General features: G+C 67.4%; 99 protein-coding genes, 2 tRNA genes and 1 pseudogene (2 of these 102 only partly in view). 54 read left to right on the forward strand and 48 right to left on the reverse strand.

Annotated elements, in window-relative coordinates; translation table 11 throughout:
* The 4 genes from G6N26_RS24780 to G6N26_RS24795 all read left to right on the forward strand — a co-directional run.
* A protein-coding gene (locus G6N26_RS24780; protein ID WP_067170330.1) for a CoA transferase crosses the window boundary here: on the forward strand, window positions 1-688 show its 3' portion. Its footprint begins 515 nt before the window's first position; the window shows 688 of its 1203 coding nt (coding positions 516-1203); the start codon falls outside the window, past its left edge; its stop codon occupies window positions 686-688.
* Between the two features lie 24 nt (window positions 689-712).
* On the forward strand, window positions 713-1906 hold the full coding sequence (locus tag G6N26_RS24785) for an acyl-CoA dehydrogenase family protein (protein WP_067170327.1): 1194 nt from the start codon (window positions 713-715) through the stop codon (window positions 1904-1906).
* 4 nt (window positions 1907-1910) lie between these two features.
* The gene (locus G6N26_RS24790) at window positions 1911-2585 is read left to right on the forward strand and encodes a GntR family transcriptional regulator (protein WP_083015258.1); all 675 of its coding nucleotides are present in this window, start codon (window positions 1911-1913) and stop codon (window positions 2583-2585) included.
* A gap of 75 nt (window positions 2586-2660) precedes the next feature.
* A complete protein-coding gene (locus G6N26_RS24795; RefSeq protein WP_067170320.1) occupies window positions 2661-3023 on the forward strand; it encodes a hypothetical protein in 363 nt (120 codons plus the stop codon).
* Here G6N26_RS24795 and G6N26_RS24800 read toward each other — a convergent pair.
* The 6 genes from G6N26_RS24800 to G6N26_RS24825 all read right to left on the reverse strand — a co-directional run bounded on the left by G6N26_RS24800 (window position 3020) and on the right by G6N26_RS24825 (window position 10061).
* Entirely contained in the window at window positions 3020-4549 is a 1530-nt protein-coding gene (locus G6N26_RS24800) for a class I adenylate-forming enzyme family protein (RefSeq protein ID WP_083015262.1), read from the reverse strand. The two genes, G6N26_RS24795 and G6N26_RS24800, sit on opposite strands and share 4 nt — an antisense overlap.
* The gene (locus G6N26_RS24805) at window positions 4542-6083 is read right to left on the reverse strand and encodes a class I adenylate-forming enzyme family protein (protein ID WP_083015265.1); all 1542 of its coding nucleotides are present in this window, start codon (window positions 6081-6083) and stop codon (window positions 4542-4544) included. The genes G6N26_RS24800 and G6N26_RS24805 overlap by 8 nt, the downstream gene beginning before the upstream one ends.
* Complete coding sequence (locus G6N26_RS24810; RefSeq protein ID WP_083015269.1) at window positions 6073-7542, reverse strand: class I adenylate-forming enzyme family protein; 1470 nt, start codon at window positions 7540-7542, stop codon at window positions 6073-6075. The genes G6N26_RS24805 and G6N26_RS24810 overlap by 11 nt, the downstream gene beginning before the upstream one ends.
* A complete protein-coding gene (locus G6N26_RS24815) occupies window positions 7542-8339 on the reverse strand; it encodes an enoyl-CoA hydratase/isomerase family protein (RefSeq protein WP_067175311.1) in 798 nt (265 codons plus the stop codon). Before G6N26_RS24815 ends, G6N26_RS24810 begins: the two co-directional genes overlap by 1 nt.
* Window positions 8330-9142, reverse strand: a complete 813-nt coding sequence (locus G6N26_RS24820) for an enoyl-CoA hydratase/isomerase family protein (protein WP_083015272.1) — start codon at window positions 9140-9142, stop codon at window positions 8330-8332. Before G6N26_RS24820 ends, G6N26_RS24815 begins: the two co-directional genes overlap by 10 nt.
* A 97-nt stretch (window positions 9143-9239) precedes the next feature.
* Window positions 9240-10061: an enoyl-CoA hydratase/isomerase family protein gene (locus G6N26_RS24825; RefSeq protein WP_083015276.1), complete on the reverse strand. Its 822-nt coding sequence runs from the start codon at window positions 10059-10061 to the stop codon at window positions 9240-9242.
* A gap of 155 nt (window positions 10062-10216) precedes the next feature.
* Between G6N26_RS24825 and G6N26_RS24830 the strand changes: the two genes are divergently transcribed.
* Window positions 10217-10897 carry a hotdog family protein gene (locus G6N26_RS24830; RefSeq protein WP_083015279.1) on the forward strand — a complete coding sequence of 227 codons (681 nt, stop codon included), beginning with the start codon at window positions 10217-10219 and terminating at the stop codon, window positions 10895-10897.
* The gene (locus tag G6N26_RS24835; RefSeq protein WP_067175324.1) at window positions 10894-11790 is read left to right on the forward strand and encodes an enoyl-CoA hydratase/isomerase family protein; all 897 of its coding nucleotides are present in this window, start codon (window positions 10894-10896) and stop codon (window positions 11788-11790) included. The genes G6N26_RS24830 and G6N26_RS24835 overlap by 4 nt, the downstream gene beginning before the upstream one ends.
* 19 nt (window positions 11791-11809) lie before the next feature.
* Here G6N26_RS24835 and G6N26_RS24840 read toward each other — a convergent pair whose 3' ends face one another.
* A complete protein-coding gene (locus tag G6N26_RS24840; RefSeq protein WP_067175327.1) occupies window positions 11810-12610 on the reverse strand; it encodes a TetR/AcrR family transcriptional regulator in 801 nt (266 codons plus the stop codon).
* A 192-nt stretch (window positions 12611-12802) separates the two neighbouring features.
* On the opposite strand from G6N26_RS24840, the gene G6N26_RS24845 reads away from it, so the two are divergent.
* Together G6N26_RS24845 and G6N26_RS24850 are read left to right on the forward strand one after the other, a co-directional pair.
* The gene (locus G6N26_RS24845) at window positions 12803-13600 is read left to right on the forward strand and encodes an SDR family NAD(P)-dependent oxidoreductase (RefSeq protein ID WP_083015283.1); all 798 of its coding nucleotides are present in this window, start codon (window positions 12803-12805) and stop codon (window positions 13598-13600) included.
* A 45-nt stretch (window positions 13601-13645) separates the two neighbouring features.
* On the forward strand, window positions 13646-14662 hold the full coding sequence (locus G6N26_RS24850) for a dihydrodipicolinate synthase family protein (protein WP_083015286.1): 1017 nt from the start codon (window positions 13646-13648) through the stop codon (window positions 14660-14662).
* A gap of 62 nt (window positions 14663-14724) precedes the next feature.
* On the opposite strand, the gene mbp1 is transcribed toward G6N26_RS24850, so the two are convergent.
* On the reverse strand, window positions 14725-14964 hold the full coding sequence (gene mbp1 / locus G6N26_RS24855; RefSeq protein WP_067175336.1) for a microaggregate-binding protein 1: 240 nt from the start codon (window positions 14962-14964) through the stop codon (window positions 14725-14727).
* 263 nt (window positions 14965-15227) lie between these two features.
* Here mbp1 and G6N26_RS24860 point away from each other — a divergent pair, with 263 nt between their 5' ends.
* Genes G6N26_RS24860 through G6N26_RS24885 form a run of 6 tightly spaced genes read left to right on the forward strand, consistent with a single transcriptional unit; the run spans window position 15228 to window position 21996 of the window.
* Window positions 15228-16052, forward strand: a complete 825-nt coding sequence (locus G6N26_RS24860; protein WP_067175339.1) for an enoyl-CoA hydratase — start codon at window positions 15228-15230, stop codon at window positions 16050-16052.
* A 15-nt stretch (window positions 16053-16067) separates the two neighbouring features.
* Window positions 16068-17270, forward strand: a complete 1203-nt coding sequence (locus G6N26_RS24865) for an amidohydrolase family protein (protein ID WP_067175342.1) — start codon at window positions 16068-16070, stop codon at window positions 17268-17270.
* Between the two features lie 22 nt (window positions 17271-17292).
* On the forward strand, window positions 17293-18927 hold the full coding sequence (locus tag G6N26_RS24870; protein ID WP_083015290.1) for an acyl-CoA synthetase: 1635 nt from the start codon (window positions 17293-17295) through the stop codon (window positions 18925-18927).
* On the forward strand, window positions 18924-19754 hold the full coding sequence (locus G6N26_RS24875) for an amidohydrolase family protein (protein ID WP_067175348.1): 831 nt from the start codon (window positions 18924-18926) through the stop codon (window positions 19752-19754). The genes G6N26_RS24870 and G6N26_RS24875 overlap by 4 nt, the downstream gene beginning before the upstream one ends.
* A gap of 2 nt (window positions 19755-19756) precedes the next feature.
* A complete protein-coding gene (locus G6N26_RS24880; protein ID WP_067175350.1) occupies window positions 19757-20803 on the forward strand; it encodes an acyl-CoA dehydrogenase family protein in 1047 nt (348 codons plus the stop codon).
* The gene (locus tag G6N26_RS24885) at window positions 20803-21996 is read left to right on the forward strand and encodes an acyl-CoA dehydrogenase family protein (protein ID WP_083015294.1); all 1194 of its coding nucleotides are present in this window, start codon (window positions 20803-20805) and stop codon (window positions 21994-21996) included. The genes G6N26_RS24880 and G6N26_RS24885 overlap by 1 nt, the downstream gene beginning before the upstream one ends.
* Here G6N26_RS24885 and G6N26_RS24890 read toward each other — a convergent pair.
* The 4 genes from G6N26_RS24890 to G6N26_RS24905 all read right to left on the reverse strand — a co-directional run bounded on the left by G6N26_RS24890 (window position 21993) and on the right by G6N26_RS24905 (window position 27069).
* Window positions 21993-23240, reverse strand: a complete 1248-nt coding sequence (locus G6N26_RS24890) for an amidohydrolase family protein (RefSeq protein ID WP_067175356.1) — start codon at window positions 23238-23240, stop codon at window positions 21993-21995. The genes G6N26_RS24885 and G6N26_RS24890 overlap by 4 nt on opposite strands.
* Window positions 23241-23322: 82 nt before the next feature.
* Window positions 23323-24468 (reverse strand): thiolase family protein, encoded by a 1146-nt coding sequence (locus G6N26_RS24895; protein ID WP_067175359.1) that lies wholly within the window; start codon window positions 24466-24468, stop codon window positions 23323-23325.
* 155 nt (window positions 24469-24623) lie between these two features.
* Window positions 24624-25838: a CaiB/BaiF CoA transferase family protein gene (locus G6N26_RS24900; protein WP_083015298.1), complete on the reverse strand. Its 1215-nt coding sequence runs from the start codon at window positions 25836-25838 to the stop codon at window positions 24624-24626.
* A gap of 22 nt (window positions 25839-25860) precedes the next feature.
* A complete protein-coding gene (locus G6N26_RS24905) occupies window positions 25861-27069 on the reverse strand; it encodes a cytochrome P450 (protein ID WP_083015301.1) in 1209 nt (402 codons plus the stop codon).
* Window positions 27070-27221: 152 nt separating this feature from the next.
* On the opposite strand from G6N26_RS24905, the gene G6N26_RS24910 reads away from it, so the two are divergent.
* Both G6N26_RS24910 and G6N26_RS24915 read left to right on the forward strand, forming a co-directional pair.
* Window positions 27222-28655 carry an aldehyde dehydrogenase family protein gene (locus tag G6N26_RS24910; protein WP_232067630.1) on the forward strand — a complete coding sequence of 478 codons (1434 nt, stop codon included), beginning with the start codon at window positions 27222-27224 and terminating at the stop codon, window positions 28653-28655.
* A complete protein-coding gene (locus G6N26_RS24915; RefSeq protein ID WP_067175368.1) occupies window positions 28652-29857 on the forward strand; it encodes a cytochrome P450 in 1206 nt (401 codons plus the stop codon). The genes G6N26_RS24910 and G6N26_RS24915 overlap by 4 nt, the downstream gene beginning before the upstream one ends.
* Here G6N26_RS24915 and G6N26_RS24920 read toward each other — a convergent pair whose 3' ends face one another.
* From G6N26_RS24920 to G6N26_RS24945, 6 genes are all read right to left on the reverse strand, one after another.
* Window positions 29858-30700: an SDR family NAD(P)-dependent oxidoreductase gene (locus G6N26_RS24920; RefSeq protein ID WP_067175371.1), complete on the reverse strand. Its 843-nt coding sequence runs from the start codon at window positions 30698-30700 to the stop codon at window positions 29858-29860. It abuts the gene before it with no gap.
* A complete protein-coding gene (locus G6N26_RS24925) occupies window positions 30697-31170 on the reverse strand; it encodes an SRPBCC family protein (RefSeq protein ID WP_083015308.1) in 474 nt (157 codons plus the stop codon). The genes G6N26_RS24920 and G6N26_RS24925 overlap by 4 nt, the downstream gene beginning before the upstream one ends.
* A 31-nt stretch (window positions 31171-31201) precedes the next feature.
* Window positions 31202-32854 carry an acyl-CoA synthetase gene (locus G6N26_RS24930; protein ID WP_083015312.1) on the reverse strand — a complete coding sequence of 551 codons (1653 nt, stop codon included), beginning with the start codon at window positions 32852-32854 and terminating at the stop codon, window positions 31202-31204.
* An 85-nt stretch (window positions 32855-32939) separates the two neighbouring features.
* On the reverse strand, window positions 32940-33560 hold the full coding sequence (locus G6N26_RS24935; protein WP_083015315.1) for a PaaI family thioesterase: 621 nt from the start codon (window positions 33558-33560) through the stop codon (window positions 32940-32942).
* Window positions 33557-34186 carry a cysteine hydrolase family protein gene (locus tag G6N26_RS24940; protein ID WP_083015318.1) on the reverse strand — a complete coding sequence of 210 codons (630 nt, stop codon included), beginning with the start codon at window positions 34184-34186 and terminating at the stop codon, window positions 33557-33559. Before G6N26_RS24940 ends, G6N26_RS24935 begins: the two co-directional genes overlap by 4 nt.
* Complete coding sequence (locus G6N26_RS24945) at window positions 34183-35190, reverse strand: Rieske 2Fe-2S domain-containing protein (protein WP_067175388.1); 1008 nt, start codon at window positions 35188-35190, stop codon at window positions 34183-34185. The genes G6N26_RS24940 and G6N26_RS24945 overlap by 4 nt, the downstream gene beginning before the upstream one ends.
* 85 nt (window positions 35191-35275) lie before the next feature.
* Between G6N26_RS24945 and G6N26_RS24950 the strand changes: the two genes are divergently transcribed.
* Genes G6N26_RS24950 through G6N26_RS24970 form a run of 5 tightly spaced genes read left to right on the forward strand, consistent with a single transcriptional unit; the run spans window position 35276 to window position 39894 of the window.
* The gene (locus G6N26_RS24950; RefSeq protein WP_067175391.1) at window positions 35276-35734 is read left to right on the forward strand and encodes a nuclear transport factor 2 family protein; all 459 of its coding nucleotides are present in this window, start codon (window positions 35276-35278) and stop codon (window positions 35732-35734) included.
* Window positions 35721-37343 (forward strand): flavin-containing monooxygenase, encoded by a 1623-nt coding sequence (locus G6N26_RS24955; RefSeq protein WP_083015321.1) that lies wholly within the window; start codon window positions 35721-35723, stop codon window positions 37341-37343. Before G6N26_RS24950 ends, G6N26_RS24955 begins: the two co-directional genes overlap by 14 nt.
* An 18-nt stretch (window positions 37344-37361) precedes the next feature.
* Window positions 37362-38480, forward strand: coding sequence for an alpha/beta fold hydrolase (locus G6N26_RS24960; RefSeq protein ID WP_083015324.1), 1119 nt, complete (start codon window positions 37362-37364; stop codon window positions 38478-38480).
* Window positions 38480-38860 (forward strand): nuclear transport factor 2 family protein, encoded by a 381-nt coding sequence (locus G6N26_RS24965; protein ID WP_067175400.1) that lies wholly within the window; start codon window positions 38480-38482, stop codon window positions 38858-38860. The genes G6N26_RS24960 and G6N26_RS24965 overlap by 1 nt, the downstream gene beginning before the upstream one ends.
* On the forward strand, window positions 38857-39894 hold the full coding sequence (locus G6N26_RS24970; protein WP_179960266.1) for a TIGR03857 family LLM class F420-dependent oxidoreductase: 1038 nt from the start codon (window positions 38857-38859) through the stop codon (window positions 39892-39894). Before G6N26_RS24965 ends, G6N26_RS24970 begins: the two co-directional genes overlap by 4 nt.
* Before the next feature lie 70 nt (window positions 39895-39964).
* Here the strand turns inward: G6N26_RS24970 and G6N26_RS24975 are convergent, their stop codons facing one another.
* Window positions 39965-41461 carry an acyl-CoA carboxylase subunit beta gene (locus tag G6N26_RS24975; RefSeq protein ID WP_067175406.1) on the reverse strand — a complete coding sequence of 499 codons (1497 nt, stop codon included), beginning with the start codon at window positions 41459-41461 and terminating at the stop codon, window positions 39965-39967.
* 205 nt (window positions 41462-41666) lie between these two features.
* Between G6N26_RS24975 and G6N26_RS24980 the strand changes: the two genes are divergently transcribed.
* Window positions 41667-42890 carry a cytochrome P450 gene (locus G6N26_RS24980; protein ID WP_083015330.1) on the forward strand — a complete coding sequence of 408 codons (1224 nt, stop codon included), beginning with the start codon at window positions 41667-41669 and terminating at the stop codon, window positions 42888-42890.
* A 16-nt stretch (window positions 42891-42906) separates the two neighbouring features.
* Window positions 42907-43749, forward strand: a complete 843-nt coding sequence (locus tag G6N26_RS24985; RefSeq protein ID WP_083015334.1) for an SDR family NAD(P)-dependent oxidoreductase — start codon at window positions 42907-42909, stop codon at window positions 43747-43749.
* A 3-nt stretch (window positions 43750-43752) separates the two neighbouring features.
* Here G6N26_RS24985 and G6N26_RS24990 read toward each other — a convergent pair whose 3' ends face one another.
* Together G6N26_RS24990 and G6N26_RS24995 are read right to left on the reverse strand one after the other, a co-directional pair.
* Complete coding sequence (locus tag G6N26_RS24990; RefSeq protein ID WP_067175415.1) at window positions 43753-44910, reverse strand: Zn-dependent alcohol dehydrogenase; 1158 nt, start codon at window positions 44908-44910, stop codon at window positions 43753-43755.
* Complete coding sequence (locus tag G6N26_RS24995) at window positions 44907-46139, reverse strand: cytochrome P450 (RefSeq protein WP_083015578.1); 1233 nt, start codon at window positions 46137-46139, stop codon at window positions 44907-44909. The genes G6N26_RS24990 and G6N26_RS24995 overlap by 4 nt, the downstream gene beginning before the upstream one ends.
* A gap of 283 nt (window positions 46140-46422) precedes the next feature.
* On the opposite strand from G6N26_RS24995, the gene G6N26_RS25000 reads away from it, so the two are divergent.
* From G6N26_RS25000 to G6N26_RS25010, 3 genes are all read left to right on the forward strand, one after another.
* On the forward strand, window positions 46423-47379 hold the full coding sequence (locus G6N26_RS25000) for an alpha/beta hydrolase (RefSeq protein ID WP_083015336.1): 957 nt from the start codon (window positions 46423-46425) through the stop codon (window positions 47377-47379).
* Between the two features lie 212 nt (window positions 47380-47591).
* On the forward strand, window positions 47592-48743 hold the full coding sequence (locus tag G6N26_RS25005) for an acyl-CoA dehydrogenase family protein (protein ID WP_083015582.1): 1152 nt from the start codon (window positions 47592-47594) through the stop codon (window positions 48741-48743).
* Window positions 48740-49984: an acyl-CoA dehydrogenase family protein gene (locus G6N26_RS25010; RefSeq protein WP_083015339.1), complete on the forward strand. Its 1245-nt coding sequence runs from the start codon at window positions 48740-48742 to the stop codon at window positions 49982-49984. Before G6N26_RS25005 ends, G6N26_RS25010 begins: the two co-directional genes overlap by 4 nt.
* On the opposite strand, the gene G6N26_RS25015 is transcribed toward G6N26_RS25010, so the two are convergent.
* The 9 genes and pseudogenes from G6N26_RS25015 to G6N26_RS25050 all read right to left on the reverse strand — a co-directional run bounded on the left by G6N26_RS25015 (window position 49981) and on the right by G6N26_RS25050 (window position 60673).
* A complete protein-coding gene (locus G6N26_RS25015; RefSeq protein ID WP_083015342.1) occupies window positions 49981-51948 on the reverse strand; it encodes a SpoIIE family protein phosphatase in 1968 nt (655 codons plus the stop codon). The two genes, G6N26_RS25010 and G6N26_RS25015, sit on opposite strands and share 4 nt — an antisense overlap.
* A gap of 406 nt (window positions 51949-52354) precedes the next feature.
* Entirely contained in the window at window positions 52355-53563 is a 1209-nt protein-coding gene (locus G6N26_RS25020; RefSeq protein ID WP_083015585.1) for an amidohydrolase family protein, read from the reverse strand.
* An 80-nt stretch (window positions 53564-53643) separates the two neighbouring features.
* On the reverse strand, window positions 53644-54687 hold the full coding sequence (locus G6N26_RS25025; protein ID WP_083015346.1) for a hotdog fold thioesterase: 1044 nt from the start codon (window positions 54685-54687) through the stop codon (window positions 53644-53646).
* Between the two features lie 126 nt (window positions 54688-54813).
* Window positions 54814-56322, reverse strand: coding sequence for a class I adenylate-forming enzyme family protein (locus tag G6N26_RS25030; RefSeq protein ID WP_083015589.1), 1509 nt, complete (start codon window positions 56320-56322; stop codon window positions 54814-54816).
* Window positions 56323-56349: 27 nt separating this feature from the next.
* Window positions 56350-57285: an acyl-CoA dehydrogenase family protein gene (locus G6N26_RS25035; protein ID WP_083015350.1), complete on the reverse strand. Its 936-nt coding sequence runs from the start codon at window positions 57283-57285 to the stop codon at window positions 56350-56352.
* Entirely contained in the window at window positions 57282-58439 is a 1158-nt protein-coding gene (locus tag G6N26_RS25040) for an acyl-CoA dehydrogenase family protein (RefSeq protein ID WP_179960267.1), read from the reverse strand. Before G6N26_RS25040 ends, G6N26_RS25035 begins: the two co-directional genes overlap by 4 nt.
* Window positions 58436-58957 carry an acyl-CoA dehydrogenase family protein gene (locus G6N26_RS26660; RefSeq protein ID WP_462931629.1) on the reverse strand — a complete coding sequence of 174 codons (522 nt, stop codon included), beginning with the start codon at window positions 58955-58957 and terminating at the stop codon, window positions 58436-58438. Before G6N26_RS26660 ends, G6N26_RS25040 begins: the two co-directional genes overlap by 4 nt.
* Before the next feature lie 9 nt (window positions 58958-58966).
* Window positions 58967-59542 (reverse strand): annotated as a pseudogene (locus tag G6N26_RS26665) (acyl-CoA dehydrogenase family protein); the annotation flags it as partial.
* Between the two features lie 51 nt (window positions 59543-59593).
* A complete protein-coding gene (locus G6N26_RS25050; RefSeq protein WP_083015357.1) occupies window positions 59594-60673 on the reverse strand; it encodes an acyl-CoA dehydrogenase family protein in 1080 nt (359 codons plus the stop codon).
* Window positions 60674-60747: 74 nt separating this feature from the next.
* Here G6N26_RS25050 and G6N26_RS25055 point away from each other — a divergent pair, with 74 nt between their 5' ends.
* On the forward strand, window positions 60748-61608 hold the full coding sequence (locus tag G6N26_RS25055; RefSeq protein ID WP_083015361.1) for an LLM class flavin-dependent oxidoreductase: 861 nt from the start codon (window positions 60748-60750) through the stop codon (window positions 61606-61608).
* A 3-nt stretch (window positions 61609-61611) separates the two neighbouring features.
* Here G6N26_RS25055 and G6N26_RS25060 read toward each other — a convergent pair whose 3' ends face one another.
* Window positions 61612-62328, reverse strand: coding sequence for an SDR family oxidoreductase (locus G6N26_RS25060; protein ID WP_067171012.1), 717 nt, complete (start codon window positions 62326-62328; stop codon window positions 61612-61614).
* A gap of 19 nt (window positions 62329-62347) precedes the next feature.
* Complete coding sequence (locus G6N26_RS25065) at window positions 62348-63169, reverse strand: FadR/GntR family transcriptional regulator (protein ID WP_067171014.1); 822 nt, start codon at window positions 63167-63169, stop codon at window positions 62348-62350.
* A gap of 93 nt (window positions 63170-63262) precedes the next feature.
* Between G6N26_RS25065 and G6N26_RS25070 the strand changes: the two genes are divergently transcribed.
* Together G6N26_RS25070 and G6N26_RS25075 are read left to right on the forward strand one after the other, a co-directional pair.
* A complete protein-coding gene (locus G6N26_RS25070) occupies window positions 63263-65668 on the forward strand; it encodes a CaiB/BaiF CoA-transferase family protein (protein ID WP_083015365.1) in 2406 nt (801 codons plus the stop codon).
* Window positions 65669-65686: 18 nt separating this feature from the next.
* Window positions 65687-65881 (forward strand): ferredoxin, encoded by a 195-nt coding sequence (locus G6N26_RS25075; protein ID WP_009957531.1) that lies wholly within the window; start codon window positions 65687-65689, stop codon window positions 65879-65881.
* Window positions 65882-65897: 16 nt separating this feature from the next.
* On the opposite strand, the gene G6N26_RS25080 is transcribed toward G6N26_RS25075, so the two are convergent.
* Complete coding sequence (locus G6N26_RS25080) at window positions 65898-67148, reverse strand: cytochrome P450 (protein WP_067171018.1); 1251 nt, start codon at window positions 67146-67148, stop codon at window positions 65898-65900.
* A 107-nt stretch (window positions 67149-67255) separates the two neighbouring features.
* Between G6N26_RS25080 and G6N26_RS25085 the strand changes: the two genes are divergently transcribed.
* From G6N26_RS25085 to G6N26_RS25110, 6 genes are read left to right on the forward strand one after another with little or no spacing between them, the layout of a single operon-like run.
* Window positions 67256-68383, forward strand: a complete 1128-nt coding sequence (locus G6N26_RS25085) for a Rieske 2Fe-2S domain-containing protein (RefSeq protein WP_179960268.1) — start codon at window positions 67256-67258, stop codon at window positions 68381-68383.
* A gap of 10 nt (window positions 68384-68393) precedes the next feature.
* On the forward strand, window positions 68394-69959 hold the full coding sequence (locus G6N26_RS25090) for an AMP-binding protein (protein WP_083015371.1): 1566 nt from the start codon (window positions 68394-68396) through the stop codon (window positions 69957-69959).
* Between the two features lie 36 nt (window positions 69960-69995).
* Window positions 69996-70421: a nuclear transport factor 2 family protein gene (locus G6N26_RS25095; RefSeq protein WP_083015374.1), complete on the forward strand. Its 426-nt coding sequence runs from the start codon at window positions 69996-69998 to the stop codon at window positions 70419-70421.
* Between the two features lie 13 nt (window positions 70422-70434).
* Window positions 70435-70965 carry an FAS1-like dehydratase domain-containing protein gene (locus tag G6N26_RS25100; protein WP_083015377.1) on the forward strand — a complete coding sequence of 177 codons (531 nt, stop codon included), beginning with the start codon at window positions 70435-70437 and terminating at the stop codon, window positions 70963-70965.
* The gene (locus G6N26_RS25105; RefSeq protein WP_083015381.1) at window positions 70962-71423 is read left to right on the forward strand and encodes a MaoC/PaaZ C-terminal domain-containing protein; all 462 of its coding nucleotides are present in this window, start codon (window positions 70962-70964) and stop codon (window positions 71421-71423) included. The genes G6N26_RS25100 and G6N26_RS25105 overlap by 4 nt, the downstream gene beginning before the upstream one ends.
* Complete coding sequence (locus tag G6N26_RS25110; RefSeq protein ID WP_083015385.1) at window positions 71416-71940, forward strand: maleylpyruvate isomerase N-terminal domain-containing protein; 525 nt, start codon at window positions 71416-71418, stop codon at window positions 71938-71940. Before G6N26_RS25105 ends, G6N26_RS25110 begins: the two co-directional genes overlap by 8 nt.
* 157 nt (window positions 71941-72097) lie before the next feature.
* Here the strand turns inward: G6N26_RS25110 and G6N26_RS25115 are convergent, their stop codons facing one another.
* On the reverse strand, window positions 72098-73564 hold the full coding sequence (locus G6N26_RS25115) for an aldehyde dehydrogenase (RefSeq protein WP_083015390.1): 1467 nt from the start codon (window positions 73562-73564) through the stop codon (window positions 72098-72100).
* 139 nt (window positions 73565-73703) lie between these two features.
* On the opposite strand from G6N26_RS25115, the gene G6N26_RS25120 reads away from it, so the two are divergent.
* Entirely contained in the window at window positions 73704-75059 is a 1356-nt protein-coding gene (locus G6N26_RS25120; RefSeq protein ID WP_083015393.1) for a lipocalin-like domain-containing protein, read from the forward strand.
* On the opposite strand, the gene G6N26_RS25125 is transcribed toward G6N26_RS25120, so the two are convergent.
* A complete protein-coding gene (locus tag G6N26_RS25125) occupies window positions 75048-76193 on the reverse strand; it encodes an aromatic ring-hydroxylating oxygenase subunit alpha (protein ID WP_067171041.1) in 1146 nt (381 codons plus the stop codon). The genes G6N26_RS25120 and G6N26_RS25125 overlap by 12 nt on opposite strands.
* A gap of 73 nt (window positions 76194-76266) precedes the next feature.
* Window positions 76267-77112: a helix-turn-helix transcriptional regulator gene (locus G6N26_RS25130; RefSeq protein WP_083015396.1), complete on the reverse strand. Its 846-nt coding sequence runs from the start codon at window positions 77110-77112 to the stop codon at window positions 76267-76269.
* Between the two features lie 86 nt (window positions 77113-77198).
* On the opposite strand from G6N26_RS25130, the gene G6N26_RS25135 reads away from it, so the two are divergent.
* The 5 genes from G6N26_RS25135 to G6N26_RS25160 all read left to right on the forward strand — a co-directional run bounded on the left by G6N26_RS25135 (window position 77199) and on the right by G6N26_RS25160 (window position 90010).
* Window positions 77199-77639: a hypothetical protein gene (locus tag G6N26_RS25135; RefSeq protein ID WP_067171046.1), complete on the forward strand. Its 441-nt coding sequence runs from the start codon at window positions 77199-77201 to the stop codon at window positions 77637-77639.
* 49 nt (window positions 77640-77688) lie between these two features.
* Window positions 77689-78408, forward strand: a complete 720-nt coding sequence (locus G6N26_RS25140; RefSeq protein ID WP_067171049.1) for a DUF1906 domain-containing protein — start codon at window positions 77689-77691, stop codon at window positions 78406-78408.
* A gap of 550 nt (window positions 78409-78958) precedes the next feature.
* Window positions 78959-88207, forward strand: a complete 9249-nt coding sequence (locus G6N26_RS25150) for a type I polyketide synthase (RefSeq protein WP_083015399.1) — start codon at window positions 78959-78961, stop codon at window positions 88205-88207.
* A 9-nt stretch (window positions 88208-88216) separates the two neighbouring features.
* Window positions 88217-88609: a holo-ACP synthase AcpS gene (gene acpS / locus G6N26_RS25155; protein WP_067171053.1), complete on the forward strand. Its 393-nt coding sequence runs from the start codon at window positions 88217-88219 to the stop codon at window positions 88607-88609.
* Between the two features lie 66 nt (window positions 88610-88675).
* Window positions 88676-90010: a dipeptidase gene (locus G6N26_RS25160; protein ID WP_083015402.1), complete on the forward strand. Its 1335-nt coding sequence runs from the start codon at window positions 88676-88678 to the stop codon at window positions 90008-90010.
* Here G6N26_RS25160 and G6N26_RS25165 read toward each other — a convergent pair.
* Window positions 90007-90447, reverse strand: a complete 441-nt coding sequence (locus tag G6N26_RS25165) for a nitroreductase family deazaflavin-dependent oxidoreductase (protein ID WP_067171058.1) — start codon at window positions 90445-90447, stop codon at window positions 90007-90009. The genes G6N26_RS25160 and G6N26_RS25165 overlap by 4 nt on opposite strands.
* A 132-nt stretch (window positions 90448-90579) precedes the next feature.
* Between G6N26_RS25165 and G6N26_RS25170 the strand changes: the two genes are divergently transcribed.
* Window positions 90580-91932: a cytochrome P450 gene (locus G6N26_RS25170; protein WP_083015406.1), complete on the forward strand. Its 1353-nt coding sequence runs from the start codon at window positions 90580-90582 to the stop codon at window positions 91930-91932.
* A gap of 112 nt (window positions 91933-92044) precedes the next feature.
* Here G6N26_RS25170 and bcp read toward each other — a convergent pair whose 3' ends face one another.
* Window positions 92045-92518 (reverse strand): thioredoxin-dependent thiol peroxidase, encoded by a 474-nt coding sequence (bcp, locus tag G6N26_RS25180; protein WP_083015409.1) that lies wholly within the window; start codon window positions 92516-92518, stop codon window positions 92045-92047.
* A 104-nt stretch (window positions 92519-92622) separates the two neighbouring features.
* Here bcp and G6N26_RS25185 point away from each other — a divergent pair, with 104 nt between their 5' ends.
* Window positions 92623-92850, forward strand: coding sequence for a DUF3618 domain-containing protein (locus G6N26_RS25185; RefSeq protein ID WP_083015593.1), 228 nt, complete (start codon window positions 92623-92625; stop codon window positions 92848-92850).
* Here the strand turns inward: G6N26_RS25185 and G6N26_RS25190 are convergent.
* The 4 genes from G6N26_RS25190 to G6N26_RS25205 all read right to left on the reverse strand — a co-directional run bounded on the left by G6N26_RS25190 (window position 92837) and on the right by G6N26_RS25205 (window position 96585).
* Window positions 92837-94576 carry a DUF3556 domain-containing protein gene (locus G6N26_RS25190; RefSeq protein WP_067171063.1) on the reverse strand — a complete coding sequence of 580 codons (1740 nt, stop codon included), beginning with the start codon at window positions 94574-94576 and terminating at the stop codon, window positions 92837-92839. The two genes, G6N26_RS25185 and G6N26_RS25190, sit on opposite strands and share 14 nt — an antisense overlap.
* 107 nt (window positions 94577-94683) lie before the next feature.
* Complete coding sequence (locus G6N26_RS25195; RefSeq protein WP_083015412.1) at window positions 94684-94950, reverse strand: hypothetical protein; 267 nt, start codon at window positions 94948-94950, stop codon at window positions 94684-94686.
* Between the two features lie 133 nt (window positions 94951-95083).
* Window positions 95084-95156, reverse strand: a tRNA-Lys gene (locus G6N26_RS25200).
* 190 nt (window positions 95157-95346) lie between these two features.
* Window positions 95347-96585 (reverse strand): GNAT family N-acetyltransferase, encoded by a 1239-nt coding sequence (locus tag G6N26_RS25205; RefSeq protein ID WP_083015415.1) that lies wholly within the window; start codon window positions 96583-96585, stop codon window positions 95347-95349.
* A 195-nt stretch (window positions 96586-96780) separates the two neighbouring features.
* On the opposite strand from G6N26_RS25205, the gene G6N26_RS25210 reads away from it, so the two are divergent.
* From G6N26_RS25210 to G6N26_RS25220, 3 genes are all read left to right on the forward strand, one after another.
* Window positions 96781-99147: an MMPL family transporter gene (locus G6N26_RS25210; protein WP_083015418.1), complete on the forward strand. Its 2367-nt coding sequence runs from the start codon at window positions 96781-96783 to the stop codon at window positions 99145-99147.
* A 74-nt stretch (window positions 99148-99221) separates the two neighbouring features.
* A complete protein-coding gene (locus G6N26_RS25215; RefSeq protein ID WP_083015596.1) occupies window positions 99222-100124 on the forward strand; it encodes a DMT family transporter in 903 nt (300 codons plus the stop codon).
* A gap of 155 nt (window positions 100125-100279) precedes the next feature.
* The gene (locus G6N26_RS25220; RefSeq protein WP_139799084.1) at window positions 100280-101491 is read left to right on the forward strand and encodes a L,D-transpeptidase; all 1212 of its coding nucleotides are present in this window, start codon (window positions 100280-100282) and stop codon (window positions 101489-101491) included.
* A gap of 9 nt (window positions 101492-101500) precedes the next feature.
* On the opposite strand, the gene G6N26_RS25225 is transcribed toward G6N26_RS25220, so the two are convergent.
* The 3 genes from G6N26_RS25225 to orn form a co-directional block, all read right to left on the reverse strand.
* A complete protein-coding gene (locus G6N26_RS25225; RefSeq protein ID WP_067171072.1) occupies window positions 101501-101875 on the reverse strand; it encodes a hypothetical protein in 375 nt (124 codons plus the stop codon).
* 115 nt (window positions 101876-101990) lie between these two features.
* Window positions 101991-102066, reverse strand: a tRNA-His gene (locus tag G6N26_RS25230).
* A gap of 49 nt (window positions 102067-102115) precedes the next feature.
* Window positions 102116-102763 (reverse strand): oligoribonuclease, encoded by a 648-nt coding sequence (orn, locus tag G6N26_RS25235; RefSeq protein WP_067171075.1) that lies wholly within the window; start codon window positions 102761-102763, stop codon window positions 102116-102118.
* Between the two features lie 200 nt (window positions 102764-102963).
* Between orn and G6N26_RS25240 the strand changes: the two genes are divergently transcribed.
* A complete protein-coding gene (locus G6N26_RS25240; protein ID WP_083015421.1) occupies window positions 102964-104529 on the forward strand; it encodes a helicase HerA-like domain-containing protein in 1566 nt (521 codons plus the stop codon).
* A 112-nt stretch (window positions 104530-104641) separates the two neighbouring features.
* Here the strand turns inward: G6N26_RS25240 and cmrA are convergent, their stop codons facing one another.
* Entirely contained in the window at window positions 104642-105448 is an 807-nt protein-coding gene (gene cmrA, locus G6N26_RS25245; protein ID WP_083015424.1) for a mycolate reductase, read from the reverse strand.
* A 69-nt stretch (window positions 105449-105517) separates the two neighbouring features.
* Here cmrA and G6N26_RS25250 point away from each other — a divergent pair, with 69 nt between their 5' ends.
* A complete protein-coding gene (locus G6N26_RS25250; protein WP_067171083.1) occupies window positions 105518-106870 on the forward strand; it encodes an MFS transporter in 1353 nt (450 codons plus the stop codon).
* 25 nt (window positions 106871-106895) lie between these two features.
* Here the strand turns inward: G6N26_RS25250 and G6N26_RS25255 are convergent, their stop codons facing one another.
* Both G6N26_RS25255 and G6N26_RS25260 read right to left on the reverse strand, forming a co-directional pair.
* Window positions 106896-107675: an MmpS family transport accessory protein gene (locus G6N26_RS25255; RefSeq protein WP_083015427.1), complete on the reverse strand. Its 780-nt coding sequence runs from the start codon at window positions 107673-107675 to the stop codon at window positions 106896-106898.
* A gap of 63 nt (window positions 107676-107738) precedes the next feature.
* Entirely contained in the window at window positions 107739-108395 is a 657-nt protein-coding gene (locus G6N26_RS25260) for an SACE_7040 family transcriptional regulator (RefSeq protein ID WP_083015430.1), read from the reverse strand.
* Window positions 108396-108590: 195 nt separating this feature from the next.
* Between G6N26_RS25260 and G6N26_RS25265 the strand changes: the two genes are divergently transcribed.
* From G6N26_RS25265 to pdhA, 6 genes are all read left to right on the forward strand, one after another.
* Complete coding sequence (locus G6N26_RS25265; protein WP_067171248.1) at window positions 108591-110180, forward strand: carboxyl transferase domain-containing protein; 1590 nt, start codon at window positions 108591-108593, stop codon at window positions 110178-110180.
* A 5-nt stretch (window positions 110181-110185) separates the two neighbouring features.
* Window positions 110186-112183: an acetyl-CoA carboxylase biotin carboxylase subunit gene (locus tag G6N26_RS25270; protein ID WP_083015434.1), complete on the forward strand. Its 1998-nt coding sequence runs from the start codon at window positions 110186-110188 to the stop codon at window positions 112181-112183.
* Complete coding sequence (locus G6N26_RS25275; protein WP_067171096.1) at window positions 112180-113346, forward strand: acyl-CoA dehydrogenase family protein; 1167 nt, start codon at window positions 112180-112182, stop codon at window positions 113344-113346. The genes G6N26_RS25270 and G6N26_RS25275 overlap by 4 nt, the downstream gene beginning before the upstream one ends.
* A complete protein-coding gene (locus G6N26_RS25280) occupies window positions 113343-113852 on the forward strand; it encodes a MaoC family dehydratase (protein ID WP_067171099.1) in 510 nt (169 codons plus the stop codon). Before G6N26_RS25275 ends, G6N26_RS25280 begins: the two co-directional genes overlap by 4 nt.
* Window positions 113849-114670 carry an HpcH/HpaI aldolase/citrate lyase family protein gene (locus tag G6N26_RS25285; RefSeq protein ID WP_067171101.1) on the forward strand — a complete coding sequence of 274 codons (822 nt, stop codon included), beginning with the start codon at window positions 113849-113851 and terminating at the stop codon, window positions 114668-114670. Before G6N26_RS25280 ends, G6N26_RS25285 begins: the two co-directional genes overlap by 4 nt.
* 268 nt (window positions 114671-114938) lie before the next feature.
* Window positions 114939-115343: the 5' portion of a pyruvate dehydrogenase (acetyl-transferring) E1 component subunit alpha gene (gene pdhA, locus G6N26_RS25290; RefSeq protein WP_232067631.1), read on the forward strand. It continues 669 nt past the right edge of the window; only the first 405 of its 1074 coding nucleotides appear in the window; it begins with the start codon at window positions 114939-114941; its stop codon lies beyond the right edge, outside the window.

The raw sequence follows: 115343 nt of genomic DNA on the forward strand, positions 1-115343 counted from the left end.
GCTGTGCGTCGTCACCGCCGTCCGTCGCCGCGAGAACTCCGGGGCGGGAACGCGGATCAGCCTGGCGCTGGAGGACGTCGCGCTGGCCACCGCCGCCAACCTGGGGTTGCTTACCGAGCCGCAGGTCAACGGGACGCAGCGCGAACGGCTGGGCAACGCCATCTACGGCCAGTACGGGCAGGACTTCACCAGCCGTGACGGCGGCCGGTTCATGGTCGTCGCCCTGACCAAGCGGCACTTTCGTGATCTGGTCGAGGTCACGGGCACCCACGCCGCGGTGTCGGCGCTCGCCGACGCGCTCGGGGTGGACTTCGGCTCCGAAGGTGACCGGTACCGGTACCAGGACGTGCTGTCCGGGCTGTTCGCCACCTGGTTCAACGAGCACAGCGCCGACGAGGTAACCGCCGCGTTGTCGAATACCACGGTGCTGTTCGAACGGTATCGCACCTTCGCCGAGGTCGCGGCGGGGCCGAAAGTCACTGACAATCCGCTGTTTTCGCGGTTGCAGCAACCAGGCCTCGGTGACTACTTCGCGCCGGGCCTGCCGGCCGCGTTCGACGGCGCCCATCCCGCCAGCGCGCCCGCACCCGCGTTGGGACAAGACACCGCCGATGTCCTTCAGCGGTTGCTGGGGCTGAGCACCGCCGACGTCGAGCGCCTGACGGACGCCAAGACCATCGCGGGCTGAGCCGCCGGAAGGGAACCACAGCACATGACCAGACTCGCCCAGACGCTCGGGCTGACCGAAGTCCAGACCGAGATCGTCGCCACGGTGCGGCAATTCGTCGAGAAAGAAGTCATTCCCAACGCGGTTGAGCTGGAACGCACCGACACCTACCCGCAGGCCATCGTCGACCAGCTGCGTGACATGGGTCTGTTCGGGCTGATGATTCCCGAAGAGTACGGCGGCCTGGGGGAATCGCTGCTGACCTACGCCCTGTGCGTTGAAGAGCTTGCGCGCGGGTGGATGAGCGTGTCCGGGGTGCTCAACACCCATTTCATCGTGGCGTACATGCTGCGCCAGCACGGCACCGACGAGCAGAAGCAACGCTTCCTGCCGCGCATGGCGGTCGGCGAGGCGCGCGGCGCCTTCTCGATGTCGGAGCCCGAACTGGGCTCGGACGTCGCCGCGATCCGGACCCGCGCCCGACGCAATGACGATGGCACCTACACGATCGATGGCCAGAAGATGTGGCTGACCAACGGCGCCACCTCAACGCTGGTCGCGGTGCTCGTACGCACGGACGAAGGCTCGGACAAGCCACACCGCAACCTGACCGCCTTCCTCGTCGAGAAGCCGGTCGGCTTCGGCGAAGTCGTTCCGGGCCTGCGCATTCCGGGCAAGATCGACAAGTTAGGCTACAAGGGCATCGAAACCACCGAGATGATCTTCGACGGCTACCAGGCCGGCGCCGACGACGTTCTCGGCGGGGCGACGGGGCAGGGCTTTTTCCAGATGATGGACGGCATCGAGGTCGGCCGGGTCAACGTGTCGGCGCGCGCGTGCGGCGTCGGTCTTCGCGCTTTCGAGCTCGCGGTGCGCTACGCACAACAACGCGAGACCTTCGGCAAGCCGATCGCCGAGCACCAGGCCATCGCGTTCCAGCTGGCCGAGATGGCGACCAAAGTCGAAGCCGCGCACTTGATGATGGTGAATGCGGCGCGGCTCAAGGACTCGGGGGAGCGCAACGACGTCGCCGCCGGGATGGCCAAGTACCTGTGCAGCGAGTACTGCGCCGAGGTCACTCAGCAGAGCTTCCGGATTCACGGCGGCTACGGCTATTCCAAGGAATACGAAATCGAGCGGCTGATGCGCGACGCGCCGTTCCTGCTCATCGGCGAGGGAACCAGCGAAATCCAGAAGAACATCATCAGCAAGCGACTGCTCGCCGAATACCAGGTGTGAAGCGATGAGCGTTCCGGACTTCGCTGCGCGGCCTCAACTTTCCGAGGATGTCGCACGCTTGATCCGCAGCAGGATCTTCGACGGCACCTATGCCGCCGGGTCGTACGTCCGGCTTGACCAGCTGGCCGCGGAGCTGGGCATCAGCGTCACACCGGTGCGCGAAGCGCTGTTCGCGTTGCGCGCCGAAGGCTTGATCGCCCAGCAGCCGCGCCGGGGTTTCGCGGTGTTGCCGGTCACCGGCCGCGATGTCACCGACGTGGCGAATGTGCAGGCGCATGTGGGCGGTGAGTTGGCAGCGCGGGCCGCGGTCAACATCACCGACGATCAACTGCGCGAACTCAAAGAGATCCAGGCACAGCTGGAAGACGCCTATGCCGGTGATGAGCACGAGCGCACCGTTGGCCTCAACCACGAATTTCACCGCGCCATCAACATCGCCGCCGATTCGCCGAAGCTGGCGCAACTGATGTCCCAGATCACCCGCTACGCGCCCGAATCGGTGTTTCCGGCCATCGAGGGCTGGCCCGAGCAGTCGATGAGGGACCATCGGCGAATCTTGTCCGCGCTGAAAAAGCGTGACGGCAAGCTGGCGCGCGCGGCGATGTCGGAGCACCTCGCCGCCGGCGCGGTCCCCTTGATCGATCACCTCATCGCGCACGGTGTGGTGGTGGAGGAATAGCTCCGCCGTCTCTTGTCGCCCGGCCGGGCTGGGCCTACGCTGCGATCAGGGTGGGCAACGAACGGAGAGAACAAGATGCCCGCAAAGCTTCGCGCGTCGGCGCTATTCGTTGCCACCCTGACAACCCTCGCCCTCGCGGCACCGGCCCGCGCCGACCTAGTTGACCCGATTCCCGGTAACGGTGTGTTCATCGTGGGGCCCGATATCGCGCCGGGCCTCTACCACACGGGCGGCTCGGGCTCGGCCTTCGGCGTGTGGATCAACAACGTGCCGACGCAGGACTCGATGTGTTCGTGGTTCACCTACAGCACGCCCGATGCGAACAAGGACCATGTGCTGCAGACGAATACCTCCATCGGCCCGATGTACGCGAACATCAATTCCGCGGTCAAGGCCTTCGAGTCGCAGAATTGCCAACCCTGGACGCGGGTCCCCTAGGGTTGGTTCGCGTCGCTTAACATCTCCCGCAGCAGGCGGATATCGACCTTTCCGGTGCCGCCGCGCGGAACGCCGTCGTCGGAGTCCAGCAGCAGCCACACCGTGGGTACCTTGAAGGCGCTCAGCACCTTTCGCGCCGACGCATGAAGCTGCTCGGCGGTGAGGGCGACGTCGCGCACCACCGCCGCGCCGACCCGTTCGCCCGTTGCGCCAGGCACGTTGGTGACAAACGCATGGGCGACGCCGTCGATGGCGCGCAGCGCTCGCTCGACCTCGCTGGGGTAGACGGTCGCACCGCTGACTTTGAACATGTCGTCGGATCGCCCGTGGTAGAACAGGAACCCCTGCTCGTCGAGGTGGCCGAGGTCACCGGTCGGATAGAAGCCGTCGGGGGTGAAGAGCTCTTCGCGCCGGCGGCCGCAGATGCCTCGCAGCGTGTGCGGCCCGCGGATCTGGATCATGCCGGCGGTTCCCGCCGTGGCGGGCGCACCGCTTTCGGGGTCGACGATGCGGACTTCCATGCCGTCGAACGGCTTTCCGCAGCTGCCCCACGCCGTGGCGGGCATGTCTGTGTCGGCGGGGTAGCCGCAGTAGGGCCCGAACGCCTCGGTCATGCCGAACAGCGTCGCGCGCGCCCCGGGCCGCGCGCGCTGCGCGGGCGGCAACAGGGCCTCCAGGCTGCCGGGCCGCAGCGCCGAGAGATCCACGCCGACCGAGTCGGCGTGCCGCGCCAGCGTTTCGGCCTGATCGGGCCAGCCACGAAACAGGGTGACCCGTTCGCGCTCCAGCAGTCGCAGCGTGGTTTCGGGCCGCGGGATTTCTTCGGTCACCAGGGTGGCACCGGCCAGCAGGACGGACAGGATTCCGCTGCCGAACCCACCAACCCAGAAGAACGGCATCGGCAGATACAGGCGGGTTTCGGCGGTGATGCAGCGCGCCGCCAGCCCCGACCGCACGGCGCCCAGCGCGTTGCCGTGGGAGTGCACGACGCCCTTGGGGGAGCCGCTGCTGCCCGAGGTGAACATGATGACCAGCGGGTCGGCGGGGGCGACCGTCTCGGTCATCGCGTCGATGATCCGCCGGGCCCGCTCGCTCGCTGCTGCGCTGTCGAGCCGATCGGTCGACCAAACATGTTGCAACGCCGGTAGTTCGGACTCGGGCGCCGCCTTGAGGTCCTCGAGATAACGGTGGCCGCGGAATTCCTCGACGCTCACCAGGAACTGGACGGCGGCGACCCGCAGCTGGGCGACGAGTTCGCCGGCCTGCAGCAGGGTGCTCAGCGGCACCAGGACGGCGCCGATGCGGGTCAGGGCGATCGCGATCTGGACCCACCGGGTGCCATTGGGCATGATCAACCCGACCCGGCTGCCCTTGCCGACGCCGGCCTCGGCGAACGCCGCGGCCAAATCCCGTGTGGTGATGTCGAGTTCGCGGTAGCTGATCCGCGCCGTGGGGTCGATCACCATCGGTGTGTCCGCGTCGTGCCGTGCGCGAAGCCTCACCAGCTGGTCGATGGTGCTAGGCATCGAAGAGCTTTCTCAGTCGTTGCGTGTCGACCTTGCCGCTGGAGAGCAGCGGGAGGTCGGTGCGGGGGAGAGCGAGAAAGCGCTTGGGAATCTTGTACGACGACAGCTCCCGCTTGAGCCGTTCCCGCACGGCCGATTCGTCGAAGTCGGGTTGGACGACGACCGCGGCGACCAGTTCTCCGCGTTGGGTGTCGGGGATGCCCACCACGTAAGCCTCGGCGCCGGTGACCCTGGTGATGGCCTGCGCGACCTCGGCCGCCGAGACGTTGGCGCCGGCCGTCTTGACCATCGCGCTGAGCCTGCCGACGAAGTAGACGAATCCGTCGGCGTCGATGCGCACCAAATCGCCGGTGTGGAACCAGCCGTCGGCGTCGAAGCATTCCTCGCGGGAGCGCTTGTAGTAGCCCTGCATCACGTACGGTCCCCGGATGCAGAGCTCACCGACCCCGGAGGCATCCGAGTCCACGATCATCGTCTCGAAACCGGGCGCGGGCTTGCCGAATGACCCGCGCCGCGTTTCGGGTTGGTCGGATTCGTCCTCGCCGATCAGGACGACGCTGCCGGCCTCGGTCATCCCGAGCATGTTGTGCCGCAGCTCCGGGTCAACCGGGCGGGCGTCGGGGGCCATGATCGGGTAGAGGTTGCCGCGCCGCATTGACGACAGATCACGCTCGGCGTAGCTGGGGTGGTCGGCCAGGTGAGCGATCCCGGCCGCGAACCCATTGGTCATGGTCGGCCTTTCGGCCTCCAACAGGTCGAGCGTGGCGCCGGCGTCCACGGCGTTGGAACAGACCAGGGTCGATCCGGCCACCAGGGTGGCCAGCAGGCCGAACGCGAACCCGCCGATCCAGAAGAATGGCGAATTGCAGAACAGCTTGTCCGACGCGGTCAGGCCGCGAATCGTGTTGAGGTTGCGCTGATGTCCGAGCAGTGCGGCATGCGTATGCACCACCCCTTTGGGGGCACTCGTCGATCCTGACGTGTAGACGATCGCCAGCGGATCGCCTTCGTAGACAACGTCTTCCATCGCCCGCAGTCGCGCTGGGTCGACGGTGCCGGCCAGCGCGCACACCGTCTCGTGCGCGAACGCCACTCGGCGCAGTTGCGGCACCGCGGCGCACAACAGGCGGTCGCCGGAATCGAAGTCGGCCTCCGAAAGAACCTCGGACAGTCGCTGCGCATAGTCGTGGGACCGAAAAGTCGCGGCGCTCAACAGTATTTCGACGTCGCTGTCGACGAGCTGCTCGCGCAATTCTCGGGCGGTGACGAAGGTGGAGAAGGGGACCACCACGGCCCCGATGCGCGCAGCCGCCAGCATGCCGACGGCGAAGGCGGGTCCGTTCGGATAAAGGAGTCCCACATGGGTTCCCTTACCGGCGCCGAGGGCCATCAGACCGCGGGCGAGCTCCGCCGACCGGCGGTCGGCTTCGGCGTATCCGATGCGGTCGCCGTCGCAGACCAGCAGCGGGTGATCCCCGCGCGCCCGGGCCTGGTGTCGCAACGTCGCGGCGACGGTCAGAGAATCAGCGCGCATGGTGGCGCGGCGCGGCGGGCTCGCGGAAGTAGTCCCGGATCGCGCCGAGATCGGCTTTGCCCGACGGTGTGCGCGGTAATGCGTCGACAATCGCGATCTCGGTCGGAATCTCGTAACGCGCCAAGCGCTCTCGCAGATGCTCCACCAGCGCGTCGGCGTCGGCGGCACCCGGTTCGCGCAGTTCGACCATCGCGACCGGTGTCTCACCCAGCCGCTCGTCGGGCCGGGCCAGCACCGCTGCGCCCGCCACCGCGGGGTTGCTCTCGAGCGCAGCGCGCACGTCGTCGGGCATCACCTTGAAGCCGCCGCGGATGATCGCCTGGTCGGCGCGGCCGACGATCCAGAGGAATCCGTCGGCGTCGATGCGTGCCATGTCCGTGGTCCGCATCCAGTGCGCGGCCGGGCCCAGCTGACCGGGCTTGACCTCCAGCAGCCCGACTTCGTCTGGGCCCAAGGGTGTTCCGTCGTCGGCGACCACTCTGAGCTGAGCGCCCGGATTGGCGCGACCGACGCTGCCCCGCTTGGACCGCCAGTATTGCTGATGGTCGGGAAGGGTCCAGCCCGCCACGCCGCCCCCGAACTCGGTTGCGGCATAGGAGGTCAGCACCGGAATGCCGTACTTGGCGGTGAAGGCGTCGGCGTCGTCGGCCGACAGCGGCGCCGTGCCGCAGGTAACGGCCCGGACACTGTCCAGGTCGGCCGGCGGCAGATCGGAGTGCAAGACGGTGCGCAGGGCCGCCGGCACCAGCGACACGGCGCGCGGCCGGTGCTTGCGCACCACCTCGGCCCATGCGGTGAGCTCGAATCGCTCCAACAGCACGAACGGCCTGGCCTCGGCGATGCATTGCAGCACGCGAAACACCCCGCCGATGTGCACCAGCGGCGAGTTCACGATGGCGACGCCGCGCCGCAGCTCGGTGGACGCCGGCGCGCGGCCGGGTTCGGCGCCCATCACACTGCGCGCCAACATGTCGTAGGTCAGGTCGATGCGCTTGGGCGGGCCCGTCGTGCCGCTGGTCAGCATGCGCACCGCGACACCGGTCGGCGTGCCCGGCTCGGTGCTGGGTTGCCGGGACACCTCGACGTCGTCGGCCGGTCCCGAGATCGCGACCGTCGGGGTGCCCTCCGTTACCAGCGCCGTCAGATCGGCGCGCTCGCCGACGATCAACCGAAGCCGCAGTTTCGCGATGTCGGCCTTGGTGCGTTCGTCGCCGCGTGACGGGTTGATGACCACGACGGTTCCGCCGCCCAGCAGCACGCCCAGAAAGGCCGCCACGTGCGCAGGCCTGTTGCGCAGCAGCATCCCGACTTCGCCGCCGGCGGTCAGACCGGCGATGCGCTGCGCCAAGGTGCCGACCTGGTCCCACGAGATCCATTGGCCGCCATACTCGATGGCGTGTGAGTCGGGCTCGAGGCCGAGCACACTCGAGATGCGTTGGATGAGCGGGTGACGCGGCATCAGCGGATCTTCGGCGTGCGCTTGGCCGACTTCTGCGCGGCCAGTTCCGCGGTGCCCAGCGGGTTTCCCAGCCGGGTATAGATGAGGCCCTGCTCCATCGCGGCGCGATACGGCTTGTCCAGCGACTCCCAAATCGCTTTCACCGTGCCCTGAGTCGCGGTCGGCGGCTTGGCGGCGATGGTCGCCGCGATTTCGTGGGCACGGTCCCAGAGCTGACCGGTAGGAACGACCTCGGAGACCAACCCGATGCGCAGCGCGGTGTCGGCGCTGACCCGCTCATCGTTGCCCATCAGCGCGATTCGCAGCGTCTCGCCCAGGCCGACGCGGCGCATCAGTCCGATCGGCTCCAGCGCGCAGACCAGACCGGCCGACACGTGGGAGTCGAAGAACGTGGCGTCTTGCGAGCAGATCACCACGTCGGACTCGTTGAGGAAGTAGAACGCGCCGGCGGTGCACATGCCCTGGACCGCGCAGACCACCGGCTTCCACATCTTCTGCCATTTGGGGCTCAGCGCTTCGCCGGGATCTTCGTGGTTCCAGACGTTTTCGGGCTGCCCGTAGGGCGTCTTGATGTCCAGTCCCGCGCTGAACGCCCGGTCGCCGGCGGCACGCAGCACGACCGCGTGCACCGACTCGTCGAGTTTGACCGTGTGCCAGGCGTGGGCCATCTCTTCACACATGGTGCGGTTGAACGCGTTCAGCTGCTCAGGCCGGTTCAGCGTGATGGTGGCGACGTGGTCGGTGGCGTCGACCTCGAGCAGGATGGTTTCGAAACTCCTCGGCTGGTTCACCGGCACTGCCAATTCGGTTGGCGTTTCTCGACGAAGGCCCTGGGCCCTTCGGCGGCGTCCTCGGTCCGCAGCACCCGCTCGCGGAAGGTTTCGGCGAGTATCTCCGCCTCGTGCAGCGGCACGTTCAGGCCCTTGAGGATGGCCAGCCGGGTGCCCCGGACGGCCAGCGGCGCATTGGAATTGACGATGTCGGCGATCTCGTGGGCCCTATCCAGCAGGTGATCGTGCTCGACGACCTCGCTGATCAGTCCGAGCTCGTAGGCGCGCTCCGCGCTCATCCGCTCGTGCTTGCCCATCAAGGCCATCCGCAGGGCGATCGAGCGGGGCAGCACGCGGGACACCCGCACCAGCTCGCGCCCGGCCACCAGCCCGATGCTGACGTGCGGATCGAAGAAGGTCGCCTGCTCGGAGGCGATCACGATGTCGGTCGTAGTGACCCAGTCCATCCCGGCGCCACAGCAGATCCCGTTCACCGCGGTCAGCACCGGCTTGGCCATGGTGCGAAACGGCGGCGTGCCCTCCTGCGGCGCCTCCCACTGGTCGTACGTCGACAGGTAGGGCCGCTCGTAGATCACCTTGCCGTCTTCGGGGATCTCCTTGACGTCGGCGCCGGTGCAGAACGCGCGGCCGGTGCCCGTGACGATGGTCAGCCAGACGTTGTCGTCGTTTTCGGCCTCGTCGTAGGCGGCCCGCAGCTCGGTGATCATGTGCGGGCTGAGCGCATTGAGGGCGTCCGCGCGGTTCAGGGTGATCGTGGCGGTGTGCCCGTCGACCTCGTACTTGATCGTGTCGAATGAATCAGTGGGCATCAGTCATCCCTTCGCTGTGTATTGACCGTCGAGTGTGGGCGTATGGACGGATGCGGGGTAGTTCCCCTGCGTAGGGCCCACGCTCGACGCCCGAGAGCTAGCGTCCACGAAAGTCCGGGTCCCGCCGCTGCCGGAAGGCCTCCAGGCCCTCCTTGAAATCTCCTGTCCGGCAAGATAATTCCAGATTAAACAGCTCCTGGTTCAGCGACTGGCTCAGCGTGGCATGCTGCCCGAAATTCAGGGCCTGCTTGGCCAGCCCGATTGCGGCCGTCGGGCCGGAGGCCAACCGGCCGACCAGCTCCTCGGCGGCGCGGTCGAGATCGGGGCCGCTCACCGCCTGGTGGATAAGCCCCCAATCGGCCGCGTCGTGCCCACTGACCTTCTCGCCGAGCAGTAGCATCCGCCGGGCCCGTGCCAGGCCGACGAGGCGGGGTAGCAGCCAGGTGGACCCCGAGTCCGGGCTGAATCCGCGGTCGAGGAACGGTTCCCAGAACACCGCATCGCCGGCGGCCACGGTGAAGTCCGCGGCCAAGGCGAGGTTGCAACCGAATCCCACGGCCCATCCCCGCACGCTGCACACCACCGGCAGTTGGATGCCGGCGACGAGTTCGATCACGCGGTGGGCGGCATGGGGCACCCGGCGCACCAGATCACCGGTGCGGGGACGTTGGCCGCCGGGGTCGTTGGCGGCCACCCAATCGGAGCCGGCGCAGAAATCGTCTCCGGCGCCGCGGATGTGCACGGCGCGCAGCGAGTCGTCGGATGCGGCAGCGGTCAGCGACTCGATCAGAGCCCCGATCATCAACTGCGTCAACGAGTTACGCCGCGACGGGCGATCGAGCGTGACCAGTAACACCGCACCGTCTCGGTGCACTGTCACCGAACCCTCGGCTCCGGCCGCGCCGGCCCCTTGACTCACCGTCGACCCGGCCTTTCTCCGCCGATACGGTTACCCATACAGTAGGCAATACGATTGATACGCTGTATAAGTTAGCAAGGATACGCTGCCTGCGAAACTACCCAGGTGAAAGAGAGAATCATGGCCCGCGCCGACGACGATGCAGAGCGCCAGCGATGAGGAGCGGCGCCGACGGTGTCGGCGGTGACAACGCCAGATTCGGCGAGGCTCCGCTTGCCCAGACGGTGGACGCCGCCGCCGCCATGCGCCGCCTGAGCTCGTTGCTGGTGTCCCTGGAGCATCCGCACCCCGCGGTGGACGCGATGGTAAAGAAGTTCGCGGAGTGGGAAAGCGAGTTGTCCGCTGTCGCGCCGGCGGACAACGCCCCACGCATCGGCGAACTGCCCGATGATCCCCGGCGCGTCTATCTCAACCACGCAACCGACATCGGCGCCTACAACCCGTGCTTTCCCGAGTACCGGTTCGCCGAATTCGACGCCGAGAAGGCAACGGGGGCCGTCGAATTCCCGCTGATCTACGAGGGGCCGCCGGGACTGGTGCACGGCGGATTCCTGGGTGTCTTCTTCGATTGCGTCATCCAGCACCACAATTGCGTCACCGGCCTTTCCGGCAAAACCCGATCCTTGGCCGTGACCTTCCGCAGACCCACACCGGTGCTGACCGAGCTGCGATTCGACATCGCGCGCTCGGAAAGCGAACGGGGCATCACCTCGACCGCGCGGCTGTTGCTCGACGACGAAGTGCTGTGTACGGGCGAGGTCAACACGTTGGCGTCACGGCCCGAAAAGCTTGCCGGATCGCGGTTCGGCAGGCGCCGAAAGGAGTCCGACAAATGACCGCTTCGAGCACCACCGACGACCGCGTGCTCTTCGACATCGATCCCGACCGGCACATCGCGACGATCACGCTGAACAATCCCCAACAGCGCAACTCCTATGACGCCAGCATGCGCGAGGCCGTCGCCCGCTGCCTGGACCAGGTGGCCGATGACGACGACCTCACGGTGGTGTTGTTACGCGGAACCGAGGGAGTCTTTTCCACCGGGGCCGACATGAACAATGCGTACGGGTGGTACGGCGACAAGGCCAAGGCGTCTGACGACACAGCGGCCAAACGTCGCCCGAGTCAGCGCCGTCGACTTACCGTGGACCGCAAGACTTTTGGCTTCTATCACAACTTCATGGGTTTCCCCAAGGTCACGGTGGGGGAGATCGCCGGCTACGCGCTCGGCGGCGGTTTCGAGATGGCTTTGATGACCGACATCGCGGTCATCGCGCGGGACACCAAGATCGGCATGCCGGCGACCCGCTTCCTGGGTCCCGCGCTGGGCAGCTTGCACATGTTCTTCCATCGGCTCGGGCCGGTGCTGGCCCGGCGCCTGCTGTTGACCGGCGACATCATCGAGGCGGGCGAGATCGAGCACCTCGGAATCTTCACGGACACCTGCGATCCCGGCTCGGTGACGGCCCGGGCGCGCTACTGGGCCGAGAAGGCGGCGAAGATGCCGGCCGACGGGGTCGTCATCGCCAAGGAGGCATTCCGACTCGTCGAGCAGAGCCAGGTGTATCAGGGCGAGGAGGTCGCCAGCTATCTGTTCCACGCCTTCGGCACCAACCTGCAATTCGGGCCGGACGAATTCAACTTCGTCAAGACCCGCGCGCAGCATGGCGCCAAAGAGGCCTTCCGGCTACGCGACGAGCACTTCCACGTGCCCGAACCCGAGGCGTGACAAGCGGTTTCGGGGAAGGCTAGCGGTTCGCCGGCGCCTTGGACCGGGCCCGCGGCGTCGGCGTCTTGCGCTGGCGGCTCGCCCCCGCCTTGCCCTTGGGTGCGTTGCTCTCGTCGATCAGCCTGCTGGCGTGATCGAGGATGCAGGTCAGCCCGTACTCGAAATTCGTTTCGTCGGGGGCCCCGATCCGGTGCCCGATTCGCGTGACTTGGGCAAGGAGCGGGGTCTTTTCGGGGTCGATGGCAACGGCGTCCTCGATGGCGCGGGGACCGACATCCGACGACTGGTTCTTTTCGTAGAGTCGTTGCAGCACCACCGATCCGCGGACGTGAACCGAAACCGCCGAATAGGTGTCGAACGCGTCCTCCGGTGACAAGCCGGCCTCCACCAGATTGGAAACCGCTTTTTCCATCTCCTGCGCGCCCATGCGCGCCGCTTTAGGAGACAGCGCCGCGCGAATCAAAATCAGGTCGCACAGAATTGGGTTACCCATGAACGTCTTACGCATCAAGCGCGCGTGGTTGCGCAGGGTCTCGCGCCAGTCGCTGGCTTCGACATAGGGAGTGGCGAACACATACTTGCTCAGTGCGCGGTCGGTCATCGCATTGAGCAGGTCGTCCTTCTTGCGGAAGTACCAGTAGATGCTCGTCACACCCACGCCGAGATGTTTGCCGAGCAGCGGCATGCTCAGGTTGTCGATCGACACCTCCTCGGCGAGTTCGAATGCGCCGCTGATGATGTCGTCGGGATTGATGGACCCGCGTTCGCGCCGCTGACGCTTATCGGCGGTTGCCTGTTTTGCCACTACGGGCACCTCCATCAAAATTCGTTTCGTGCATGCGGTCTGGCAGCCGTGCTGCCGGTAAAGTCGAATTTACCGGCTCTTCTGTTCTGACCTGCGTATACGCTTACGTGTCGCATTTTCCCTCTGCTACTGTAATACCTATCGTAGGCTTTTTGGTAAATCGGCTGGACAGGCGAAAATGACCAGGCTAGAGCTACGGATTAAGCAATGGATCTAGGGCTGGCGAACGCCACCGCGGTGGTGGTCGGCGGTAGCCGCGGTATGGGTTTGGCCACCGCGCGCTGCCTTGCCGACGACGGAGCCCGCGTCGCGGTGGTCGGCCGTAGCCGTGACGCACTGGACTCCGCGGTGACCGATCTCACGCAGCGGGGCAGCCCGGACGCGCTCGGGCTCGTCGCCGACATCGGAGACGACGCGGCGGTCGGCGCGGTGTTCGATGAGCTTTCCCAGCGCTGGGACGGCGAACTCAACGCGTTGGTCATCACGGTGGGACCGGGCGCCGCGGGCACCTTCGAGGATTTGACCGACGAGCAATGGCGCCAGTCGGTCGAAGACGGCGTGCTGGGCATGGTCCGCTGTGTGCGGGCGGCGCTGCCGCTGCTGCGCAAGGCGCAGTGGGCGCGGATCGTGAACTTCTCGGCGCACTCGACCCAGCGGCAAAGCGTCATGCTGCCCGCTTACACCGCGGCGAAATCGATGCTGACGAGCGTGTCGAAAAACCTGTCCCTGCTGCTGGCCAAGGACGAGATCTTGGTCAACGTCGTATCGCCGGGCAGCATCGCCTCGGAATCCCTGGTCGGCTGGGCGGATTCGGTCGGCGTCGACGGCCACGATCCCTACGCCCTGATGGAGGCCATCGGCAAGCACTTCGGCCACCCCGCGCACATGCCGCGGGCGGGCCTCACCGACGAGATCGGTCCGGTCGCCGCGTTCCTCGCCTCGCGGCGCAACTCCTACATGACCGGCGCCAACATCAACGTCGACGGTGGTTCGGATTTCACCTGACCACGGGTCGAAAAGAAATCGATTGGCAGACAGAAGGAGTCGACTGTGGCTACGGCAGCAGAGGCGCGCGCGTGGGCGCCCGGCGCATTGCGGGGGATCGGCGACTCTCTATACACCCCCTTCTGCGGCACCGACGGTGACGACATCGACTGGGACGCTTACCGGACGCTGGTGCGCTATTGCGTCGGTGACCTCGGGCACCCGATGTTGTGGTGCACCAGCGGGATCGCGGAATTCTGGTCGCTGACCCTCGACGAGCGCAAGCGTCTGCTGGAGGTCGCCATCGAGGAGGCGCGCAGTCTCAATCCCGGTGTGGTGGTGCAGGCCTGCACAGCGGCGATGTCGGCGAAGGATTGTCTGGATCTGACGCTGCACGCCCAGGAGGTGGGCGCCGACATCGCCTACATCCAGACGCCCATGATGGAGGCCCATGGGGGCGAAGGCGTCCTGCGTTTTTTCCATTACGTGGCTGCGCGCACGAATATCGCTCTGGGCATGTTCAATTCGCCGTCATCGGGTTACGTGCTGACCCCGGCCGAGAGCGCACGCATCTACGACGAGGTGCCCGCGGTGTGCGCCACGAAGGAGGGCGCCTTCCGGCCGGCGGCCAGCCGCATGCTGCACGAGCTGGCGCCCGGTCTGGCGGTGTGGGAATGCGACAAGACGGTGTACCGGGCCGGGTGGCTGCGCGACGGGATCGTGTGCCCGGCGCAGCTGGGGACCGCGGGCTACCTATTCGAGACGCCCGAGCGGCGATTGTTCTCCGAATATTGGGATTTGGTGCAGAGCGACAAGCTCATCGAGGCCATGGACTACGGCCGCGAGTCCGGGCTGGACCAGTTCGACCTGGACGTCGGATCGTGGTGGACGTGCTACCCGGGCCGTGCGGACTACTTCACCCACTGGGGCGGCGCGTTCAAGTACGCCGCGTCGCTGCTGGGGTTGCCGATCGGGGCGTACCCGCATTCCCGCCCGCCGCAGGCCGAATTGCCCGCCGAGGCGAAGGCGCAGATCGAGCATGCCTACCAGCGCCTGGGTTTGATCCAAACGGTGTTGCAGTAGAACGGATTACAACGCGAAGCGGGCCCGGTCAGATCACCGGGCCCGCTCGCTCAGCCGGCCGTTTACTGCTGTTCGGCCCGCTCACGTTCCTCGTACGTCTTGGCCTTGCCGCGGGCCTTCTCGGCGGCGGCTTCCTTTTTCCCGGCGCTGCGCTGCGCGTCCGCCTTGTCCTGCTGGGCCTTACCCTCTTCGATCAGGTCGTTGTGGCCGATGATGATGCCGATGACCTGCTTGGTCTTCCCGAGGACGTCTTCCACGATGCCCCGCACCAGTTCGATCGGGCCGCTCTTGGTGTCAACCATTGCCTCTCCTTACCCCATGTGATCGTTGGCTCCTCTACGCGTTCCCGATCACCGGGCGGGTGCAAACATGGGTCGGCGTGTCGGTCGCCACAAACGTCGCCGACCCCCCGTCCGGCGGGTCGAAGCCGCCGCCGGCCGACGGCCGAAAAGCGCAGTTTAGTGGCTGTTCACGGGCGCGCTGACGCAGTTGTGGAATGCGGTACCGATAGGTATACAGTATGGGTACAAACTCGCCAGTTCGTCAGCAATGAGGGGACGGTCTCATGAGCGCCGCCGACCGTGTGGTCACCGATGAGGCGGTGCTGTATGAGACCACTGACACCGGTGTTGCGGTCGTGACGTTCAACCGCCCGGGGCGGCTCAACGCCTGGGGCCCCGACATCTCCAGGGGCTTCTACGCAAGCATCGACCGCGCCGAAGCCGATCCCACGGTCCGGGTGATCGTGTTGACCGGTGCCGGCAGGGGATTCTGCGCGGGCGCGGATCTGGGTGGCGCTGGATCCATCGACGAAAAGCTGGGTGACGGCGATACCGACGTCACCAAGCTGGTCGGCGACCGCCACCCCCACTTCCTCACCGAGTTGCGCAAGCCGATCATCGCCGCGGTCAACGGCGCGTGCGTCGGCATTGGGCTGACCCACGCCCTGATGTGTGACGTCCGGTTCGCGGCCGCCGGAGCCAAATTCGCCACCGCGTTCACCCGGCGGGGTCTGATCGCCGAGTACGGGATCTCTTGGATCCTGCCGCGGCTCGCCGGCTGGGGCGCGTCGATGGACCTGCTGTTGAGCGGGCGCACGTTTTTCGCCGAGGAGGCCGCCGAACTCGGACTGGTCAAGGACGTGGTTGCCCCCGAACAACTGATGCCGCGGGCCATGGCGTACGCCGAAGACATCGCGCGCAATTGTTCGCCGGCGTCGCTGGCGGCCATCAAGCGGCAGGCCTACGGCGATGCGCTGCGTGACGTTGCCGATGTCAGCGCGCGCGCCGAAACGCTCATGCACGAGTCGCTGCTGCGGCCCGATGTCGTCGAAGGGATTACGAGCTTCCTGGAGAAGCGGCCGCCGCGGTTCCCGCCGTTGGCCACCTAAGCCGAAAGGATCATCATGAACGCGTTGGGCTACCAAGCGATCGACGTCGACAACCACTACTACGAGCCGGTCGATTCGTTCACCCGCCACCTGGACAAGCGGTTCAAGCGCCGCGGTGTGCAGATCGTCAGCGACGGCAAACGCAGCTGGGCCTTGATGGGCGACCGCATCAACCACTTCATCCCGAACGTCACCTTCGACCCGATCATCGTGCCGGGCTGCCTGGATCTGTTGTTCCGCGGCGAGATCCCGGAAGGCGTCGACCCGGCGTCGCTGATGAAAGTCGAGCGACTCTCCGAACACCCGGAGTACCAGAACCGCGACGCCCGGATCACGGTGATGGACGCCCAGGACATCGAAACGGTGTTCATGCTGCCCACGTTCGCGTGCGGGGTCGAGGAGGCGCTCAAGCACGACATCGAGGCGACGATGGCCTCGGTGCACGCATTCAACCTGTGGCTCGACGAGGACTGGGGCTTCGATCGCCCCGATCACCGCATCATCTCCGCCCCGATCATCTCGCTGGCCGATCCCGTCAAAGCCGTCGAAGAGGTCGAGTTCGTGTTGGCGCGCGGCGCCAAGCTGGTGCTGGTGCGGCCCGCGCCGGTGCCCGGGCTAGTCAAGCCCCGGTCGCTGGGCGATCCCAGCCACGATCCGGTGTGGGCCCGGCTGGCCGAAGCCGGAGTGCCGGTGGGATTCCACCTGTCCGACAGCGGCTACCTGGCGATCGCCGCTCTCTGGGGCGGGAAGTCGACCTTCGAGGGCTTCGGCGCGAAAGATCCACTGGATCAGGTGCTCCTGGACGACCGGGCCATTCACGACACCATGGCCTCGATGATCGTGCATGGCGTGTTCACCCGTCATCCGAAACTCAAGGCGGTCAGCATCGAAAACGGTTCCTACTTCGTGCACCGGCTGACCAAGCGGCTGAAGAAGGCGGCCAACACCCAGCCCCAGCATTTCCCCGAGGACCCGGTCGAACAGCTGCGCAACAACGTGTGGATCGCGCCCTACTACGAAGACGATTTGCCGGAACTGGCCGAGGTCATCGGCGTCGACAAGATCCTCTTCGGTTCCGACTGGCCACACGGGGAAGGGCTCGAATCGCCCGTGTCGTTCGTCGAGGAGCTGAAAGCATTCAGCGAGTCCGATGTTCGAAAGATCATGCGAGACAACGCCCTAGACCTCTTGGGCGTCCAAGTCGGATCGGCTGCTTGATCACCGGGGCCCGGGTACTTCCGTGAGCGAATGGACCATCGGGGCCGTCCTCGACGAGATCGCCGGCGTCATCGGCGACCGGACGATGACGGTGTGCGGCGACCGCCGCAGCACCTTCGCCGAGTCCGCGGACCGCACCCGCCGGCTGGCGAACTTCCTGGCGAGCAAGGGATTCGGCGCGCACCGTGAGCGGGCATCCCTGCAGAACTGGGAATGCGGGCAGGACCGGGTTGCGCTGGTGATGCACAACGATCTCTACCCCGACATGGTCATCGGGTGCCTCAAGGCCCGGACCGTCCCGGTGAACATCAACTACTACTACACGCCGCGCGAAGTCGGTGAACTCCTCGATTACGTACAGCCTCGGGCGGTCATCTACCACCGCGCGCTGGGCGCCAAGTTCGCCGACGTCCTCGCCCGGGACGGCGCCGATCTGCTGATCGCGGTCGACGACGGCAGCGAGGCCCCGAACCTGCCCGGTGCGGTGTCGCTGGAAGACGCGCTGGCGCAGGGGGATACCGACCAGCGCGTGATCGCGTCGCCGGATGACCTGCTGATGATCTGCACCGGCGGCACCACGGGCCGGCCCAAGGGCGTGCTGTGGCGGCAGTCCGACATCTATGTGTCGTCGATGGTGGGGGCAGACCATGCCGCCGCCCAGGAGATTCACGACAAGGTGCGCGGGGCGGCCGGGGCGCCGTGGTTCGCGGTGTCGCCACTGATGCACGCGGCCGGCATGTGGACGGCGTTCTCGGCGATCATGGCCGGCACGCCCGTGGTGATGTACGACACCGGCAAGAAGCTCGACCCGCAAACGGTGTTGGAGACGGCGCAGCGCGAGAAGGTCGGCTTGATGACGATGGTCGGCGACGCCTACGCCGCGCCGCTGGTGGCCGAATTGCGCCGCGGCTCCTACGATCTGTCGTCGCTGTATGCGATCGGCACCGGCGGCGCCGCGACGAATCCGAAATACCAACGCGCCCTGGTGGAGTTGATCCCCCAGGTGACGGTGATCAACGGGTACGGATCGTCGGAGACCGGAAACATGGGATTCGGTCACAGCCGGCGCGACACGCAATCCGACACGTTCACCCTGCGGGAGGGCGGGCTGGTGCTCTCCGAGGACTACAGCCGCTTCCTCTGTCCGGGCGAGACGGAGGTGGGTTGGGCCGCCAGGGAAGGACGAATCCCGTTGGGGTACTTCAACGATCCCGACGCCACCCGCAAGACCTTTCCCGAGATCGACGGCAAGCGGGTGGTGATATCAGGCGACCGCGCCGGGCTGGAGCCCGACGGTACGTTGCGGCTGTTCGGCCGGGACTCGCTGGTGGTCAACACCGGCGGCGAGAAGGTCTTCGTCGAGGAGGTCGAAGAGGTGCTGCGCGCCCACCCGGCGGTTGCCGACGCACTGGTGGTCGGGCGCCCCAGCGAGCGCTGGGGGGAAGAACTCGTCGCCCTCGTCGAGCTTCGGGGCGAAGGACCGGAAGCCGCCGTGACGGCCGACGAACTGCACACGGCGTGCACCACGCAACTCGCGCGGTTCAAGGCGCCCAAGGAATTCCTCTTCGTCGAGCAGGTCCAACGCCTGGGCAATGGCAAGGCCGATTACCGTTGGGCGAAACGTCACGCAACAGCAAAGGCGCCGATGTCCACATGAACGCGATCGATTGCCTGGTCAACGTGCACTTCGGCGAGACCGAGAAGCAACCGACCTGGATGCTCAAGGTGCGAGACGACTACTTCAAGGGCCCGCAGTCCATGTTCGAGCCCGTCGAGATGTCCGAGCTGATCGACGAAATGGACGCGCACGGCGTGCGCAAAGCCATCCTGATGGACAACCTCGCCAAGCCCTCGGTGACGGCGCGCAAATTCGTCGAGGACAAGCCCGAGCGGTTCGCCCTGGCCATGGGCGGGGTGAACCTGCTGCGGCCGATGCCCTCCCTGCGGGAGCTTGCCGCCGTCGTCAACGACCTGCCTGTGGCGTATGCGGCTGTGGGGCCCAGCTTTTGGGGTGACGGCCAGTACCCGCCCAGCGACGCCGTCTATTACCCGCTCTACACCAAGTGCGCCGAGCTCGAGCTTCCGCTGTGCGTCAACACCGGCCTGCCCGGGCCGCCCATCCCCGGGGAGGTGCAGAATCCGATTCACCTCGACCGGGTGTGCGTGCGGTTCCCGGAACTCAAACTGTGCATGATCCACGGCGCAGATCCCTGGTGGGACATCGCGATCAGGCTGCTGATCAAATACGCCAACCTGCGCCTGATGACGTCGGCATGGTCGCCGAAGCGACTACCGGAGAGCCTGCTGCACTACATGCGGACCCGCGGGAAGGGCAAGGTGATCTTCGGTTCCGATTGGCCCGTCCTGAAAATGCACCGCGTCGTGCCCGAGGCCACCGCGCTGGATCTGCCCGCCGACGTCCTCGAGAACTATCTCTACAACAACGCCCAAGAATTCTTCTTCGGTGGTCAGGAGGAATGCTGAGTATGGACCGTTACGAACTACGCAGGCTCGACTACAGCCTGACCAGCGATCACGAGGCGTTGCAGGCCGCGTACCGCGATTTCTTCAAGACGCATTGCCCGATCGAGACCGTGCGCGCCGCGGAGGAGACCGGCTTCGACAAGAACCTCTGGGAGCGGTTGTGCGCCATGGGCGCAACCACGATGGCCGTGCCGGAATCGGCGGGCGGAGACGGCGCGACGCTCGTCGACCTGACCTTGGTGGCCGAGGAGATCGGCCGGTCGCTGGCGCCGGTGCCGTGGATCGATCAAGTCTGCGCCGCGCGCCTGCTGGCCCGGCTCGGCGCCGTGGAACCCGATGTGGTGCAAGGCAAGCGACTGGTTGCCTTCGATCCCCAGCACGACGGCGGGTCCGGGGCGCGGCTGCTGCCCACCGGGTCGATCGCCGACCAGGTCATCGTGCGCGACGGCGCGGATGTCGTCGCGCTGACCTTCGGTACCCGCCCGACAAAGGTCGACAACATCGGCCGCCTGCCGATGGCCTGGGTGGATCCGGCGACCGCCGACACCCGCGCCGTGCTGGCCAGCGGATCCGATGCGCTGGCGGAATATCAACGCGCGCTGGATGAGTGGCGGGTGCTGTCGGCCGCGGCGTTGGTGGGCCTGGTCGACGAAACCATGACGATCGCCGCCGAGTTCGCCAAAACCCGCTACACGCTGGGCGTGCCGATTTCGACGCTGCAGGGCATCTCCCATCCACTGGCCAACATCGCCATCACGGTGCAGGGTGGCCGCAATCTGGCGCGGCGCGCGGCCTGGTTCCTGGACAACGAGCCCGACGAACGCCCCGAGTTGGCGCCGGCGGCCTTCGTGTTCATGGCGGAAGAAGCGGCGAAGGCCGCGACCATGGCCGTGCATGTGCAGGGCGGTCTCGGCGTGTCGGCGGAGGCAGCCGCGACGGCCTATCTGGTGCGGGCCCGCGGCTGGGCCCTGGCCGGCGGGGATCCCGGCGCCAGCGCGAAGCACATCGGCGAACTCGTCGCCGCGCGCGAGAGTAGAGAGGGCGCATAGTGGATTTCTCACGTGTCACGCTGTCCGACGACGACCAGCGTTTCCTCGACGAAGCGCGAGAATTCCTGCGCACCCATGTGACCGACGACGTCAAGCGCCGGGACCGCGAAACGGGCGACAACTTCGACGAAGGGGTGCACCTGGCGCTCGGCGCCGCCGGATACCTGGAACGCGAATGGAAGCCGGAAGCCGATGGGGGCTTCAGCCGGGTGCATCGCCGCATCTGGGAACTGGAGAAGCGGCGCGCCCACGTGCCCTGGGTGACCTGGGGTACCACCGCCATGGTGGCGCGTTCGGTGGCGCGGTTCGGGTCCAGCGAACTGCAGGACGAAGTGTTGCCGGGCGTCTTCAGTGGACACGTTCGGTTGTGCCTGGGCTACACCGAGCCCGAGGGCGGATCCGACATCGCCACCTGTAAGACCCGCGCAGTGCGGGACGGGAACGGCTGGATCATTAACGGCTCCAAGATGTTTACCACCGGAGCGCACAACTGCCGGTACGTGTTCCTCATCACCAACACGGACCCGTCCGCCCCGAAGCACAAGAGCCTGACCATGTTCCTGGTTCCGCTGGACTCCCCGGGCATCGAGATCCAGGGCATCCGCACCGTCGACGGCGACCGCACCAACATCGTCTACTACAGCGACGTGCGCGTGGACGACAAGTACCGGCTGGGAGAGGTGAACGCGGGCTGGACCGTGCTACGCGAACCGCTCAACGTCGAGCACGGTGCGGTGGCTGCCGCCCCCGACGGGTTGCAGGACGTGTCGATCATGATGCATCAGGCCGGTTTCATGGCCGACGCGCTGGACAAGGCCGCGGCCAAGGTTTCAGAGCGGGATCCGAACGGGCGCAGGCTCATTGACGATGCGGCGGTGGCGTACCGGTTGGGCCGCAGCGCCGCGCGTATGGAAGCGGCGCTCAGTGCGCCCAGCATCTTCGGCCGCGTCGCCCTCGCGCAGACGATGCGCGACATCGCGCCGGACCTGATGGATCTGCTGGGCACCGCGTCCACCCTGCCGATCGGCACCGACGGTGCGGCCGACGACGGCGCCGCGGAGTACGTGTTCCGGTTCGCGCCGCTGGTCGGGATCTACGGCGGCACGCTGGAGGTGTTCCGCAACATGATCGCTCAGTACATGCTGGGCCTGGGCAAGCCGGCCTACGCGCCGGTCGCGCAGAAGGCTTCCTAGCGCTCGGCGGGGTTAACGGCGCCCGCGAGGGCCGGCGGGTTGACGGCGGCGGGGTCGGGGTTGGCGATCGGCAGCCCCATGAACCGGCGGGCGTTGTCACCCATGAAGTCATACGTGCGCCGCTCGTCCATGGTGTCGGCGTATTTCCAAAAGCCGTTAGGCTCGGCGAGGCCTTCGGGGTGCGGGTAATCGGAGCCGAAGAGCACCCTGTCCCATCCCACCGTCTCGACGACGTCGGCCACGCAGCCCTCCCAGAACGGGCTGACCCAGATGTTGCGCCGGAACACCTCGTGCGGATGCTCCGGGAAATTCTGCGGCATCTTCTTGTAGAGGTCTTCAAAGTCGGTGAACAACGGGAAGATCCATGAACTGCCGTTCTCGACGCTGGCGATGCGCAGCTTCGGGAATCGGGTCAGGGTGCCGTGGCAGATCAGGCTGGTGATCATGTCGGCGATCTCGCGATGGCCCAGCACCATCCAGCGGAATGCGCTCATGGCCATGAAGTTCTGGGTGTGGGGAGGTTCCCACGTGCCGACGTAGTCGTCCAGCGGTGGGTAGCTGGCATGCAGCACGATCGGCAGGCCGGCGGCCTCGACGTCGCGCCAGAAGGGGTCGAATTCGGGCAGCGCCGGCGACCGCCAGCCACGGACGCCGTTCACCGGCCCCGGTTTGACCAGCGCGGCGCGAACACCGTTGGCCAGGAGGTAATCCAGTTCGCGCTGAGCGGCGTCGACCTCGGACAAGTTGATGATGGGCGTGGAGAACACGCGGTCGGCGTAGTTGTAGGTCCAGTGTTCGGCCATCCACTGGTTCAACGCATGGATGATCGCGAGTGTGAGCTCGGGGTCGTCGGCCGAGGAGTGCTCGACCAGGCTGGCCAGCGTGGGATAGTTCAGCGCCTCGACGACACCCTGGCGGTCGAGTTCGGCCACTCGATCGACCGGGTTACGGGTCGCTTCCGGCGCCGCGATGGCCGGCCCCTGCATCTCCCGTAGCGTGAGGCCCTCGGTGTTTTCCCCGGCGAAGAACTTCTCGTGCGCGCCGGGGGCGGCGACGCGTTCAAATGTCGGGTTGGGGATGAAGTCACTGACCTTGTTGTTGATGATGATGCGGGTTTGCCGCCCGATCTGGGCGAATTGGACGGCCCGCGAATACTTCTCCGGAAGGTACTTCGTCAGCGCTTCCGGTGTTTCGTACATGTGCTGGTCGGCGTCGAAGATCGGCGCCCCGGTGAATTGGGTCATCGGCTCGGTGCCCTTTCTCGCGTGAGCAGACGCAGAATCGCGCAGTCGAGACTCGAATCGTGCGATTCTGCGTCTGCTCGCGCTAGGTGGTGAGGATGGTGGCCGCGGCGGTGCCCGGCGCGCCGTAGAGCTGAGCGAACCCGACGCGCGGGGCACCGGCAACCTGACGATCACCCGCTTCGCCGCGCAGCTGGCGCACCAGCTCGTGGATTTGCCGCAGGCCCGACGCCCCGATCGGTTCGCCGTTGGCGATCAGCCCGCCGTCGGTGTTGATCGGCATCGAGCCGGTGATCTCGGTGGCACCGTCGGCCAACAGCTTCTCCTGCTCGCCGTCGGCGCAGAACCCGCATTCGGCCATGTGGATGATCTCGGCGCCGGCGTCGGTGTCCTGCAGCTGGATGACGTCGACGTCTTCCGGTGCCACTCCGGCCTTTTCGAACGCGGACTTGGCGGCATACACGGTCGGCGCCACGTCCTCGTCGACGGGGGCAAAGGTGGTGTTCACCTCGTAGGCGCCGTAGCGACGGGTGCGCACCTCGACCGCGCGCAGGAAGATCGGTTTGGCGGCATAGCGGTGCGCAATATCGGCACGGCACATGACCACGGCGGCGGCGCCCTCGTCGGGCGCACAGAACATGTACTGGGTGAGTGGGTAGTTCAGCATCGTCGAGTTGAGGATCTCGTCTTCGGGAATCGGCTTGCGGCGAAACGCATTCGGGTTCTGCGCGCCGTTACGGAAGTTCTTGGCGGCCACCTTGGCCAGCGTTTGCTGGGAGATGCCGTGCTCGTGCAGGTAACGGTTGGCCTTCATGCCGAAGAATTGCGTGGTGAGGTACTGCCCGTTCTCGGCGTACCAGCGCGGCATCCCCACCAGCGCCGGGTCTTCGGTGAACGCGCCGCGCGGATGCTTGTCCAGACCGATGGCGATCCCGATGTCGTAGTCGCCCAGCCGGATTCCGTCCGCGCAGGCCTTGGCGGCGCTGGCCGCGGTCGCGCAGGCGTTGAACACGTTGGTGAAGGGGATGCCCGACAGCCCGACCATGCCGACGATCGCATCGGGATTGGCGACCGTCCAGCTGCCTCCAGTGGCGGCCTGGATGTCCTTCCACTGCACGCCCGCATCGTCGACCGCGAGCCGGATGGCGTCGACGCCCATTTCCATCGCGGACTTGCCCTCGAAGCGGCCGAAGGGGTGCAGGCCCACGCCGATGATCGCGACGTCATTCATGCGCACCACTCCTCCTCATCGCTTCGCTCTGCATCGTCGCCGGTGCGATTCATGCGCACCACTCCTCCTCATCGCTTCGCTCTGCATCGTCGCCGGTGCGATTCATGCGCACCACTCCTTCTCATCGCTTCGCTCTGCATCGTCGCCGGTGCGATTCATGCGATAGCCCCTGCCTCTTTGAGTTCGGCGATGCGGTCCCAGTCCATCCCGAGTTCCATCAGGACGATTTCGGTGTGCTCGGAGGCCTGCGGGGCCCGGGTGGTGACGAGCGGCTCGTGGTTGAACTGCACCGGCCCGCGCACGACCTTGAACGGTGCGCCGCCGTCGTTGGCCTCGACTTCGACGATCATGTCGTTGGCGATGGCTTGCTCGTCATCGGCCAGATCGATGAGGCTCTGGAACGGCGCCCACTGGCCCTTCATCGTTTTGAGGTGCTGTCGCCAGTAGTCGAAGGGCTTGCCGGCGAAGGCCTTTGCGATCAGCTCGGCGGCCGCATCGGCGTTCTGGATCAACGGCAACACGTCGGAGAAGCGGGGATCGTCGGCGGCCTCGGGGATGCCGAGGTGCTCGAACGTGTCGCGAATGTAGCCCGTCGGACTGACGATGCACAGGTTGATCGTGCCGCCGTCGGAGGTTTCGTAGTTGCCCAGAAACGGGTTCACCGATGCGGCGGCGGATCCTGGCATCGGTGTGCGCATGACCTCGCCGGTCTCCATGCCTTGCGTGACGCTCGCGCCCGCCGCCCACCACGCCGTGCTCAGCAACGACACGTCCAGCTCGAGTGCCTCGCCGGTGCGTTCGCGGTGCAGCAGCGCGGCCGAGATGCCGCCGGCGATGAACATGCCGCCGATGGAGTCCCCGAAGGCGGGAATGCCTTGTCCCAGAGCGCCGCCCAACTCCTCGGGGGTCAGCGCGTACCCCACCCCGCTGCGCGTCCAGAACGCTGTTCCGTCGTAGCCGCCGACGTTCCGCTCGCCTCCCTTGTCGCCGTAGGCGCTGCCGCGGGCATACACGATGTTCGGGTTCACGGCGCGGATGTGCTCGACGTCGAACTTGTTCTTCTGCCGCTGCGCGGGCATGTAGTTGGTCAGGAACACGTCGGCGGTCTTGGCCAACTCGTAGATCACTTCCTGGCCGCCCGGCGTGGAGACGTCGATTCCGACGCTGCGCTTGCCACGATTGGGATGCTCGATCAGCGGATGCCGGTCGGGATCGAGTTGGAAGCCGCCCATGTTGACGAAGCCGCGCTGGGTGTCGCCGCGTGCCGGGTGCTCGACCTTGATGACGTCGGCGCCCCAGTCGGCGAGGATCGCACCGGCGGCGGGGACGAACGTGAACTGCGCAACCTCGAGGACCCGAAAGCCCTGCATTACCTTCACCATTCCCGGGACCCTACTTCGCGTCGAACGTAACCGGAAGCGCCGTCGGCGAACGGAACGGCTGACCGTGGATATGCGGATCGTCATCGGCGAGCAGGTTGAGGTCGGTCACCCGATCCAACAGGCATTCGAGCGCGACCCGGGTCTCCATGCGCGCGAGGTGCAGCCCCAAGCAGGTGTGCTCGCCGGCGGCGAACGAGATGTGCGGCATGTGCGCCCGGAAGATGTCGAACTCTTCCGAGCGCTCCCAGCGGTTTGCATCGCGATTCGCCGAGCCGATGCACACGTCGACCACCGACCGCGCCGGGATCTTGATCCCCTCCAATTCGGTGTCTTCGGCGGTGAACCGCTGCACCGTGGTCAACGGCGTCTCGAATCGCAGTCCCTCCTCGATCGCCGGGGCGATCAACGTGGTGTCGGTCTGCACCGCGGCGAGCTGTTCGGGGTGGGTGAGCAACAGGAACAACAGATTGCCCGAGGATCGGTAGGTGGTTTCGAGCCCGGCGGGCAGCAACAGCCGCAAAAACGAGTAGATGGCTTCGTCGCTGAGCTTTTCGCCGTCGATCTCCGCGGTGACCAGGTCGCCGATGATGTCCTCGGTCGGCTTGGCCTTGCGCGCTTCGATCTGCTCGAGGAAGTAGTCCTTCAACGCCGCCGAGGCTTCAAAGGCCCGTTCGTACTTGACGGCGTAGCTGATCAACTCCACCGCGCGCCGGTGGAACATGGGCACGTCTTCGTCGGGCAGACCCAGTAACGCGGCGATGACCCGGGTCGGAAACTCGAACGTGAACTGGCGGACCAGATCGGCCCGACCGTCGGCGATGAACTCGTCGATGAGGGCGTTGCAGATCGGCCGCACGACCGTGGGCTCCCAGCGGGCCAGCGCCTTGGACTTGAACGCCGCCGACACCAGGTTGCGATGGTCGCGGTGCTTTTTGCCCTCCATCGCCAGAATCGTCGGCCCCATGAACAGGCCGATGGTGGTGTCGTACATCGCCGAGCTGAACACCCGGCCGTCGCGAAACACCTTGTTCACCGCGTCGAAGGACACCGCCGCGAAGGACCGCTTGGGCCGCAGCGACTCCGGGGTCTTGGAGTAGTCCATGACCGTGCCGTGAAAAACCCCACCCTCGGTGCGCTTTTGCGCGAAGTACGGGTACGGGTCACGCAGGTAGTCGCCCGGCTTAGCGCCGGTGACGGCATCCTGAAGCTGACTTTCCACGGCTGCTCTCCGGCTCGGGTACACGGTCGTACTGTAAAGATTACAGTAGACTATATCGACGCGCCTACGGTGCCGTAAGCTGTGCAGCCATGGGTTCAGTTGGCCAACAGGTTGACAGTCCGGCGGGGCAACAGCGGGCCGATTTGCAGGCGATGCTGGACCGGCAGCGGCGATCCTTTGTGGCCGAGGGGCCGCCCACGGCCGCGGTCCGGCGCAACCGCATCGATCGGCTGATGGCGCTGCTGCTGGACAACAGCGACGCGTTCATCGACGCCATGGCCGCCGACTACGGGACCCGGTCCAAGGCGGCCTCGTTGTTTACCGAGATCATCGGGATCACCTCGGTGGTCGAGCACACCAGATCCCATGTGGCGCAATGGATGCGCCCGGCCAAACTGATGCCCGCCGCGCGGCTGTGTGGCCTGCGGGCCGAAGTCCATCCCACCCCGCTCGGTGTCGTCGGCGTGATCGGTCCGTGGAACTTCCCGGTCAATCTTGTGGTGCTGCCGGCGTCGGCGGCGTTCGCGGCCGGCAACCGGGTGATGATCAAGATGTCGGAGATCACTGCCCACACCGCGGATCTGATGGCGGCGACTGCGCGCAGGTACTTCGACCCGACCGAGCTCGACGTCGTGACCGGCGGCGCCGACGTCGCGGCCGAGTTCGCGGCGTTGCCGTTCGATCACCTGTTTTTCACCGGGTCGCCGTCGGTGGGCGCGCTGGTGCAACGCGCGGCTGCCCAGAACCTCGTTCCGGTGACGCTGGAACTCGGCGGCAAGAACCCGGTGGTCGTTGCGCCGGGCGCCGACATCGCGCGGTCGGCGGCGCGCATCGCCCGGGCGCGGATGGTCAACGGCGGACAGGTCTGTGTCTGCCCCGACTACGTCATGGTGCCCGACGCCGACCTCGACACCTTCGTCGACACCGCCCGCGAGACCCTGCGCGGCATGTTCCCGACGGTCATCGCCAATCCCGACTACTGCTCCAGCGTCAACCAGGCCAATTTCGACCGGGTGGTGGGCCTGATTGATGACGCGCGCGGGCACGGCGCCCGGGTGGAAACCATTGCCCCGGAAGGCGAGTCGCTACCCGACCGCGCCAGCCGCAAGATCGCGCCCACCCTAGTCCGCGACCTCGACGACCGGATGCGGATCGCCGACGAAGAGGTCTTCGGCCCCGTGCTGGCCGTCGTGGGCTACTCACGTCTGAATGAGGCGATCGACTACATCAACGGGCGCCCCGCGCCCCTGGTGGCGTACTGGTACGGTCCCGACGACGACGATTTCCGCACCTTTGTCCGCAACACCCGCAGCGGCGGCGTCGCCCGCAACGATTTTGCGGCGCAGATGATCCCGTCCGCTGCGCCGTTCGGGGGAGTGGGCCGCAGCGGGATGGGCGCCTATCACGGCAAGGCCGGGTTCGACACGTTCAGTCACTACCGCACCGTGGTCGGCAACGACCTGCCGTTCAGCATCACCGGGACCGCGGCGCCACCGTTCGGCAGTTCGTTGCGGTTCTACGCCAACGCGGCCCTGCGGATCGCGCGGGCCCGCACGCACCGCCGGCTCAAGGAGGCTACGAAATGACCGTCGCCGAACTGGAATTCGACCCGTTCTCGGAGGACTTCTTCAACGGGCCGTACGAGACCTATCGCCGGATGCGTGAGGAGGCCCCAGTCTACTACAGCGAACGGTACGACTTCTACGCGCTGAGCCGCCACGTGGATGTCGCCGCGGCGTACAAGAACTTCGAGACGTACTCGTCGGCGCGCGGCGTGGACCTCGCGGCGGTGCGCTCCGAGGAACCGATGGGGCACAAGTCGATCATCATGATGGACCCGCCCGAGCATCGGCACATGCGCGGTCTGGTCAACAAGGTGTTCACCCCGCGCGCGATCGAAGCGATGCGCCCGCTGGTGACCGGCCTGATCGATCGCTATCTCGGCGCCACCGATCCCGCGGGATTCGATGTCGTTCAGGATTTCTCGGCGCTGTTTCCGGTCGAAGTCATCACGACCATGCTCGGGGTGCCGGAAGAGGATCGCCAACAGATCCGGCTGTGGCTCGACGAATTCCTGCACCGCGAGCCCGGCGAGGTCGAGATGTCGGAGGCCGGTTTCCAGGCCGCCACGCAAATGGCGATCGCCTACTACCAGCTGGTGAAGGAGCGCAGGGCCGCTCCGCGCGAGGACATGATCAGCGCGTTGGTGGCGGCGCGGGTGGAACGCGAGAACGGCGAGCTGACCGCGTTGGACAACATCGAAATCGCGCAGTTCGCCGTGCTGTTGGGCGGTGCCGGCGCCGAGACGGTGACCAAGCTGGTGGCCAACGCGGTGGTGTTGTTTGCGCGCCATCCCCAGCAATGGCAGAAGTTGCTCGACGACCGCAGCAGGGTACCCGCCGCGGTCGAAGAGGTGCTGCGCTACGAATCCCCGAACCAATACAATGTGCGCTGTTCGCGCGAAGACGTCACCCTGCACGGCGTCACCATCCCGGCCGGCAAGCCGGTGTTTTTGCTACTGGGCTCGGCCAACCGTGATCCCGACGCGTGGACGAAGCCGGAGGTCTTCGACATCGACCGCGACCGCGCCGAGGCGCAGAACCTCGGGTTCGGCTACGGGATCCACAGCTGCCTCGGCGCGGCGCTGGCACGGATGGAAAGCTCTGTGGCACTGCAGAAGTTGCTCGACTACATGCCACGCTATGAGGTGGACTGGGCGGGCTGTAGCCGCGTCAACATGCAGAACGTCGCGGGGTGGAATAACGTCCCGGTGCGGGTGCTGCCGTAATCAGGCGCCGGCGCGCCCCGAGCGGGAGTTCGTCACCCGTGCGGCGTAGGCCTGCAGAGCGGTGTAGTGCGCGCCCAGCAGCCGGGGCATCGCCGCCATCGCACGCCCGTCGGGGCCGATGAGGATTCTGGCCCGGTTTTTCTCGGCCCCTCGGAGAATGAGGCGAGCGGCCTTCTCGGGTGAGGTGAGCGCCGCGCGTGCGAAGAGCTTCGCCGCCATGTCGGGATCCTCGGTGGCGGCGGCGCGCATATTGGTCCCGAAGTTGGTTCGGACGACACCCGGATGCACGCAGTGCACCGTCACCGGATGGCGTTCGATGATCATTTCCTGGCGAAGCGCCTCGGTGAATCCGCGCACCGCGAACTTCGCCGTGCTGTAGGCGCCCTGGTAGGGCACCGCGATCAGCCCGAAGGCGCTGGACAGGTTGACCAACCGGGCGGGGCGTTGCGAAGAGCCGGACTGGATGAGTTGGGGCAGAAACGCCTTGGTCCCGTTGACGACGCCGCCCACGTTGATCCCGATGAGCCAGTCGAAGTCGGCCCACGACATGTCCGCAACGCTCGCGAACAGGTCAACTCCGGCATTGTTGAACACCATCGAAGCGGGGCCGAGCTGCCGGTGCACGTCATCGGCGAAGCCCAGCACCGCGTCCCGGTCCGCCACATCAACCCGGTACGGCGTGACCAGGCCGGGCGGGCACGCTGCTTGCGTGCCGGTGAGGCCCTTGTCGTCGATGTCGGCGGCCGCGACGTGCGCCCCGTCCTGGGTGAGCGCCTGGGTCAGCGCGCGGCCGATGCCCGAGCCGGCACCCGTGACGACAGCAATACGCCCTTGATGATTCATGAATTCCCTGCCTCCACTATCGAGCGAATCCGGGCCACCGAAAGATCGAGGTTCTTTTGCAGGTCCTGGCGCCGATCCCGGACGAACAAGAACAGGTGCTCGAAAACCAGCACGCCGAAAGGCAGTTCAACGCACATCCGGAACTCTTCGGTGAGACGCGCTGTGCCGGGGGCGGAACCGGGTTCGATGAGATATGTCCACTGGGTCCAATCCCCACCCATGGCCTGAACGACGAAGGAGAAGCTGCGCCCGGGTGTGGCATCGACGACGTTCGCCACGGTCCGCCACCGACCCAGCCGCCGACGGTTCCAGGCCTGAAAACGATTCGGCGCCAGCCACTGTGCGCGTGTGGTTTCCGGGCTCCATTCCGGGATGCGGGTGACGTCGGAGACGACGGCGTAGATGCGGTCCGCAGTGGCTCGCACCTCCGTCGATGCCGTCAGCGTCTCGTCCTTGCGAAGCAACGACATCAGTTACGCCTTCCCGCACCGGGCTACCTGGTCAGCCGTTCACCGCTTGATCGCGTGCCCACCGGTAGTCGGCCTTACCCGAGGGGCTGCGCTCGATGACCGGGCGAAAGACGATCGCCTTGGGGAGTTTGTAGCGCGCCAGCGACTGCGCCGCGTGGGTCACCAATTCGTCGACCTCGACGCTGGCGCCCTCGGCAAGCGCGACCACGGCGACGACCTCCTGGCCCCACCGTTCGCTCGGCCGGCCGGCCACCACCACGTCGGCCACGGCGGGATGCGACGCGATGGCCGTTTCGACCTCTTCGACGAAGATCTTCTCGCCGCCGGAGTTGATGGTCACCGAGTCGCGGCCGAGCAATTCCACGGAGCCGTCGGTACCGTGACGCGCGCGGTCGCCGGGTACCGCGTAGCGGATGCCGTCGATGACCGGAAAGGTCTTGGCCGTCTTGGCCGCATCGCCTTTGTAGCCCAACGGAACATAGCCCCGCTGCGCCAGCCAGCCCATCCCGTCGTGGCCGGGCGCCAGGATGGCCGTCAGGTCCTCGGCGGCCACGTAGGTGTCCGGCCCGGCATTGAACGTGCCGGTCGCCACCGCCCCCGAGGTCGACATGTGATGCATCTGCGCGCCCGTTTCCGACGATCCGACGCCGTCGATGACGACGGCGTTCGGCAGCACTTCGATCAAGCGCTGCTTGACGTACGGGGTCAGCAGGGCGCCGCCGTTGGCGACGACCGCCAGCGACGATACGTCGGCGATCCCCTTCTCGATGGCGGCGACCAGCGGGCGCGCCATCGCGTCGCCGACCACCGTAACCACCATGACCTTTTCCCGCTCGATGGTGCGCACCACGTCGTCGGCGTCCAGATGATCGACGACCGTGGGAAAGACGACCGATTGCCCCGTCGTGATCGCCGTCATCACGCTCCACTGGGCCGCTCCGTGGATCAGCGGGGGCAGGATCATCAGCTTGGTTCCAGGCCCCGCGGCGGCGCGCTCGACGATCTCGTCGATGGACGCCGAGGGCTCACCCGTCATGAGGTTGCGCCCCCCGAAGGACGTCATGAAGATGTCGTGCTGGCGCCACAGCACGCCCTTCGGCATGCCCGTCGTGCCCCCGGTGTACAGGACGTACAGGTCGTCGGCGGAGTGCTGCACCGGTGGCGGTTCCGGCGACACGGACGCCAGGGCGTCCTCGTAATCGATTGCGCCGTCGAGCAAGTCGTTGCCCGAGGCGTCGGCGATCTGGATCAGCACGCGCAGCTGGGGGAGATCCGGGAGGATCTCGGCCACGCGCGGCGCGAACGCGGCGTGGTAGAGCAGCGCCGTGGCCCCGGAATCCGCCAGCAGGTACTGCAACTCGCTCTTCACGTAGCGGAAGTTGACGTTGAACGGGGCGACGCGTGCCTGGAAGCTGCCCAGCAGCGCCTCGACGAATTCGTTCCCGTTGTAGGCGTACAAGCCGAGCAGGTCCTGGCCCACTTCATGGCCGGCCAGCGCGGAGCGCTCGGTGTGGCACCCCAGGCCTTGGGAGTGCAGGTAGGCGGCGAGCCGGTTCGAGCGGTCGATCACCTGCGCGTAGGTGTAGCGGCGATCCCCCTGGATGATGAGCTCGCGGTCGGGGATTGCGGCCGCGACGGCCTTCGCGACCGCCGGCACCGTGAATGTTGTTGTGGTGTCCACTATTTCCTTTCCGCCGAGCAGACGCAGAATCGCATGCGTAAGCCTCGTGCGGTGCGATTCTGCGTCTGCTCGCCAAACCGGGGTCCGCTCACGGCTGGTGGGGTAGCAGGCGGACCATCAGGCCGTTGGCTTCGCTGAGCAACGTGCCGTCGGCGCCTGTCATAGTAGCGTCAATGAAAACTTTCCGGCCCTCGGCTTTGGTGATGCGTCCCTGGGCGGTCAGCGGTTGGTCGATCGGGGTGATGTTCCGGTAGTCGACGTGCAGGTAGGCCGTGCGTGTCGGCCGGATGTCCGCGGTCGACACGACCATGCCGAACAGCCAGTCGTAGAACAGCGGGATCATGCCGCCGTGCACGGCCCGGTTCCCGCCGATGTGCGAGGTGGTGAAATGCCCGGCCATCCGCACGCCGTCGGGACCGGACTCGGTCACCATCCAGGGTGGCAGCAGGGGATGGGCCAACCCGGGCAGGCTCAGCACCCGGCCGGCCACCGCCTCGACCTCGGGGACCTGGTGGCCGTCCAGCAGCGCGCAGGCGTTCTCCAGGTGCGCCGTCGCGGCGGCCCACAGCGCGGGGTCCAGCTTGGTGGACACGGTCAGGTCCTGCAGGCGGCGCAGCGCGGCGACGAATGGACCCAGTTCGGCGGGCGCGTCCTCGACGGGCTTGACGTCGGGGAATCCGCCGCGAATCTCCGGCGCGGTGTCGGTCATCGCGGTCCCTCGTCCCAGGCGCGGAGCAGATCGTCGGTACTGGTGACGGTGGCCAGCAACGACAGCGTGTTGGCGATCATCGCTGCACCATAGTCGGCGGGTATCCCGGCGACGGCGTCACGGGGGAGGACCACCCGGTAGGCGGCGTTGACGGCGTCCATCACCAGGTTGGGGATCGCGATGTTCAGCGAAACACCCACGACGACGATCGTCGACACCCCGAGATTGCGTAACACCGCGTCCAGGTCGGTGCCGCCCATCGGGCCGACGCCGTGCCAGCGACGCAGCACCAAATCCGAAGGCTCCGGCCCCAATTCGGGCAACAATTCCGCACCCGGCGTACCGGGCGTGATGTCCACCTGGTTGCCGCCGCCCATCGCGAAGATCTTCGCGTTGTGGTTGGAGCCGAGACCGTCGGGCCGTCGCTGCACCAGGCAGTGCACGACGCGCACGCCGGCCGCCCGGGCCGGTGGCAGCAGCCGCGCGATGTTGGGCAGCGCCTCGCGGCGGGCCTCCTCGGCGAGCATGGCCAGTCCGGCGTCGAGACCCATCACCGCGCCCTGACACTCCTGGGTGACGATCGCGGTGTGCTCGGGTGCGGCCAGTCCGACCAGTCGGTCCCTCATGCGGGGGCGCCCACCGGTGCGACGTCATAGAACTGCGTCGCCCACTTCCTCAGCGCCATATAGCCTTTCGCGTCAGTCTTCGACAGCGCGGGGTGCTCGACGTACTTCTGGTAGCGCCAGATCTGCAGGTCGTCGAACACGGTGGACAGGAATTGGTTCTCGATGAGATCGCGCAGCTTGCCTTCGGGCACGGGGGAGTCATCGCCGGGGATCCGCGGCCACCAGATCGAGTAGAACAGGTCCGAACATTCGTCGTCGACCGGTGTGCAGGTGAAGATCAGCCGATGGTTCTGCGCGCCCTCGAAGACGCTGATCGCGCCGCCGAGCCCGAACAGGTGGCTGTGGAACCGCAGCGCGAGGTCTTGCGCGTTGTCGCTGCGCGCGTCCGGCCAGCCCGCGATGAACTGCCACTCGTGATCGACGATCTTCCAGTCCAGCACCCGGGGTGTCACGGTGGCGTGGTGCACGTACTCGAAATGGGCGCTGTCGGGGGCATTTTCGGCCACGATCTGCGGATGCACCGGTTCGCGCTCCGCGCGCCGGGAGAACTCGGGATACGCCCGGTAGTACTGCGCAGGATCGGTCTCGAATTGCGGGAACTTCGTGAAGATGTCCGGCATCTCCCACTGCGGTTCCTTGCCGTCGGGGTGGTGCCAGATGAACACGCAGTCGTACTGCTCCCGGACGGGATACACCTTGAGCCGTAGCCCGCGGTTGGGCCGGTCCGGCTGGTAGGGAATGTATTTGTTGCAGCCGTCCGGGCCCCAGCGCCAGCCGTGGAACGGGCACTCGACGCAGTCGCCGATGACCTTGCCGCCGTGGCCGATGTGGGCGCCGAGGTGCTTGCAGTGCGCCTCCAGGACGTGCAGCTCGCCTTGCTCGTCGCGGTAGGCCACCAGGTCCTCGCCGAAATAGTGCAACGGCCGGACCTCGCCGGCGGGAAACTCCGGGGACCAGCCGACCATGAACCAGCCGGTTACCTTCCAGGTAAAGGGAACTTTCACAGCCGGCGCCTCCCGCGATCGTTGATACTAAATCCATTACAGTATAGATTTCAGCAGTCCGGCCCGCGCGCGGCAAGGGAGTGAGATGACGACAGCGGCTGACGAGCTGGAAGCCATCCGACAGCTCAAGGCGCGCTACTGCCGTTTCCTGGACACCAAAGACCTCGCGTCCTGGCGCGACGTGTTCACCACCGACGTGGTTGTCACCCTGGATATGGCGGTGTCCACCGCCGGCGCCGACCCCCAAACAGCGCCACCGATCGAGGGCGTCGAGAACTTCGCCCCGATGGTGATGGGCGGCCTCGAGGGCGTCGCCACCAAGCATCACTGTCACACCCCCGAGATCACGCTCACCTCGGCCACCACCGCGATCGGCATCTGGGCGATGGAGGACCTGCTGATCTTCGGTGACGGCCGCGAGCTGTACGGGGCCGGGCACTACCACGAGACCTACGAAAAGCGGGACGGTCGCTGGCAGATCAAGACCCTGCACCTCACCCGAACCATCCTGAAAATGACCGGAGGCGACGATGGCCGACGCTGATCCCTCGTTCGACGTCCTCGTCATCGGCGCCGGATTCTCCGGGCTGTACATGCTGCACCGACTACGCCAACTCGGGCTCCGCACCCGGGTGCTGGAGATGGCCGAAAACGTGGGCGGCACCTGGCTTTTCAACCGATACCCCGGTGCGCGCTGCGACATCGAGAGCATCGAATACTCCTACAGCTTCTCCGAGGAGATTCAGCAGGAGTGGGTGTGGACCGAGTCGATGCCGGCCCAGCCCGAGATCGAGGCCTACCTGAACTTCGTGGCCGACCGGCTCGACCTTCGCCGTGACATCCAATTCGGTACCAAGGTCGTCGCGATGACGTTCGACGACGACGCCGCGGTGTGGGCGGTGCGTACCGAAGCCGGCGAAATCTTGCGGGTGCCGTTCGTCGTCGCCGCCTCCGGCATCCTGTCGGTGCCGCTGGAGCCCGACATCCCCGGGATGGACACGTTCGCCGGGACGTCGCTGTTCACCAGCCGCTGGCCCGGGGGCGGCGTCGACCTCACCGGCAAGCGCGTCGGCGTCATCGGCACCGGCTCGACCGGCGTCCAGCTCATCCCCGTGGTCGCCCGAGATGCCCTGCATCTGTCGGTGTTTCAGCGCTCACCCGCCTACACCCTGCCCTGGCGGGTGCATCGGTTTGAGCCGGGCGAGCTCGACGAGATGAAGTCCCGTTACGGCGAAATCCGGGCGGCCCAACGCGCCCACCCCATCGGCGCCGCCCGGCTGAGCGCCTTCTCCGTCCTGCTCGACATGCTCGGCAGGCCCCCGCTGAAATCGGCGACGCGCGAAGAACAACTGCGTGCCGTCGAGGAGAACGGCGTCATGGGCGCCCTGAACTGGGGCGACATCTTCTTCGACATCGACGCCAACCGGATGGCCGCCCAGCTGTACGGCGAGGCGGTGGCCCGCATCGTCAAGGACCCGGACACCGCCGCCTCGCTCGTGCCGGTGCATCCCTTCGCCTGTAAGCGACCGATCATCGACCAGGGCTACTACGAGACGTTCAACCGGGACAACGTCACCCTGGTCGATTTGCGGAAGTCGCCGATCCGCGAGATCACCCCGGCCGGCATCCGCACCGAGGACCGGTTGCACGAACTCGACGTCATCGTCTATGCCACCGGGTTCGACGCCATGACCGGCGCGCTCAGCCGGATCGACGTCCGCGGCCGTGGCGGCGTCTCGCTCGGCGAATTCTGGGCCACCGAAGGTCCGCTGTCGTATCTGGGTTTGGCGGTCGCCGGGTTCCCGAACCTGTTCACCGTTCAGGGCCCGGGCAGCCCGAGCGCCGCGACCAACTTCGTCGCCGCCCTCGAACAGCACGTGGAGTGGATCGGCGACTGCCTCGCGTATTTGCGCGCCAACGAGATCCGCACCATCGAGGCGCTGAGCACCGCTCAGCAGGAGTGGATCGACCACGCCACGGCGCTCGTCGCGCCCACGGTTCTGGTCCATCCGTCGTGCAACTCCTGGTACAACGGTGGCAACGTGCCCGGCAAGAAACGGATGTATATGGGCTATACCGGCGGAATCCCCGAATACCGGCGGCGCTGCGACGACATCGCGGCGGGCGGATACACCGGATTCAAACTGGCGTAGCTGTTGAAGGTGAGCGACATGGCGAAGGCGTGGGGCGGGCTGAGCCTGGCCAAGGACGTGGCCCGGGAACTCGGAATGCTGGTGCCGCGCACGGTGGCCGGTCTGCAAGAGTCCACCGGGTGGTCGCCGCTGTCGCCCCGCGGGGCGCGCCAGTTCGGCGAGGTCATGCTCGACGAGCTTGTGCTGAGCGGCTTTTCGCTGCTGGGCGGCAGCCCCGCGGCGGTGCGCCCGCTGGACGCGTGCACCGCGGCCGCCGAGGAGCTCTCGACGCTCGGCATCGACCGCGCACATGGCGAGCCGAAACCGTTGCGGGCAACCTCGATACGCCGGCGCCGCATCGCAGGCCTGGCGTACGAACGCGTGACCTTTGAGCACGATCCCGCGTTGCCGCCGGCCCTGGAGGCCGACGGGCTGGGCGGCCCGGCGCGGGCGGTGGTGCACGTGTGCCGGCACCGCGACGGGCCCAGGCCCTGGCTGGTCTGGGTGCACGGTGCCGGTCAGGGCGGCACCGAAGACCTCTTGATGTCCGGGATCGGCCGGATACACCGCAAGCTGGGCTTCAACATCGCGATGCCGGTACAGCCCGGCCATGGGTGCCGGCGCGGGCAATGGCCGGCCTACCCCGACATGGATCCGCTCGGCAACGTCGCAGGCATGATGCGCGTCGTCTCGGAGGTGCGCGCCGTGGTGCGTTGGGCGCAGGCGCAAGCGACCGCCGTTGTGGTGGCCGGGATTTCGATGGGCAGCCCGGTCGCCGCGCTGGTGTCGCACCTGGAACAGATCGATGCCGTGGCCCTGTACACGCCCATCCTGGGGCTCAACGCGATGATCGCCCGACACCTGCAGCGCTGGGGGCCATCGCGCGACGGATTCCGCGAGTTGCTGGAATCGCCCGTGGTCACCCAGCTGACTTCGGTGATCGACCCCCTGTCGGTCACGCCGTCGCCGCCGCCGGAACGCCGGCTCATCGTCGGGGCGTGGCACGACCGGATGGCGATGCGCGAGCCCACGACTTCACTGCAGGAACGCTGGGGCGGCCAGTTGTACTGGTACGACGGCAGCCACGTCGGGCACATCTTCTCCCGGCGCGTGCAGCGCATCACCGACCGATTCCTGCGCGACGCGGTGCCCGGCTGATGGCACCCACCTGGACGGCGCGGACGGTGGTCGAACTCTACAACCTCGTCGTGTGGAACGAACGCAACGTCGAGCTGGCCGAGGAGTTGTTGGGCGACACAGTCATTCGGCATGAGGTCGGTTCCTCGCGCACGCTGACCCACGCCGAAGCGGTCCAGCGGGTCGTCGACATGTGGCAGGCGGCCGAATCGTTGCACTTCGACCTCAATGTCGTCATCGAGGGCGACGACGGCGAACACGTGGCGATCGTCTACGACTCAACGATCAAAACCAAGGACGGCACCGAAACCAACATCGCCAGCATCGAGGTGTTCCGCGTGGTCGATGGCAAGATTACCGAGGTTTGGAACTGCGGCTACCAGCAAGGGGTTTGGAATTGAGTGACCGTACGCTTGATGAATTGGGCTTCTACCTGTTGGCCGGCGCCGGGGGCGAGGGGCCCGCGACACTGATGGACGAGGCCCGCCGCGGCGAGGAACTCGGCTTCGGCACCGGATTCATCTCCGAGCGCTGGAACGTCAAAGAAGCCTCGTCGTTGGTCGGGGCGGCGTGCGCGGTGACCACCCGCATGCAAATCGCCACCGCCGCAACCAATCACAACACCCGCCATCCGCTGATCACGGGATCGTGGGCGACCACCATGCATCGCCTGTCCGGCGGCCGGTTCACCCTGGGCGTCGGTCGGGGCATCGCCGCGATCTACGGCGCGTTCGGCATCCCGGCGGTGACGACGGCGCAAATGGAGGACTGGGCCCAGGTCATGCGCCGGCTCTGGCACGGCGAGCTGATCTTCAACCACGACGGCCCGATGGGCAAGTACCCCATCCTGTTCCTCGATCCGGACTTCAACGAGGACATCCGGTTGGCCCTGGTGGCGTTCGGACCCAACACGCTCGCGCTGGGCGGGCGCGCCTTCGACGACGTCATCCTGCACACCTACTTCACCCCCGAAACCTTGCAGCGCAGCGTCAAAACCGTGAAGTCGGCCGCGGAGAAGGCGGGCCGCGACCCCGACAGCGTGCGGGTGTGGTCGTGCTTTGCGACCGTCGGTGACCACCTGCCCGAGGAGCTGCGGCTGAAGAAGACCGTCGCGCGGCTGGCCACCTATCTACAGGGCTACGGCGACCTGCTCGTCCAAACCAATGACTGGGATCCCGCTGTGCTGCAACGGTTCCGCGAAGACCCCGTCGTCACCTCGATCGCGGGCGGGATCGACCACAAGGGCACCGCCGATCAGATCGAGCACATAGCCACGCTGATCCCCGACGAGTGGCTGGAGCCCTCGGCGACCGGGTCGGCGAGTGAGTGCGTGGACCGGATCCGCAAGGAGTTCGACTACGGCGCCGACGCGGTCATCATGCACGGCGCCACGCCCGACGAGCTCGAGCCGATCGTCGCGGCCTATCGTTCTTGACCGCGAAAGTGGAACTAGCGACGCGTTTCCCCAGAGGCGCAGTCCGTAGCTGCACTCTCGCGAGGCGAACTTAGGGCAGGATGACGGTCCGGCTCACGGGTTCGGCGGCGGCCTGCCTGCTGGACAGTCCGCGCTTGAGCGAAGCGAGCAGGGCGTCGCGCGTCTCCCGGGGATCGATGAGCTCGTCGAAACCCATGTGCTCGGCCGATCGATAGGACGCCTCCAACTCGGCGTTGCGCAGCTTGGCCGAAAGGTCTTCGGCGGCGTGTGAGGCGCGGCTGAGCGCCGCGGCGCTCATGGCGCCCATCGTCGCGCCGGGGTAGGCAAAGGTCGCGACCTGATGGTCGAAACCCAACAGCGACATGACCATCGACCCGAACCCGTACGCCTTACGCAGCGTGACGTGCAGCTTCAACGTGGTGGCGGCCGTCTGCGCGGCGAACATCCGGGCGCCGGCGCGCAGCACGCCGGTGCGCTCGGACCGGCTGCCGGGCAGCATGCCGGGATTGTCGGCGAGGAACACGATCGGCAGGTGGAAGGAATCCGCCACCATGATGAAGTGGGCCGCCTTGTCCGCGGCGTCGGCGTCGATGGAGCCCGCGAGCACCTGAGGCTGGTTGGCCACCACCGCGACCGGGTGGCCGCCGAGGTGGGCGAGCGCGCAGACGATCGCCCTGCCGAACTGAGGCTGCACCTCGAACCAGTCGGCGCTGTCGAAGACCACGTCGAGCACGGCGCGCATGTCGTAAACGCGGCGGTTGTCCCGGGAGACGATGTCGAGCAACTCCGGCGTCGCCCGCGGCTCACTGGCCTTACCGGCCGGTTGCGGCGACGGGTACGACCACGCGCTCGCCGGGAAGTACGACAGATACCGGCGGACGTCGTCGAGCACCGCTTCGTCGTCCTCGGCGACATTGTGGACCACGCCGCTGGGCAAAGCGACATCCGGACCGCCCAGGTCCTCCTTCGAAATATCTTCTCCGGTGGACTCTTTGACGACGGGCGGTCCCGCGGTGAAGATCGCACCCTGCCGGCTCATGATCCGGAAGTCGCAGACCGGGGCCACCAGGGCGCCGTGCCCGGCCGAGGGGCCGAGGATCGCGGCGACGGTCGGGACGCGCCCCGAGCATTGCGCCTGTGCGAGCAGGTCGGTCGGGGTGCGCCCGTAATGCCCGCCGGTGGGGCGAAAGCCGGCGCCTTCGAGCAGCATCACCAGCGGGATCTTGTCGCGCAGTGCCAGTTCGGCGATGCGGTACCGCTTGGAATTGCCGCCAGGCCCGATGCTGCCGGCCAGGGTGGTGAAATCCTCGGCGCCCAGCATCACCGGTGATCCGTTGATCTCACCGGAGCCGACGACGAGCGCGTCCGCGGCCGTCTCGCCACCCACCAGGGTGCCGAGCTCGCGGAACGTGCCCGGGTCGAGGAGGTACTCGATGCGCGCGCGGGCGTCGAGCTTGCCCTTGTTGCGGTGCTTGTCGAGCCGTTCCGGCCCGCCCATTTCGAACGCGTGCTGACGGCGGCGCTCGAGATCGTCGAGCGTTTCTCCCCAGTCCTGGGCTTTCGGCATGCCTATGTCCTACCTCATGGAGGATCCGTCGCGCGACGAATCTCAGGGCGGCAACCCGCGTGCGATCACCATGGATTGCCGGGGTCACATACTGGATTGCTTACTGTAAAGTTACCCGCATGCCTGACCCGCCCCGCCGCAAGGTCCGTCTTGGGCCGGCGGGGGCGCCCCGAATCAAGGAGTTTCAGCCGTGAGCACAACCACGATGGACGGGTCTGCCAACCTGCTGGCGGATCCGTTGGCGTACACCGACGAACAGGCGCTGCACGCGGCGCTGACGCACCTGCGCGCCAACGCTCCGGTGTCGTGGGTGGAGGTTCCGAACTACCGGCCGTTCTGGGCGATCACCAAACACGCCGACATCATGGACATCGAGCGTGAAAACATGCTCTTCACCAACTGGCCGCGCCCGGTGCTGACGACCGCCGAGGGCGACGAGATGCAGGCCGCCGCCGGTGTGCGCACGCTGATCCACCTGGACGACCCGCAGCACCGGGTGGTGCGGGCGATCGGCTCCGACTGGTTTCGTCCAAAGGCGATGCGGGCCTTGAAGGTCCGCGTCGATGAACTCGCCGGGATCTACGTCGACAAGATGATGGCGGCCGGTCCCGAATGCGACTTCGTTCAGGAGGTCGCGGTCAACTACCCGCTCTACGTGATCATGTCGCTGCTGGGCCTGCCAGAGGCCGACTTTCCCCGCATGCTCAAGCTGACCCAGGAACTGTTCGGCAGCGACGATTCCGAATTCAAGCGCGGTAGCTCCAACGAGGATCAGCTGCCGGCGTTGTTGGACATGTTCCAATACTTCAATGGGGTGACGGCGTCCCGCCGCGAGCACCCGACCGAGGATCTCGCCTCGGCGATCGCCAACGCCCGCGTGGACGGCGAACCGCTGTCGGACATCGACACCGTGTCCTACTACCTCATCGTCGCCACCGCGGGCCACGACACCACCAGCGCCACCATTTCCGGTGGCCTGCAGGCGCTCATCGAGAATCCCGACCAGCTGCGGCGCCTGCGCGACAACCTCGACCTGATGCCGCTGGCCACCGAGGAGATGATCCGCTGGGTCACCCCGGTCAAGGAGTTCATGCGCACCGCCGCCAGCGACACCGTGGTGCGCGGAGTGCCCATCGCCGCAGGCGAATCGGTGCTGCTGTCCTACGTATCGGCCAACCGCGACGAGGACGTCTTCGACGAGCCGTTCCGCTTCGACGTCGGCCGCGACCCCAACAAGCATCTGGCCTTCGGCTACGGCGTGCACTTCTGCATGGGCGCGGCGCTGGCCCGCATGGAGGTCAGCAGCTTCTTCTGCGAGCTGCTGCCACGCCTGGAATCCATTGAACTGACCGGAGACCCGGAGCTGGTCGCCACGACCTTCGTCGGTGGGCTCAAGCACCTGCCGGTTCGTTACTCACTGCGGCGGTGATCGATACACTTCTGCCGTGACGTCAAAGACGATCGTCATCACGGGCGCCAGCGACGGCATCGGTGCGGCGGCTGCCCGCCGGATCAGCCGCGGCGGGGACAATGTCGTGCTGGTCGGGCGGTCGGAGAGCAAGACCGCGGCCATGGCCGCGGAGCTGGGTGCCGACTATTTCCTGGCCGACTTCGCCGACCTGTCCCAGGTTCGGGAGCTGGCGGACAAGATCCGGTCCGCGTGTCCGCGCATCGACGTGTTGGGCAACAACGCCGGGGGAGTGTTCTCGAAGTCGCAACGAACGGCCGACGGCCATGAGATCACCTTTCAGGTCAACTACTTGGCACCGTTCTTGCTCACCACGTTGTTGCTGGACGTACTCATCGGCTCGCATGCCACGGTCGTCAACACATCCAGCTCGTCACAGCGGCTGCTGCGCAATGTCAGGCTGGCCGATTTCGACACGACGGACCGGCGCCGACCCAGCACCGCCTACGCGCTGGCGAAGTTGGCAAACATCTTGTTCACCAGGGAATTACACCGGCGCTACGGCGCCGAGGGGCTCTCGGTCGCGGTGGTGCACCCGGGCTTTGTCAACACCAACATCGGTCACTCCTCCGGCTCGCGCTTGTTGACGACCGTGCAGCGCACGCCGGTCAGCCGGATCATCGCGACCGCGGACCAGGGCGCCGACCAGCTGGTCTGGCTGGCGACCAGCTCGCCCGGTGTCGACTGGTCCGCCGGCGCGTACTACGTGAAAGGCAAAGTCGCCAAAGCCAATCGCGTAGCCGACGATCCCGTTCTCGCGCGGGAGTTGTGGGAGCGCACCATGGCCAAGCTCGTTCAGGGCGCCGCACCCTCGGCGTGAGGGTCAGCCGATTCCGAAATCGATGATGCCCCGCACGATTTTGCCGTTGAGCAGATCGTCGTAGGCGTCGTTGACCTCGTCGAGACGATAGCGCTTGGTGATCATCTCGTCGAGCTGCAACTGACCGGTTTCATAGAGCCTGGCCAACCTGGCGATGTCCGCCTTCGGGTTACAGGAGCCGAAGATGGTGCCCGCCAACGTCTTATTGGTCAAGATGAAGTCCTGCAAGTCGATCTTGACCGACCGGGTCAACTGCGACGTCATGCCGGTGAGCACACAGGTGCCGCCCTTGCGGGTGAGCCGCACCGCGTCGCGGACGTCGTCGGCGGTGATCAACGACGGCGAGACCACCACCGCGTCGGCCATCACCCCGTACGTCAGACCCCGCACCAAGTCCATCGCCTCATCCGTCGTCGCCACGCTGTGCGTCGCGCCGAATTGCAGAGCCGATTTCTGTTTGAAGTCAACAGGATCGACGGCCACGATCTGTGCGGCGCCGTTGATCCGGGCACCCTGGATGGCGCCCGTGCCGATCCCGCCGACGCCGATCACCACGACGGTGTCGCCGGCGCGCATGTTGGACCGGTTGGCGACGGAGCCGTATCCGGTCGGGATGGCACAGGACAGCAGCGCGCTCGACGCCAACGGTAGGTGCTGCTCGATCTTCACCAGTGAATTCGTCGATACCACCGTGTGTTCGGCGAAGGCACCGATCTTGGAGATATGCCCCAACTTCCGGCCGTCAGCGGTGTGGTGGCGGAACGTGCCGTCGGTCGGCATTCCCGGAACCATAGTGCCGATGCCCTGGTCGCACAGGTACTCGATTCCACTGGCGCACCAACGGCATTGGCCGCACACGGCGACGAACGACATCACCACGTGGTCGCCCGGCGCCAAGTCGGTGACGCCGGGGCCGACTTCACGCACGATGCCGGCGCCTTCGTGGCCGCCGATCGTCGGGAACATGGTCGGCAGGCCGAGGGAGCGCATCACCTCGTTGGGCGCCGACATGTCTCCCTTGAGGATGTGGTCGTCGGAGTGGCACAAGCCGGCCGCGGCCATCTGCACCAGGACCTCACCGGCCTTGGGCGGGTCCAGTTCGAATTCCTCGACCGACCACGGTCCGCCCACGTCGTGCAGGATCGCTGCGCGGCTTTTCATGCGGCGAGCGCAAAGGTGACCGGAAGCTTGTTCGGCGACCGGAAGGTGAGCCCGACGATCTTGGATTCCACGCCGGTGCCGTCGTCGGACACGAACGCCAAGTCCTCGACGCGGTCGAACAGGCTGTTCAACATGACCCGCGTTTCCAGTCGCGCCAGATGCATGCCGAGGCACATGTGGATGCCGCCGGCAAAGGCGATGTGGGCTTGGCGCGGGCGGCGGATGTCGAACGTGTTGGGGTCGGTCCAGCGGCTCTCGTCGCGATTGGCCGAACCCATACACATGTCGATCTGAGCGTCGGCCGGGATTGTCTTACCGCCGATTTCGACCTCCTCGGTCGTGGTCCGCATGACCATGGTCAGTGGCGTTTCGAAGCGTAGGCCCTCTTCGATCGCCATCGGCAGCAATGACCGATCCTGGCGGACCATCGCCAGCTGCTCGGGGTGGGTCAACAGCAGATACAGCAGGTTGCCCGACGAACGGTACGTGGTTTCCAGCCCGGCGGGAAGCAGCAGTCGCAAGAAGGCGATGATGGCCTCATCGGTGAGCTTCTCGCCGTCGATCTCCGCGGCGACCAGGTCGCCGATGATGTCATCGGTGAGCTTGCGCCTGCGCTGCTCGACCTGCTTGAGGAAGTAGTCGTAGAGCTCGGTGGCGGCGTTCAACCCCGCCTCGATGTCGGTCGGGATCGAAATGAGGTCCAGCGACAGGCGCCGGAACAAGTCGAGATCTTCGGCGGGCAGACCGAGCAGCGTGGAGATGATCCGTGTCGGGAACTCGAAGGTCACCGCCTTTACCAGGTCGGCCTGGCCGTCGTTTTTGATCTCTTCGATGAGCTGATCGCACACGGGCCCGATGACCGAGGGCTCCCACCGGGCCAGCGCCGTGGCGCGGAAGGCCTTGGCCACCAGGTTGCGATGATCGTGGTGTTCCCTGCCGCCCATCGCCAAAATGGTGTGTCCCATCACCAAGCCGATCGTCTTGTCGTAGGCGGCCGACGTGAAGACCCGGTCGTCGCGGAAAGCCTGGGAGACACCGTCGTAGTCGAACAGGACCCATTCGTCGTCGGGCCGCAATTCCTCGGGCAGCTGCCCGGAATCGGCCAGGGAGCCATGCCAAACCGGGTCGGTGCGCCGCATGTGTTCGAAGAACGGATAGGGGCTGGTTTCGCCGGTGAAATCGAGCGGGGGGACCACGGGCTGACTGTTCGGGTCAGTGCTGAGCGTCATCAGCGCTTCCTCCTGGAAACAACCGAGTAAGGCCGTTCGCGCGGACCGATTGACGACCGTGCGCGAGTCCACGGCGGGTTTGTACCGAGCGGAATTTAGCTATCATAGTATAAATAGCAACGTAGCCCAACGGCCCGGGCGATCGCCGTGGCCCGCCCCGCCCGCAGCGCCGGCCGGCGACGTTTGGCGCGCCGATACCTACCTCGTCTGCTTCCGGCTAAAAGCGCAGGTCTACCTTGAAGGTGGTTTAGCGTGCATGACGAGCCGGAGAAAACGGATAGGTATGACACAGACGAACCTGGCCCGGCCACATGGCCTCACCCGCATCGACCCCGTGCTGCGCGACGCCGCCGTCGAATTGGGCGCCTTCGAATTTCGCGCCGAGACGCTGGCCGCCGAGCGGGAGCACGCCGACCTGCTGGCCGCACAGCGCGCCGCGGCGGCCGACCCCAGCGGCGTCTCCATCGACTCCCGATCCATCGCCGGGCCGGGCGGTCAGCTGGGGCTGCGTTTGTACCGCGGCCGCACCGAATCCGCCGCGCCCCTGGTGGTGTACGCCCACGGCGGCGGGTTCGTCACCGGGAACCTGGAGACCGACCACGCGCACTGCGTGGAATTGGCCCGTGACGGCGGCTGTCTGGTGGTATCCGTCGACTACCGGCTGGCGCCGGAGAACCCGTGCCCGGCGGCACTGGACGACGTCGAGGCGGCCTTGCGTTACGCGGTCGACAACAGCGCGGAACTGGACGCCGACGCCAGCCGTATCGCGGTCATGGGGCGCGACGCCGGCGCGGCCCTCGTCGCGGGCCTGACCCAGCGCATGTTCGACCAGGAAGGGCCGACCATCCTGATGCAGATCCTGCACCAGCCGATGCTCGACTCCGATGCCACGCCGTCGCGTCGCGAGTTCCAGCGCACCCCTGGCCTCAACGGTCCGGCCGTGAGCCGGGCATGGAATCACTACCTCGGCCACGCCAGCGCCACTGGGCAACACGTCCCGGCGCACCGGGCGAACCTCGAGGGGCTGCCACCCACGTTCGTCAGCTGCTCCGAGATCGATCCCTGCCGAGACGAGGCAATCGACTACGCCAACCGGCTGCTGCACGCGTACGTCCATACCGAATTGCATGTGATTGCAGCGACCTTCAACGGCTTCGACTCGATGGTGCCGGATTGGGTTGTTTCCCAGGAGAACCGGGCGCTGCACGCCCAGGCGGTGCGCCGCGTGTTCGCCATGTAGGAACGGCTGACCCGGGCGGCTTTCGCGATACCCCGAGGCGGACATTCGTCGCCGCATTTACCGACCGAACTCCGGTATCTCTTACCGTATCGCCCGTTGCTAACATCAGAAACGCCAGCCAACCGAGGACCGATCGGGCGGATGATCAAACACCCAAACCGTTTCCGTTGCACCCGCAGCGATCGAATGTCAAGAAGGATCCCCTCGGCACCATGACCACCATCGACTCTCCCGAAAAGGCCCTATTCACCTCGACCACCCAGGCCTTTCTGGACAAGGAGGCGCCGCTACGCCGGGTACGGGAGCTGCATGCCGAGGGCGCGTCCTTCGACCCCGCGTGGTGGCGGCGCGCCGCGGAACTCGGCTGGACCGGGCTGCTCGTTCCCGAGGAGCTGGGCGGCGGAAGCGTGTCGGAGAGCGGCTTCGCCGATCTGGCAATGGTCGCCGAGCAACTCGGAAGGACGGTCGCGCCCGGGCCGCTGTATCCGGTCAGCACCGTCCTGGCGGCGCTCGCCGAGTGCACGAACTCCGACGCGCACACCGACGTCATCGAGGCGCTGATTGCGGGCGAATCGGTGGCGTCGTGGGCGGTGTGCGAGCCCGGCCGGGGCTGGGTGCCGCTGGATCCCTCGGTGACGGCCACCGAAACCGATTCCGGCTACCGCATCGACGGCGTCAAGGACCGCGTCGAGGCGGGCGCCCAGAGCGCGGCGCTGCTGGTGGTGGCGCGCCGCGGCCCGAATGACGCTGAGATTCGCCAGTTTCTGGTCCCGACGGACGCGCCGGGCGTCAGCATCGAGCCCCAGCAGTCGGTGGATCTTGTCAAGCAATACGCGCGCGTGCGCTTCGACGGTGTCGTCGTGCCACGGTCCGCGGCCGTCGGCACCGCCGACGAGACCGCCGCTCTGATCGAGCGACAAAGCCAGATCGCCCAGGTGTTGCAATGCGCCGAGGTGGTCGGCGTCCTGCAGACGGTGTTCGACTTCACCGCCCAATGGGCGCTGGACCGGCACACATTCGGTCGCCCGCTGGCGTCGTATCAGGCCCTCAAACACAAGTTCGCCGACATGAAGCTGTGGCTGGAGGCCTGCCGGGCCACCACGTGGGCGGCGGTGGACGACGTGGCCGCCCGCGTGCCGCAAGCGGGTTTGTCGGCCAGCATCGCGAGCTCCTACGTGGGGGAGATGGCCGGCCAGATCGTCCAGGCTTGCGTACAGATGCACGGCGGCATCGGCGTCACCTGGGAGCATGACCTGCACCTGTATCTTCGCCGGGTTGCGTTGTACCGCGGCATGTTTGGGACGCCCGAGGAACACAACCTGCGGGTGTACGAGTTCGAAAAGGCGGGTCGTTCGGACAGATGACGCACACCGAATCTGTCGCGGAGTTCGCCGCACGGGCCAGGGCATGGCTGGCCGACAACATGCCCGCCATCGACCGCGACGCCCCGCCACCGGCCCCACGCGACGATGAAGCGGCGTGGCTGCGGGCCCGAGAACTGCAAAAGCGCTTGTACGACGGCGGATTCGCCGGCATCTGCTTTCCCCGCGAGTACGGCGGCCTGGGGCTGGACTACGAATACCAACAGGCATTCGACGTCGAGAGCCTCGACTACGAAATGCCCTTGATCCTCAACACCCCGACGTTCACCATCTGCTGCGCCACGCTGCTCGACACCGGCAGCGAAGCCCAGAAGAAGCAACACATCGCCGCGGCACTGCGCGGCGAAGAGGTGCTGGTGCAGCTGTTGAGCGAACCCAGCGGCGGATCCGATCTGGCCGGCGTGCTCACCCGGGCCGAACGCAACGGCGATCGTTGGATCATCAACGGCGCCAAGACCTGGAGCACGAGCGCGTTCGCCGCCGACTACGGCCTGTGCCTGGCCCGCACGAATTGGGATGTGCCCAAGCACGAGGGCCTGACCATGTTCCTGGTGCCCATCGCTCACCCGGGAATCACGTTGCGGCACATCACCATGCTGAGTGGTTCCACCGAGTTCTGCGAGGAGTTCCTCGACGGAGTCGACGTCGGCGACGACGCCGTCGTCGGGGAGGTCAATGGCGGCTGGGAGGTGGCCTCGCGGCAGCTCTACCACGAACGCCGGGCGGTAGGGCAGGGTTCGGAGTTCGCCAGCGGCGGCGGCAGCGAGGGCGGCAACGCGATCCCGGTCGATTACGTGAGCCTCGCGGAGAAGACCGGACAAGCCGACGATCCACGCGTGCAGGAGAAGGCCGGCCGGGTCCTGGTGCACCGGGCGGTGGCCGAGCAGTTGATCGGCCACGTGTACCGCAGCGTCCGGGACGGCGTCCTACCCCCTGCGGCCGGAACGCTCATCAGACTGTTCCACTCCGAGACCGTGACCACCGACGTCGACACGGCGCTGGAGATCGCGGGAAGCGCCGGCGTGGTGGGCGAACCCGGCGCCGGCCTGGAGGCGGGACTGCGCTACCTGTCCCGGCAGACAGTCGCGATCGGCGGCGGCACAACGGAAATGGCCCGCAACGTCATCGGCGAACGCGTGCTGGGCTTTCCCCGCGAGTATGCCGCCGACCGTGGGGTGCCGTTCAACCAGGTGCGGCACGGCGAGCGATCCGAGCGCACTTAGCCTTCGGCGACGACGTTCTCGGCCAGACCGCTGACCACCGGGATCTGCACCAGCGACAAGACGTGGTGCGCCGGGCTTCCCGGCGGGGCCACCAGCATGTACTCGCTGCCCTGCCGCTGCGCGCGCTCCCGCGCGGCGGCGAGGGCGCTGACGCCCGCCGATCCGAGGTGGGTGACCGCGCTGAGGTCGATCGTCAACGGCGCGACGCCGGAACGGCTTTCGACCGCGATCTGACGGTCCAGCGTGGACGCGGTGTTGGAATCGACGTCGCCGCTGACCACGATGCGGCCCGGTTCGGTGACCGCGGAGACGAATTCGGAGTTGACCGTCCGCCGACCGGTCGCGCGGCTCACCAGCGAGTCGGTGACGAAGTCCGCCGGCCGCGACAGGTGGTGCGTGACACTGGCGGTCGTCCCCTCGGGGCCGTGACTGACGTGCGCCTGCGAGACCAAGGCCTCGGCCATGGCGAGGCCGCGGCCGCGGCCCGTCTCGCCTTCGCGGTGATCCTTCCACCGTCCGCGGTCGATCACCGAGACGTGCAGATCGCCGTCGCCGGACAGCGTCGCTTCGAGTCCAACCCCGTCGGAGACCTCGGTGGCGTACCCGTGCTCGACCGAGTTCTCGACGAACTCCGAGATCGCGTGCACGACATCGGAGATGTCGTCCGCGGTGGCGCCGATCTCCGACAGCCACTGCCGCAGCCGATTGCGCACCGCGCGGGCGGCGTGCAGCGTCGCGTCCAGCGTCATGTGCAGCGGCGCGGGTGGTGTGCGGCGTTGCGCGGCAAGGAGCGTCACGTCGTCGCTGTAGCCGGTCGCGCGCAGCAGCAATTCCAGTGTCTCCGAACAGATTCGGTCGATCGGCCGCACCGACGATTCGATGACAAAGCCGCGTTGGCCGCCGGCGATATTCGCGGCCAGCTCGGCGAATTCGGCGGTACTGGCGCCTAGTGGCCGGCCGGGACGCTCGATCAGGCCATCGGTGTAGAGCAGGATCGCGTCCCCCACATCGAGGAATTCGGTGCGGACCGGAAAGCCGGTGCCGCTGCCGAGCGGGCCCGCGCCGGAAGGTTCGAGATAGCGGGAGGTCGCGTCCGACGTCACCAGCAGCGGTGGTGGGTGTCCGGCGGTGCAGTATTGGAATTCGCCGGTGGCGAAGTCGAGCGCGCCGACGCAAATGGTGGCCGTGTTCGACCCGGGCACGTGCTTGCGAAACCGGTCGACGGCCTCGAGCGCCTCGGCGATCGGATATCCCGCCACCACCTGCATCCGCAGCGCGGTCCGCAGTTGCGACATCACCGCCGCCGCTTCGACACCATGGCCGACGACGTCGCCGACGACGAGAACCAGCCTGTCCCCCAGGGGAATCGCATCGAACCAGTCGCCACCGGCCGCGGTGTCCTCGGCGGCGACGAGATACTGCGCGGTCACGTCCGCACCGGGAATGACGGGCACCGACGGTGCCAGCAAGGCCTGCTGCATGACGGTGGCGGAATCGCGGACGTTGCGGTACCGCTCGGACAGCTCCTCGAGGCGTGCCTCGGCCGCCATCCGCGTTTGCACGCGGTCTGTGACGTCGGTGAAAGCCAGCTGCACACCCTCGATCGTGCCGTCCTGGGCGCGGCGCGCCGTGACGATGAAATCGAAGAAGTGTTCCTGCGCTTGGCCCGCGCCGTCGAAGTCGGCTTGGACCCGCCACTCCGTTCCCGACTGCGGTTCGCCCGTTTGGTATACCCGGTCGAACATCTGGATGATTTCCTGGCTGACTAGCTCGGGGTAAACCTCGCGCGTCAGCAGCCCGATCGAGTCGATGGGCGGACCGAGGACGCGGTACGCCGCGTTGACCGCGACGAATCGGTGCTCGGGCCCCTCGAGTCCGACCAACAGCATGGGGACATGCTCGAACACGCGCCGGACGTCGTCGGCCGCACCGACGGTTCTGTCCCAGTCCTTTTCGGCCACCATCTGGCCGTTCCTCCTCGCAGTGTTCGACGGGCCTGCGGGTAATCAGAGTCGTAAACCGGGTCAAATGGGCTGACCTATTTTGCACACGTAGTTGTTCAGATTAGCAATGGTATTAGTTGCATATCGCAACGGTTTGATACCGGAGTGTTATATCGCCGAATTTTGCGGCAGGAGAAATTGACGTTGCCGCAAAACGAGATAGCAGTCGACGGTGGGGCGCGAGTGCGGAAACGGGTTGCGCGAGTGCACCATCGGCAGCGTCACGCGCATCCGTCACGTCACGGCCACAGGTGTGCGCCGGCGGACCCGCCCCGCCCTACCGGCGAGCGAGTTCGCGATGGCTTCGCCCAAACCCTTGGGCGCACACCATGTTTCGGCCGTACAGCGGACGGCGTCCGGCACGCGATCAGGCCGAGACGGGCTTCTTCGAAGCCGGCGCGGACACCTTCATCAGCTTCATCAGATTGCCGCCCATGATCTTTGCCTTGTCCTCGTCGCTGAAGTCGGCCAGCTCGTCGACGAAGGTGATCGGATCTTTGAGGCCCTCGGGGTGCGGCCAGTCGGATCCGAAGACCACCCGGTCGGTGCCCACCATGTTGACGATCTCGGTGAACCGGTCCTCCCAGAACGGGCTGACGTAGACGCACCGCTTGAACGTGTCGATCGGGTCCTCGGCGAACGCCTGCGGCATCTTCTTGTAGACGCCCTTGAGGCCGCGGAACAGGGTCGGCACCCAGTCGGCGCCGTTCTCGATCGACAGTATCCGCAGGTCAGGGTTGCGGGTCAGCGCGCCGTGGCAGATCAGGGCGCCAAACGCATCCTCGATGGGGCGATGGCCCATGGCCAGGCTGCGGAAGGCGGTCGGCTTGAACGGCAGGAACTCGTCGCCGGGCTCCCAGATGTTGAGCAATTCGGAGTAGCCGCTGTCTGAAGCGTGCATCGAAACGGGGATCTCGGCACGCACGCAGGCCTGCCAGAACGGATCGAACTCTTCGAGCCCGAACGAGCGGCTGCCGCGGTAGCCGGGCACCGGCGCCGGACGGACCAGCACGGTGCGGGCGCCGCGTTCCAGGCACCACTCCAACTCCTCGAGCGCCCGGTCCACGATCGGCAGCGTGATCACCGGGGTGGCGAAGATGCGGTCCTGGTAGTTGAACGACCACTGCTCGTACATCCACTCGTTGAGCGCGTGGATGACGTCATGGGTCATCTCCGGGTCGTCCTTCATGCGCTCCTCGACCAGGCTGGCCAGTGTCGGGAACATCAGCGCGAAGTCGATGCCGAGCTCGTCCATGACCTCCAGGCGCGCGCCCGGTTCGCGGAAGGCCGGGATGGCTTTCATTGGCTCGCCGAGGATTTCGCGGTAGCTCTTGCCCTGCGAGCCGTTGCGGAAGTAGTCCTCCTGGGCGCCCGGGCGGGCCACCACCTCGAACGTCGGGTTGGGGATGTATTCGCTGATGTGGCCGCGCACCACGATCTTGGTGCGGCCGCGGACCTGGACGTAGTCGATGACGTTCTTGCGCTTGTCCGGGAGGAACTTGGTCAGCGCCTCCTGCGGTTCGTACATGTGGTTGTCCGCGTCGAAAACGGGGAAGGGAAGCTCGCGAGAGGGCATGGCGATCTCCTTGTAAAAGGCCGAAATTCTCACTGCGTGGTAACGACGTTACCACCGTTGGGCGACGAGGTGTACCGGCGCTACCCGTCCGTTCGCGGCCCGATCGTCGGCGTCGCGCCGTTGATGATGGCGAAGTTCACGGTGGCCGTGGCGAGGAGTTCGTCCTCGTCGTCGCCGTCGCCGTCGCCGAAGATGTCGACCTGCATCACCATCGCCCGTCGTCCGGATCGCAACACCTTGGGCACCGCGAACGCCGAGCCCTGCCGGACGGGCCGCAGGTAGCGGACGAACAGATCCGAGGTCGTCATCGTGGTGCCCGGCTGCAGATAATCCAGTCCGAATTGGCCGCCCGCCACATCCACCAGCGTCGCGATCAAACCGCCCTGCAGGGCGCCGGACGTGTTGACCACCTGCGGGCTGACGGGCATGGTCATCGCGAATTCGCCGTTGCGGCTGCCCGGGCGCATGCCGATCTGTGCGAACAGCTCGGCCAGCGACGGGCCCGGCGACCCTTGATCGGTCTCGCGGATGCCGAGCGCGCGGCTGCAGAAGTCGTAGAGCTGGCCGGTGTCGACGGGTGCGCCGTTCAATTCCGAACCCAGCCAATGCAATCGCTGCGCACCCATCACCGTTTGCATGACGATGGCCGCGGCTGCGCCGACGTCCAATCCGGGGTTGAAGACCCCCTCGGTGATCCCCTGCCCGACGATGTCGCGAATCAGTCGGTGCAGCGGTGAGAGCACCCGGGCGTAGTCGAGGGGGCGGGTCTCGGCCAAGTGCTGGTTGTAGAGGGTCAGGGCCCGGTTCAGGCTGTCCTGGGTGCTCGATTCCGCTTGCTGGCTGAGTCGGTCGATCAGCAATTTCAGTGCCGAGGTGCTGTCCAGCGTCATGGTTTCGGCGCGCCACGCCTGCACCGATTGGGCGATGGTTCTGTCGAACAGCGCCAGCAGCAATTCGTCCTTGCTGCTGAAGTGTTGGTAGAAGGCGCGCAGCGACGTCTTGGAGCGGGCGACGACCTCCTGCACGGTGAAGTCGGTGCGTCCCGTTTCCCCCAGAATGGCGACGGCGGTCTTGATGAAGCGGTCGCCGCGCGTCACTTCGGCTTCGTCGTTGAGGGCGGTCATCGGCGCTGTTCCCTTCCGTGGCGCAATCCTTGCGCTCCGAGAATGAGGTTACCGCGCCGGGCGGCGTGTCCGCGAAGCCAGATTTTCTGGTCATCTCGCCGGGGGCGCGGACGGCAGACGCGGCGCTCAGCCGCCCCGGGCCTCGATCATCGCCGAGCGATTGACCTTGGTGGCCGCGGTGCGCGGTATCGCGTCGACGAACTCCACCGTCTTGGGCGCCTTGTAGGGCGCCAGGCGGCCCTTCGCGTAGTCGATCACGCCCTGCTCGGTGAGCGGCTCGGCGCCGTCGCGATCGGCGCGCTGGATCACCGCGTGCACGCGGCGCCCCCACTGCGGATCGGCAAGCCCGATCACGACGACATCCGCGATCTCGGGATGGCCGGCGAGCGCCGACTCGACCTCGGCCGGAAAGACATTGGCGCCCCCACTGACGATCATGTCCACCCGGCGGTCCACGATGTAGAGAAAGCCGTCCTCGTCGAGATGGCCCATGTCCCCGGCGGAGCGGAAGCCGTCTTCGGTCGATGGCAATGGCGGTGCCCCGCCCAGGTAGCGGTACCCCGCGCTCATCGGGGCCCGCAGATACACGTCCCCGTCCTCGCCGGGGCCCAATGGCCGCTTCTCGGCGTCCAGAATCCGGATCTCGGTGTCCCGGAAACCGCGACCCACGCTGCCCGGGTGAGCGAGCCACTCGTCGCCGCGCAGCGCGGTCAGGCCTAGGTTTTCGGTCATGCCGTACGCCGTCACGATCTGCTCCGGGCTGAGCAGTTCGAACCAGGTGTGCAGCAGCGAGGGCGGCATCACCGCGGCGCCCTGCAGGATGAAGACGATGCTGGACAGGTCGCGCTGCCGGACGTCGGGCCGGGCCGCGATGCGCGCCAGCATGGTGGGCGTCGCCGTGAAGTTGGTGACCCGGAATCGCTCGATCACATCGAGAGCCAGTGCGGCGTCGAACTTTTCGAGTATCACCAGCTGGTCGCCCGCCAGCAGCATGAGGAAGGTGGCGAAGCCGTTGGTGTGATACATCGGCGCGGGCACCATGATGGTCTGCGGCTGGGAAACCGGTGTCCAGTTCGACAGGAACGGCTCCCCCTGCTGGGGGATCCACAGCGACGGCGCCAGGTTCAGGATCACCTTGGGCACGCCGGTCGAACCGCTGCTGCAGATCCCGTTGGCGGTGGGGGAGACGGCCACCGGCAGCGGACCGTCCGACTCGCCGGCCGCGCGGGCGTCGAGCTCCCAGCGGCTCGTTTCGTCGACGACGACGGCGGGATCGATCACCTCGCGTACCCGGTCGCGCTCCCACTCGGGAAGGTCCCAGTGCATGGGCACCGGAACCGCGCCGATCTTCCAGCAGCCCAGCGTCGCCAGCACCAGATGCTGGGAATTCGGAATAGCAAGCGCCACAAGGGATCCAGTTCCGGCGCCGCTGGCGGCAAGGGCGCGGCCCCACTGGTTGGCGCGGGCGTCGAGCTCACCGAACGTCAGCGTCTGCGCGGTGCCGTCGAGCGCCACGACCGTGACGCCAGTATCGTCCCGGCGTTGTTCGGCGAGCTCGTGCAGCTTGGTTCCGAACGGAACTCCGTCCGCGAACGGGTTTGCCACCGCTTCAGCCGCGACGGGTTCGGTACTCAATTGAGCCACTCCTCAATGTTCGTGCGGCTAGGCGGATACCGGGTCGCTGAACAGGGTTTCCAGCGACCCGTCCGACACGCTGGGCATTAGGCGCAGTGCGAGTTCGTCGGTGCCCAGCGGCAACCGGACCAGCGGCTGGGTGTGCCGGTCGAGCACGCTGACGTCGGACTCGTCGCAGAAACCCAGGGCCCCGAGTAACTGGTGCGACGTGCGCATCACCTGCCGCGCGGTGTCGGCGGCCTTGAGCCGCAGCACCAGGGCGTCCGCCGAATGGATCTGCGCCGGCAACGATTCGGGTCGACAAATCGTGTACTTCGCGAGTTCGTGCAGCCCCCGGACCGCGACGGCGGCGTCCGCGACGGCAAACCTGACGGCCTGAAAGTCCGCGAGCGGCTTCCCGAACTGAACCCGGGCGCGCACGTGCTCGGTGACAATCTGCAACGACTGCTGCACCGATCCCAGAATCCGCCATGATCCCAGCACGAGATGAAGGTTAACGTCGGCGGCCGGGACGCTGCCCTCGGGTGCGCCCACCGTGGCCGGAACCAAGAACGGCCCCAGCTTGGCGCCGGTGCGCGCCGCCGGCTGCGGCCGGTACCGATTGCCGTCCAGGTCCGCGGCGATCCAGTCGCCGGCCAGATCGCCGTGATCGATGCGCGGGGCTTTCGGATTCACCAGGGCCAGGCGCGCGCCGTCGATCGACAGCAGCTCCTCCACCAGGGGATAGGGCAGCACGGTGGCGCCGGCGGCCTGGCACAGCACCGCGGCGGCCAGCAGATCGTCGGGGGCCGAGCGCACGTCGAGGTCGAATGCGCCCACTTCGTTCAAGGCGGCGCGCGCCGCGTCACGGACGGAGTCGTCGGTCTCGGCGCGCAGCGCGGCCGGCGGTCCGCCCAACCGGGTGAGCCGCTTGCCGACGACGGCGGCGAAATCGCTGATGTCCTGTGGCAGATCGGTTTTCACCGGCTTCCTCCCAACACGTCTCGTGCCACCAGCATCTTCTGCACTTCGATGGTGCCCGATGCGACGGTGGCCGCCTGTGCGTAACGCCAATGGTCTTCAATCGCCCCGTGCAGCGGTGCGGAACTGCCGCTGTCCAGCGCCGTGGCACCCAGCACGTCGAACAGCAGCTCGGCCACCTGCTGATCGAGGGTTGTCGTGACGATGCGAGCGGCGCTGGCGGCCGCACCGGCCGCCGGGTCGTCCTGCAGTGACACGGCGCGATAGGCCAGCAGCCGGGCGACCCTCAGGTCGACCAGCGCCCGCACCCATCGGGTACGGATCGTCTCGGGCAGCTCATCCCACTCGTCACCGAGCTGGCTGCGCATCCGTTCGAGCAGCGACTCGCACCGCGCGTACCGGGCGATGCCCACCCGCTCGAAGGCCAGCGCCTCGCGCATCACCCGCCATCCGTCGCCGACCTCGCCGAGTACGTCGCCGGGAAACGCCTGCACGTCGTCCAGGAACATCTCGTTGAGGTGGTGCGGCCCCAGCATCGACGGGATCGGCCGGACGGTGAAACCGGGGCGGTCCATCGGGATCAGAAACAGGGTGAGCCGCTTGTGTTTTGGGGCGTCGGGGTCGGTGCACGCCGCCAGCACGCACCACGACGCCATCAGGGCGTACGACGTCCACACCTTCTGCCCGGTGATGCGCCATCCGTCACCGTCGGCGACGGCGCGGGTACGCAACGACACCAGGTCCGTTCCCGCCTCCGGCTCCGAAAATCCCTGGCACCAGATCACATCCCCCGCGGCGATGGCCGCCAGGTGCTTGGCCTTCTGTTCCTCGGTCCCGTAGCGCATCAGCGCCGGCCCGACCCAGTTGATCCCCATGTACTGCGGGCCGCGCGGCTCGTGTTGGGCCCACATCTCTTCGCGCAGCACCGTCTGCTGCCAGACCGAACCCCCGCCGCCGCCATGCTCTTTCGGCCATGCCAGCGCCAGCAGCCCCTCGGTGGCCAGCAGCTTGCAGAACGTCTCGGTAGTGGCGAGGTCCTGCGGGTTTTCGGTGCAGGCGCCGAGGAAGTCGGCCGGGATGTGGTTGGCCACCAGCTCACGCAGGTGGCTTCGCAGTTGTCCGGCGTCGTCGCCGAGGTCGTAATCCATCGTGCTCATCCCTTCGGCAGTCCGAGCAGCCGCTCGGCGATGATGTTGCGCTGCACCTCCGACGTGCCGCCGTAGATGGTCGAGGCCAGCGCGTCCTGACGTTCGAACAGAAGATCCGGATCCGCGGCCGACTCCGGGCCCGCCGCGGCCGCACCGAGTTCCCAAACACGCTGCAACGTCAGCGATCCGAGCAGCTTCATGGTGTCGGCTTCCGGGCTGGGCCGCCCCGCCAGCTCGTTGCCCAGCGCGCGGTATCCGGTGGCCCGCAACGCTTCGGCGTCGGCGAGCAGCGAGCCGAGCTCGGTGTAGACGTCGTCTCCCGAGACGCCGGCGCCGGCGGCACGCACCGCGTCGAGTCCGCGTTTGATCTCGACCCAGTTCATGATCCAGATCATCTGGCGTTCATGCTGCAGCGACGACAAGGCGACATTCCAGCCGCCGTTGAGCGGCCCCAGCAGGTTGTCGGCCGGCACCTCGACGTCGTCGAGGAAGACCTCGCAGAACGTCTCGTCGGAGATCGACGCCATGCGGATGGGCTCGATCCTGACCCCGGGCGCGTGCAGATCCAGAATCAGGCACGAGATGCCGCGGTGTTTCGGCGCATCGGGATTCGTGCGGGCGTACAGGGTGCACCATCGTGACTCGTGGGCCTGGGTGGTCCAGATCTTGTGGCCGTTGACCCGGAACACATCCCCATCGCGTTCGGCGCGCGTGCGCAGCCCCGCGAAATCGGACCCGGCTTCGGGTTCGGACATCCCCAGCGCCCACCACTCGTCACCGCGGAGCAGTGGAACGAGCAGGCGCTCTATTTGGGCGGCGGTGCCGAACTGACGAATGCCCGGCGCGGCGACGTTGGGGCCGGCGATATTGGGCAGCTTGGGCGCCGAGCGCAACGCGGCCTCGAGCCGGACCTCCATGGCGTCGCGCAAACCCAGGGACCGGCCGCCGTGCTCGCGGGGCCAGGTCGGCTGGATCCACCCGGCCTCGAAGGCGGCCCGCTGGTAGTCGCGCCGCAGGCCCAGGTCCCATCGGTACTGCCGATTCTTCTCGTAGTAGTCGTCGGGCAGAAACTCCGCCAACCACGTCCCGAATTCGTCAACAACTGCGCTCACCGGCGCCGCACCTCCTCATCGCTGCGCGCTCTGCATCGTCGTCGGTGCGGCTCACGCTGCGCCCCCGCAGAATCGGCGGCCGACCTCGTGATAGAGCGCGCGACTGTCGCCCAGCAGTGCGGCGCCCTGCCAGGCGCGCCGGACGTAGAGGTGGACGTCGTGCTCCCAGGTCTGTCCGAGCGCGCCGTGCACCTGGACCGCGGTGCGCGCACAACCGGCGGCCGCGTCACCGGCCGCCGCCTTGGCGAGCGCGGCGGCGGTCCACGCCTTGCCGGGCGTCGCGGCCGGATCGGTGAGTCGGGCCGCGGCCGCATAGGTGAGACTGCGGGCGCGTTCCAGGCCGACGTAGTTGTCGGCCAGCGCGTGCTTGATCCCCTGGAATGCGCCGATCGGTTGGCCGAACTGGCGCCGCGACTTCGCGTGCTCGACCGAGCGGCGCAACGCGGCGCCCGCGACGCCGATCAGGTCGGCGGCGCAGGCCACCCACGGCACCGTCAGCGCCGCCTCGACGTCGACGCTCGCGACGGCCGCGGGCTCGGCGTCGACGTCGGCCGTCGCCAACGGCTGGGCGGGGTCGGTGGCTTCAGCCGCGGGCACCACGGTGACGCCGTCGCCGCATCGCACGACCGCCGCCACGGTGTCACCGGTGTCGTCGCGGGCGAGCGTGACGACCAGCTCGGCGCGCGCCAGGTGGGGGACGGCGACCGCGCGGCCGCGCAGCCGCCCGTCACGCAGGGTCATCGGCGCACCGGGCAGGCGCGACCCGGGTGCGTGGACGGCCAGGGTGGCCACGGTGCCACCGGCGATGTCGGCCAGGATCGAATCGAGCGCGGCGTCGCGCAGCACGCCGGCGGCCAGACCGACGCTGCTCAGCAAGGGGATCGGCGCGAGGGCGGCACCACATTCCTCCAGAACCACGGCGAGCTCGACCGGCCCGTAGTCGCCCGCCCCTTCCCCCGAGGGGGCGGCGAGCTCGGTCCACCCCAGGTCCACGACCGTCTTCCACAGGGCGCGCCAGCGCTCCGGATCCGTGATCGCTTGACGGGCGGCCTCAGGCGGGCACTCCGTACGTAAGATGTCGCGAACGGTGTCGCGCAGCGACAACTGTTCCGAGTTCAGCCCTACTTCCATAAGACCTCTAACATAGTAAAGATAATAATCTAGCCCTGCCGTCAATCGCACGGGGCCGGACGCATAGGTGGCGCATGACCGAGTGGTATCTGTTCCTGCCGCAGGTGAGGTTGTCGGCGGTCGACATCGCCGAGCGCGCGCGCCGCGCCGAGGCCAGCGGCTTCGACGGGATCGCCTTCATCGACCACCTCGAGGCGCCCGGCCTGCCCGACGAAAGCATCTGGGAGGCAATGGGGATTGCCACCTGGGTGGCCGCCAAGACCGAGCGGCTACGGATCGGGCATCTTGTGCTCTGCGACGCCTTCCGGCATCCCGCGGTGCTGGCCAAACAGGCTGTCACCCTCTCGGAGGCGTCCGGCGGCCGGTTCGAGCTGGGTCTTGGGGCGGGGTCCTGGCCCGCGGAATTCGCCAGATTCGATGTCGGCCAGCAGGATCCGAGAGCCCGGGTCGAACAGCTCGACCGCCACCTCAAGCTGCTCAGGCAGTACTGGGGGGATGCGACGGGGGAGGCCGGGCCGGAGCCGCAGGCCCCGCGACCGTCGTACCCGATACCGCTGGTCCTGGGTGGCAGCGGGCCCCGGATGATGGAACTCGTTCGCAGATACGCGGATTGGTGGAATCTGCCGGCGCATCAGCTCGACAGGCTCCCGACGCTGGCCCCGGCCGCGGGAACCGCCCGACTGTCGATCCAGCAGATGGTGGGCTTTGTTCGGTCGGGCAGCGATCCCGACGCCGTGCGCGAGGTGAGCACCCGGCGATTCGGCAACCTGGGATCCGGACTGATCTGCGGGGATGCCGACGAGCTGATCGGGCACTTCACCGGACTGGCCGGCCAGGGGGTGCAGCGGTTCTACGTCTGGTTCGCCGACTTCGCCGCGCCGGACTCCCTGCACGAGTTCGGCGAATCGGTGATCAAGCCGTTCCGGGCGTCGTAAGCGTCAACCTCGTTGCGCACGGCGGCGGGCCTCGGTGGGCACGACCGGCGGCCGCGCGTAAGGGCCGCGCTCCACCGCGGACAGGCGGATCTCCGGCAAATCGACCGACGGGTCAACGGTATCCAGCCACACGACCGCCTCGGCGACGTCGGAGACCGCGATCGCGTACATCTCGAACGGAACGTCCTGCAGCATCTCGGTAGCCACTGGGCCGGGCGTGACGATATGCACGCTGATGCCGTCGCGATCGACTTCGAGCGCCAGGGCCCGCGCGAACGCGTTCATGCCGGCTTTCGAGGCCGAGTACGCGGTGCGGGCCGGCATCGGCTCGTGTGCCGCCGACGACGAGATGAACACCAGCCGGGAGCCCGCCTTCATCCTGGGCAGTACCGCGGACGTCACCACGAAACACGAATCCAGGTTGGCCGACATGATGGACTGCCACTGCTCGAAGGTCTGCTTGCGCGCGTAGGTTCCGCCGAGCGCCCCCGCCGCATGGACTACGAGGTCGATTTCCTCCAATGCGCTTATCGCAGCGGGGAATCCGATTGGATCGGAAGCGTCGGCCACCAGATGGCGCGCACCGATCTCCTCGGCGGCGGCGCGCAACGGTTCTTCCCGGCGCGCCGCGAGCACCACATCGTAGCCACGCTCAACCAGCTTGCGGGCGCACCCTTTTCCGATCCCGCCGCTACCGCCGGTGACCAATGCGGTTCGCATGACCGTTGCAGGCCGCCCTTCAGGAGTGCCGAATATCCCGCGACCGCGACAGGGCCTGCGGGGACAGGGCATAGATGCGTTGATCGTGCTGACCGGACAGTACGTAGGTCTGGGTGTCGGCGAGGTGGCGTCCGGCGATCCGACGGGCCCGGTCGACGTTGCCTTCCGCGATCGTCTCGGTCAGCTTGATGTGGGTGTTGAGCACCGCGCGGCGCTGAGCCAGCGACGGGTAGGTGCCCCGCGACGCGCTCTCGTCGGCCCACTGCCGTTCGTGACTGGTCCACAGCGTCTCCAGGCTGCCCACGACCGCGATGATCGTGTGGTTGCCGCAGCCGCGGACGACGAGATCATGGAATTCACGGCCGATTTCGGTGAACCGGCGACCGTCTTCGAGGTGCTCGGCCATCGACTCGTTGATTCGGGTGAGTTCGGGCACCAGGGTCTCGGCGCGGTCCGGACGGCGGGCGGCCAGCGCCGCGCAGGCGGGCTCGAGTTCTTGCAACGCCATGCCGAGGTCGGCCACCTCCACGGACTCGCTCTGTAGCAACAGGCCGAGCATGTAGGCGGCACTGGTCTTCGCCGGGGCGTGCACGACGGCACCGCCGCGGTTGCCCCGCCGCACCGACACCAGTCCCTCGGTTTCCAGGATCCGCAAGGCCTCGCGCAGCGACACCAAGCTGACGTTGAACTGTTCGACGAGCACCTCTTGGCGTGGCAGGAGATCGCCGTCGGCAAGGTCACCGTCGATGATCTGACGACGCAACTCATCGGCTACGATTTCGGCGATCCGCGGCGCCGACAACCGGCGCCGGGCGTCGGGGCCAATTCCCAAGGCGGTCATCCGATCCTCGAAACAAAGCAACTCGCTGGCTTAGCTATTTTAGCAGTAATGATATAAATAGCTTCTCTGGTCGCGCGTCGATCGGAAGGGCGGGTGCAATTGAGCGAGCGGTCCGACAGCCGGCCGACACCGCTACACGATTTGCGTGTCGTCGAGATCAGTGACCGGATAGCGGGCAGCTACTGCGGGAAGCTGTTGCTCGACGCGGGTGCGCAGGTCTGCAAAATCGAACCGCCGCAAGGGGATTGGCTGCGGCGGTACACCGCCAGCGGTGCGCCCCTCCCCGAGGACGCCACCGCGCCGCTTTTCAGCTACCTCAACGCGGGCAAGCGCAGCATGACGTTCGCCCCCGGCTCCGAGGATTCGGCGCGCTTCCGCGCCGCGCTGGCCGCCGCCGATGTCGTCGTCGTCACCGCGGGCCCGGTGCGGGCCGCGGCGATGGGCATCGATCCGCGGCAACTGCTGGAACACGCGCCACGCTCCGTCATCGTCACGATCTCCGATTTCGGCTGGACCGGGCCCTATGCGGACCGCGCCGCCAGCGAGTTCACCTTGCAGGCGTGGTCGGGCTCACCCGGCTTCCGCGGCGATCCGGCCGGGCCCCCGATTTCCATCGGCGGCGATCTGGGGGAGTACATGGGCGGTGTGTTCGCGGCGTTCGGCGCGCTGGCCGTGCGCCGCCGCGTGGAGCGCGGCGGGCCCGGCGAGCACCTCGACCTATCCATGCTGGAAGCGCTGACCACGATGCAGAGCAGTGAATGGCTGCACTCGCAGCTGCTGCGCGTCCCGCCGATCCGCCGCACCACCGAAGTGCCCTCGATCGAACCGGCCAAGGACGGCTACGTCGGGATCACCATGGTCACCGGGCAGCAGTGGCTCGACTTCGCCGCGATGGTCGAATGCCCGCAACTGGAGGAGATCGAGCAGCTCCGGTTTCAGATCGGCCGGTGGCAGTACCGCGACCTGATCCGCGAACAGATCCATCCCTGGCTGGCCGAACGGAGCGTCGCCGAAATCGTCGAGCTCGGACAGCTGTTCCGGCTGCCCATCGCCGCGCTCGGCAACGGCTCCACCATCCGGGATCTGGACTACGTGCGCCAGCGCGGGGCCTTCACCCCCAACCCCGCCGGTTTTCACCAGCCCCGCCCACCGTGGCTGATGTCGGCCTGCGCGCCCTCCCGCGTGGGCGCCACGCCCCCGGTTGGTGAGGCTGACGACGAATCACCTTGGGGCCGTGCCGAATCCGAATCCGACCCGGCCCTGGACGGGTTGCCGCTGGCCGGTGTTCGCATCGTCGACCTGACCGCGTTCTGGGCCGGGCCCGCCGCGACCCACCTGCTGGCCGCGTTCGGCGCCGACGTCGTCAAGATCGAGTCGATCCAGCGGCCCGACGGCATCCGCTACTCGGGCGGAATGCGTAACGACGTGGACGACTGGTGGGAGTACGGCTGGGTGTTCCACGCGATGAACACCAACAAACGTTCCGTGACACTGGATTTGGGATCCGAGGAGGGGCGCCGCCTTTTCACCGAACTGGTTGCCGGCGCCGACGTCGTGATCGAGAACTTCTCGCCGCGGGTAATGGAGCACTTCGGGCTCACCGCCGAGGTGCTGCTCGGCGTCAATCCCAAACTCGTGTTCGCCCGGATGCCCGCGTTCGGCGTCGAGGGCCCGTGGCGAGATCGGGTCGGCTTCGCCCCCACCATGGAGCAGATCGCCGGCCTGGCCTGGGTGACGGGGCTGCCGGAGGCCCCGCCGGTGACCCCGCGCGGGGCCTGCGACCCGCTGGCCGGTGTGCACGCCGCGTTCGCCGTGCTCGCCGCGCTGAGCTTCGCCGAGCGCACCGGATCGGGCCAGCTGGTCGAGTTGCCGATGCTCGAAACCGTGCTCAACGCCACCGCGATCCAGGCGATCGAGTCCGAGGTCTTCGGTGTCACGCTGTGCCGTCGGGGCAACCGCGGTCACGGCACGGCGATCCAGAACATCTACCGCTGCGCCGGCGACAAGGACGATTGGATCGCGGTGACCGTTCGCGACGACGCGCAGTGGCGCGCGCTGGTTGACGCGATGGACCGGCCGGCGTGGTGTGACGACGAGGCCCTGTCCACCGTTGCCGGGCGCGTGGAGCGAGCCGACGACATCGATGCCCGGCTGGCGCACTGGTTCGCCGGCCAGTCGCTTGAACCGACGGTGGAACGCTTGGCGGGCGCGGGAATTCCCGCCGCGCCGGTGGTGTCGCCGTCGCTGGTCACCGACAATCCGCAGCTGCGCGAGCGCGGGTTCTTCGAAGCGCTGCATCATGGCAGCACCGGACTCGGCCTGTACCCGTGCCCGCCGTTCGCGCTGCTCGACGGCCAGGACCGCTGGCTGCTGCGGCCGCCGCCGAAGCTGGGCGAGCACAATGAAGAGATCCTGCGCGATCGGTGCGGGCTGACCGACGAAGAACTGACCCGCCTTGCGACCAGCGGGGTGATCGGGACCCGGCCCAAGGGTCTCTAGAGAAGTGGAGGGCATGTGATGCGCGTGACGGTGGACGAAAACTTGTGTGAGGCCAACGGCTTTTGCGAATCGCTTGCGCCGGACGTGTTTGAGCTAGGGGACGCCGACGTGGTACAGATCGCGGACGGCCCCGTGCCGGCGCGGCTGGAAATCGACGTGCGCGCGGCGGTGGATCAGTGCCCCAAGGCCGCGCTGCGGCTGGTCGAGGACTGATCCAGTGGTGGCTGACTCAGCGCCGCTCGCGTAGCGCTATCGGCATTTCGTCGTAGATCGACATGTTGGTGGTCAGATTGGGGTGGGCGACTTTGGCCGGGCCGATCTCGATGCCCTCGCAGCGCAGCAGCAGTTCGTCGAAGACCGCGCGCAGCTCCGCGCGGGCCAGCATGGCACCCAGACAGTGATGCGGCCCTCCGCCCCCGAAGGCCACATGGGGGTTGGGCTGGCGGCCGATGTCGAACGCGAACGGTGATTCGAAGACCTCCTCGTCGCGGTTGGCCGAGCGAAGGGTCGACACCACGCGTTCGCCCTTGGCGATGTGCTGGCCGTCCATCTCGACGTCGACCTTCGCGGTGCGCGTCCAGTACGCCACCGGCGACGCCCAGCGCAGCACCTCCTCGATGGCGCCGGGCCGCAACGCTTCCTGCGCCCGATACCGCTCGATCTGCTGCGGGTTGCGCAGGAACGCCTGCAGCCCGATGGCCAGTGCGTTCTTGGTGGTGTCGCTGCCGGCGAACGCCAGCACGAAGAAGAAGAACTCGAGTTCGTTTTCGGGCAGGCTGAACTGCTCGCCGTCCTCGCCGGTGATCACCGCCGTCGCGAGCGTGCTCCAAATGTCGTCGGTGGGATCGCGCCGCTTTTCGGCGGTGAGCTCCATCGCGTATTCGAAGACCGAGCCAAAGAGCCCGAGTTCCGCCTGACCGCTCGGGCCCGCCTCGGGCGCAAGCGCCTTCAAGATGCGGTCGAAGATGTCGAATATTCGCGGCCGGTCCTCCTCCGGTATGCCGATGATGTCGCCTATGACCGACATCGGCAACGCGTCGGCGACGTCATCGATCCAGTCCCCTTCACCCCGCGCGAGCAGGCCGTCGATCATCCGCGCCGCACGCGCCCGGATGCCGTTCTCCAGCTTGGCGATCGCGCGCGGATTGAAGGCGTTCGAGATCAGTTTTCGGCGCTTGTTCAGCTCGGGTGGGTCCAACGTGATGATCGTCGGGAACGACGAGAACATGGCGACCGGCTGAATGAGTGGGCCGTCGGCCGCGGTGAACGACTCGGTATCGCGGTGCAGGCGGATCGCGTGGCGATGCTTGGTGGCCACCCAGAATTCGCGCGGCGTACCGCCGGAAAACAGCGCCGCGACGCCCGGGGTCAGGTCGTGCCGGAACAGGGGTTGGCCGCGTCGCAGCTCGGCGAACAGGTCGTCGGGAAAGCCGTTGCACCACAAAGACAGATCGGACAGATCGACCGCTGCAGCCGTCATCACCGAGCCCCGTTCTGCGGCGACGCACCGTGGCCCGGTGAGCGCCGCGTTGACGTTCTATGCCTAAGATAGTAAAAATAGAGCTAGTCGTCGAACTTGGAGTGCTCGTGACGCATACAGTTTCGGACTCGGCCTTCGAGTCGGCCGAGGACCCGTCCGAACGAGAGTTCGGGCAGGCCGGCATCGCCTTGTCGACCTACCGTTTCCCGACGGGTTGGTTCATCGTCGCCTTCGGCTCCGACCTGGCTCCCGGTCAGGTCAAGCGTGCGCACTACTTCGGTGAGGAGTTGGTGCTCTTCCGCACCGAGTCGGGCCAGGTCCACGTGATGGACGCCTACTGCCAGCACCTCGGCGCCAACCTTGCCGTCGGCGGCACCGTGGAGGGCGAGAACATCGTCTGCCCTTGGCACGGTTGGCAATGGCGCGGTGACGGCAGCAACGCGCTGATCCCCTACAGCAAGATCGGCTGCAAGAACAACGTGCGCATCCGGACCTATCCGAGCATGGAGTGGTACGGCTTCGTCCTGGCCTGGCACGAGCGACACGGGCGGGCGCCGTACTGGCAGCCGCCGGTGCTACCCGAGCTGGAGACCGACGAGTATTACCCCCTGCACCCGCACACCCAGATGGTCAACCGGGTCAAGGTGCACCCGCAGATGATCATCGAGAACGCCGCCGACCCGTACCACGTTCAGTACGTGCACAAGGCCGCCAATCCGGCCACCACCGCGTCGTTCGAGGTGGCCGGCTACCACCTGCACGCCACTGTCAACGCGCACTTCGGTGGGGGCCGGGCGCAGACGTGGCTGACCCCGAACGGGCCGGTCGACGCCAAGATCATCTACGACAACTACTCGCTGGGGCTGGGCGTGGTGCGATTCCCCAGCGAGCTGGTGGCCACCGTTCAGGTCACCGGCCAGACGCCGGTCGACGAGGACTACACGGACTACTTCTACACACAGGCTTCCGTTCGTGAACCGGGCGACACCGGCGACGTGCCCACCGGACGCGCCGGCCGGTTCCTCGCGCTGCAGCAAGAAGTCATCAAGCAGGACTTCTTCACCTGGGAGAACATGAAGTACCTGGAGAAGCCGAACCTGGCTCCCGAAGAGGCGCACGATTACGCGGCCCTTCGCCGCTGGGCGCACCGCTTCTATCCGGGAACCCAACCGTCGCCGTCCGACTTCGGCTACACCGCCGACGGCGAGCCCGACCCGGCGGCTTCCCAAGCCTGATGACACCCTGATGCCCGGCCCCGCCGATTTCGGTGTCGATAGTTTCACCGTGCCGGCCGTCCTGGATCGACGCGCCGAGCAGCATCCCGACCGGGTGATGATGTCGATCGCCGGGGTGGACGTGACCTTCGAGCAGTTGCGGCGGCGGTCCCGGGCGGCGGCAAACATGCTGTCCGGCTTGGGTGTCGGCCGTGGCGACTGCGTGGCGTTGTTCACCGCCACCTGCCCGGAATGGGTCTACTTCTGGCTGGGGGCCGCGCGTATCGGCGCGGTCAGCGCGGCCGTCAATGCCGCGACCAAGGGCGACTTTCTGCTGCACACGCTCCGCCTGTCACACGCCAAGGTGATCCTCACCGATGCCGAGCGGCGGCCCCGCGTCGACGACGTCGCGGACGGACTGGATGCGTCGACCGACGTTGTGGTGCTCGATGATTCGGTCACCCGGGCGTTGAGCAGCACGCCGGTTCACCCGGTGGGCGACAGCCCCGGAGGCGAGGCGGACGTGGGGGTGCTGTTCTACACCTCGGGCACGACGGGACCCTCGAAAGCGGTCGCCACGACGTGGCATTACCTGTTCTCGGTGGCCGCGACCGCCGCCGCGGCGTGGGAGTTCGGCGCGGGGGAGGTGCTGTGGACGGCGATGCCGCTCTTCCATCTGAGTGCGGCGCCCAGCGTGCTGGCGCCGATGCTGGTCGGCGGAACCACCGTGTTGGCCAAGGCCTTTCACCCCGCGAAGGTGTGGGATGAGATACGCGCCCACGGCGCGGTCGGTTTCGCCGGCGCCGGCGCGATGGTCTCGATGCTGCAAAACCTGCCCGCGGATACCCGGGACGCGCAGCTGCCGCTGCGGTTCATCTCCGCCGCGCCCATCGACGCGACCTCCTACCGCGACATCGAAAAGCGTTACGACTGCCGCATCGTGACGATGTACGGATTGACCGAGGCATTCCCGATCGCCCTCAAGGCCGTGGCCGACGAGGGCGTGCCCGGGACCTCGGGCCGGCCCAACCCCGATTTCGACGTACGCATCATCGACGAGCGCGGTGTTCCGCTGCCGCCCGGCGCCGTCGGGGAGATCGCGTGCCGCCCCAAACGGGGCCACGTGATGAGCGAAGGCTATGTGGGCCAGGGGGGCAGGGTGGACCCGCACCCGGAGTGGTTTCGCACCGGTGATCTGGGGCGCCTCGATGTCGACCAGAACCTGACCTATGTGGATCGCGTCAAAGATTCGTTGCGCCGGCGCGGCGAGAACGTCTCCTCGGTCGAAGTGGAGACCGTCGTCATGCGCCACCCCGCCGTGGCCGAAGCCGCGGCCGTCGGAGTTCCCAGCGAGCTGGGCGAAGACGACATCCTGGTGGTGGTGACGTTGCGTCCCGGGGCCACGCTGGAGTGCGCCGAGTTGCTCGACTTCTGCGCGGCCCGGATGCCGTACTTCTGCGTGCCGCGGTACGTGGAGGCGGTGGATGAACTGCCGAAGAACGTCATTGGACGCATCCGCAAAGACGTCCTGCGCAAAACGGGTGTGAATCCGGGCGCATGGGATCGTGAGAAAGAGGGGTATATCGTTGCCCGATAACGTTGCCCGTCACTGTGAGAGAGGCTGCGAAGCACAATGACTATGACCTATCAGGAACAGCAGCTGCTCCACGCCGCCACGGGCCGAGCTGCCATCCTCAACCTGGACGCCCGGCACAATCGCGCCTATTCGGACGGTGACCGCGACCGCTGGATCGCCACCTTCCGCCACTCCGGCGCCAGCTATGCCCGTGACGGTGAGGCGTTCACCGATCTGCGCGCGGCCTTCGACGGCGGCGACGGGCAGCGGTTGATCACGCTCGACCACGAGATCACCGTCGACGGGGTCAACGCCGACCAACATTGTGTCGCCGTGCTTTTCGCCACGATGTTCGAGGACACCACGCTGCGGGCCACCGGGATCTTCCGCGACACACTGGTTTACGAGCGCGGCGGCTGGTACTTCACCTCCCGCACATTGCAGTGGGATTCGGTCCCGAGCCGGCATCCGCTCGTCATGTGAGCGGCATCGATTCGTGGACCAGGATTTCAGTCAGCGGCTGGCCTTCGGCACCTACGAGGATGCGTTGCAGATGGTCGGTGCGAAAAGCGAACCCCGCACCGCGGCCACGGCGGTCAGCGCCGCGCGCATCCAGTTGTTCGCCGCGATGGTCCGGGACGGCAATCGGTCCTATTGGGATCCCGAGTTCGCGCACCTGCACTGGGGAGGTCTGCTCGCGCCGCCCGCTCTGCTGATGGGGTGGTTGATCGCACCGCCCTGGCAGCCCGGCGGGAGGCGCTCCGATTCATTGATCGCCCTGCGGGTGCCGCTGCCGGGCACCACATTCATCAACGCCGCCAACGAGGTTGAGTTCCCCCAGCCGATCATCGAGGGCGACGTGCTGACCGTCGTCGACGAGCTGGTGTCGGTGTCGCCGGAAAAGCGGACCAGGCTCGGGGTCGGTCATTTCGTCGAGACGCTGGAGACCTATCGCCGCCAGGACGGCACCGTGGTCGCCACCTCCCGTAACACGTTGTTCCGCTTCACCCCCGGCGGCTCCTCGTGACCGGCGACGGCCTGGACTTCGAGCGGATCACCATTCCGGCCGAGCTGCCCGAGGTGGTTGACCACATCAGCTACCAGCGCGTGGTGGAGAACACCGGGGCGACGTGGGACTACTTCCCCGGTCATTTCGACCCGGATTACGCCCGAGCTCAAGGCAATCCGACGATCTACGTCAACACGATGCACCTCGCCGGCTTCGCCGACCGGGTCGCGACCGAGTGGGCGGGACCGCGCAGCCGCGTGGTGCGCCGCTCCATGCGGCTGACCGGGTCGGTGTACGCAGGCGACACCATGACCGGCCGCGGACTGGCGCTGGCCAAACGGCGGGACACCTCGGTGGACCCGCCGCGCTGCCTGGTCGACATCGAAATCCAGGTCACCAATCAGCATGGCGCGCTGTGCTGTCCGGTCGAGCTGACGTTGCAGGTGCCCGACGGCGCGCATCGCGGCGATGGATGAGGGAGCTGAGCTGCACCTCGCGGTGTGCCGCCGGTTCGGTGAGGCGGTTGCCGCGGCGGACGGCAACTGGGACCGTCCGTCCCCGTGCGAAGCCTGGGATGCCCGGGGAGTGCTCGAGCACGTCATCGGATTTCATGACGTACTCCTGTTGCGTCCCTTGGGACTCAAGCCCGACCGGCCGCGCGAAGATCCACACGCCCGATGGCAATTGACGTACCGCTCGCTGAAGGACGCCCTCGCCTCAGGCGGCGTGACCCAGCTCGATGCGTACAGGCTGATGCCGAATCTGACCCGCGATGTCTTGGTGCATACGTGGGACCTGGCGCGCGCGGTGCGGGCCGACGACACTTTGGACACGGAGTGGTGTGAACTGTTTTGCGCCGGCTTACCCGGGGATCATCAGACGTCGGCGGGAATGTTCAAGGCTCCGCTAGTCGTACCCGGCGAAAGCGGTGCGCAGGCAAGGCTTCTCGCGCGCCTCGGCCGCGACCCCTCATGGCGACCGAGGTCTTCATAGCTTTGTTACGCCGGCCACGCAGGCACCAGGAGAGCCGGGCATGTCGTGGTGGCGAACTTGATAGCGCATGTGATATCGCGTTGAAAATCGCTGTTCAAGCCCCGCGGGGGCGCACGTGACTGATGTGACTACGCGGTGATCGTGCGCATCTGAGCCCTCATAGGGGCGGCAGCTGTCCTTTGCTTATCAGCGTCTGCAGCTCGACATACTCGTGCAGGCCCTCGGGGCCGAACTCGCGCCCGATGCCGGATTGCTTGAATCCGCCGAACGGAGCGCCGATGTCGAGGGTGTACATGTTGATGCCGTAGGTCCCCGTGCGCACGGCGGCGGCGACCTCCAGGCCGTGCCCGATGTCGGATGTCCACACCGAGCCGGCCAGACCGTAGTCGGTCTCGTTGGCGATGCGGATCGCGTCGTCCTCGTCGCGGTAGCGCAGCACCGTCAGCACCGGCCCGAAAATCTCCTCCCGGGCGATGCGCATGTCGTTGGTGGCGTCGGCGAACAGCGTCGGCTGCACGTACCAGCCGCGGTCGGACGGGCTCTGGTCGCCACCCAGGACGATGCGGGCGCCTTCGCTGCGGCCGGACTGGATGTAGTCCTGGACGCGGTGCTGTTGTCGTTGGGCGACAAGCGGTCCGATGTCGGTCGCCTCGTCGGCGGGGTCACCGACATTGAGCGCTGACATCATGCCCGCCAGGGCGTCGACGACCTCGTCGTGCTTGCGGTCGCTGACCAGGATGCGGGTCTGGGCGACGCAGGCCTGACCGTTGTTCATCAGGCCGGCGCTCTTCAACCCGGCCACCGTCTTGTCGATGTCGGCGTCGTCGAGGATGATCGCCGCCGACTTGCCGCCCAACTCCAGGCTCACGCGTTTCAACTGTTCCCCACACAGGGCGGCGATCCGGCGCCCGACGGCGCTCGAGCCGGTGAACGCGATCTTGTCCACCCCCGGGTGGCGTACCAGCGCCTCGCCGACGTCGGTGCCCCCCGGCAGGACGGAGACCACGCCTTCGGGCAGGTCCAGCTGCTCGATCATCTCGGCCAACCACAAAGCGTCCAAAGGCGTTTCGGGCGCGGGCTTGACGATCACCGTGCAGCCCGCGATGAGGGCGGGGATCAGCTTGGGCATGATCAGAAACTGGGGCACGTTCCAGGGCACGATCGCCCCGACCACCCCGACCGGGGCCCGGCGCAGATGCACCTCGCCGAGCACCCCCTGGCGGCGTTCGGTCCACGGAAAGTCGCGGGCGGCGGCCAGCGAGAGGTGGATGAGCGATGCGGCGGCCGCCCCCTGACCCATCCGGCTGAAACTGCGCGGAGATCCCATCTCGTCGGTGATCAGGTCGGCCATGTCGTCGCTGTGGCGGGCGTAGATCGCGGCGAGCTGTTCGACTTTGGCCATTCGATCGGCGTGGCTCATCCGTGGCCACGGCCCGTGGTCGAAGGCGCGCCGCGCGGCGGCGACAGCGGCGTCGACGTCCTCCGGGCCGGCCGCCTGGACGTGACCGACCGGCTCCTCGGAGTGCGGCGAGATCACGTCGAGCTGTTGGGGATTGGCGGGCTTGCGCCACTGCCCTCCGATGAACACTTCGTCGTAAGAACGATGGTCGGAATTCTTCGTCATCGGGGTGCCTCCTCGAGGCAGCGGTGGGTGCAGTCAAGACCGTGACCGTAATTCGCTATTGACGCTAACATAGCGAAGAAAGCGCGAGGCGGGAAGCCGCGGGCGGATCATCAGCGACGATGTCGAGGCGAGGCGCGATATGACGAGCGACTGGTGCAGTTACCCATTTCAGTTGGTGCCCGGTGACGGCCAGCTCGAATTTCCCGCCGCCGAAGGCGAACACCCCGACCAGGAGTCGGACACCTGGTTCATCGCGGGTCAGCTGGACGCCGCCGAAACCGACCGCTCCTTTGCCTTCCTGACCATCTTCAACAAGAACCGGCCCGGCGGGACGATCGTCGCCGACTTCTACACGATGGCGCTCTTCGACCTCGACACCGGCGATTACGGCACCTACACGGATTACGATATGCCGCCGGCCAACCTCGAACCGGGGGCGATGCGCAAGCTGGAACTGGCCACGGGCCACCTCGACATCAGCTACGCCAGCGGTGCGGGCACCGCGTCCTGGACCACGTGCCGTAACGGCGACGGAGGTTTACTGCCCTACACCTACCGCGTCAGCCTGGTGGGGGAGGACCATACCGGCCGGCGCATGCGGTTGGACCTGGCCGTAACCCCTACGCGCGCACCGACTCCGGTGGGCGCATCGACCTACAACGGCAAGATCGTCTGCTTCGGCCAAGACGACACCTACTCCTACTTCCAGACCGGTATGGCGATGACCGGTACCTTGCGCTGGGGCGAGGAGATCCACCAGGTCTCCGGCAGCAGTGGCCACGTCGATCGGCAGTGGTTCCCGAAATACGCCGGCGGCGGGGGATCCGCGGGAGATCCGCGGGCCAGGTCGCACGAATGGCGCACGATCAATTTCGACAACGGCGTCGACCTGAGCATCTGGCGACAGTTCGACCGCACGAACGACAATGTCCTGCAGCCCTTCACCGGTGTCACCGCGAGCTACCCCGATCCCGCCACGTCGCCGCAATGCGCCGAAGACATCGAGGTGACGATCAGCAGCTACGTGCGGTGGCCGGAGACGATGCGACCCCTGGTGCGACCGCTCGCCCCCGCCCGCTACATGCCCGATCGCCACCGGATCACTTGTCCCACACTGGGACTCGACATTGTCGGCGAGCCGGTTGTCGCGGCGCCCGCACATGGCCTGCCGATCGAATACATGGAAGGCCCCTACCGCTACCGCGGGACGCTGGGCGGTCAGCCGGTGACCGCGTTCGCCTTCAACGAGCGGTCCCTCGCGTTGTATCGGGATTGGGAGCTGGTCGAGGTGCTCACCACCACCGTCACGAACACCGAACCGTCCGACCCAGACCTGCGGACCACCGTGGATCGGCTGGGCCCATTGGTGGCCGCCGGGCGCCGGCGCGACGCGGTTGAACTTCTCGCAGCGGTACGCCCTGGCCAAACCGGTGTGCTGGCAACGCTACTGGACGACCTGGTCGCGGTGCTGTCGGTGGACGACTCAGCGCGCTGAGCCCGCCAGCGCCTCGGTCCACGTGATGTGGCGGTGCTGCAATCCCGGCTCGTTGCGACCGAACACCAGATGGTCGCGGACGCCTGACTCGAGGTTGGCCTGCAGTCCCTGCACCAGGCGGTAGTCCTCGTCACGCACGGTGGCGTGTGCGTATTCGAAGACGGCCTGAGCGCCGGCGGCGACGGATTCGTCGGACAGATCCTGCGGTGTGGCGTTCTGGTGGACGGTGATCGACCTGCCGGGCTGAGCACCCGGGTAGACGCGAAACAGTTCGCCGTTGGCGATCGTCACCGACAGCACGATGTTGGGGAACAGCGCGTAGATCACCACCATGTTGTGGAACGGATTCCACTGTTCCTCGGGCAGCTCGTCGAGATCCAGGATGGTGTTGAGCGGAAAGATCAGCCGGTGGTGCGGGCCGAAGGAATCGAACACCGTGCAGTTGCTGCGCGCGATGGTGGCGAACGTCTGCTGATGGACGGTGGCGAAATGGTAGTTCTCGGCGAAGGTGTCGATGGCCAATTTCCAGTTGATCGGGGTGTCGAGCACCTTCTCGCCCAACGGCGACCAGCGCCCGATACCCCAGGAATCGAGTTCGTCGGCGAGCGGTCCCAAGTGCGCGGCCACGTCCAGCGTCGTACCGGGATCCAGTGAGACCCAGAGGAATCCGGCGAATTCTGTGGCCGGGAGTTCGGCTAGGCCGTCGGAGCGCAGTGTTACGTCCGGGAAACCCTCACGGCCCGGCAATCCCACCAACCGCCCGGTGTTGTCGTATGTCCACGCGTGGTAGGGACAGGTGAACCGCTTGGCGGTGCCGCATCCCGTGACCACCTGCGACTGCCGATGCAGGCACACGTTGTCGAACGCCTTCACCGATCCGTCGGAGGTTCGGGTCAACAGGATCGACCGTCCCATCACCGTCTTGGTGCAATACGCCCCCGGGGCGGGAAGTTCGGACACGTAGCCGACCAATTGCGGGCTGGCCAGCAGCATGTCCCGGTCGAGGTCGTGGCGTTCGGGACTGGTGTAGTCCCGCGCGTCGACCCGGTGCTCACTCGGTGCGAGGTCGGTTGTCTTGTCGCGCGCCAACTTCAGGGCGCGGCGGGTCAGGTCAATGAGCTGGTCGCGTTCCATCTGAACTCCGGTTGCAGTTGCGCTCGCGGTAACTCTGCTAACTTTATAGTGATAATAAATTAAGGTCCACGCGCTAGCGAGAACCGATGTAGGCAAGCAACTGCGGGTGCTGCTGCGCGATCGCGCGCAGCCGCAGATCGCTGTCGAGACCGTGCAGGTAGTCGGCGGTGCCCGGGTCCGCGGGAAAGAACGACTCGATGATGAGGCTTTCCACGGAGATGTCGAGCGGACTGCCAAAGGTTGCGATGGTGCTGACGAATCGGAGCTCGGCGTCGTCCAGCGTGAGCATCCGAAACGGCACGTATAGCTCGCCGGTCGCCTCGCCGCGGTCGGCTCCCGCGGGCGCCGGATAACTCGAGAGTTCCTCGTAAAGACGGCGGATGTCGGGTGCCGCGGTGCCCTGCGCGTGCCGGCGGACCCGGCCCAGGATGGCCGCGTGCACCTCGGCCCGGTTGAGCAATCGCTGCGCCAGTCCCCGCGGGTGCAGACACAATTTCATGACGTTGATCGGCGGGCGCAGCAGCTCCGGGTCGACCCCTTCGGCGAGCACGACGCACCCCACGTTCCCCGCTATCAGGTTCCAGCAGGCATCGGTGACGATGGCCGGGTACGGGGCGTGGCCGGCCAATACCGAGTCGACGGCCGCCTTTACCGGCCGCATGCTTTCGGCATCCAAGGTGTGCTCGCCGAACATGGGCGCGTAGCCGCCGTCGAGCAGCAGTCGGTTGCGCGCGGCCAGTGGGAGATCGAGGGACTCGCCGATGCGCAGCAACAGCGCACGGCTGGGGTTGGCTCTGCCGGTCTCGACAAAACTGAGATGGCGGGGCGAGACATCCACCCGATGGGCGAGTTCCATCTGGCTCAATCGCCGACGGGTGCGCCACTCGCGCACCGCCGTTCCCGCTATGTCCCCAGGCATCTTCGGAACCTAACGCCGTTGCGTAGACCTAAACCACTACCTGGAAGGTAATCGACGTACTTACCTGGGCGGCGAAGACTGCAATCATGACCATCACATCGAAACCAGCCTCACCGCCGCAGCCCGCGGGCCTGCGCCGCGCATTCGCCGCGGCCGCCGTCGGCCGGATCCTGTTGGGCGCCACCGCGTTTGCCTACCCGGCATCCCAGACCCGCATGAACGGGGTCCCAGACCACCTGCTGTCCACCGAGCTCAAGTACTTGATCCGCATTTTCGGTGCGCGCGCCCTGGCCCTGGGCGTGGGTTATCTCAGCAGTGACGAGCCCAACCGCCGGCGGTGGCAATACATCGGCCTGATGGTCGACACGCTGGACAACGTCAACGCCCTGATGGAGCTGAGACGTCTCCGGCGCGGCGATCCCAGGGTGCGCTCCCTGCTGAGCCTCATGGCGGTCACCGGCCCGTATGCGGTGTTGGGTGCCGCGGGCGCGCTGCAGCGCCGATGTGGCACTGTGACACACCTGTGACCAGTGTGATCAATGTGTCATATGGGGTTTGTGTCGTACCCTGTGGCTTGTGTCATCGGTTTCGCGGCGCGACCTGTTCAAATACGCGGTGGCGCCGGCCCTCGTGGGTCTGGGCGTTGCGGGTACGTCGTTGCGCGCCGCGCCGGCCTCGGCGTCACTAGGCACCCTGCTCGACTATGCGGCCGGGGTCATTCCGGCCAGCCAGATCCGGGCCGCGGGCGCCGTGGGATCGATCCGGTACGTCTCGGACCGGCGGCCCGGCGGCAAGTGGATGCTGGGCAAGCCGATCCAGGTCGCCGAGGCGCGCGACCTCCACAGCAACGGACTCAAGATCGTCTCCTGCTACCAGTACGGCAAGGGGAACACCGCGGACTGGCTCGGTGGCGCCAACGCCGGCCTGCAGCACGCGCAGCGCGGCATGCAGCTCCACGCCGCGGCCGGCGGCCCCGCCGCCGCGCCCATCTATGCGTCGATCGACGACGACCCCTCCTACGAGCAGTACAAGAGCCAGATAGCGCCGTACCTGCGGTCGTGGGAGTCCGTCATCGGTCATCAGCGCACAGGCGTGTACGCCAATTCGAAGACCATCGACTGGGCGCTGCACGACGGTTTGGGCTCCTACTTCTGGCAGCACAACTGGGGCTCACCCAAGGGATACGCGCATCCGGCCGCCAACTTGCACCAGGTTGAAATCGACAAACGCAGCGTCGGCGGGGTCGGCGTGGACATCAACGAGATCCTCAAACCCCAATTCGGGCAGTGGGCCTAGCGGCCCACTTCGCCGTCCCGCCTGACCGGGCGCCGGACTCTTAGAAAGCCCAGCAAACACTCGTTCGCTCATTTCCGGGCCGGGCGGACGCGCGTACTCGGCGGACGGTGTCGCTTAAGTCGCCCGGACGGCGCTGCACGACCCAAAATTTTTATGTAACGATTCGATAACAAAACTGCTTTGATCTGCGCAGTTATAGCTACTCGACCGTAACCACCTGCATGCAGCAGGTTTGTGAATCGCGTGCGCGCCGCCGGTCAAACCGCGTGTTACCCACGACACGGTTACCCATGCGTAGAACTCGCCAGTAACCGATCACCTCGCAAAACGGGGGTCGAATCTTATGACACTCTTAGTACAGCCGATGAAGTCCGTCGCACCGCCCAGCGCCATCCGGGCGGTCCGCCGACAACGCACCGGCCGCCGTTTCCCGGCTGTGATTCGACGCTGAACCACGCCGCATCGAGGAGCCCGGCGAGTGCCCACCCTCTGGTGGTGACCGCCCACACGAACCGATACGTAAAGACGCATACCAGGGGAGACAGAGAAGGTGACGATTCACGAGCATGACCGGGTGTCCGCCGAGCGCGACGGGCAGGGCCCGCAAGGGGGCAAGCACCAAGCCGACACCCATGCTCTTGTCGACCGCCTGACGGCCGGTGAGCCCTACGCCGTGGCCTTCGGTGGCCAGGGCAGCGCCTGGTTGGAGACGCTCGAAGAACTGGTTTCGTCGGCCGGCATCGAATCGGATCTGTCCGCACTGGTCGGTGAGGTGGAACTCCTCCTCGAGCCGGTGGCGAAAGAGCTGGTCGTGGTCCGTCCCATCGGCTTCGAGCCGCTGACGTGGGTCCGCGCGCTGGCCGCTGAGGACCCGATCCCCTCGAACAAGCACCTGACCTCGGCCGCGGTCTCGATCCCGGGCGTGCTGCTCACCCAGATCGCGGCCGTGCGCGCGCTGGCGCGCCAGGGCATGGATCTGAGCGCGACGCCGCCGGTGGCCGTCGCCGGGCATTCCCAGGGCGTGCTCGCCGTCGAGGCGCTCAAGGGCGGAAGCGCCCGTGACGTCGAGCTGCTGGCGTTGGCCCAGCTGATCGGTGCGGCCGGGACGCTGGTGGCTCGTCGGCGCGGAATCTCCGTGCTCGGCGACCGGCCGCCGATGGTGTCGGTCACCAACGCCGACCCCGAGCGCATCAGCCAGCTGCTCGACGAGTTCGCCCAGGACGTGCGGACCGTGCTGCCGCCCGTGCTGTCCATCCGCAACGGCCGCCGGTCGGTCGTCATCACCGGCACCCCCGAGCAGCTGTCCCGCTTCGAGCTGTATTGCCAGCAGATCTCGGAGAAGGAAGAGGCCGACCGGAAGAACAAGCTGCGCGGCGGCGACGTATTCTCGCCGGTGTTCGACCCGGTGCAGGTCGAGGTGGGCTTCCATACCCCCCGGCTGGCCGACGGCATCGACATCGTCGGCAACTGGGCCGAGAAGGTGGGCCTGGACGTGGCCCTGGCCCGCGAACTGACCGAATCCATTCTGGTGCGCCCGGTCGACTGGGTGCAGGAAATCACCCGCGTCAACGACGCCGGCGCCCGGTGGATCCTCGATCTGGGCCCCGGCGACATCCTGACCCGGCTGACCGCGCCGGTGATCCGCGGCCTGGGGGTGGGCATCGTGCCCGCCGCGACCCGCGGCGGCCAGCGCAACCTCTTCACCGTCGGCGCCGTCCCCGAGGTGGCGCGGGCGTGGTCGAGCTACGCCCCGACGCTGGTGCGCCTGCCCGACGGCCGGGTCAAGCTGTCGACGAAGTTCACCCGCCTGACCGGCCGCTCGCCGATCCTGCTCGCGGGCATGACCCCGACCACGGTCGACGCCAAGATCGTGGCCGCTGCCGCCAACGCCGGCCACTGGGCCGAGCTGGCCGGCGGCGGGCAGGTCACCGAGGAGATCTTCGCCGATCGGATCGAGGAGCTCTCCGGGCTGCTCGAGGACGGTCGCACCTACCAGTTCAACGCGCTATTCCTGGACCCCTACCTGTGGAAGCTGCAGGTCGGCGGCAAGCGGTTGGTGCAAAAGGCGCGCCAGTCCGGCGCGGCCATCGACGGTCTGGTCATCAGCGCCGGCATCCCCGAGCTGGAGGAAGCCGTCGAGCTGATCGAGGAGCTGGGCGACGTCGGCATCAGCCACGTCGTCTTCAAGCCCGGCACCGTCGAGCAGATCCGCTCGGTCATCCGCATCGCCACCGAGGTGTCCACCAAACCGGTGATCGCGCACATCGAGGGCGGCCGCGCCGGCGGCCACCACTCCTGGGAAGACCTCGACGACCTGCTGCTGGCGACCTACTCGGAACTGCGGTCGCGCTCCAACATCACCGTCTGCGTCGGCGGCGGTATCGGCACGCCCGAGCGGGCGGCCGACTACCTGTCCGGGCGCTGGGCGCAGGCCTACGGTTTCCCGCTGATGCCGATCGACGGCATCCTGGTCGGCACGGCGGCCATGGCGGCCAAGGAGGCCACCACCTCGCCGTCGGTCAAGCGGATGCTCGTCGAAACGCAGGGCACCGACCAGTGGATCGGCGCCGGAAAAGCCTCCGGTGGCATGGCATCCAGCCGCAGCCAGCTCGGTGCGGACATCCACGAGATCGACAACAGCGCGTCGCGCTGCGGACGGCTGCTCGACGAGGTCGCCGGTGACGCCGACGCCGTCGCCGAACGCCGCGACGAGATCATCGCGGCGATGGCCACCACCGCCAAGCCGTACTTCGGCGACGCCGGCGAGATGACCTACCTGCAGTGGCTGCGGCGCTACGTCGAGCTGGCCATCGGCGACGGCGACTCCACCGCCGACACCGCCGCCCCGGGCAGCCCCTGGCTGGCCGACACGTGGCGCGACCGGTTCCAGCAGATGCTGCAGCGAGCCGAAGCGCGTTTGCACCCACAGGATTTCGGCCCCATCGAGACGCTCTACAACGACGAGGGCCTGCTGGAGAACCCCGAGGCGGCGATCGATCTGCTGCTCGACCGCTACCCCGACGCCGAGACCGTCCAACTGCACCCGGCCGACGTGCCGTTCTTCGTCACCCTGTGCAAGATGGTGGGCAAGCCGGTCAACTTCGTGCCGGTCATCGACAAGGATGTGCGGCGCTGGTGGCGCAGTGACTCGCTGTGGCAGGCTCACGACGCCCGCTACGACGCCGACCAGGTGTGCATCATCCCGGGCACCGCGGCCGTCGCGGGGATCACCCGAATGGACGAACCCGTCGGCGAACTGCTGGACCGCTTCGAGCAGGCCGCCGTCGACGAGGCGCTGGCCGCAGGAATCGAGCCGACGGCCGTCACGTCGCGCCGCACCGGCCGCGCGGATGTATCCGGACCGCTGGCCGTGGTGCTGGACGCCCCCGACGTGCAGTGGGCCGGCCGCACCGCGATCAACCCCGTCCATCGGATCGCCGACCCCTCCGAGTGGCTGGTGCACGGAGACTCTGATGGACCCGAGAGCCGCCGCGCCACGCATTCGTCCACCGGCGCGCGCCTTCAGGTCGAGGACGACCGGGTTGTGCTGAGCGTCCCGGTGTCGGGGGTCTGGGTCGAGATCCCATTCACCTTGCCGCCCAACACCGTTGACGGCGCGACGCCCGTGGTCTCCACCGACGACGCCGCCACGGCCATGCGTGCGGTGCTGGCGATCGCCGCCGGCGTCGACGGACCGGAATTCATGCCCCCGGTCACCGATGGGACAGCCACCGTCACGGTGGACTGGGACCCCGAGCGCGTCGCCGACCACACGGGGGTCACGGCCACCTTCGGGGAACCGTTGGCGCCCAGCCTCACCACCGTGCCCGACGCGCTGGTCGGCCCGTGCTGGCCCGCGGTCTTTTCCGCGATCGGCTCGGCGGTCACCGACGCCGGCGTCCCGGTCGTGGAGGGCCTGCTGAGCCTGGTGCATCTCGACCACGCCGCGCACATGGTTGGCGAGCTGCCGAAGGACCCGGCCCAATTGACCATCACCGCAACGGCTTTGGCGGCCGACGACACCGATATGGGGCGTGTCGTTCCCGTCACGGTCACCATCGCCGGCGCCGACGGTGAGGCGATCGCGACCCTCGACGAGCGCTTTGCGATCCTCGGGCGCACCGGCGCGGCCGAGCTGACCGACCCGGTGCGTGCCGGCGGCGCGGTCTCCGAAAACGCCACCGACACTCCGCGTCGGCGCCGCCGTGACGTCACGATCACCGCGCCCGTCGACATGCGCCCGTTCGCGGTGGTGTCCGGCGATCACAACCCCATCCACACCGACCGGGCCGCCGCCCTGCTGGCCGGCCTGGAATCGCCCATCGTGCACGGCATGTGGCTGTCGGCCGCTGCCCAGCACGCGGTGACCGCCACCGACGGTCAGGCCCGCCCGCCGGCGCGGCTGATCGGCTGGACCGCCCGCTTCCTGGGCATGGTGCGTCCCGGCGACGAGGTCTCCTTCCGCGTCGACCGCGTCGGGATCGACCAGGGTGCAGAGGTTTTGGAAGTCGCAGCCCGCATCGGATCGGATCTGGTGATGTCGGCGACCGCGCGCCTGGCCTCCCCGCACACCGTCTATGCGTTCCCCGGCCAGGGTATTCAGCACAAGGGCATGGGCATGGACGTCCGGGCCCGGTCCAAGGCCGCCCGCAAGGTGTGGGACAAGGCGGACAAGTTCACCCGCGACACGCTGGGCTTCTCGGTGCTGCACGTGGTGCGCGACAACCCGACAAGCATCATCGCCAGCGGTGTGCCCTACAACCACCCCGAGGGCGTGCTGTACCTGACGCAGTTCACCCAGGTCGCGATGGCCACCGTGGCGGCGGCGCAGGTCGCCGAGATGCGCGAGCAGGGCGCCTTCGTCGAAGACGCGATCGCCTGCGGGCACTCCGTCGGCGAGTACACCGCGCTGGCCTGCGTGACGGGCATCTACGAGCTGGAAGCGTTGCTGGAGACGGTGTTCCACCGCGGATCGAAGATGCACGACATCGTGCCCCGCGACGAGCTGGGCCGGTCCAACTACCGGCTGGCGGCGATTCGGCCGTCGCAGATCGACCTCCCGGATGACGAGGTCCCGGGGTTCGTTGCCGATATTGCGGCGAATACAGGTGAGTTCCTTGAGATCGTCAACTTCAACCTGCGCGGGTCGCAGTATGCGATCGCCGGCACCGTCCGCGGACTCGAGGCGCTGGAAGCCGAGGTGGAGCGGCGTCGCGAGATCACCGGCGGCAAGCGCTCGTTCATCCTGGTGCCGGGCATCGACGTGCCCTTCCACTCGCGGGTGCTGCGGGTGGGTGTCGCGGAGTTCCGGCGCTCGCTCGACCGGGTCATGCCGCGCGACAAGGATCCCGACGTCATCATCGGGCGCTACATCCCCAACCTGGTGCCCCGCCCGTTCACCCTGGACCGCGACTTCATCCAGGAGATCCGCGACCTGGTGCCGGCCGAGCCGCTCGACCCGATCCTCGCCGACTACGACACCTGGCTTGCCGAGCGTCGCATCGAGATGGCGCGCACCGTCTTGATCGAGCTGCTGGCCTGGCAGTTCGCCAGCCCGGTGCGCTGGATCGAGACCCAGGATCTGCTGTTCACCGAGGAGGCCGCCGGCGGTCTGGGTGTGGAGCGGTTCGTCGAGATCGGTGTGAAGTCCGCGCCGACGGTGGCGGGGCTGGCGACCAATACGCTCAAGCTGCCCGAATATGCCCACAGCACAGTCGAAGTGCTCAACGCCGAGCGCGACGCCGCGGTGCTGTTCGCGACCGACACCGATCCCGAGCCGGAGCCCGAGGTTGAAGAACCGGTCGAAGCGCCGGAGGCATCCGGCGCGCCGGTGGAGGCCGCCCCGGCCGCCCCCGCGCCGGCAGCCGCCCCGTCAGGCCCGCGCCCCGACGACATCGGATTCGACGCGGCCGACGCGACGTTGGCGTTGATCGCGCTGTCGGCCAAGATGCGCATCGACCAGATCGAGGAGCTGGATTCCATCGAATCCATCACCGACGGCGCGTCGTCGCGACGCAACCAGCTGCTGGTGGACCTGGGTTCGGAGTTGAACCTCGGCGCCATCGACGGCGCCGCCGAAGCCGACCTGGCCGGCTTGCGCGCCCAGGTGACCAAGCTGGCACGCACCTACAAGCCTTACGGCCCAGTGCTTTCCGACGCGATCAACGACCAGCTGCGCACGGTGCTGGGGCCGTCGGGCAAGCGGCCCGCCGCCATCGCCGACCGGGTCAAGAAGACCTGGGAGCTGGGCGAGGGTTGGGCCAAACACGTCACGGTCGAGGTCGCGCTGGGCACCCGCGAGGGCACCAGTGTTCGTGGCGGTGCCATGGGGCACCTGCACGAGGGCGCCTTGGCCGACGCCGCCGCCGTCGACAAAGCCATCGATGCCGCCGTCGCTTCCGTCGCCGCGCGCCGCGGCATCGCGGTGGCGCTGCCGTCTTCGGGTGGCGGCAGCGGAGGTGCCACCATCGACGCGGCCGCGTTGGGCGAATTCACCGCCCAGATCACCGGCCGCGACGGCGTGCTGGCATCGGCGGCCCGCCTGGTGCTGAACCAGCTGGGCCTCGACGACCCGGTCAGCGCCTCGCCCGCGGCCACCGACGCCGAGCTCATCGATCTGGTGACGACCGAACTCGGCGCGGACTGGCCACGTCTGGTCGCGCCGGTGTTCGAGCCGAAGAAGGCCGTGCTGTTCGACGACCGCTGGGCCAGCGCCCGCGAAGACCTGGTCAAGCTGTGGCTGACCGACGAGGGCGACATCGACGCCCGGTGGGTGAGCCTGTCCGAAAGGTTCGAGGGCGCAGGCCATGTCGTGGCCACCCAGGCCACCTGGTGGCAGGGCAAGTCCCTGTCCGCGGGCCGCCAGATCCACGCATCGCTGTTCGGCCGGATCGCGGCCGGCGCCGAGAATCCGGACCCAGGCCCCTACGCAAACGAGGTCGCCGTGGTGACGGGTGCCTCCAAGGGCTCGATCGCGGCATCGGTGGTCGCGCGGCTGCTCGACGGCGGCGCCACCGTCATCGCGACGACGTCGAAGCTCGACGACGAGCGGCTGGCGTTCTACCGCGGCCTGTATCGCGACCACGCTCGTTACGGCGCCGCACTGTGGGTGGTCGCGGCCAACATGGCGTCTTACTCCGACATCGACGCCCTGGTCGAGTGGGTCGGCACCGAGCAGACCGAAAGCCTTGGGCCGCAGTCGATTCACATCAAGGATGCGCAGACCCCGACGTTGCTGTTCCCGTTCGCCGCACCGCGCGTCGTCGGTGACCTGTCGGAGGCCGGCTCCCGCTCCGAGATGGAGATGAAGGTGCTGCTGTGGGCCGTGCAGCGGTTGATCGGCGGGCTGTCGAAGATCGGCGCCGAGCGTGACATCGCGTCGCGGCTGCACGTCGTGCTGCCCGGCTCGCCTAACCGTGGAATGTTCGGCGGTGACGGCGCCTACGGTGAAGCCAAGTCGGCGCTGGACGCGTTGGTGAGCCGTTGGCACGCCGAATCCTCCTGGGCGACAAGGGTCAGCCTGGCGCACGCGCTGATCGGCTGGACCCGCGGCACCGGGCTGATGGGCCACAACGACGCCATCGTCGACGCGGTCGAGGAGGCCGGTGTCACCACCTACTCGACCGACGAGATGGCGGCAATGCTGTTGGCGCTGTGCGACATCGAGTCGAAGGTGGCGGCCGCCGGTGCGCCGATCAAGGCCGACCTGACCGGTGGGCTCGGTGAGGCCAACCTCGACATGGCCGAGCTGGCCGCCAAGGCCCGCGAGCAATCCGCCTCGGCTGAGGACGACGACCCCGACGCGCTCGAGGCCGAGGGCAGCATCGCCGCGCTGCCGTCGCCGCCGCGCGGCTTCAGCCCGGCACCGGCCCCCGACTGGGCCGATCTCGACGTCGACCTGAACGACCTGGTGGTGATCGTCGGCGGCGCCGAGCTCGGGCCGTACGGTTCGTCGCGGACCCGCTTCGAGATGGAGGTGGCCGGGGAGCTGTCGGCGGCCGGAGTGCTCGAGCTGGCCTGGACCACCGGACTGGTCAAGTGGGAAGACGATCCCCAACCCGGTTGGTACGACACCGAATCCGGCGACCTGGTCGACGAATCGGAGCTGGTCGACCGCTACCACGACGCCGTGGTCGAGCGGTGCGGTATCCGCGAATTCGTCGACGACGGTGCGATCGATCCCGATCACGCCTCACCGCTGCTCGTCAGCGTGTTCCTCGACAAGGACTTCTCGTTCGTGGTGTCCAGCGAGGCCGACGCGCGTGCGTTCGTCGAGTTCGATCCCGAGCACACCGTGGCCCGGCCGGTGCCGGACTCCAGCGACTGGGAGGTGATCCGCAAGGCGGGCACCGAGATCCGGGTTCCGCGGAAGACCAAGCTGTCCCGGACCGTCGGCGCGCAGATCCCCACCGGGTTCGATCCGACGGTGTGGGGCATCACCCCGGACATGGCCAATTCCATTGACCGGGTGGCGCTGTGGAACATCGTGGCGACCGTGGATGCGTTCCTGTCCTCGGGCTTCACCCCGACCGAGCTCCTGCGCTGGGTGCACCCGAGCCTGGTGGCCTCCACGCAGGGCACCGGCATGGGCGGCATGACATCGATGCAGACCATGTATCACGGCAACCTGCTGGGCCGGGCCAAGCCGAACGACATCCTGCAGGAGGTGCTGCCGAATGTTGTTGCGGCCCATGTCATGCAGTCCTATGTCGGCGGCTACGGCGCGATGGTGCATCCGGTCGCGGCCTGTGCGACGGTCGCTGTGTCGGTCGAGGAGGGCGTGGACAAGATCCGGCTCGGCAAGGCCGAATTCGTGGTCGCCGGCGGGTTCGACGACCTGACCCTGGAGGCCATCATCGGCTTCGGTGACATGGCGGCCACCGCCGACACCGAGATGATGCGGGCCAAGGGCATCAGCGATGCGAAGTTCTCGCGCGCCAACGACCGGCGTCGCCTCGGGTTCCTGGAAGCCCAGGGCGGCGGCACCATCCTGCTGGCCAATGGTGCGCTGGCGGCCAAGATGGGCCTGCCGGTGCTGGCCGTGGTCGGCTACGCGCAGAGCTTCGCCGACGGTATGCACACCTCGATCCCGGCGCCCGGTCTCGGTGGCCTCGGCGCCGGCCGCGGTGGCAGGGACTCGCAGCTGGCCCGCTCGCTGGCCAAGCTGGGTGTGGGGGCCGACGACATCGCGGTCGTGTCCAAGCACGACACCTCGACGCTGGCCAACGACCCCAACGAGACCGAGCTGCACGAGCGGCTGGCCGACTCGATGGGCCGATCGCCCGGCAACCCGCTGTTCGTGGTGAGCCAGAAGACCCTCACCGGTCACAGCAAGGGCGGCGCGGCGGCGTTCCAGCTGATGGGCCTGTGCCAGATGCTGCGTGACGGCGTCATCCCGCCCAACCGCAGCCTGGATTGCGTCGACGACGAGCTGGCCACCGCCGGTCACTTCGTCTGGGTGCGTGAGCCTTTGGACCTGCGCGGCAAGTTCCCGCTCAAGGCCGGCCTGGTGACCAGCCTCGGCTTCGGACACGTGTCGGGCCTGATCGCGCTGGTGCACCCGGAGGCGTTCATCGCCGCGCTGGACCCGGCCGATCGGGACGGCTACCGCCAGCGGGCCGAGCAGCGCATGCTGGCCGGTCAGCGCCGGTTGGCGTCCGCGATCGCCGGTGGGCGTCCGATGTACGAGAAGCCGGCCGACCGGCGGTTCAACCACGACGAGCCGGAGAAGCGTCAGGAGGCGGCGATGTTGCTCAACGCCGACGCCCGCCTCGGCGAAGACGATCTTTACGTCGGCTAGGGTCGGTGCGTGGCGATCGTCGGAGTAGGCATCGATCTCGTCTCCATTCCTGATTTCGCCGAGCAGGTCGACCAGCCGGGAACTGTCTTCGCCGAGACCTTCACCCCGGGTGAGCGTCGCGACGCCTCGGACAAGAGTTCGTCGGCGGCGCGTCACCTGGCAGCCCGCTGGGCGGCCAAGGAGGCGGTGATCAAGGCCTGGTCGGGGTCTCGGTTCGCGCAGCGGCCCGTGCTGCCCGAGGACATCCACCGCGACATCGAGGTGGTCACCGACATGTGGGGGCGGCCCCGGGTGCGGTTGAGCGGCGACATCGCCAAACACCTGGCCGACGTGATCATCCACGTGTCGCTGACGCACGAGGCGGACACCGCCGCCGCGGTGGCGATCCTGGAGACTCTTTGACCGCGAGCACATCGCCCACCGCGACGCCAGCGTGACGTTCGGTGTGAGGCGATTAGCCTCGATCCCATGAGCGATCTCGTTGAGCGCGTCCGCGCGGTGCTGCCGTCGGTGCGGCGCGACCTGGAAGACCTGGTGCGCATCGAATCGGTGTGGGCCGATCCCGGCCGTCGTCCCGAGGTGCACCGCAGCGCCCAGACCGTCGCGGATCTGTTGTCGCAGGCCGGTTTCGGCGACGTGCAGATCGTCAGCGAAGGGGGAGCGCCCGCGGTCATCGCGCGCCACCCCGCGCCCCCCGGCGCGCCGACCGTGCTGCTGTATGCCCACCACGACGTGCAGCCCGAGGGCGACCGCGCCCAGTGGGCGTCGCCGCCGTTCGAGCCCACCGAACGTGACGGGCGGCTCTACGGGCGCGGCAGTGCCGACGACAAGGCCGGTATCGCAACACATTTGGCGGCCTTTCGCGCGCACGGCGGCATGCCGCCCGTCGGCGTGACGGTGTTCGTCGAGGGCGAAGAGGAATCCGGTTCGCCCTCGCTCGCCGCAGTGCTTGCGGCACACCGCGACACGCTGTCCGCCGACGTGATCGTCATCGCCGACTCGGACAACTGGAGTGCCGACACCCCCGCGCTGACCGTGTCGCTGCGCGGACTGGTCGATTGCGTGGTCGAGGTCGCCACCCTCGACCACGGGCTGCACTCCGGCCTGTGGGGCGGGGCGGTGCCCGACGCGCTCACCGCGCTGGTGCGCCTGCTGGCCAGCCTGCACGACGACGACGGCAACGTGGCCGTGGCCAGCCTGCACGAAACCGACATCGCCGCGCTGAACTACCCCGACTACCCGCCCGAGCGGGCCCGCACCGACTCCGGTCTGCTCGACGGCGTGTCCGAGATCGGCTCGGGCTCCGTGCCGCAGCGGCTGTGGGCCAAGCCCGCCATCACGGTGATCGGCATCGACACCACCCCCATCGACAAGGCGTCGAACACGCTGATCCCGCGGGCGCGGGCCAAGGTCAGCATGCGCGTGGCCCCCGGCGGGGACGCCGCCGCGCATCTGGACGCCCTGACCGCCCACCTGCGGAGCCACGCCCCCTGGGGCGCGCACGTCAGCGTCACTCGCGGCGACATCGGCGAGCCCTACGCCATCGAGGCCAGTGGCGACGTCTACGACGCGGCCCGCGCGGCGTTCCGGCGGGCGTGGGACGCCGAGCCCATCGACATGGGCATGGGTGGCTCGATCCCGTTCATCGCCGAATTCGCCGCCGCCTTTCCGCAGGCGAAAATCCTGGTCACCGGCGTGGAGGACCCGGGGACCCAGGCACACAGCATCAACGAGAGCCTGCACCTGGGGGTGCTCGAGCGCGCGGCCATCGGCGAGGCGCTGCTGCTGGCCAACCTGGGCTAGCGGTCGGGCGTCAGCACCACGACGGGAATCGGGCGCGACGTCTGCTCCTGGTACCTGGCGTACTGGCCCTTGTTGACCTTGTTGACGATCTTCCATAGCCGATCGTATTCGGTGTCGCCAGGCAGGACGGGACGCGCTGTGGCGCCGAAACGCCGTGGGCCGACGTTGATTTCCACCGCGGGGCGCGCCTTCACGTTGTGGTACCAGCCTGGCGAGCGCGCGGCGCCGCCGTTGGACGCGGTCACCAGGTAGTCCTCGCCGTCGCGGCCATAGGCCAGCGCGGCCGTGCGTGGCGCGCCTGTTTTCGCGCCAACCGTGTGCAGCAACAGGCTGGGAATCCACATCATCCGGTGCCCGATCCAGCCGTGAGTTCCCCGATACACGCGATCGTGGAACCGGATGAACCCGGCGAGCGCTTTCTCGGCGAGGGAACTCATGGCGGTCAGTATCGCCTAGTGGACAAGATCTCTGCCAGATGAGCCGACAAGCCGCCAGAATGCTTAACGAGACCGGCAGTCTCGCTGCATACTGCTTCTATACGCAGCCACTCGTCCGCAGGAGAGGCCACTGTGAGTACGGAAAGCGTCAGCAAGACCCACCGTTACCACTTCGATCGCCACACCCCCGAGTACCGCGAGCGGTTCACCGCGATCACCGAGGAGATGCACGCCAGGTGCCCGCTGGCGTGGACCGACACCTATGACGGGCACTGGGTGGCCGCGGGCAACCGGGAGGTCTTCGAGCTCGCCCGCTGCCCGCACGTGTCCAACGATCACGACGTCACTGGCGAGGGCACCGGCTACAAGGGCATCACCATTCCCACGCTGCCGCAGGCCACCGGCGTCCGCGGCGGCATGCTCGAGATGGATGAACCCGAGCACTCCGCCTACCGCGGCGTCCTCAACCCCTACATGTCGCCGGCGGCCATCAAGCGCTGGAAGCCCTTTGTCGACGAGATCGTGCGGGCGAGCATCGACGAGAAGATCGAAGACGGGCGGATCGACTTCGTCGACGATCTCGCGAACGTCGTGCCCGCCGTCCTGACACTGGCCATGATGGGCGTTCCGCTGAAGAAGTGGCAACTGTATTGCGAGCCGGCCCACGCCAACGTCTACACCCCCGTCGATTCCCCGGACGCCCCAAGGGTTTTGGAGCAGACGATGGCGATGGGGGCGGACCTGTTCAACCACCTCCTCGAGATCCGGGAGAACCCGCGCCCCGGCATTGTGGACGCGTTGGCGAGGCTGAAGATCGACGGCGAACCCGCGCCCGACGCCGAACTGCTCGGAATGCTGGGCCTGATCATCGGCGGAGGTTTCGACACGACGACGGCGCTGACGGCGCATGCACTCGAATGGCTGGGCGAAAATCCCGAGCAGCGCGAGCTGCTGAGGCGGGAGTCGGACACGCTGCTGGATTCGGCGACCGAAGAATTCCTGCGTTACTTCACGCCCGCTCCCGGCGACGGACGCACGATCGCCGCCGATCTCGAAATCGCGGGCACACGGTTCAAGGAGGGCGATCGCCTGTGGTTGTCCTGGGCGATGGCCAACCGCGATCCCGCGGTGTTCCCCGATCCGCATCGACTCGACCTGAACCGAAAGAACAACCGGCACTTCAGCTTTGGGCTCGGCGTCCACCGCTGCATCGGCTCCAATGTCGCGCGGATCGTGTTCAAGTCGATGCTCACGGCGGTGCTCGAGCGGATGCCCGACTACCGCTGCGACCCCGACGGCACCGTGCACTATCCGACGATCGGCGTAATCCAGGGCATGCAGCACCTTCCGGCGACGTTCACCCCCGGCCGGCGGCTTGGCCCGGGAATCGACGAGACGCTGGAGAAGCTGCAGCGGGTGTGCGACGAGCAGGGGGTCGCGCGGCCGATCACCGAGTACACGGAGGCCGCCGTCATCGGCGACTGACTAGACCGGAGAGTGTCGACCCGCTGCGCCCGGCTTCGCCGCGCTTGCGATCGCCACTAGACCGGATGGTGGCGACCCGCTGCGCCCGGCTTCGCCGCGCTTGCGATCGCCACTACACGGACAGGTCGCGGCGCAGCTTGGCGACGTGTCCGGTCGCCTTGACGTTGTACTGCGCGACGGCGATCTTGCCCTTCTCGTCGACCACGAACGTGGAGCGGATGACGCCCGTGACGGTCTTGCCGTACATCTGCTTTTCGCCGTAGGCGCCGTACGCCGTCAAGACCTTGCGGTCGGGGTCGGACAGCAGCGGGAACGTCAGCCCCTCGGCATCACGGAATTTGGCGAGCTTCTCGGGCTTGTCGGGGGAGATGCCGACGACGTCGAGGCCGGCGCCGTTGAGCTCGGCCAGGTTGTCGCGAAAGTCGCACGCCTGCTTGGTGCATCCCGGTGTCGAGGCGGCCGGATAGAAGTAGACGACGACCCGGCGACCCTTATAGTCGGCCAGCGACACCTTGTTGCCGTCGGCGTCGGGCAGGCTGAAGGAGGGCGCTTTGTCGCCCGGTGCAAGCCGCGTGGTCTCGGTCAAGGTGGGTCCCTTTCTGTTCACCGGAGCGTCGGGGTTACCGCCAGCTGATCTAGGGTAGTTCGGGCAGGTGCATGAGCCGGATAGTGGGCGACTTGGAGGACACAGTGGCGGACCGCGACCCCGAAGCCATCAAGCGAGACATCGACGTCGCCCGTGACCAGCTGGCGGCCACCGTCGACTCCCTGGCCGAGCGGGCGAACCCGCGTCGCCTCGCCGACGACCTCAAAGCCCGGGTGATCGGGTTCGTGCAGAAACCTGTGGTGCTGGCGTCGCTGGCCGGTGTCGGGGCGCTGGTCGTGGTGGTGACGGTGCACCGCGTCAGGAACCGCTGACGCGGTCGCTCTGGACGTAGACCGGAATGTCGTCGGCCCAGGGCTGATTCACGACCATGTCGGCGACGTCGCAGTAGCCCCGTTCGAATTCCCCGGTCGCCGCGTCGACCAGCCGGTACTCCTGTCGCTGCCGGTGGATGGGCTGGGCGTCGAGGATCACGACCCGCACCTCGCCGGGTTCGAATCCGCACCGCTGCTGCAGCGCCTCGATGAGGCACTCGTTGTGCATGTGCCCGTCGCCGAAATTCCAGCCGAGAACCATCGAGCACAGGACTTCGCCCTCGCACAGGTTGTAGTCGTCCTCGTCGTAGTCGGCCATGGCGCGGTGCGCGAGGGTAAGCAGCGCGCGTCCGTGGGTGTTCATGCCCCGGAACGCGAGCGCGAGGTGCAGCGGGACCAGGGTTTCCTCTTTGCTGCCGTACAACCGCTCGAGCTGCAGGTGCTGCATCGGGCCGAGCGCGCGGGAGCCGATGCGGAACTTCTCGTCGGCCGACGGGCGGACGCACCACAGGGTGGTGTCCCAGTTGCCGGCGTAGTAACGCATGCCGGGCAGGAAGGAGACCTTGCGCGGGTAGAGGTTTCCCGCGACGACGGTCCCGGCGATCACCGCGAACAGGAGGGCGATCGGCCACGGGTTGCTGATGTTCGACAGGCCCAGGTGCGCGTGCGTGACGAACAGCCACAGCACGCCGAAGATCATGAACACGTTCCATTCCAGCGGCACGCCCATCGGGAAGGCCAACAGGATGTTCAGGTGGAACACGATCATCACGAACGCCGCCAGCGCCGTCGGCCAACCGCCGTGCGAGAACAACAGCACCAAAGGCACCAGCCCTTCGACCGCGGTCGAGAAATGGGCGATGAAACCGGCCAGCGCGCTGGGCCGCAGGTCGTCGGGATAGCGCTTGAACATCGACCGCTTGAGGGGCCCCGACGGGATGAACGGGTTGTTGGCCAGCATGGTCGAGATCACGAAGGGGAAGTGTTTGTTGAGCTTGGATGTCGCCGCGCCCAGCCAGATCACCATGAAGACGACCTTGGCCCCGACGATGATGTCGGCCCCGGCGAACAGGAACGTCAGCGCCAGCGGCGCGTACACCTCGCCGCGCGCGGCCAGGAAGATCACCTTGTCGCGCAAGCTGATCAGGGCCAGGACTGCCAGCACGGCGGCGGTCTGCCACCGCGGCAGCACGCCGATCGCGGTGTCCAGGGCGGGAATTGGGCCAGTGCCGTCGGACAGCAGCGCGAACACCAGCAGCACCAGCAGGACGCCGTAGAGCAACGCGTCGAGCGGAGTTCTGTTGCCGCCCTTCGTCAGCGGCACCCGATCGGGCCAGGGCGGCAGCCGGATGGTGCCGGGGCGCAGCCAGTACAGGATCGACCCCATCGGCGGGAAGTAGCGCCCGGCAAGCGGCCCGAAGCAGCAGCCGAGGCCGACGACTTCGAACAGCATCGTGTAGAGCACGGCCTTCTGGAACACGATCGGCTCGGCCCACCAGGCGCTGACCTGGGTGAAGCCGCCGATGCCGCGCGTAGACCACACGAACAGCCAGCCGCCGAGGATGTACAGCGCGATCTTCACGCCGTACATCACGTGCATCACCAGCGGGGTGCCGAACCCGTGCTGGGCGATGTGGCGCGCCATCGGCACGATCCGTTCGGCGCGTGGTCGTGCGCTCCAGTCGGCCACGTCGACGACGGGCAGATTGGGCCGGATGAACCCCATTGCAGCTCCTTCGACGCAGCAAGACCAATCGGCGCCAGCAAGAAATTACCTGTACGAAGGGTTTTGGTGGGGGGATATGACGGCAACTGGTTGATCAGCGACGCCGGCTACTCCCGCCCGGGCGGGTCATTTTCGGCCATGTACGTCTCCCACGCCGCGCGCCGCATCGCCCGCGTGTGCAGGTCCTGGCAGATCGCCTGCGCCTCGGCGGCACCGGCTGCGCGGCCGAGATCGTGGTGCACGAGGCCGTCGTCCACCCGTTCGGCGCGGAAGCCGCCCGTGGAGACCGCGTGGACGCGGTACTCGCTGCGGTCGTCGATGTTGGCGTGGAAGTGGCCCTCGTGGGGTTCGACCCACTTCAGCTCGGTTTTCACAGGTCCCCTCTGGACAGACACCGTCGCAGCGATGGTAGGTCGCCCCGGGGGCCGCTGGGAAGGGAGTTCCACGACACTGGCGGCCAGTGCGGAAGCAAAAAAGCCACCGAACGATGAAACATTCGGTGAGCTGTGCGCCGTCAGGGTTTCGAACCCCGGACCCGCTGATTAAGAGTCAGCTGCTCTACCAACTGAGCTAACGGCGCTTGTGGTCGGCCGAGACCGCGTAGGCGACAATAACAGGCGTTCCGCCGCGGAGTGAAATCCCGACCGTTGACCAGGATACCGTCTCGGGGCACGTGAGCGCCCAGACGTGCCCGTTCCATCGGGCGGCGGTCGTCCCGCCTTCCCGCGCGCGAACGAAAGACTTTGCCGCGCAATGTCTTTGCGCGTTGGTCACAACACCGTGCCGCAGAAGGGCGCCCGGTCGGTGGCGAAGGCGGCGTCCAGCTCGGCCAACGCGCCCGCGCGCGCTTCGGTGATGCGGCCGGCGCGCGCCAGCTGGGAAGCCCGGTGTGCCCCCATGTAGATGGTGGCCAGGTCGGCCAGGCCGATCTCGATGTCCGCGGGCCCGTCAGTGGGCGTGCACTTCCCGGCGCCACCGCGGGCTTGCAGCTGAAACCGTCCTCCCGCGAGCTGCAGCGGGTCTGTGACTTCCAGCACGATGTCGGCGTCGTCGGCGTAGGCGCGGGCGCCCAGCACCTCGGGAACGTCGTTGATCCGCACCCAGAGGAAATCGCTCACGCCCTTGATCTCCGCGGCGCGTTGATCGGTGAGTTTGAGCGGGAGCGGATCGTCGCCTGGCACATCGATCTCGATGCGATAGAACATCTCCAGCACCAACAGCGTCTGCAACAGCTCGGTGTGCGCCTCATCGGTGACCGGGCAGAAGTCCTCGACCACCACGGTGCCCAGGGGCGGGCGAAACGCGTGCTGTTGCGACCCGACGACCCGATACGTCAGGAATCCATCGGGATGGATCGTGTACTGCAGCGCCGACCCGTTGCCCCGCTGCGTTTCCCGGTCGTCCATGTAGTCGGTCCACCACGCGTCGCCCCGGCTGATCGCGCCATTGGTTGCGGCACACCATCTTTCGTAGATTTCGGGCAGATGTCGCCTGGCCTCGGCGGCGTTGACCTCGCGCGCCCGGATGCCGTCCGGCGCGGCCCGCAACTTCGCGAAGCGGCGGTCGATCGAATAGGTGTGGCTGTAGCTGGCCACCCCGGCGCCGAAGCCGTCGTACATCGCGGTCTGCGTCGGGACGCCGCACACGAGCGGATAGCCGCGGTCCAGCAGAATTCCGAGTCCCTTGGCGCTGAGCTGCGCCCAAAGCCCCTTACCCTGATGCGTTGCCGCGACGGCGATCATCGTCAGCCACGCGGCGCGCAGGGTGGCCCCACCCGGCACGGTGAGCTGCGCGCGGTAGATGATCGACGTTCCCACCAGAAACGGACGCTCGGGATCGGAAACATCCTCGGCGAGGAGAATGTCGTCGAGGTTGACGCGGCGTTTCCACGCTTCGAGATCCTCCGGGCCAACCGGATCGCCGAATGTGCGAGCCTGATTTTCGAAGACCGCCTGCCAGTCGTTTTCGGTTGGATGCCGAATGTTGGTGCCGTCGTCCGTCGTGTTCATTGCACATCCAATCCGCTTGTAGCCCAGGCAAACCGGCACTGCGCACACCGAATCCACGCGCTGAGTGTGCTTTTACGTTCGATACCCGAGTACCAGAAGGTCAAACCTCAACGGCCGCCCGATCGAACACGTGACCGATGCGGACAATCGGTGCTGGGCGGGTCAAAAAGTGTGGTTTCGGGTAGGCGATACGCCATGCTGCAGGTAATCACCCGGCTTGCCATTGCCGCCCCGCGCCGCATCGTCGGGATCGCCTTCCTGGTGCTGGTGGGAGCCGCAGTCTTCGGGCTTCCGGTGGTAAACAGCCTTTCCGGCGGCGGCTTCCAGGACCCGACCTCGGAGTCCGCGCGCGCCACCGAGGTCCTCCGCGACAAGTTCAACCAGACCGATCAGCAGATGTTGATCGTGGTGACGGCCCCGAACGGCGTCCGCAGCGATCAAGCGCGGCGGGTCGCCACCGACATCGTCGACCAGCTAAAACGCTCGCCGTGGGTGCTCAACGTGTCGTCGGCGTGGACCATGCCACCCGACCGGGCCCCGGCCGCGGCCCAGCTGATCAGCAAGGACAACAAATCCGGGATGATCGTCGCCGGCCTGAAGGGCGGCGAGAACGACGCCCAGAAGTACGCCAGCACGCTCACCAGCGACCTGGTGCACGACCGCGACGGCGTCACCGTGCGCGCCGGCGGCATGGCCGTGGCATACGCGCAGATCAACGGGCAAAACCAGCGGGACCTGTTGCTGATGGAGTCCATCGCCATCCCGCTGAGCTTCGCCGTCCTGGTCTGGGTGCTCGGTGGTGTGGTGGCGGCGACGCTGCCGATCGTCCTCGGCCTCCTGGCCATCGTCGGCACCATGTCGGTGCTGCGGTTGATCACCTTCGCCACCGACGTGTCGACCTACGCCCTGGACCTGAGCATCGCCATGGGCCTGGCCCTGGCCATCGACTACAACCTGCTGATCATCACCCGCTACCGCGAGGAGCTGGCGCGGACCGAGGACCGAGACCGGGCGCTGTACCGCACCATGGCAACCGCCGGCCGGACGGTGCTGTTCTCGGCCACGACCGTCGGGCTGTCGATGGCGGTGATGGCGCTGTTCCCGATGTACTTCTTGAAATCGTCCGCCTACACCATCGTGGTCACCGCGATCATCGTGGCGATCGCCGCGGTGGTGGTCACCCCGGCGGCGATCGTGCTGCTGGGGCCCCGGCTACACGTGCTGGACGCCCGGCGGGTGATGCACCGCATCCTGCACGGGCAGCGGTCGTTCCGTGACCACGCGCACCAGCCACTCGAGGAGCAGTTCTGGTACCGGTCGACCCGGTACGTGCTGGGCGACGCCATGCCGGTCGGCCTGAGCGTCGTGGCGCTGCTGGTGTTGCTGGGGGCGCCGTTCCTGGGGGTCAAATGGGGCTTCCCCGACGAGCGCGTGCTGCCCGAATCAGCGTCGGCGCGCCAGGTCGCCGACATGCTGGACGACGACTTCGCGAACGGGTTCGGCACCGGGGTGTCCGTCGTGGTGCCCGACACCCGCGGCGTGAGCCCCGCCGACCTGCAGCGGTACGCGGCCGAGCTGTCGCGCGTGCCCGACGTGTCGGCCGTCAGCGCACCGGCCGGGACGTTCGCGGACGGGAATCGGGTGGGGCCGCCCGTCGGGCCCACCGGCGTGGCCAACGGCAGCGCGTTTCTGACCGTCTCCACCACCGCGCCGCTCTATTCGCAGGCCTCCAACACCCAGCTCGACCGGCTGCATCAGGTCGCCGGGCCGGGCGGGCGCTCGGTGCAGATGACCGGGCTGGCGCAGATCAACCGCGACAGCGTCGACGCGATCACGAACCGGCTGCCGATCGTGTTCGCCCTGATCGCCCTCATCACGTTCGCGCTGCTGTTCTTGCTGACCGGGAGCGCGGTGCTACCGCTGCAGGCGCTGGTGTGCAACGTGTTGTCGCTGACGGCGGCGTTCGGCGCGATGGTGTGGATCTTCCAGGACGGCAACCTGGGCGCCCTGGGCACCACCCCCAACGGGACGTTGAACGCGAACATCCCCGTGCTGCTGTTTTGCATCGCCTTCGGGCTGGCGATGGATTACGAGGTCTTTCTGGTCTCGCGCATCCATGAGTACTGGCTGGCCTCGCAGGCCATGCGGGAGACGCCGCCGACCGCCGCCGAGGCGCGCGCCGCCACCGACGAGAGCACGGCGCTGGGCATCGCGGGCATCGGCCGCGTCGTCACGACCGCCGCGGTGGTGATGTCGATTTCGTTCGCCGCGCTGATCCCGGCGCACGTGTCGTTCATGCGGATGCTGGGCCTGGGCCTGACGCTCGGCGTGCTCGTCGACGCCACCCTGGTGCGCATGGTCCTCGTTCCGGCATTCCTCCACCTGATGGGCCGCTGGACGTGGTGGGCGCCGCGGCCGTTGGTCAGGTTGCGGGAACGGTCCGCGATCGGGGAGGACGGCGAGATCGCGGTGGGACGCGGCCGCTGGGCACGCGACGCGCCCAACGTGGGGCGGGCATTGATCAGAAGGTGGCCCACCAAGGCCGCGACCGGACGCGGGTGATCCGAGATGTGTTGTGCGGCAATGATGTCGACCAGTATCGCGGCGCCGGCGCCGGACGGGACGGGGTAAGCCTCATGGGCCGAACCGATATCGCCGCCCTGCTCGCCTTGAGCTCCGCGCTGTGCGTCGCGGTCGGCGACGTCCTGCAGCAACGAGCGGCGCACTGCATCACCGACAGGGCGGTCGGGTCCGTCGAGCTGTTCGCCAATTTGCTTCGCAGCCAACGATGGTGGTGGGGCACCGTGCTGCTGGCGGCAAGCATCGGGTTGCAGGCCGCGGCCCTGGCCGGGGGATCGGTATTGCTGGTGCAGGCGCTGCTGATGTTTTCGGTGCTCTTCGCGCTGCCCATCAACGCCAGGTTGTGGCATCGCACCGTGACCGCCGGCGAGTGGACGTGGGCCGCGTTGTTGACGGCCGGGGTCAGTGTGGTCGTCATCGTCGGCAATCCGCGGGCCGGTCATTCGGGCGCCTCGCTGGGAACCTGGGCCGCGGTGGCCGCCGTCCTGGGACCGCTGTTGGTCGGCTGTGCGGTGGCCGGACGGATCCGCGGCGGGGCCGTGGCGGCCGTGCTGTTCGCCTTCGTGTCGGGGTCGCTGTGGGGCATCTTTGCCGTGCTCACCAAGGAGGTCGTCGCCCGGCTCGGCGACGGCGTCGGGGCGCTGACCCGCACCCCCGAGCTGTACGCCTGCATCCTGGTCGCGCTCGGGGGCGTGGCGTGGAGCCAGTCGGCGTTTCGGGCCGGGCCGCTGACGGCGTCCATGCCCACGTTGCAGATGTCCCAGCCGGTGGTGGCCGCGGTGTTGGGCGTCGTCGTCCTCGGCGAGGTGCTGGACACCGGTCGCACCGGGATGATCGCCCTGGTGGCAGCTGCGTTGGTGATGACGGCGGCCATCATCAAACTCGCCCGCGTCGAGGCCGTCGCGACCCGCGACGGGGTCGAGGCCCGCCGCCACGAGGAAGCAGGCCAGCCCGCGTAGCGGGCGTGCGGCGACGCCGCTGACCCCGCCCGAATGACGAATTCATTGCGGCCGAGACACCGAACGGCCGCCCGCGCCGGTGTGGGCATGTCGAGTCGGCAAAACCCTCTAGAATGCCTGCAGCTAGGTCAGCGGTGACCGACTTCGAGAATTGAATGGAAGGTCACTGGATGACGCCTTTGCGTGGACGCCGATTGTGGCTGGCCGCCGCGATCGCCGCGATTGCTGTGTTTGCCGTCGGCTGCGGTGGCAACCACGCGGCCGCGCCGGCGAAGGTCATCTTCGACAAGGGCACCCCGTTTGCCGACCTGCTGGTCCCCAAGCTCACCTCCTCGGTGACCGACGGCGCCGTCGGCGTGACGGTGGATGCCCCGGTGACCGTGAGCGTCGCCGATGGCGTGCTCGCCTCGGTCACCATCGTCAACGAAAACGGCAGGTCGATCAGCGGGAAGCTGAGCCCCGACGGCCTGCGCTGGTCGACCACCGAGCAGCTCGGTTACAACAGGCGCTACACGCTGACTGTCAAGGCCACCGGACTGGGCGGGGCGGCCAGCAAGCAGATGACCTTCGCGACGAGTTCACCCGCCCACCTGACCATGCCGTACGTCAGTCCCGCCGACGGCGAGGTGGTAGGCATCGGTGAGCCGGTGGCGATCCGCTTCGACGAGAACATCGCGGACCGGGCGGCCGCCCAGAAGGCCATCACCATCACCACGAACCCGCCGGTGGACGGCGCGTTCTACTGGCTCACCAATCGCGAAGTCCGTTGGCGCCCAGAACATTTCTGGAAGTCGGGAACGGCCATCGACGTGGCCGTCAACACCTACGGGGTGGATCTGGGCGACGGGATGTTCGGTGAGGACAACGTCAAGACGCACTTCGCCATTGGCGACGAGGTGATTTCGACCGCCGACGACACTACGAAGACCGTGACCGTGCGGGTCAACGGTGAAGTCGTCAAGACCATGCCGACGTCGATGGGCAAGGACAGCACGCCAACCGCCAACGGCGTCTACATCATTGGCGCGCGGTTCAAGCACATGATCATGGATTCCTCGACCTATGGGGTTCCGGTCAACTCGCCCAACGGATATCGCACCGAAGTCGACTGGGCCACCCAGATGTCCTACAGCGGAGTCTTTGTGCACTCCGCGCCGTGGTCGGTCGGCGCCCAGGGCCACACCAACACCAGCCACGGATGCCTGAACGTCAGCCCCAGCAACGCCGAATGGTTCTACGACCACAGCAAGAGCGGTGACATCGTCGAGGTGGTGCACACGGTTGGCCCGACCTTGCCGGGCATCGAGGGGTTGGGCGACTGGAACATCCCATGGCCGGAGTGGAAAGCGGGCAACGCCAACACCTGACCGGTCCGGTCAGTCGATCTTGTGCCAGCTCCCGCAGCTTCTGGTCATGAACGCGGTATCGGTCGGCAAGATCCGAACCACCTGAGGGCCGTCGCCGACGTTGTTGTCGATGATGTCGTTGGTGTCGAAACTGCGCAGCCTCGCCCAATAGCAGCCGTATTTGCCGCCGTCGGTGCGATAGGTGCCCGCCGCGATGTCCTTGTTGACGATGTAGGTGCCGTTGGCCTCGATGGACGTCTTCGGTCCCGGCGGGGGCGGTGGCGCGACGGTCTTCGTCACTGTTTTGGTCTCCGCCGGCGGGGTCGATATGACGGTGGTCGCGGTGTGGCTCGAGCCGCCGCAGCCCGCGAGCATCAGCGCGACGGCCGCGGCGGCAGTCGCCATCGTGGGCGAGGCGAGACGTTGTCTGTTCACTGCTTTCCACTCACCGGTGCAACAGCGGTGCGCGGGAGTCGCTACCACCGTAAAAGGTCAGGGAGCGGAGATGCTCCCTGACCAGTGGGGTGAGTGACGGGACTCGAACCCGCGACATTCAGGATCACAACCTGACGCTCTACCAACTGAACTACACCCACCATGGCTGTGTGCCGACCCGCAGGCCTGCACGAGCAGCGACTGTAGATACTAGCGGCTCGGCGGCGCGCTGGCCGAATCGCTTGGTCCCGGTGCGTCTTTTCCGCCGTCAAGGGAGGTCACGACCGCCTCGATTTCGCTGGTAGACGGTCCCGGTGGGGAGACGAACGCGGTGCGCCGATAGAACTGCAATTCGCGGATCGATTCATGGATGTCGGCCAGTGCGCGGTGGGCGAGTCCCTTGGCGGGCTGCCCGAAGTAGATCCGTGGATACCAGCGCCGGCAGAGCTCTTTGATCGAACTCACATCGATCATGCGGTAGTGCAGGTAGGTATCCAACGCAGGCATGTCGCGCACGATGAACGCGCGATCGGTGGCGATCGAATTCCCGGCGAGCGGCGCCGTCTTGGGTTGCTTGACGTGTTGGCCGATGTAGTCGAGCACCATCGCCTCGGCGGTCGCCAGGTCGACGGCGGATGCCCGCACCTCGTCGATGAGCCCGGAGCGCGAATGCATTTCGGTCACCACGTCACCCATCGCCTCGAGGGCGGCGTCGTCGGCGTGAATCACCACGTCCACACCGTCGCCGAGGATGTTCAGGTCGGCGTCGGTGACCAGGGCCGCGATTTCGATCAGCTTGTCCGAACCGAGATCGAGTCCGGTCATCTCGCAGTCGATCCACACCAATTCGTCTCGCACAGCGCTCAGACTAGTGGCGATCGCAAGCGCGGCGGAGCCGGGCGCGGCGGGTCGTCACCATCGGGCTAGTGGCGATCGCAAGTGCGGCGGAGCCGGGCGCGGCGGGTCGCCACTGGGTCTCGCCCCCGGATCCGCCCGAGAAGTAGGGTGAGCGTTGTCGAACTGCATGCCGAATCACTGGGGAAGAGGGGCGCAGCACGATGAGCACCGATTCAGCGGCAACACCGGCGAGCCGGATCGCGGACGGCTACGCGGTCGACGGCCAGGCACTGGAATTGGGCACCGTCGTGGTCGACGGCGCCGCCGACCCGACGGCGCAGATCCGCATTCCGCTGGCGACCGTGAACCGGCATGGGCTGGTGGCCGGCGCCACCGGTACCGGCAAGACCAAGACGCTGCAGCTGATCGCCGAACAGCTCAGCGCCGCGGGTGTCCCCGTGCTGATGGCCGATGTGAAGGGCGACCTGTCCGGGCTGTCCGCGGTGGGGGAGGGTAACGACAAAACCGCGGCGCGTGCTCGCGACACGGGAGACGACTGGACCGGGACGGGCTTCCCGGTGGAGTTCCTGTCGTTGGGTACCGGCGGAATCGGCGTGCCGGTCCGGGCCACCGTCGACAGCTTCGGCCCGGTTCTTTTGTCAAAGGTGTTGGGGCTCAATGCGACTCAAGAGTCGACACTGGGCCTGATCTTCCACTGGGCCAAGGAAAGAAGCTACCAGCTGGTCACCCTGGCCAACCTGCGCGACGCCATCACCCACCTGACCAGCGAGGAGGGCAAGGCCGACCTGAAATCCCTTGGCGGCGTGTCGTCCACGACGGCGGGCGTCATCCTGCGCGCGCTGGTGAACCTCGAGGGCGAGGGCGGCGACACGTTCTTCGGTCAGCCGAAGCTCGACCCGCACGATCTGCTGCGCGTCGAGGGGGGCCGCGGCATCATCTCCCTGCTGGAGTTCGGCGGGCAGTCGTTGCGTCCGGTCATCTTCTCCACCTTCCTGATGTGGTTGCTGGCCGACCTGTTCACCGTCCTGGACGAGGTGGGCGACATCGACAAGCCCAAGCTGGTCTTCTTCTTCGACGAGGCACACCTGTTGTTCGCCGACGCGTCCAAGGCGTTCCTCGAGCAGGTCGAGCAGACCGTGAAGCTGATCCGCTCGAAGGGCGTCGGAGTGTTTTTCTGCACCCAGTTGCCCACCGACCTGCCCAACGACGTGCTGTCCCAGTTAGGCGCGCGGATTCAGCACGCGCTGCGGGCGTTCACGCCCGACGACCAGAAGGCGCTGTCCAAGACCGTGCGCACGTACCCGAAAACCGATGTCTACGACCTGGAGTCGGCGTTGACGTCGCTGGGGATCGGTGAGGCGGTCGTGACCGTGCTCTCCGAGAAGGGCGCACCCACTCCGGTCGCGTGGACCCGCATGCGGGTGCCCCGCTCGCTGATGGCGTCGATCGGCAACGACGCGATCAAGGCTGCGGCCAAAGACAGTGCCCTGCAGGCAAAGTACGGCCACACCGCTGAGCAACCGGCGCAACCTCAGGATGTGCACCCCCCGTCGCAGCCGCCACAGGCCCAGTCCGACTACCCGCCGGTCCCGCCGAACGACCCGGTCCCGCCGATGCCGGAGCCTGCCGAGCCCAAAGGCGCCAAAGGGCCGTCGATGTGGGAGGAAGTGCTGCAGAACCCGACGGTGAAAAGCGGCATCAATACGGCGATACGCGAAGCGGTGAGAAGCATTTTCGGCAGCGGCAGTCGCCGCCGCCGAAAGTAACGAGCCTTCGTCGCGGCTGCCGATCGCGGGCGTAACGCCACGGCGAAGAATCGCGCGCGAAACCGCCGCTGCGTTACGCCCGCGAGCGAAGGGGCTCGCCGCCGCCAGGTGCTTACCCGCCGCCGAGCTTTTTGTAGAACGCGCCCACGATGGGCGCCACGATGGCGCGCGGCGCGTAGCCACTCGCCACCGACATGGCCTTGGACGTCAGGCCGGGGACGACGCGCATTTTGTTGCGGCCCAACGCATCCAGCGACACCCGAGCGGTGTGCTCCGTCGATATCCACAGAAAGTCCGGCACCAGCCGCTCCACGATCGACGCTTCGGTGTCGGCAGGCAGGTCGGTGCGGACCGGCCCGGGCGCCAGCAGCGTCACGTTGACCCCGGACCCGCGTAGCTCGCCCCGCAGCGACTCGGTGAAGGTGTTCACGAATGCCTTGGTGGCGGCGTAGGTGGCGTTGTAGGGGATCGGCGAATTGCCCGCCGCCGAACCGGAAATCAGGACGCCCCCGGCCCCGCGCTCGACCATGCCGGGCAGTACCGCCAACGTAAGGTCGTGCACCCCAAGGACATTCAGTTGCAATTGCGCCTTTTCGCCGGCCGGATCGAGCGTGGCGACCGGACCGAAGGTCGCGGTGCCCGCATTGGCGCACAGGATCGAGATGGGGCGGGCGGCCAGCTCGTCGCACAGTTTCGCGCGGTCGCCCGGATCGGCCAGATCGGCGGGTCGCACGTCGACGGTGACGTGATGCTGGGCGGCCAGGCGGGCGGCCAGATCCTTGAGCAGGTCCTCGCGTCGCGCGGTGACGATCAGATTGTGTCCACGGGCGGCGAGTTCGGTGGCCAGCGCTTCACCGATGTTCTGCGAAGCTCCGGTGACAACGGCGCGCGCCTCGGGGCTTGGAGCGGGTATCGGCATGCGCCAATCGTAGACAGCCGGCGAAACGCGATCCGCAGCCGATCGCGAGGCGCCGCTAGAGTGCCGGGCATGAGTCAGCCGGAGTTGCGTTCCGCCGCCCCCGTGCGATCCCGCGTCGTCGCGTGGGCGCTGTGGGACTGCGGCTCGACCGGCCTGAACGCGATCGTGGCCACCTTCGTCTTCGCCGTGTATCTGACCAGCAGCGTCGGGGTGGGCATCGGGGGCAGCACCACGCCGGCGAGCTGGCTGGGCCGGGCCGCGGCCATCGCCGGGCTGACCGTCGCGATCCTGGCGCCCGCCGTCGGCGTGTGGGTGGAGTCTCCGCACCGCAGGCGGGTGGCCCTGAGCGTGCTGACCGCCGCGGCGGTGACGCTGACCTCGTTGATGTTCTTCATCCGCGACCGGCCCGGCTACCTGTGGGCGGGCTTGGTGCTGCTGGGGGCGACGGCGGCCTGCGGCGACCTGGCCAGCGTCCCGTACAACGCCATGCTGCGCCAGCTTTCGACGCCGCAGACGGCCGGCCGGATATCCGGATTCGGCTGGGCGGCGGGTTACGGCGGCAGCGTCCTGCTGTTGCTAGTGATCTACACGGGGTTCATCTCCGGATCTGACTCGGGACAGGGCGCGACGCGCGGACTGCTGCGAATTCCCTTGCAGGACGGGCTTTATGTCCGCGAGGCGATGCTGGTGGCCGCGGCCTGGCTCGCGGTGTTCGCACTGCCGTTGCTGTTCGTGGCACAACGACTCAGCGACCCGGCCGAGGCGTATCAGCCCACCAGCATGTTGGGCGGTTATCGCAAGCTATGGAGCGAGGTCTCCGCGGAATGGCGCCGCGACCGCAACCTGGTGTACTTCCTGATCGCCAGCGCGCTGTTCCGGGATGGGCTGGCGGCGATCTTCGCCTTCGGTGCGGTGCTCGGCGTCAACGTGTACGGCATCTCGCAGGCGGACGTGCTGATCTTCGGGGTGGCGGCCTGCGTGGTCGCCGCGGTGGGCGCGGTGCTGGGCGGGTTCGTCGACCACCGGGCGGGATCGAAACCCGTCATCGTGGCCTCGCTGGTCGCGATCATCACCCTGGGGCTGACCCTGATGGCGTCGTCGGGGCCGGTGGCCTTCTGGGTGTGCGGGCTGCTGCTGTGCATGTTCATCGGGCCGACGCAGTCGTCGTCGCGCGCCCTGCTGCTGCAGATGGCCAAACACGGCCGAGAAGGCGTCGCGTTCGGCCTCTACACCATGACCGGGCGGGCGGTGGCGTTCCTGGCGCCGTGGCTGTTCTCGGTGTTCGTCGACGTCTTCGGGGCCGTGCGCGCCGGCCTCGGCGGGATCTCGCTGGTCTTGATCGCCGGATTGGTGGCGATGCTGGGGGTCCGCGTTCCGCAGCGCGGGGTTTCGGTCACCGAACCCGTGGCCGAGCCTTCGTAACCGACTCGATCGGGATAAGAGGGCCTCAGCCCCGGGCGTCGCAGATCGTCAGCCCGCCGCCGACGCGCTTGCTCACCTGGACCCCGTCGACGGTGACGGTGCAGGTGACGCTGTGCCCGATGTTGACGATCGTGACGTTGGCGGGGTGGGTGGCCGATTTCGCCAGGCTGACCTGCTTGCTCCACGGCATTGCGACGTTGAATTCGGTCTGGATGAGGTCGCCGGTGTCGATGTACATGATGCTGATCGCGCGGCCTTCGCCCGTGACGGTGTAGACGACGTCTTGCATCGCCGCCGGACCGGTGGTCGGGCCGGGCAGCTGTGTGCCACTCGTCGGGGGTATCGGCGCCGGGATGAGGGTCGGCGACTGACGCGCCGACGTGGTCGGACTCTCCGGGCTCGGCTCCGGCATCGCCGGCAACGGCGGGACGGCGGTCTGGGTCTTGATCGCGTCGTTGGCGAGCGCCAGCGCAATCACCAAAGCGACTACCAGCAGCACCGCCGCACCGGCGGCGATCCACAGCCAGCGCGGCGATTTCGGTCCCCCGGGCGGTGGGGGAGCCATGCCCTGCGCGTGCGGGTCGTCCGACGGAGGAAGGTCTTGCCGCCAATACGCCGGCAACCGCTTGGTCGTGTTCGTCTCGTTGGCGGTGGGCGCCCAGGGCGACGTCGTCCCGCCATAGGCGGGGGCGTACGGCGTCTGATCGGCGTATGCGGGATCGGCCGGCGGCGCATACCCGCGCTGCTGCGGCCCCGGTAGCGATGGACCAAACCGCTCGGTGGGACGTGAATCGTTCATGTCCACCTCATGGCTTGCAGGGTACCTGGGCGGGGCGCTGAAGCGCTTACTCACCTTGTGACGGGGAGCTCAGGGGCACTGATTGCCGGCCGCGAGCGCGGCGATCGTCATCGCCCGCATGACGGCGCGCGATCGCGCCGCGCGCACGCTCTTACTGCGCGACGTGTCGGCGGATTTCATGCTGTGCGGCGTCGAATTCAGCAGGCCGAACACGGCGTGCGCGGTCAGCCGGGCGTCGGCCTCGGCCAACTCGGGGCTCAGCTCGCGCAGTACCCCGACCCAGACCTCCACGTATTGGCGCTGCGCTTTGCGCACCTGCTTTTCTGCCGCCCCGGGCAGGTACGCCAGGTCGCGATCCTGGATGCGGATCAGGTCGGGTTCGGTCAGGGCGAAGTCGAGATGGAAGTCGATCAGGCCGTCCAGCGCGGCGGCGGCATCGGAACTGTGGGCCCGCACCTGCCGGGCGCCAGCGAGCAGCCGGGTGCTGATGCCCACCAGCAATTCGACCAGAAGCGATTCCTTGTTGGGGAAATGCCGGTAGATGGCGGGACCGCTGACGCCCGCCGCGGCGCCGATGTCCTCCAGCCGCACCGCGAGAAATCCGCGCTCGGCGAACAGCCGCTCGGCGGCGGACAGCAGTTGTAGGCGGCGGTCGGATTTCAACTGGCTCCGACGATTTGGGGTGTCAGCACCAGCCGCCTGGCCTTCGGAGGCAGACGTTGTCATGACGGACCTCCGTGTGATGAATCGCCACCAACGTAGCACGAGTTATTCGCAATTAACTCGCATTATTCGGCACGCACGAAGCCCTCTGGACCGGCAACGCCGGCAATGGTATTCTCAGGCCCCGAGTTAATGAGCATTAACTCAAAAGCTGGACCGCTCGACGGCAAGGAGGCTGCTGCGGCGATGGACGACGTGATGACCTCGCCCGCGAAGGCTCCGGAGGCTTCGTTCGCCGATGAGCACCGCCGGCTGGTCGGCGAGCTGAACACCAGGCTGGCCGCGGCGGCGCTCGGCGGCAACGAGCGCGCGCGGGAACGCCACGTCAGCCGCGGCAAGCTGTTGCCGCGCGAACGGGTGGACCGCCTGCTTGACCCCGGCAGCCCGTTCCTGGAGCTCTCACCGCTGGCCGCCGACGGCATGTACGACGACGAATCCCCCGGAGCCGGCATCATCACCGGGATCGGCCGGGTGTCGGAGCGCGAGTGCGTGATCGTCGCCAACGACGCGACGGTCAAGGGCGGCACCTACTACCCGATGACGGTCAAAAAGCACCTGCGCGCGCAGGAGGTGGCGCTGCAGAACCGGCTGCCCTGCATCTACCTGGTGGACTCCGGCGGCGCCTTCCTGCCGCGCCAGGACGAGGTGTTTCCCGACCGGGAGCACTTCGGCCGCATCTTCTTCAACCAGGCGACCATGAGCGCCAAGGGAATTCCGCAAGTCGCCGCGGTGCTGGGCTCGTGCACCGCGGGCGGGGCCTACGTGCCGGCGATGAGCGATGAGGCCGTCATCGTCCGCGAACAGGGCACGATCTTTTTGGGCGGCCCGCCACTGGTCAAGGCGGCGACCGGCGAGATCGTGTCGGCCGAGGACCTCGGCGGCGGCGACCTGCACTCACGGGTTTCGGGCGTCACCGACCACCTCGCCGACGACGACGAACACGCGTTGCGGATCGTCCGCTCGATCGCGGCCACCTTCGGCCCGCGTGAGCCCGGCCCGTGGGAGGTGCGATCCCCCGTCCCGCCGATGTGCGCGCAGACCGAGCTCTACGACGTAGTGCCCCCGGACCCGCGGGTGCCCTACGACGTGCACGAGGTCATCGTGCGCCTGGTCGACGGCGGCGAATTCAGCGAATTCAAGGCCAACTACGGCAAGACCCTGGTGACCGCGTTCGCCCACATCCACGGCCACCCGGTGGGAATCGTGGCCAACAACGGCGTGCTCTTCAGCGAATCCGCCTTGAAGGGAGCGCATTTCATCGAATTGTGCGACAAGCGCAAGATCCCCCTGCTGTTCTTACAGAACATCGCCGGGTTCATGGTCGGCCGGGATTACGAGGCCGGCGGCATCGCCAAGCATGGCGCCAAGATGGTCACCGCCGTCGCGTGCGCCCGCGTGCCCAAACTGACCGTCGTGATCGGCGGATCCTATGGGGCGGGCAACTATTCGATGTGCGGCCGGGCGTACTCGCCGCGGTTCTTGTGGATGTGGCCCAACGCCCGGATCTCGGTGATGGGCGGCGAGCAGGCCGCCTCCGTGCTGGCCACCGTGCGCGGCGAGCAGCTCAGCGCGGCGGGCAAGCCATGGTCGGCCGACGAGGAAGAGGCGTTCAAGGCGCCCATCCGCGGGCAGTACGAGGACCAGGGCAACCCGTACTACTCCACCGCCCGGCTGTGGGACGACGGGATTATCGACCCGGCCGACACGAGAACATTTGTCGGGCTTGCCCTTTCGGTGTGCGCGCAAGCACCGTTGGAACCCGTCTCCTACGGCGTCTTCCGGATGTGAGTGCAGTGTTCGAGACAGTCTTAGTGGCAAACCGCGGCGAGATCGCGGTGCGGGTGATCCGGACGCTGCGCCGTCTGGGCATCCGGTCGGTGGCCGTCTACAGCGACCCCGACGCCGGCGCGAGGCACGTCCTCGAGGCCGACGAGGCGGTCCGGTTGGGACCCGCCGCGGCGCGCGAGAGTTACCTGAACATCGACAAGGTCGTCGACGCGGCCGTGCGCACCGGGTCTCAGGCGATCCACCCGGGATACGGATTCCTCTCCGAGAACGCCGATTTCGCGGCGGCGTGCGAGCGTGCCGGTGTCGTGTTCCTCGGGCCTCCCGCGCAGGCGATTCAGGTGATGGGCGACAAGATCACCGCGAAGAACGCGGTCGCCGCCTTCGACGTTCCGGTGGTCCCCGGCGTGGCCAAACCGGGGCTGAGCGACGACGCGCTGGTCGCAGCCGCCGACGAGGTCGGATACCCGGTCTTGATCAAGCCCTCGGCGGGCGGCGGCGGCAAGGGCATGCGCCTGGTAGAGGAGCCGGCGAAGCTGCGCGAGGCGCTGGTCAGCGCCCGGCGCGAGGCCGCCTCCGCGTTCGGCGACGACACGCTGTTTTTGGAACGGTTTGTGTTGCGCCCCAGGCATATCGAGGTGCAGGTGCTCGCCGACACGCACGGCAACGTCGTGCACCTCGGCGAGCGGGAGTGCAGCCTGCAGCGGCGCCACCAGAAGGTCATCGAGGAGGCGCCCTCCCCGTTGCTCGACGAGGTCACCCGGGCACGCATCGGGGCGGCCGCCTGCAACACCGCGCGCAGCGTCGACTACGTCGGCGCGGGCACGGTCGAGTTCATCGTCTCCGCCGACCGCGCGCAAGAGTTCTTCTTCATGGAGATGAACACCCGCCTGCAGGTGGAGCATCCGGTCACCGAGGCGGTCACCGGGCTGGACCTGGTGGAGTGGCAGTTGCGGGTCGCCGCCGGCGAGAAGCTGACGTTCGCCCAGGACGACATCGAACTGCGCGGGCACGCGATCGAGGCGCGGGTGTACGCGGAGGATCCGGCGCGCGGATTCCTGCCCACCGGCGGTCGGGTGCTGGGTGTCTTCGAACCCTCCGGCGACGGCGTGCGGGTCGACTCGTCGCTGCTGCCCGGCACGGTCGTCGGCAGCGACTACGACCCGATGCTGAGCAAGGTGATCGCCTACGGCGCCGACCGCGACGAGGCGCTGGAGAAACTCGACCGGGCACTGAGCCACACCGCAATCCTGGGCGTGCAGACCAATATCGAATTCCTGCGGTTCCTGCTCGCCGACGAGCGGGTGCGCGCCGGCGACCTGGACACCGCCCTGCTGGACGAGCGGCTGGCGGACTTCGCCCCGCTGCCGGCCCCCGATGACGTGCTCGCTGCGGCCGGCCTCTACCGGCAATCGGCCTTGGCATCTCGGGCGCGCCACTTCGCCGGCAATCCGTGGGCGGCACCCACCGGATGGCGCGTGGGCGGCAGCGCGGCTCCGGTTCGCACCGACATGCGCACCCCACTGCGCAGCGAGACGGTGTCGGTGTGGGGGCTTCCCGAGTCCGCCACGGTGCAGGTCGGTGACGGGGAGACCTGTTCGGCCGCTGTGCATGTCGAGCCGGCGCGGATGAGCGCGGTGATCGACGGCCTGCGCCGCGACTACCGCTGGGCCGAGGCCGACCGCCACCTGTGGATCGCCGACGAGCGGGGCACCTGGCACCTGCGCGAGGCCGAGGAGAACAAAATCCACCGTGCCGCGGGCGCGCAGCGGGCCGAGATCCTCAGCCCAATGCCGGGCAGCGTGATCGCCGTCCAAACCGCCTCCGGCACTGAGGTTTCCGAAGGCGACGTGGTGGTCGTCGTCGAGGCGATGAAGATGGAACACTCGCTGGCCGCACCGGTTTCCGGACAGGTGGAGGTGCTGGTCTCCGTGGGCGATCAGGTGACCGTGGATCAGGTGCTGGCCCGGTTGATCCCGGAAGAAGAAAGCAAGGACGAGACATGACCACATCCATCACCGCGGGGGCGCTGCCCAAGGAATACGAAGACCTTCGCGATACCGTCGCCGAGTTCGCGCGCACCGTCGTGGCACCGGTGTCGGCCAAACACGATGAGGAGCACAGCTTCCCGTACGAAGTCGTCGCCAAGATGGGGGAGATGGGCCTGTTCGGCCTGCCGTTCCCCGAGGAGTACGGCGGCATGGGTGGCGACTACTTCGCGCTGTCGCTGGCGCTCGAGGAGCTCGGCAAGGTCGACCAGTCGGTGGCGATCACGCTCGAGGCCGGCGTGGGATTGGGCGCGATGCCGATCTACCGGTTCGGCACCGAGGAACAGAAGCAGAAATGGCTGCCCGACCTGACCGCCGGCCGCGCGCTGGCCGGCTTCGGGCTCACCGAGCCCGGCGCGGGCTCCGACGCGGGGGGCACCCGTACCACCGCCCGCCTCGACAACGACGAGTGGGTGATCAACGGCAGCAAGCAATTCATCACCAATTCGGGGACCGACATCACCTCACTGGTCACTGTCACCGCCGTCACCGGCACCGTCGGGGCGGACAAGAAAGAGATCTCGACGATCATCGTGCCCAGCGGCACACCGGGATTCACCGTCGAGCCGGTCTACAGCAAGGTGGGCTGGAACGCGTCGGACACCCATCCGCTGAGCTTCGCCGACGCCCGGGTCGCGGAGGAGAACCTGCTGGGTGAGCGCGGACGGGGGTACGCGAACTTCCTGTCGATCCTGGACGAGGGTCGCATCGCGATCGCCGCGCTCTCGACCGGTGCGGCGCAGGGTTGCGTGGACGAGAGCGTCAAGTATTCCAAGGAGCGGCAGTCGTTCGGCCAGCCGATCGGCTCCTACCAGGCGATCAGCTTCAAGATCGCCCGCATGGAGGCGCGTGCTCACGTGGCCCGCACGGCGTACTACGATGCGGCTGCAAAGATGTTGGCGGGCAAGCCTTTCAAGAAGGAGGCGGCCATCGCGAAGATGATCGCCTCCGAGGCGGCGATGGACAACGCCCGCGACGCCACGCAGATCCACGGAGGGTATGGCTTCATGAACGAATATCCGGTGGCGCGTCACTACCGCGACAGCAAGATCCTCGAAATCGGTGAGGGCACCACCGAGGTGCAGCTGATGCTCATCGCTCGCTCGCTGGGCCTGTCGTGAGCGCGCCGGATCAAGCGGGCAAATCCGTTGAACAGCGGGGCCTGTGGTTCGAAGAGTTCGAGATCGGCACCACCTACCTGCACCGGCCCGGCCGCACAGTCACCGAAGCCGACAACGTCTTGTTCACCACGTTGACCATGAACACCCAGTCGCTGCACCTCGACGCGGCCTGGGCGGCCGAGCAGCCAGGCTTTCGGGGCGAGCGGCTGGTGAACTCCATGTTCACCCTCTCCACGGTGGTGGGGCTCTCGGTGTCGCAGCTGACGCTCGGCACCATCGTGGCCAACCTCGGCTTCTCCGAGGTGTCCTTCCCCAAGCCGGTCTTCCACGGTGACACCCTCTACGCCGAAACCGTGTGCACGGCCAAGCGCGAGTCGAAGAGTCGCCCGGGTGAGGGCATCGTCACCCTCGAGCACACCGGGCGCAATCAGCACGGCGACGTCGTCGCGCGCGCCGCGCGCACCACGCTGGTCCAAAAGCGCCCGGCCGACCAGGAGGCCCAGTGAACCTGCACGCCGCCGGCCCCGGATGGCTGTTCTGCCCGGCCGACCGTCCCGAACGTTTCGCGAAGGCCGCCGCCGCGGCCGACGTGGTGATCCTCGACCTCGAGGACGGGGTGGCCGAGGCGGACAAGCCCGCCGCCCGCAAGGCGCTGCAGGAGACGCCGCTGGACCCCGAGCGCACCGTCGTGCGCATCAACGCGGCCGACACCGCCGAATACCCCCGCGACCTCGAGGCCCTCGCCGGGACCGCCTACACCACGGTGATGCTGTCCAAGACGGAATCGGCGGCCCAGGTGGAGGCGTTGGCCCCGCGCGACGTGATCGCGCTGCTGGAGACGCCGCGCGGCGCGGTCTTCGCCACCGAAATCTCGGCGGCGCCGGGGACGGTCGCGCTGATGTGGGGCGCCGAGGACCTGGTCGCCACGCTCGGCGGTAGCTCCAGCCGCTGGGCCGACGGGACGTACCGCGACGTCGCGCACCACGTGCGGTCGACGGCGCTGCTCAACGCATCGACTTTCGGCCGGCTAGCGCTCGACGCCGTCCACCTGGACATCCGCGACCTCGACGGCTTGCGGGCCGAGGCCCAGGACGCCGTCGCGCTGGGGTTCGGCGGGACCGTGTGTATCCACCCCAGCCAGATCCCGGTGGTGCGCGAGGCGTATCGCCCCAGCGAGGACCGGCTGGACTGGGCGCGCCGGGTGCTGGTGGCCGCGCGCAGCGAGCGCGGGGTCTTCGCGTTCGAAGGGCAAATGGTTGACTCGCCGGTGCTCAAGCACGCGCAAATGACGTTGCGCAGGGCGGGCGAGACCCTCCCCGGCTGACCGTTGCGCCGTTCGGCGGCCCCGTCGCCCGGGCGCGCCGCTCGCTCGGCCGCGACACGCTCCGCAGTCTTCGCAATCAACGCGGTCTCTTCTCATTTGAGGGCATAATGGTGAATACGCCAGTGTCGCGGCGAGCGAAGCCTTTCGTGTAGCTGGCGATCGACTTCCGCTCGCGGTAGGTCTCGGCTGACCGTTTGCTGTGACCCGCTGTGGCTCGCGGGGCCACGCGGCACCCAGCGAGGGAGGCGGTGTGGCGCAGATGACTTTGATGCCCATGGCTGTCGACCTCGAACCGGTCCAACTCGTCGCCCCCGACGGCTCGCCGACGTCCGAACGCCGTTGCGGCCGTGACCTTCCCGCGGAGACGCTGAGCTGGCTCTACGAGTTGATGGTGGTGACTCGGGAACTCGACACCGAATTCGTGAACCTCAAGCGGCAGGGCGAACTGGGGCTCTTCGCGTCCTGCCGCGGTCAGGAAGCCGCCCAGATCGGCGCGGCGGCGTGCCTGCGCAAGACCGACTGGTTGTTTCCCCAATATCGGGAGCTGGGCGCCTTTTTGGTGCGCGGCATCCCGCCTGGGCACGTCGGGGCGGTGTGGCGCGGAACCTGGCATGGCGGCCTGGAATTCACCAAGAAGTGCTGTGCCCCGCTCTCGATTCCGATCGGCACCCAG

Origin of the sequence: Mycobacterium marseillense (assembly GCF_010731675.1) — a bacterium.
GTDB classification, from domain to species: domain Bacteria; phylum Actinomycetota; class Actinomycetes; order Mycobacteriales; family Mycobacteriaceae; genus Mycobacterium; species Mycobacterium marseillense.

Bases quoted from the DNA above. Each gene is read 5' to 3' on its own strand.
- G6N26_RS24785 (WP_067170327.1), top strand. From the start codon at position 713: ATGACCAGACTCGCCCAGACGCTCGGGCTGACCGAAGTCCAGACCGAG.
- G6N26_RS24790 (WP_083015258.1), top strand. From the start codon at position 1,911: ATGAGCGTTCCGGACTTCGCTGCGCGGCCTCAACTTTCCGAGGATGTC.
- G6N26_RS24795 (WP_067170320.1), top strand. From the start codon at position 2,661: ATGCCCGCAAAGCTTCGCGCGTCGGCGCTATTCGTTGCCACCCTGACA.
- G6N26_RS24800 (WP_083015262.1), bottom strand. From the start codon at position 4,549: ATGCCTAGCACCATCGACCAGCTGGTGAGGCTTCGCGCACGGCACGAC.
- G6N26_RS24805 (WP_083015265.1), bottom strand. From the start codon at position 6,083: ATGCGCGCTGATTCTCTGACCGTCGCCGCGACGTTGCGACACCAGGCC.
- G6N26_RS24810 (WP_083015269.1), bottom strand. From the start codon at position 7,542: ATGCCGCGTCACCCGCTCATCCAACGCATCTCGAGTGTGCTCGGCCTC.
- G6N26_RS24820 (WP_083015272.1), bottom strand. From the start codon at position 9,142: ATGCCCACTGATTCATTCGACACGATCAAGTACGAGGTCGACGGGCAC.
- G6N26_RS24830 (WP_083015279.1), top strand. From the start codon at position 10,217: ATGAGGAGCGGCGCCGACGGTGTCGGCGGTGACAACGCCAGATTCGGC.
- G6N26_RS24835 (WP_067175324.1), top strand. From the start codon at position 10,894: ATGACCGCTTCGAGCACCACCGACGACCGCGTGCTCTTCGACATCGAT.
- G6N26_RS24840 (WP_067175327.1), bottom strand. From the start codon at position 12,610: ATGGAGGTGCCCGTAGTGGCAAAACAGGCAACCGCCGATAAGCGTCAG.
- G6N26_RS24845 (WP_083015283.1), top strand. From the start codon at position 12,803: ATGGATCTAGGGCTGGCGAACGCCACCGCGGTGGTGGTCGGCGGTAGC.
- mbp1 (WP_067175336.1), bottom strand. From the start codon at position 14,964: ATGGTTGACACCAAGAGCGGCCCGATCGAACTGGTGCGGGGCATCGTG.
- G6N26_RS24860 (WP_067175339.1), top strand. From the start codon at position 15,228: ATGAGCGCCGCCGACCGTGTGGTCACCGATGAGGCGGTGCTGTATGAG.
- G6N26_RS24865 (WP_067175342.1), top strand. From the start codon at position 16,068: ATGAACGCGTTGGGCTACCAAGCGATCGACGTCGACAACCACTACTAC.
- G6N26_RS24875 (WP_067175348.1), top strand. From the start codon at position 18,924: ATGAACGCGATCGATTGCCTGGTCAACGTGCACTTCGGCGAGACCGAG.
- G6N26_RS24880 (WP_067175350.1), top strand. From the start codon at position 19,757: ATGGACCGTTACGAACTACGCAGGCTCGACTACAGCCTGACCAGCGAT.
- G6N26_RS24890 (WP_067175356.1), bottom strand. From the start codon at position 23,240: ATGACCCAATTCACCGGGGCGCCGATCTTCGACGCCGACCAGCACATG.
- G6N26_RS24895 (WP_067175359.1), bottom strand. From the start codon at position 24,468: ATGAATGACGTCGCGATCATCGGCGTGGGCCTGCACCCCTTCGGCCGC.
- G6N26_RS24900 (WP_083015298.1), bottom strand. From the start codon at position 25,838: ATGCAGGGCTTTCGGGTCCTCGAGGTTGCGCAGTTCACGTTCGTCCCC.
- G6N26_RS24910 (WP_232067630.1), top strand. From the start codon at position 27,222: ATGCTGGACCGGCAGCGGCGATCCTTTGTGGCCGAGGGGCCGCCCACG.
- G6N26_RS24915 (WP_067175368.1), top strand. From the start codon at position 28,652: ATGACCGTCGCCGAACTGGAATTCGACCCGTTCTCGGAGGACTTCTTC.
- G6N26_RS24920 (WP_067175371.1), bottom strand. From the start codon at position 30,700: ATGAATCATCAAGGGCGTATTGCTGTCGTCACGGGTGCCGGCTCGGGC.
- G6N26_RS24925 (WP_083015308.1), bottom strand. From the start codon at position 31,170: ATGTCGTTGCTTCGCAAGGACGAGACGCTGACGGCATCGACGGAGGTG.
- G6N26_RS24935 (WP_083015315.1), bottom strand. From the start codon at position 33,560: ATGACCGACACCGCGCCGGAGATTCGCGGCGGATTCCCCGACGTCAAG.
- G6N26_RS24940 (WP_083015318.1), bottom strand. From the start codon at position 34,186: ATGAGGGACCGACTGGTCGGACTGGCCGCACCCGAGCACACCGCGATC.
- G6N26_RS24950 (WP_067175391.1), top strand. From the start codon at position 35,276: ATGACGACAGCGGCTGACGAGCTGGAAGCCATCCGACAGCTCAAGGCG.
- G6N26_RS24955 (WP_083015321.1), top strand. From the start codon at position 35,721: ATGGCCGACGCTGATCCCTCGTTCGACGTCCTCGTCATCGGCGCCGGA.
- G6N26_RS24960 (WP_083015324.1), top strand. From the start codon at position 37,362: ATGGCGAAGGCGTGGGGCGGGCTGAGCCTGGCCAAGGACGTGGCCCGG.
- G6N26_RS24965 (WP_067175400.1), top strand. From the start codon at position 38,480: ATGGCACCCACCTGGACGGCGCGGACGGTGGTCGAACTCTACAACCTC.
- G6N26_RS24975 (WP_067175406.1), bottom strand. From the start codon at position 41,461: ATGCCGAAAGCCCAGGACTGGGGAGAAACGCTCGACGATCTCGAGCGC.
- G6N26_RS24980 (WP_083015330.1), top strand. From the start codon at position 41,667: ATGGACGGGTCTGCCAACCTGCTGGCGGATCCGTTGGCGTACACCGAC.
- G6N26_RS24990 (WP_067175415.1), bottom strand. From the start codon at position 44,910: ATGAAAAGCCGCGCAGCGATCCTGCACGACGTGGGCGGACCGTGGTCG.
- G6N26_RS24995 (WP_083015578.1), bottom strand. From the start codon at position 46,139: ATGACGCTCAGCACTGACCCGAACAGTCAGCCCGTGGTCCCCCCGCTC.
- G6N26_RS25000 (WP_083015336.1), top strand. From the start codon at position 46,423: ATGACACAGACGAACCTGGCCCGGCCACATGGCCTCACCCGCATCGAC.
- G6N26_RS25005 (WP_083015582.1), top strand. From the start codon at position 47,592: ATGACCACCATCGACTCTCCCGAAAAGGCCCTATTCACCTCGACCACC.
- G6N26_RS25010 (WP_083015339.1), top strand. From the start codon at position 48,740: ATGACGCACACCGAATCTGTCGCGGAGTTCGCCGCACGGGCCAGGGCA.
- G6N26_RS25015 (WP_083015342.1), bottom strand. From the start codon at position 51,948: ATGGTGGCCGAAAAGGACTGGGACAGAACCGTCGGTGCGGCCGACGAC.
- G6N26_RS25020 (WP_083015585.1), bottom strand. From the start codon at position 53,563: ATGCCCTCTCGCGAGCTTCCCTTCCCCGTTTTCGACGCGGACAACCAC.
- G6N26_RS25025 (WP_083015346.1), bottom strand. From the start codon at position 54,687: ATGACCGCCCTCAACGACGAAGCCGAAGTGACGCGCGGCGACCGCTTC.
- G6N26_RS25040 (WP_179960267.1), bottom strand. From the start codon at position 58,439: ATGAGCACGATGGATTACGACCTCGGCGACGACGCCGGACAACTGCGA.
- G6N26_RS26660 (WP_462931629.1), bottom strand. From the start codon at position 58,957: ATGGCGTCGATCTCCGACGAGACGTTCTGCGAGGTCTTCCTCGACGAC.
- G6N26_RS25050 (WP_083015357.1), bottom strand. From the start codon at position 60,673: ATGGAAGTAGGGCTGAACTCGGAACAGTTGTCGCTGCGCGACACCGTT.
- G6N26_RS25055 (WP_083015361.1), top strand. From the start codon at position 60,748: ATGACCGAGTGGTATCTGTTCCTGCCGCAGGTGAGGTTGTCGGCGGTC.
- G6N26_RS25060 (WP_067171012.1), bottom strand. From the start codon at position 62,328: ATGCGAACCGCATTGGTCACCGGCGGTAGCGGCGGGATCGGAAAAGGG.
- G6N26_RS25065 (WP_067171014.1), bottom strand. From the start codon at position 63,169: ATGACCGCCTTGGGAATTGGCCCCGACGCCCGGCGCCGGTTGTCGGCG.
- G6N26_RS25075 (WP_009957531.1), top strand. From the start codon at position 65,687: ATGCGCGTGACGGTGGACGAAAACTTGTGTGAGGCCAACGGCTTTTGC.
- G6N26_RS25080 (WP_067171018.1), bottom strand. From the start codon at position 67,148: ATGACGGCTGCAGCGGTCGATCTGTCCGATCTGTCTTTGTGGTGCAAC.
- G6N26_RS25090 (WP_083015371.1), top strand. From the start codon at position 68,394: ATGCCCGGCCCCGCCGATTTCGGTGTCGATAGTTTCACCGTGCCGGCC.
- G6N26_RS25095 (WP_083015374.1), top strand. From the start codon at position 69,996: ATGACTATGACCTATCAGGAACAGCAGCTGCTCCACGCCGCCACGGGC.
- G6N26_RS25110 (WP_083015385.1), top strand. From the start codon at position 71,416: ATGGATGAGGGAGCTGAGCTGCACCTCGCGGTGTGCCGCCGGTTCGGT.
- G6N26_RS25115 (WP_083015390.1), bottom strand. From the start codon at position 73,564: ATGACGAAGAATTCCGACCATCGTTCTTACGACGAAGTGTTCATCGGA.
- G6N26_RS25120 (WP_083015393.1), top strand. From the start codon at position 73,704: ATGACGAGCGACTGGTGCAGTTACCCATTTCAGTTGGTGCCCGGTGAC.
- G6N26_RS25125 (WP_067171041.1), bottom strand. From the start codon at position 76,193: ATGGAACGCGACCAGCTCATTGACCTGACCCGCCGCGCCCTGAAGTTG.
- G6N26_RS25130 (WP_083015396.1), bottom strand. From the start codon at position 77,112: ATGCCTGGGGACATAGCGGGAACGGCGGTGCGCGAGTGGCGCACCCGT.
- G6N26_RS25135 (WP_067171046.1), top strand. From the start codon at position 77,199: ATGACCATCACATCGAAACCAGCCTCACCGCCGCAGCCCGCGGGCCTG.
- G6N26_RS25160 (WP_083015402.1), top strand. From the start codon at position 88,676: ATGAGCGATCTCGTTGAGCGCGTCCGCGCGGTGCTGCCGTCGGTGCGG.
- G6N26_RS25165 (WP_067171058.1), bottom strand. From the start codon at position 90,447: ATGAGTTCCCTCGCCGAGAAAGCGCTCGCCGGGTTCATCCGGTTCCAC.
- G6N26_RS25190 (WP_067171063.1), bottom strand. From the start codon at position 94,576: ATGGGGTTCATCCGGCCCAATCTGCCCGTCGTCGACGTGGCCGACTGG.
- G6N26_RS25205 (WP_083015415.1), bottom strand. From the start codon at position 96,585: ATGAACACGACGGACGACGGCACCAACATTCGGCATCCAACCGAAAAC.
- G6N26_RS25210 (WP_083015418.1), top strand. From the start codon at position 96,781: ATGCTGCAGGTAATCACCCGGCTTGCCATTGCCGCCCCGCGCCGCATC.
- G6N26_RS25215 (WP_083015596.1), top strand. From the start codon at position 99,222: ATGGGCCGAACCGATATCGCCGCCCTGCTCGCCTTGAGCTCCGCGCTG.
- G6N26_RS25220 (WP_139799084.1), top strand. From the start codon at position 100,280: ATGGAAGGTCACTGGATGACGCCTTTGCGTGGACGCCGATTGTGGCTG.
- G6N26_RS25225 (WP_067171072.1), bottom strand. From the start codon at position 101,875: ATGGCGACTGCCGCCGCGGCCGTCGCGCTGATGCTCGCGGGCTGCGGC.
- G6N26_RS25240 (WP_083015421.1), top strand. From the start codon at position 102,964: ATGAGCACCGATTCAGCGGCAACACCGGCGAGCCGGATCGCGGACGGC.
- cmrA (WP_083015424.1), bottom strand. From the start codon at position 105,448: ATGCCGATACCCGCTCCAAGCCCCGAGGCGCGCGCCGTTGTCACCGGA.
- G6N26_RS25250 (WP_067171083.1), top strand. From the start codon at position 105,518: ATGAGTCAGCCGGAGTTGCGTTCCGCCGCCCCCGTGCGATCCCGCGTC.
- G6N26_RS25260 (WP_083015430.1), bottom strand. From the start codon at position 108,395: ATGACAACGTCTGCCTCCGAAGGCCAGGCGGCTGGTGCTGACACCCCA.
- G6N26_RS25265 (WP_067171248.1), top strand. From the start codon at position 108,591: ATGACCTCGCCCGCGAAGGCTCCGGAGGCTTCGTTCGCCGATGAGCAC.
- G6N26_RS25275 (WP_067171096.1), top strand. From the start codon at position 112,180: ATGACCACATCCATCACCGCGGGGGCGCTGCCCAAGGAATACGAAGAC.